Origin of the sequence: Streptomyces sp. NPDC058457 (assembly GCF_042720695.1) — a bacterium.
Taxonomy (GTDB): domain Bacteria; phylum Actinomycetota; class Actinomycetes; order Streptomycetales; family Streptomycetaceae; genus Streptomyces.
In genome coordinates this window covers 19,150-119,014 of sequence record NZ_JBHXLU010000026.1, presented here as the reverse complement: position 1 = coordinate 119,014, position 99,865 = coordinate 19,150, and the positions used below count along the sequence as shown (strand labels likewise).

Annotated in this window: 99 protein-coding genes, 4 tRNA genes and 1 pseudogene; 48 read left to right on the top strand and 56 right to left on the bottom strand. The window is 69.8% G+C overall.

Annotated elements, in window-relative coordinates:
• Positions 1-68 precede the first annotated feature (68 nt).
• The 4 genes from ACFWPS_RS22085 to ACFWPS_RS22070 all read left to right on the top strand — a co-directional run bounded on the left by ACFWPS_RS22085 (position 69) and on the right by ACFWPS_RS22070 (position 1,497).
• Positions 69-227, top strand: coding sequence for a hypothetical protein (locus tag ACFWPS_RS22085; protein WP_383707599.1), 159 nt, complete (start codon positions 69-71; stop codon positions 225-227).
• Between the two features lie 138 nt (positions 228-365).
• Positions 366-728: a hypothetical protein gene (locus tag ACFWPS_RS22080; RefSeq protein ID WP_383707597.1), complete on the top strand. Its 363-nt coding sequence runs from the start codon at positions 366-368 to the stop codon at positions 726-728.
• 105 nt (positions 729-833) lie between these two features.
• A complete protein-coding gene (locus ACFWPS_RS22075) occupies positions 834-1,433 on the top strand; it encodes a bifunctional DNA primase/polymerase (protein WP_383707595.1) in 600 nt (199 codons plus the stop codon).
• Positions 1,424-1,497, top strand: a tRNA-Lys gene (locus ACFWPS_RS22070). Before ACFWPS_RS22075 ends, ACFWPS_RS22070 begins: the two co-directional genes overlap by 10 nt.
• A gap of 74 nt (positions 1,498-1,571) precedes the next feature.
• On the opposite strand, the gene ACFWPS_RS22065 is transcribed toward ACFWPS_RS22070, so the two are convergent.
• Positions 1,572-2,786 carry a M6 family metalloprotease domain-containing protein gene (locus ACFWPS_RS22065; protein WP_383707616.1) on the bottom strand — a complete coding sequence of 405 codons (1,215 nt, stop codon included), beginning with the start codon at positions 2,784-2,786 and terminating at the stop codon, positions 1,572-1,574.
• A 372-nt stretch (positions 2,787-3,158) separates the two neighbouring features.
• Between ACFWPS_RS22065 and ACFWPS_RS22060 the strand changes: the two genes are divergently transcribed.
• Complete coding sequence (locus ACFWPS_RS22060) at positions 3,159-5,000, top strand: putative bifunctional diguanylate cyclase/phosphodiesterase (RefSeq protein WP_383707593.1); 1,842 nt, start codon at positions 3,159-3,161, stop codon at positions 4,998-5,000.
• Here the strand turns inward: ACFWPS_RS22060 and ACFWPS_RS22055 are convergent.
• Both ACFWPS_RS22055 and ACFWPS_RS22050 read right to left on the bottom strand, forming a co-directional pair.
• Positions 4,970-6,067 carry an LLM class flavin-dependent oxidoreductase gene (locus ACFWPS_RS22055; RefSeq protein WP_383707591.1) on the bottom strand — a complete coding sequence of 366 codons (1,098 nt, stop codon included), beginning with the start codon at positions 6,065-6,067 and terminating at the stop codon, positions 4,970-4,972. The two genes, ACFWPS_RS22060 and ACFWPS_RS22055, sit on opposite strands and share 31 nt — an antisense overlap.
• 337 nt (positions 6,068-6,404) lie before the next feature.
• Entirely contained in the window at positions 6,405-7,136 is a 732-nt protein-coding gene (locus ACFWPS_RS22050; protein WP_383707589.1) for an aspartate/glutamate racemase family protein, read from the bottom strand.
• 291 nt (positions 7,137-7,427) lie between these two features.
• Here ACFWPS_RS22050 and ACFWPS_RS22045 point away from each other — a divergent pair, with 291 nt between their 5' ends.
• Entirely contained in the window at positions 7,428-8,381 is a 954-nt protein-coding gene (locus ACFWPS_RS22045; protein ID WP_383707587.1) for a D-2-hydroxyacid dehydrogenase, read from the top strand.
• An 18-nt stretch (positions 8,382-8,399) separates the two neighbouring features.
• Here ACFWPS_RS22045 and ACFWPS_RS22040 read toward each other — a convergent pair whose 3' ends face one another.
• Positions 8,400-9,314: an alpha/beta fold hydrolase gene (locus ACFWPS_RS22040; protein ID WP_383707585.1), complete on the bottom strand. Its 915-nt coding sequence runs from the start codon at positions 9,312-9,314 to the stop codon at positions 8,400-8,402.
• A gap of 126 nt (positions 9,315-9,440) precedes the next feature.
• Here ACFWPS_RS22040 and ACFWPS_RS22035 point away from each other — a divergent pair, with 126 nt between their 5' ends.
• The 8 genes from ACFWPS_RS22035 (at position 9,441) to ACFWPS_RS22000 (ending at position 15,928) form a co-directional block, all read left to right on the top strand.
• The gene (locus ACFWPS_RS22035) at positions 9,441-10,334 is read left to right on the top strand and encodes a LysR family transcriptional regulator (protein ID WP_383707583.1); all 894 of its coding nucleotides are present in this window, start codon (positions 9,441-9,443) and stop codon (positions 10,332-10,334) included.
• Positions 10,335-10,391: 57 nt separating this feature from the next.
• On the top strand, positions 10,392-11,447 hold the full coding sequence (locus ACFWPS_RS22030; RefSeq protein WP_383707581.1) for a tartrate dehydrogenase: 1,056 nt from the start codon (positions 10,392-10,394) through the stop codon (positions 11,445-11,447).
• Positions 11,448-11,661: 214 nt separating this feature from the next.
• Entirely contained in the window at positions 11,662-12,597 is a 936-nt protein-coding gene (gene ehuB / locus ACFWPS_RS22025; RefSeq protein ID WP_383707579.1) for an ectoine/hydroxyectoine ABC transporter substrate-binding protein EhuB, read from the top strand.
• Positions 12,594-13,310, top strand: a complete 717-nt coding sequence (ehuC, locus tag ACFWPS_RS22020; RefSeq protein WP_383707577.1) for an ectoine/hydroxyectoine ABC transporter permease subunit EhuC — start codon at positions 12,594-12,596, stop codon at positions 13,308-13,310. Before ehuB ends, ehuC begins: the two co-directional genes overlap by 4 nt.
• The gene (ehuD, locus tag ACFWPS_RS22015; RefSeq protein WP_383707575.1) at positions 13,307-13,957 is read left to right on the top strand and encodes an ectoine/hydroxyectoine ABC transporter permease subunit EhuD; all 651 of its coding nucleotides are present in this window, start codon (positions 13,307-13,309) and stop codon (positions 13,955-13,957) included. The genes ehuC and ehuD overlap by 4 nt, the downstream gene beginning before the upstream one ends.
• Positions 13,947-14,729 (top strand): amino acid ABC transporter ATP-binding protein, encoded by a 783-nt coding sequence (locus ACFWPS_RS22010; protein ID WP_383707573.1) that lies wholly within the window; start codon positions 13,947-13,949, stop codon positions 14,727-14,729. The genes ehuD and ACFWPS_RS22010 overlap by 11 nt, the downstream gene beginning before the upstream one ends.
• A gap of 268 nt (positions 14,730-14,997) precedes the next feature.
• Complete coding sequence (locus ACFWPS_RS22005) at positions 14,998-15,756, top strand: IclR family transcriptional regulator (RefSeq protein WP_383707571.1); 759 nt, start codon at positions 14,998-15,000, stop codon at positions 15,754-15,756.
• 98 nt (positions 15,757-15,854) lie between these two features.
• Positions 15,855-15,928, top strand: a tRNA-Lys gene (locus ACFWPS_RS22000).
• Between the two features lie 61 nt (positions 15,929-15,989).
• Here the strand turns inward: ACFWPS_RS22000 and ACFWPS_RS21995 are convergent.
• The 6 genes from ACFWPS_RS21995 to ACFWPS_RS21970 form a co-directional block, all read right to left on the bottom strand.
• Positions 15,990-16,946 (bottom strand): DUF4331 family protein, encoded by a 957-nt coding sequence (locus tag ACFWPS_RS21995; protein ID WP_383707569.1) that lies wholly within the window; start codon positions 16,944-16,946, stop codon positions 15,990-15,992.
• A 58-nt stretch (positions 16,947-17,004) separates the two neighbouring features.
• Positions 17,005-18,657 carry a long-chain-fatty-acid--CoA ligase gene (locus tag ACFWPS_RS21990; RefSeq protein WP_383707567.1) on the bottom strand — a complete coding sequence of 551 codons (1,653 nt, stop codon included), beginning with the start codon at positions 18,655-18,657 and terminating at the stop codon, positions 17,005-17,007.
• Between the two features lie 113 nt (positions 18,658-18,770).
• Positions 18,771-19,235, bottom strand: a complete 465-nt coding sequence (locus tag ACFWPS_RS21985; protein WP_383707565.1) for a DUF3592 domain-containing protein — start codon at positions 19,233-19,235, stop codon at positions 18,771-18,773.
• A 138-nt stretch (positions 19,236-19,373) separates the two neighbouring features.
• Entirely contained in the window at positions 19,374-19,979 is a 606-nt protein-coding gene (locus ACFWPS_RS21980; protein ID WP_383707563.1) for a lytic polysaccharide monooxygenase, read from the bottom strand.
• 115 nt (positions 19,980-20,094) lie between these two features.
• On the bottom strand, positions 20,095-21,225 hold the full coding sequence (locus ACFWPS_RS21975; RefSeq protein ID WP_383707561.1) for an SPFH domain-containing protein: 1,131 nt from the start codon (positions 21,223-21,225) through the stop codon (positions 20,095-20,097).
• Between the two features lie 48 nt (positions 21,226-21,273).
• A complete protein-coding gene (locus tag ACFWPS_RS21970; RefSeq protein WP_383707559.1) occupies positions 21,274-22,575 on the bottom strand; it encodes a peptidoglycan-binding protein in 1,302 nt (433 codons plus the stop codon).
• A 207-nt stretch (positions 22,576-22,782) separates the two neighbouring features.
• On the opposite strand from ACFWPS_RS21970, the gene ACFWPS_RS21965 reads away from it, so the two are divergent.
• A tRNA-Lys gene (locus tag ACFWPS_RS21965) sits at positions 22,783-22,856 on the top strand.
• Positions 22,857-23,001: 145 nt separating this feature from the next.
• On the opposite strand, the gene ACFWPS_RS21960 is transcribed toward ACFWPS_RS21965, so the two are convergent.
• Positions 23,002-23,349, bottom strand: a complete 348-nt coding sequence (locus ACFWPS_RS21960; RefSeq protein WP_383707557.1) for a TetR-like C-terminal domain-containing protein — start codon at positions 23,347-23,349, stop codon at positions 23,002-23,004.
• A gap of 36 nt (positions 23,350-23,385) precedes the next feature.
• Here ACFWPS_RS21960 and ACFWPS_RS21955 point away from each other — a divergent pair, with 36 nt between their 5' ends.
• From ACFWPS_RS21955 to ACFWPS_RS21945, 3 genes are all read left to right on the top strand, one after another.
• Positions 23,386-23,868, top strand: a complete 483-nt coding sequence (locus ACFWPS_RS21955; RefSeq protein ID WP_383707555.1) for a hypothetical protein — start codon at positions 23,386-23,388, stop codon at positions 23,866-23,868.
• A gap of 493 nt (positions 23,869-24,361) precedes the next feature.
• A complete protein-coding gene (locus ACFWPS_RS21950) occupies positions 24,362-26,338 on the top strand; it encodes a glycosyltransferase family 2 protein (protein ID WP_383707553.1) in 1,977 nt (658 codons plus the stop codon).
• A complete protein-coding gene (locus ACFWPS_RS21945) occupies positions 26,335-28,272 on the top strand; it encodes a galactose oxidase-like domain-containing protein (protein WP_383707551.1) in 1,938 nt (645 codons plus the stop codon). The genes ACFWPS_RS21950 and ACFWPS_RS21945 overlap by 4 nt, the downstream gene beginning before the upstream one ends.
• An 84-nt stretch (positions 28,273-28,356) precedes the next feature.
• On the opposite strand, the gene ACFWPS_RS21940 is transcribed toward ACFWPS_RS21945, so the two are convergent.
• From ACFWPS_RS21940 to ACFWPS_RS21910, 7 genes and pseudogenes are all read right to left on the bottom strand, one after another.
• Complete coding sequence (locus ACFWPS_RS21940; RefSeq protein WP_383707549.1) at positions 28,357-29,385, bottom strand: glycoside hydrolase family 6 protein; 1,029 nt, start codon at positions 29,383-29,385, stop codon at positions 28,357-28,359.
• 352 nt (positions 29,386-29,737) lie between these two features.
• A complete protein-coding gene (locus ACFWPS_RS21935) occupies positions 29,738-30,409 on the bottom strand; it encodes a class F sortase (protein ID WP_383707547.1) in 672 nt (223 codons plus the stop codon).
• Between the two features lie 12 nt (positions 30,410-30,421).
• On the bottom strand, positions 30,422-30,979 hold the full coding sequence (locus ACFWPS_RS21930; RefSeq protein WP_383707545.1) for a hypothetical protein: 558 nt from the start codon (positions 30,977-30,979) through the stop codon (positions 30,422-30,424).
• A 128-nt stretch (positions 30,980-31,107) separates the two neighbouring features.
• A complete protein-coding gene (locus ACFWPS_RS21925; RefSeq protein ID WP_383707543.1) occupies positions 31,108-31,887 on the bottom strand; it encodes an HAD-IIA family hydrolase in 780 nt (259 codons plus the stop codon).
• Positions 31,888-32,052: 165 nt separating this feature from the next.
• Positions 32,053-32,133: pseudogene (locus tag ACFWPS_RS21920) on the bottom strand (haloacid dehalogenase); the annotation flags it as partial.
• A 105-nt stretch (positions 32,134-32,238) separates the two neighbouring features.
• Positions 32,239-33,240, bottom strand: a complete 1,002-nt coding sequence (locus ACFWPS_RS21915; RefSeq protein ID WP_383707541.1) for a hypothetical protein — start codon at positions 33,238-33,240, stop codon at positions 32,239-32,241.
• A gap of 358 nt (positions 33,241-33,598) precedes the next feature.
• A complete protein-coding gene (locus ACFWPS_RS21910) occupies positions 33,599-34,654 on the bottom strand; it encodes an ROK family protein (RefSeq protein ID WP_383707539.1) in 1,056 nt (351 codons plus the stop codon).
• A 174-nt stretch (positions 34,655-34,828) separates the two neighbouring features.
• On the opposite strand from ACFWPS_RS21910, the gene ACFWPS_RS21905 reads away from it, so the two are divergent.
• Positions 34,829-35,905, top strand: coding sequence for a Gfo/Idh/MocA family oxidoreductase (locus tag ACFWPS_RS21905; protein ID WP_383707537.1), 1,077 nt, complete (start codon positions 34,829-34,831; stop codon positions 35,903-35,905).
• Positions 35,905-36,405, top strand: coding sequence for a heme-degrading domain-containing protein (locus tag ACFWPS_RS21900; RefSeq protein ID WP_383707535.1), 501 nt, complete (start codon positions 35,905-35,907; stop codon positions 36,403-36,405). The genes ACFWPS_RS21905 and ACFWPS_RS21900 overlap by 1 nt, the downstream gene beginning before the upstream one ends.
• Before the next feature lie 95 nt (positions 36,406-36,500).
• Here the strand turns inward: ACFWPS_RS21900 and ACFWPS_RS21895 are convergent, their stop codons facing one another.
• The 5 genes from ACFWPS_RS21895 to ACFWPS_RS21875 all read right to left on the bottom strand — a co-directional run bounded on the left by ACFWPS_RS21895 (position 36,501) and on the right by ACFWPS_RS21875 (position 41,133).
• The gene (locus ACFWPS_RS21895; RefSeq protein WP_361288140.1) at positions 36,501-37,358 is read right to left on the bottom strand and encodes a fumarylacetoacetate hydrolase family protein; all 858 of its coding nucleotides are present in this window, start codon (positions 37,356-37,358) and stop codon (positions 36,501-36,503) included.
• Positions 37,359-37,603: 245 nt separating this feature from the next.
• The gene (locus tag ACFWPS_RS21890; protein ID WP_383707533.1) at positions 37,604-39,124 is read right to left on the bottom strand and encodes a hypothetical protein; all 1,521 of its coding nucleotides are present in this window, start codon (positions 39,122-39,124) and stop codon (positions 37,604-37,606) included.
• A 266-nt stretch (positions 39,125-39,390) separates the two neighbouring features.
• A complete protein-coding gene (locus tag ACFWPS_RS21885) occupies positions 39,391-40,083 on the bottom strand; it encodes a YidC/Oxa1 family membrane protein insertase (protein WP_383707615.1) in 693 nt (230 codons plus the stop codon).
• 152 nt (positions 40,084-40,235) lie between these two features.
• Positions 40,236-40,556 (bottom strand): DUF6412 domain-containing protein, encoded by a 321-nt coding sequence (locus tag ACFWPS_RS21880; RefSeq protein WP_383707531.1) that lies wholly within the window; start codon positions 40,554-40,556, stop codon positions 40,236-40,238.
• Positions 40,557-40,605: 49 nt separating this feature from the next.
• Positions 40,606-41,133 (bottom strand): winged helix-turn-helix transcriptional regulator, encoded by a 528-nt coding sequence (locus ACFWPS_RS21875; protein ID WP_383707529.1) that lies wholly within the window; start codon positions 41,131-41,133, stop codon positions 40,606-40,608.
• A gap of 92 nt (positions 41,134-41,225) precedes the next feature.
• On the opposite strand from ACFWPS_RS21875, the gene ACFWPS_RS21870 reads away from it, so the two are divergent.
• On the top strand, positions 41,226-42,641 hold the full coding sequence (locus ACFWPS_RS21870; protein ID WP_383707527.1) for an MFS transporter: 1,416 nt from the start codon (positions 41,226-41,228) through the stop codon (positions 42,639-42,641).
• Between the two features lie 160 nt (positions 42,642-42,801).
• Here ACFWPS_RS21870 and ACFWPS_RS21865 read toward each other — a convergent pair whose 3' ends face one another.
• Positions 42,802-43,401, bottom strand: coding sequence for a hypothetical protein (locus tag ACFWPS_RS21865; RefSeq protein ID WP_383707525.1), 600 nt, complete (start codon positions 43,399-43,401; stop codon positions 42,802-42,804).
• A 523-nt stretch (positions 43,402-43,924) separates the two neighbouring features.
• The gene (locus ACFWPS_RS21860; protein ID WP_383707523.1) at positions 43,925-44,713 is read right to left on the bottom strand and encodes a class E sortase; all 789 of its coding nucleotides are present in this window, start codon (positions 44,711-44,713) and stop codon (positions 43,925-43,927) included.
• Positions 44,714-44,989: 276 nt separating this feature from the next.
• Here ACFWPS_RS21860 and ACFWPS_RS21855 point away from each other — a divergent pair, with 276 nt between their 5' ends.
• Positions 44,990-46,462 (top strand): beta-1,6-galactanase, encoded by a 1,473-nt coding sequence (locus ACFWPS_RS21855; protein ID WP_383707521.1) that lies wholly within the window; start codon positions 44,990-44,992, stop codon positions 46,460-46,462.
• Positions 46,463-46,522: 60 nt separating this feature from the next.
• Here ACFWPS_RS21855 and ACFWPS_RS21850 read toward each other — a convergent pair whose 3' ends face one another.
• Positions 46,523-46,813 (bottom strand): DUF1905 domain-containing protein, encoded by a 291-nt coding sequence (locus ACFWPS_RS21850; protein ID WP_383707519.1) that lies wholly within the window; start codon positions 46,811-46,813, stop codon positions 46,523-46,525.
• Between the two features lie 86 nt (positions 46,814-46,899).
• Between ACFWPS_RS21850 and ACFWPS_RS21845 the strand changes: the two genes are divergently transcribed.
• The 3 genes from ACFWPS_RS21845 to ACFWPS_RS21835 all read left to right on the top strand — a co-directional run bounded on the left by ACFWPS_RS21845 (position 46,900) and on the right by ACFWPS_RS21835 (position 49,967).
• On the top strand, positions 46,900-47,910 hold the full coding sequence (locus ACFWPS_RS21845; protein ID WP_383707517.1) for a hypothetical protein: 1,011 nt from the start codon (positions 46,900-46,902) through the stop codon (positions 47,908-47,910).
• A gap of 415 nt (positions 47,911-48,325) precedes the next feature.
• Entirely contained in the window at positions 48,326-48,733 is a 408-nt protein-coding gene (locus tag ACFWPS_RS21840) for a very short patch repair endonuclease (protein WP_383707613.1), read from the top strand.
• 109 nt (positions 48,734-48,842) lie between these two features.
• Complete coding sequence (locus tag ACFWPS_RS21835) at positions 48,843-49,967, top strand: hypothetical protein (RefSeq protein ID WP_383707515.1); 1,125 nt, start codon at positions 48,843-48,845, stop codon at positions 49,965-49,967.
• Here ACFWPS_RS21835 and ACFWPS_RS21830 read toward each other — a convergent pair.
• Complete coding sequence (locus ACFWPS_RS21830) at positions 49,964-50,815, bottom strand: DUF6602 domain-containing protein (protein ID WP_383707513.1); 852 nt, start codon at positions 50,813-50,815, stop codon at positions 49,964-49,966. The two genes, ACFWPS_RS21835 and ACFWPS_RS21830, sit on opposite strands and share 4 nt — an antisense overlap.
• 123 nt (positions 50,816-50,938) lie before the next feature.
• Here ACFWPS_RS21830 and ACFWPS_RS21825 point away from each other — a divergent pair, with 123 nt between their 5' ends.
• On the top strand, positions 50,939-54,100 hold the full coding sequence (locus ACFWPS_RS21825) for a DUF3427 domain-containing protein (protein ID WP_383707511.1): 3,162 nt from the start codon (positions 50,939-50,941) through the stop codon (positions 54,098-54,100).
• Positions 54,101-54,104: 4 nt separating this feature from the next.
• Here ACFWPS_RS21825 and ACFWPS_RS21820 read toward each other — a convergent pair whose 3' ends face one another.
• Positions 54,105-54,773 (bottom strand): ATP-binding protein, encoded by a 669-nt coding sequence (locus ACFWPS_RS21820; protein WP_383707509.1) that lies wholly within the window; start codon positions 54,771-54,773, stop codon positions 54,105-54,107.
• Positions 54,774-54,970: 197 nt separating this feature from the next.
• On the opposite strand from ACFWPS_RS21820, the gene ACFWPS_RS21815 reads away from it, so the two are divergent.
• Positions 54,971-55,819: a helix-turn-helix domain-containing protein gene (locus ACFWPS_RS21815; protein WP_383707508.1), complete on the top strand. Its 849-nt coding sequence runs from the start codon at positions 54,971-54,973 to the stop codon at positions 55,817-55,819.
• A gap of 32 nt (positions 55,820-55,851) precedes the next feature.
• On the top strand, positions 55,852-56,031 hold the full coding sequence (locus ACFWPS_RS21810) for a DUF397 domain-containing protein (protein WP_383707611.1): 180 nt from the start codon (positions 55,852-55,854) through the stop codon (positions 56,029-56,031).
• 42 nt (positions 56,032-56,073) lie between these two features.
• On the opposite strand, the gene ACFWPS_RS21805 is transcribed toward ACFWPS_RS21810, so the two are convergent.
• Genes ACFWPS_RS21805 through ACFWPS_RS21795 form a run of 3 tightly spaced genes read right to left on the bottom strand, consistent with a single transcriptional unit; the run spans position 56,074 to position 57,714 of the window.
• Positions 56,074-56,925 carry a helix-turn-helix domain-containing protein gene (locus ACFWPS_RS21805; RefSeq protein WP_383707506.1) on the bottom strand — a complete coding sequence of 284 codons (852 nt, stop codon included), beginning with the start codon at positions 56,923-56,925 and terminating at the stop codon, positions 56,074-56,076.
• A 23-nt stretch (positions 56,926-56,948) separates the two neighbouring features.
• Positions 56,949-57,482, bottom strand: coding sequence for a DUF6879 family protein (locus tag ACFWPS_RS21800; RefSeq protein ID WP_383707504.1), 534 nt, complete (start codon positions 57,480-57,482; stop codon positions 56,949-56,951).
• Complete coding sequence (locus tag ACFWPS_RS21795) at positions 57,454-57,714, bottom strand: hypothetical protein (RefSeq protein ID WP_383707502.1); 261 nt, start codon at positions 57,712-57,714, stop codon at positions 57,454-57,456. Before ACFWPS_RS21795 ends, ACFWPS_RS21800 begins: the two co-directional genes overlap by 29 nt.
• 486 nt (positions 57,715-58,200) lie before the next feature.
• On the opposite strand from ACFWPS_RS21795, the gene ACFWPS_RS21790 reads away from it, so the two are divergent.
• From ACFWPS_RS21790 to tgmC, 4 genes are all read left to right on the top strand, one after another.
• Positions 58,201-58,446, top strand: a complete 246-nt coding sequence (locus ACFWPS_RS21790; protein ID WP_383707500.1) for a hypothetical protein — start codon at positions 58,201-58,203, stop codon at positions 58,444-58,446.
• Positions 58,447-58,530: 84 nt separating this feature from the next.
• The gene (locus ACFWPS_RS21785) at positions 58,531-58,797 is read left to right on the top strand and encodes a putative ATP-grasp-modified RiPP (RefSeq protein WP_383707498.1); all 267 of its coding nucleotides are present in this window, start codon (positions 58,531-58,533) and stop codon (positions 58,795-58,797) included.
• Positions 58,798-58,800: 3 nt separating this feature from the next.
• Complete coding sequence (tgmB, locus tag ACFWPS_RS21780) at positions 58,801-59,871, top strand: ATP-grasp ribosomal peptide maturase (protein WP_383707496.1); 1,071 nt, start codon at positions 58,801-58,803, stop codon at positions 59,869-59,871.
• The gene (tgmC, locus tag ACFWPS_RS21775; protein WP_383707494.1) at positions 59,780-60,982 is read left to right on the top strand and encodes an ATP-grasp peptide maturase system methyltransferase; all 1,203 of its coding nucleotides are present in this window, start codon (positions 59,780-59,782) and stop codon (positions 60,980-60,982) included. Before tgmB ends, tgmC begins: the two co-directional genes overlap by 92 nt.
• A 120-nt stretch (positions 60,983-61,102) precedes the next feature.
• Here the strand turns inward: tgmC and ACFWPS_RS21770 are convergent, their stop codons facing one another.
• Entirely contained in the window at positions 61,103-61,807 is a 705-nt protein-coding gene (locus tag ACFWPS_RS21770; RefSeq protein ID WP_383707492.1) for a Clp protease N-terminal domain-containing protein, read from the bottom strand.
• Positions 61,808-61,956: 149 nt separating this feature from the next.
• Between ACFWPS_RS21770 and ACFWPS_RS21765 the strand changes: the two genes are divergently transcribed.
• Positions 61,957-63,126 (top strand): serine hydrolase domain-containing protein, encoded by a 1,170-nt coding sequence (locus ACFWPS_RS21765; RefSeq protein ID WP_383707490.1) that lies wholly within the window; start codon positions 61,957-61,959, stop codon positions 63,124-63,126.
• Between the two features lie 84 nt (positions 63,127-63,210).
• On the opposite strand, the gene ACFWPS_RS21760 is transcribed toward ACFWPS_RS21765, so the two are convergent.
• Positions 63,211-64,065, bottom strand: a complete 855-nt coding sequence (locus ACFWPS_RS21760) for an SDR family oxidoreductase (protein WP_383707488.1) — start codon at positions 64,063-64,065, stop codon at positions 63,211-63,213.
• A 147-nt stretch (positions 64,066-64,212) separates the two neighbouring features.
• Between ACFWPS_RS21760 and ACFWPS_RS21755 the strand changes: the two genes are divergently transcribed.
• The 4 genes from ACFWPS_RS21755 (at position 64,213) to ACFWPS_RS21740 (ending at position 67,216) form a co-directional block, all read left to right on the top strand.
• The gene (locus tag ACFWPS_RS21755; RefSeq protein ID WP_383707609.1) at positions 64,213-64,785 is read left to right on the top strand and encodes a TetR/AcrR family transcriptional regulator; all 573 of its coding nucleotides are present in this window, start codon (positions 64,213-64,215) and stop codon (positions 64,783-64,785) included.
• A 119-nt stretch (positions 64,786-64,904) separates the two neighbouring features.
• Entirely contained in the window at positions 64,905-65,426 is a 522-nt protein-coding gene (locus ACFWPS_RS21750; protein WP_383707486.1) for a SigE family RNA polymerase sigma factor, read from the top strand.
• 41 nt (positions 65,427-65,467) lie between these two features.
• A complete protein-coding gene (locus ACFWPS_RS21745; protein WP_383707484.1) occupies positions 65,468-66,760 on the top strand; it encodes a hypothetical protein in 1,293 nt (430 codons plus the stop codon).
• A gap of 153 nt (positions 66,761-66,913) precedes the next feature.
• A complete protein-coding gene (locus ACFWPS_RS21740) occupies positions 66,914-67,216 on the top strand; it encodes a hypothetical protein (RefSeq protein WP_365338042.1) in 303 nt (100 codons plus the stop codon).
• Between the two features lie 9 nt (positions 67,217-67,225).
• Here ACFWPS_RS21740 and ACFWPS_RS21735 read toward each other — a convergent pair whose 3' ends face one another.
• Entirely contained in the window at positions 67,226-68,182 is a 957-nt protein-coding gene (locus ACFWPS_RS21735; protein WP_383707482.1) for a GlxA family transcriptional regulator, read from the bottom strand.
• Positions 68,183-68,326: 144 nt separating this feature from the next.
• Here ACFWPS_RS21735 and ACFWPS_RS21730 point away from each other — a divergent pair, with 144 nt between their 5' ends.
• From ACFWPS_RS21730 to ACFWPS_RS21720, 3 genes are all read left to right on the top strand, one after another.
• Positions 68,327-68,785: a hypothetical protein gene (locus ACFWPS_RS21730; RefSeq protein ID WP_383707480.1), complete on the top strand. Its 459-nt coding sequence runs from the start codon at positions 68,327-68,329 to the stop codon at positions 68,783-68,785.
• A 58-nt stretch (positions 68,786-68,843) separates the two neighbouring features.
• Positions 68,844-70,370 carry an alginate lyase family protein gene (locus ACFWPS_RS21725; RefSeq protein WP_383707478.1) on the top strand — a complete coding sequence of 509 codons (1,527 nt, stop codon included), beginning with the start codon at positions 68,844-68,846 and terminating at the stop codon, positions 70,368-70,370.
• 116 nt (positions 70,371-70,486) lie between these two features.
• Complete coding sequence (locus ACFWPS_RS21720; protein WP_383707476.1) at positions 70,487-71,380, top strand: MBL fold metallo-hydrolase; 894 nt, start codon at positions 70,487-70,489, stop codon at positions 71,378-71,380.
• Here ACFWPS_RS21720 and ACFWPS_RS21715 read toward each other — a convergent pair.
• The 6 genes from ACFWPS_RS21715 to ACFWPS_RS21690 form a co-directional block, all read right to left on the bottom strand.
• Entirely contained in the window at positions 71,377-72,855 is a 1,479-nt protein-coding gene (locus ACFWPS_RS21715; RefSeq protein WP_383707474.1) for an MFS transporter, read from the bottom strand. The genes ACFWPS_RS21720 and ACFWPS_RS21715 overlap by 4 nt on opposite strands.
• Before the next feature lie 60 nt (positions 72,856-72,915).
• Entirely contained in the window at positions 72,916-74,178 is a 1,263-nt protein-coding gene (locus ACFWPS_RS21710; RefSeq protein WP_383707607.1) for a DUF445 domain-containing protein, read from the bottom strand.
• 495 nt (positions 74,179-74,673) lie between these two features.
• Positions 74,674-75,447: a DUF1707 domain-containing protein gene (locus ACFWPS_RS21705; protein WP_383707472.1), complete on the bottom strand. Its 774-nt coding sequence runs from the start codon at positions 75,445-75,447 to the stop codon at positions 74,674-74,676.
• A 32-nt stretch (positions 75,448-75,479) separates the two neighbouring features.
• Positions 75,480-76,520 (bottom strand): ATP-binding cassette domain-containing protein, encoded by a 1,041-nt coding sequence (locus ACFWPS_RS21700; protein WP_383707470.1) that lies wholly within the window; start codon positions 76,518-76,520, stop codon positions 75,480-75,482.
• A gap of 30 nt (positions 76,521-76,550) precedes the next feature.
• Positions 76,551-77,315 (bottom strand): ABC transporter permease, encoded by a 765-nt coding sequence (locus tag ACFWPS_RS21695; RefSeq protein WP_383707605.1) that lies wholly within the window; start codon positions 77,313-77,315, stop codon positions 76,551-76,553.
• Between the two features lie 43 nt (positions 77,316-77,358).
• The gene (locus ACFWPS_RS21690) at positions 77,359-78,159 is read right to left on the bottom strand and encodes an ABC transporter permease (RefSeq protein WP_383707468.1); all 801 of its coding nucleotides are present in this window, start codon (positions 78,157-78,159) and stop codon (positions 77,359-77,361) included.
• A gap of 710 nt (positions 78,160-78,869) precedes the next feature.
• Between ACFWPS_RS21690 and ACFWPS_RS21685 the strand changes: the two genes are divergently transcribed.
• Positions 78,870-81,191, top strand: coding sequence for a transglycosylase domain-containing protein (locus ACFWPS_RS21685; RefSeq protein WP_383707603.1), 2,322 nt, complete (start codon positions 78,870-78,872; stop codon positions 81,189-81,191).
• A 187-nt stretch (positions 81,192-81,378) separates the two neighbouring features.
• Here the strand turns inward: ACFWPS_RS21685 and ACFWPS_RS21680 are convergent, their stop codons facing one another.
• Complete coding sequence (locus ACFWPS_RS21680) at positions 81,379-81,735, bottom strand: co-chaperone GroES (RefSeq protein WP_046730549.1); 357 nt, start codon at positions 81,733-81,735, stop codon at positions 81,379-81,381.
• A gap of 24 nt (positions 81,736-81,759) precedes the next feature.
• On the bottom strand, positions 81,760-82,092 hold the full coding sequence (locus tag ACFWPS_RS21675; RefSeq protein ID WP_383707466.1) for a DUF3618 domain-containing protein: 333 nt from the start codon (positions 82,090-82,092) through the stop codon (positions 81,760-81,762).
• Between the two features lie 96 nt (positions 82,093-82,188).
• Here ACFWPS_RS21675 and bcp point away from each other — a divergent pair, with 96 nt between their 5' ends.
• Both bcp and ACFWPS_RS21665 read left to right on the top strand, forming a co-directional pair.
• Positions 82,189-82,656, top strand: a complete 468-nt coding sequence (bcp, locus tag ACFWPS_RS21670) for a thioredoxin-dependent thiol peroxidase (protein WP_383707464.1) — start codon at positions 82,189-82,191, stop codon at positions 82,654-82,656.
• 42 nt (positions 82,657-82,698) lie between these two features.
• Positions 82,699-82,785, top strand: a tRNA-Leu gene (locus ACFWPS_RS21665).
• Positions 82,786-82,790: 5 nt separating this feature from the next.
• On the opposite strand, the gene rdgB is transcribed toward ACFWPS_RS21665, so the two are convergent.
• From rdgB to ACFWPS_RS21645, 4 genes are all read right to left on the bottom strand, one after another.
• A complete protein-coding gene (rdgB, locus tag ACFWPS_RS21660) occupies positions 82,791-83,399 on the bottom strand; it encodes an RdgB/HAM1 family non-canonical purine NTP pyrophosphatase (RefSeq protein WP_383707462.1) in 609 nt (202 codons plus the stop codon).
• A gap of 33 nt (positions 83,400-83,432) precedes the next feature.
• Positions 83,433-83,840, bottom strand: coding sequence for a hypothetical protein (locus ACFWPS_RS21655; protein ID WP_383707460.1), 408 nt, complete (start codon positions 83,838-83,840; stop codon positions 83,433-83,435).
• Positions 83,841-83,970: 130 nt separating this feature from the next.
• On the bottom strand, positions 83,971-84,708 hold the full coding sequence (rph, locus tag ACFWPS_RS21650; protein WP_383707458.1) for a ribonuclease PH: 738 nt from the start codon (positions 84,706-84,708) through the stop codon (positions 83,971-83,973).
• Positions 84,709-84,805: 97 nt separating this feature from the next.
• On the bottom strand, positions 84,806-85,039 hold the full coding sequence (locus ACFWPS_RS21645) for a glucose PTS transporter subunit EIIB (protein WP_234544142.1): 234 nt from the start codon (positions 85,037-85,039) through the stop codon (positions 84,806-84,808).
• A gap of 200 nt (positions 85,040-85,239) precedes the next feature.
• On the opposite strand from ACFWPS_RS21645, the gene ACFWPS_RS21640 reads away from it, so the two are divergent.
• Positions 85,240-86,538: a PTS transporter subunit EIIC gene (locus tag ACFWPS_RS21640; protein WP_383707456.1), complete on the top strand. Its 1,299-nt coding sequence runs from the start codon at positions 85,240-85,242 to the stop codon at positions 86,536-86,538.
• A 132-nt stretch (positions 86,539-86,670) separates the two neighbouring features.
• Entirely contained in the window at positions 86,671-87,918 is a 1,248-nt protein-coding gene (locus ACFWPS_RS21635; protein WP_383707454.1) for a PTS transporter subunit EIIC, read from the top strand.
• Positions 87,919-87,997: 79 nt separating this feature from the next.
• On the opposite strand, the gene ACFWPS_RS21630 is transcribed toward ACFWPS_RS21635, so the two are convergent.
• The gene (locus tag ACFWPS_RS21630) at positions 87,998-88,750 is read right to left on the bottom strand and encodes an MBL fold metallo-hydrolase (RefSeq protein WP_383707452.1); all 753 of its coding nucleotides are present in this window, start codon (positions 88,748-88,750) and stop codon (positions 87,998-88,000) included.
• A 237-nt stretch (positions 88,751-88,987) separates the two neighbouring features.
• Between ACFWPS_RS21630 and ACFWPS_RS21625 the strand changes: the two genes are divergently transcribed.
• Positions 88,988-89,446: a type II toxin-antitoxin system PemK/MazF family toxin gene (locus tag ACFWPS_RS21625; RefSeq protein WP_383707450.1), complete on the top strand. Its 459-nt coding sequence runs from the start codon at positions 88,988-88,990 to the stop codon at positions 89,444-89,446.
• Between the two features lie 3 nt (positions 89,447-89,449).
• Here ACFWPS_RS21625 and ACFWPS_RS21620 read toward each other — a convergent pair whose 3' ends face one another.
• The 9 genes from ACFWPS_RS21620 to clpS all read right to left on the bottom strand — a co-directional run bounded on the left by ACFWPS_RS21620 (position 89,450) and on the right by clpS (position 97,433).
• The gene (locus ACFWPS_RS21620; protein ID WP_383707448.1) at positions 89,450-89,962 is read right to left on the bottom strand and encodes a hypothetical protein; all 513 of its coding nucleotides are present in this window, start codon (positions 89,960-89,962) and stop codon (positions 89,450-89,452) included.
• 122 nt (positions 89,963-90,084) lie between these two features.
• A complete protein-coding gene (locus ACFWPS_RS21615; RefSeq protein ID WP_383707446.1) occupies positions 90,085-92,163 on the bottom strand; it encodes a putative Ig domain-containing protein in 2,079 nt (692 codons plus the stop codon).
• 245 nt (positions 92,164-92,408) lie between these two features.
• Entirely contained in the window at positions 92,409-93,359 is a 951-nt protein-coding gene (locus ACFWPS_RS21610; protein WP_089106667.1) for a PLP-dependent cysteine synthase family protein, read from the bottom strand.
• Positions 93,360-93,366: 7 nt separating this feature from the next.
• Complete coding sequence (locus ACFWPS_RS21605) at positions 93,367-93,645, bottom strand: MoaD/ThiS family protein (protein WP_383707444.1); 279 nt, start codon at positions 93,643-93,645, stop codon at positions 93,367-93,369.
• Between the two features lie 87 nt (positions 93,646-93,732).
• Entirely contained in the window at positions 93,733-93,828 is a 96-nt protein-coding gene (locus ACFWPS_RS21600; protein WP_350784557.1) for a putative leader peptide, read from the bottom strand.
• Positions 93,829-94,095: 267 nt separating this feature from the next.
• Positions 94,096-94,518 (bottom strand): Mov34/MPN/PAD-1 family protein, encoded by a 423-nt coding sequence (locus tag ACFWPS_RS21595; protein WP_383707442.1) that lies wholly within the window; start codon positions 94,516-94,518, stop codon positions 94,096-94,098.
• A 135-nt stretch (positions 94,519-94,653) separates the two neighbouring features.
• Entirely contained in the window at positions 94,654-96,102 is a 1,449-nt protein-coding gene (locus tag ACFWPS_RS21590; protein ID WP_383707440.1) for an amino acid permease, read from the bottom strand.
• Positions 96,103-96,434: 332 nt separating this feature from the next.
• Positions 96,435-97,040: a DUF2017 domain-containing protein gene (locus ACFWPS_RS21585; protein WP_383707438.1), complete on the bottom strand. Its 606-nt coding sequence runs from the start codon at positions 97,038-97,040 to the stop codon at positions 96,435-96,437.
• 75 nt (positions 97,041-97,115) lie between these two features.
• Positions 97,116-97,433 carry an ATP-dependent Clp protease adapter ClpS gene (gene clpS, locus ACFWPS_RS21580; protein ID WP_217545442.1) on the bottom strand — a complete coding sequence of 106 codons (318 nt, stop codon included), beginning with the start codon at positions 97,431-97,433 and terminating at the stop codon, positions 97,116-97,118.
• Positions 97,434-97,491: 58 nt separating this feature from the next.
• Here clpS and ACFWPS_RS21575 point away from each other — a divergent pair, with 58 nt between their 5' ends.
• Positions 97,492-98,838 (top strand): nicotinate phosphoribosyltransferase, encoded by a 1,347-nt coding sequence (locus ACFWPS_RS21575; protein ID WP_383707436.1) that lies wholly within the window; start codon positions 97,492-97,494, stop codon positions 98,836-98,838.
• 148 nt (positions 98,839-98,986) lie between these two features.
• On the top strand, positions 98,987-99,571 hold the full coding sequence (locus ACFWPS_RS21570; protein WP_089106660.1) for a nicotinamidase: 585 nt from the start codon (positions 98,987-98,989) through the stop codon (positions 99,569-99,571).
• Positions 99,572-99,865: the final 294 nt, after the last annotated feature.

The window sequence follows — 99,865 nt, the reverse complement described above, 5'->3', positions numbered from 1 at the left end:
GTGAAGTTCCCGGACGGCTGGGAGGCGAACCACGCGGTACTGGCACACCTGGCCGAACACCGAGTGACATGGCGCCCCTGACAAACACCGGAACCAACACCCCCACCCGCCGGACGGAGTCCGGCACGCCGCCGGAGGCGGCCAACGGATACAGCCCGGACGGCTGGGAGGCGAACCACGCGGTACTGGCACACCTGGCCGAACACCGAGTGACATGGCGCCCCTGACAAACACCGGAACCGGCACCGCCTGCCCGGCCGAGCACAGAGTCAGCCATCGGCCTTAGGGTCCCCTTGCGCGGGCGCGGGAGAATGGACGGTGGTCATCGGACCTCAGTCATCGACACCGTACGAGGAGGACCAGACATGGCGGAGCCCACGCCGCGTCGGAACGAACCGCGGCTACGCCCCGCGCCCCTGCTCTTCGAGCCTGTGGAAGCGGTCGCCGACCCGGAGCACTTCTTCGGCCTGGAGTCGGTCGAGGACCCCGGGGCGCTGCTGGCCCGTGCGACGGAGCTGACCCAGGCGTTCCGGGTGGCCACCGACCGGGCGGTGGAGTACCAGGCCATGGCCGCCGCCCAGCTGGCCGACCCGCGCCGCTTCGACCGTCTGACCGCGGCGGACATCGCCGAGCAGGCCGGGTGGACCGAGGACTACGCGAAGAAGATGGTCGAGTTCGGCCGGGATCTGCTGAGGGGGAGGGAAGGCCGGGGGCCCGAGCAGATCTAGCGGATGGCATATGCCGGGCGGGCAAGATACGCCTCTCCGCCCCGCCCCGTCCCGGTTTCCCGCAACTCAGGGAGAGCGGTCGCTCACCGGGGGTATCAATTCCCTATGAGCAGCACACCGTACGAGACCTTCCCCGGCGGTCCGGGCGACGCGGCCGGGGTCACCTCCGACGGAGCCGCCTGGCTGGCCTCGGCAGGAACGTATCCGCGGAGCACGCTCGCCCTCTGGGAGGAGCGGCCGGACGCCCCGGTCGTCCTGCCCTGCGGAACCGCGTTCGACGTGGTGAACGCCCCGGCGCTCTTCGGCCGCCGCATGCTGGACCGGCTGTGGGACGAGGGGCCGGGGTCCGGGCCGGTCGCGGCGTTCCGGGGCCGGATGCTCCTGTTCGCCGCCCCCGGCACCGCCGCCCGGCTGCCGTCGCTGCTGGGCTGGGAGGAGTGGGGCGGCCGCGGCCAGGCCGTACCGCCGCTGCTGTGCCACGGCACCGGCGACGCGGTGACCGTCCCGGCGCCGCACGCCGGCCCCTCCCCCGCCCCGGCCGGCGCCCGCTGGCTGGTCGCCCCGGACACCCGGCACCCATGGCTCCCCGGCCCGGAAATCCTGCTCTGGGCGGCCGTCCGCGCGGCCCGCGCGACCGTGCGGATATCGATTTTTCCTCCCGCCGATCAGGATGCTAAGGTCTACGACGTCAGCAGGCGCCGCTAGCTCAGTTGGTTAGAGCAGCTGACTCTTAATCAGCGGGTCCGGGGTTCGAGTCCCTGGCGGCGCACGCGAAGTAGGTGAAGGGCCAAGCTCCTGAGAGCTTGGCCCTTCGGCTTTCCGTCGGCAGCACCCCGTCAGGGTTCAGTCCGGCCTCCCCGGCGTGATCTTCACGTTCCAGTCGCCGGACGCCGTCCGCCCCTCCACCGCCACCTGCACACCGTCCCCCGGCACGGTGAAGCTCTCGCCGAGGGCGACCGGGGCGTCGGCCAGCGGCGGGTAGACCGAGTTCTCCCAGCAGGCCTCGGTGCGCGGATGGGCGTCGATCACCTCGACCGGGCCGCCGCCGGAGGCCGTCTCGTCGCGGACCCGGTAGACGAGGATGCCCTGCCGGCAGGCCGCGCTGTCGTTGCCAGACGCGCCGCGCGCCTCGAAGGCCAGCACGGTGTCGGGCCCGGTGCGCACCACCGCCAGCTTGGTGCCGTCGCCGAGCCCGAAGGCCGGGGCGCCCGCGGCACCCTGCGCCGGCACCCCCGGCCCGGCGGAGAGCGGCTCCAGGGTCAGCCGGACCGGACCGGCTCCCCGGACGCACACCACCTGGCGCGGATCCAGCCATCCCAGCTTCCACTTGTGCCAGGCGAAGAAGTCCGGGGACAGCCCGAACTGGCTGCCCATCAGATCCCAGTCGCCGACGTACGTGTCCCAGTCGCCCTTGCCGTCCACCGGACGGTGGTAGAGGTCGGGGAGGTCGAAGACATGCCCGGTCTCATGGGCGAGAACCAGCCGGTCCGGCGGGTGCTTCTCGAAGACGGTGACGACCCGGCGGACGTCGGTGCCGTCCACGTGCACCGGGGTGTCGAGGTTGACCACCTTCGTGGCGTCGGAGTCGACGCCGGGCGCGTCCGGGTCGGCCACGAAGTACACGACGTCGTAGCGCGAGAAGTCGACCTCGGGATCGGCCGCCGCGAAGGCGTCCCGCAGGTAGGCGGCCCGCAGCGCGACACTCCAGTCGCGCCTTATGCCGTAGGCGACCGAGGGCCGGGGCATCCGCAGCCAGTGGGCCAGCGGGTGCGGGCGGATGGTGAACTTCCCGTAGGAGGCCTGCTCGTAGTAGCGGCTGGTGGCCGGGAAGTGGTCGGCGGTGAGCTCCGCGGGCGTGGTCTGCGGGGCGGCGTCCGGGAAGGAGAGGAACACCATCACGGCCGAAAGCGGGTGGGTGGGGCGGGTGTAGTCGGCGTTCCAGGTGTCGACGCCCTCGGAATGGTGCGCGTCGGTACGGTGCAGGGCGCAGGGGGCTGTGGAGAACGGCTCGGCGGCCGACGGTCCGGTCAGGATCGTCGTTGCGACGAGCGCCGACATCGTGGTGAACACGGCGGCGGAGCTGCGCAGCGGGAGACGCGGCACGGAAGGACCTCCGGGGGCGGTTCGCGGGACACCGCACCCAGCCTGTGTGACTTTGTTGCCATATGACCTGTTTATCTGCACCAGAAGGGTGAGGAACCCCCTGCTCACCCAGCGCAGACCCGAACGGCCGACACCCCGAGTCACTCACGGAACGTCACAAGCGGTCGGGCGCCCCAAGAACCCGTCCAGGTGCGGGCAGAAACGATCTGTCAGAACCGCCGGTTCATCAGGGACACTGGACAGTGGCTGGAAGGCCCTCGGGCCAGCATCTATGATCGGCACACTTTCCTGCACGGACAGAGATCGAGTGCACTGCGGGAGCGAGCGGTGAGCGGAACGTCCGAAGGGCCGACGCCCGCGGCAGACCTCGACCGGTCCGCCGTCACAGAGAGTGACAATACCTACCGGAAGTCGTACGAGCAGACAGAACCGAAGACCTACGAGTACGCCTTCGCGGCCGCCGCGCTGCCCATGGCCGTCGTGGACCGCGAAGGGCACGTCACCTCGGCCAACGAGGCGTTCGCCACGCTGATCGGCGCCGATCCGGCCGGGCTGCCCGGGCGGGTCGCCGCGGACCTGGTGGACCTGGCCTCCGACACCCGTACCTGGCACGCCTATCGCGAGGTACTGCGCGGCCGGCAGGCCAAGCTGCGCTGCACCCGCCGGCTGAAGCACCCCGACGGGCACTCGGTATGGGTCCAGGTGACCATCGCCCCGCTGGCGAAGGCGGCGCCCGGGGTGCTGATCTCGGTCTCCGACATCAGCGAGCGCCGCGAACTGCAGGCCCGGCTGCGGCACTTGCAGATGCACGACCCGGTGACCCGGCTGCCCAACCGGACGCTGTTCTTCGAGCGGCTGTCGGCCGCGCTGGAGGCGGAGTCGTACGAGCAGAGCGGCACCGGCCGGATCGGCCTGTGCTATCTGGACCTCGACGGCTTCAAGGCGGTCAACGACACCCTCGGCCACCGGGTCGGCGACCGCCTGCTGGCCGCCGTCGCCGAGCGGCTGACCCGGGTCGCCGACGAGGCCGGCTTCGCACGGGCCGGCGCCCCGCTGGTGGCCCGGCTCGGCGGGGACGAGTTCGCCCTGCTGGTCGAGGACTCGACGGGCACCGAACAGCTGGCCGACCTCGCCGAGTCCGCCCTCGCGGCTCTCCAGACGCCGTTCGACCTGGCCGGCCAGCGGCTGTCGCTGTCGGCGTCGATCGGGGTCGTCGAGCGGCATGCCGCCGGCACCACGGCCACCGGCCTGATGCAGGCCGCCGACACGACGCTCTACTGGGCGAAGGCCGACGGCAAGTCCCGCTGGACGCTCTTCGACCCGGAGCGCAATGCCCACCTGGTGACCCGGCAGGCGCTCTCCTCCACCCTCCGTCCGGCCATCGAACGCGGCGAGTTCGTGCTCGAGTACCAGCCGTTGGTGGGCATGGGGGACGGCCGGCTCAACGGGGTCGAGGCCCTGGTCCGCTGGCACCATCCGCAGTTCGGCACACTAACGCCGAATCGGTTCATCGGACTGGCGGAGGAGGACGGCTCGATCGTCCCGCTCGGCCGCTGGGCCCTGACCACCGCCTGCCGCCAGGCCCGCCGCTGGCAGCTGGACCACCCCGGCGAGCCGCCGATCTTCGTCAGTGTCAACGTGGCCGTCCGCCAGGTCTGGGACTCCGACCTGGTCGCGGACGTGGCCGAGACCCTGGCGGAAACGGGCCTCGCCCCGCACCTGCTCCAGCTGGAGCTCACGGAGTCGGCCGTCATGGGCTCCGCGGGCCGCCCGCTCCAGGCCCTCCAGGCCCTCAGCGACATGGGCGTCCGCATCGCCATCGACGACTTCGGCACCGGCTACTCGAACCTCGCCTACCTCAGCCGGCTCCCCGTCTCCGTCCTCAAGCTGGACGGCTCCTTCGTCCGGGGCTTCCAGTACGACGACCCGGGCGACCGGCCGAACCCGGCCGACGAGGTCGTGGTGGAGGCGATGATCCAGCTGGCCCACCGCCTCGGCCTCACCGTCACCGCCGAATGCGTCGAGACCTCGGCGCAGGCCTCCCGCCTCCGGCACATCGGCTGCGACACCGGCCAGGGGTGGCTCTACTCCCGGCCGGTGACGCCGGATCGTATCTCCGAGCTGCTGGACACCCGGACCTACGCGGACACCCCGGCCGGCAAACCGTAGGCGTCGGCGACCAGTTCGTAGGAGCGCAGGCGCAGCTCGCCGCGGTGGGCGTGGGTGGTGAGCATCAGCTCGTCGGCGCCGGTGCGCTTCTGCAGGTCGTCGAGGCCGGCGCGGACCTCGTCGGCGGTGCCGTGCACGATGTTGGCGGTCCAGGAGTGCACGAACTCCTCCTCCATCGGGGAGAACTCGTGCTGCTCGACGTCGTCGGGGTCGGGGAACAGACCGGGCCGCCCGGTGCGCAGCCGCAGCATGTTCACCGCACCGGCCCGCACCTGCCGCCGCGCCTCGCGCTCATCGTCGGTCGCCAGCGCGGAGACACCGATGAGGGCGTAGGGCTCGGCGAGCACGGCGGACGGGCTGAAGGACTCCCGGTACAGGTCGAGGGCCGGGACGGTGTTCTGCGCGGAGAAGTGGTGCGCGAAGGCGAACGGCAGCCCGAGCATGCCGGCGAGCCGGGCGCTGAACCCGGAGGAGCCGAGCAGCCAGACCGGCGGCCGGTGCGGCGACTGCACACCGCCGGCGGTGGTGCTCTGGATCGGCCCCGGGATGGCGTGGATCCGCCGGTACGGATGCCCGTCCGGGAAGTCGTCGTCCAGGAACCGGGTCAGCTCGGCGAGCTGCTGCGGGAAGTCGTCGGCGCCCTCGTTGAGGGTCTGGGTGCGGCGGAGGGCGGCCGCGGTCGCCCCGTCGGTCCCCGGGGCCCGGCCGAGCCCCAGGTCGATCCGCCCGGGAGCCAGGGCCTCCAGCGTGCCGAACTGCTCCGCGATCACGAGCGGGGCGTGGTTGGGCAGCATGACACCGCCCGACCCGAGCCGGATCCGCTCCGTGTGGGCCGCGAGGTTGGCGAGGATCACGGCGGGCGAGGAGGAGGCCACGCCGGGCATCGAGTGGTGCTCGGCCACCCAGTACCGGTGGAACCCGCGCGCCTCGGTGAGCCGCGCGAGCGAGGCGCTGGTGCGCAGGGCGTCGGTGGCGGTACTGCCGGTGCCGACGGTGACCAGGTCCAGTACGGAGAGGGGGACGGGGGCGGTCCCGTGCGTGATGCCCCGGATCTCGTCTGCCGACACGGTGAGAGCCTCCTGATGTACGACCGTGAGTCTTGTCGGGGTGGGTAACAGGAGGAGGTCTCCGTTTATTCCGTGCGGGTGGGTGGGGGCGGCGGCGGGGGTTTCACTCACCGGCGCTGGCCGGGTGCCGCCGCCCCCACCCGTGCCGCCCTGCGGCACGCCTGCCCGCAGCTGAGTAGCTGAAGTAGCTGACACGGCTGCCCGCAGCTGGGTGGTTGACGCGGGTGCCCTCGGCTGAGTCGGTTTTCGGTTTCTTTGTTCCTACCGAGTCGGGTGGTGGGTGGGCGAGGGTTTTTTGGGGGTCCAGGGGGCGGAGCCCCCTGGTACGGTCGGCCCGTCAGGCCTGCACGAGTGGTTCGCGGGTGAACAGCGTGCCCAGTGCGGGAGCGTTCACCCGGCGGTCCGCCAATCTCAACCCCTCCCACACGGTCACTTGATTTGCCGTGAGCACCGGCTTCGACAGCGCCTTCTCCAGGAGCGAGACGTGCGCCGCCGTGTGCAGTGCCGTGTCCGGAAGCAGTACCGCCTCCGCACCGGAGACGTCGGCCGCCCGCGCGAGCGTGAGCACCTCCTCCTCCCCCCACGTCCCCACCTCCGCCGCCGTGACGATCCCCGAGGACCGCACGCCGCTCACCTCCAGGCCCCCGGCCCGCAGGAAGTCCGCGAAGAGGGCGGCCACGTCGTCGGGGTAGGTCGCACCGACCGCCACCCGCCGCACCCCGAGCTCCCGCGCCGCGTGCACGAACCCGAAGGACGTGGACGACGCCGGCAGACCGGCCGCCCTGGCGAGCGCGCGGACCTGCTGCTGGGCGCCCTCCCAGCCGTACACGAAGCTGCCGCCGGTGCACGCCCACACCACCGCGTCCGCACCCGCGAGCCGCAGCTCCGCCACCCCGGCCGCAAGCCGCTCCGCGGCCCCCGTCTCCCGCAACGCGTCCACCCGGTGCGCGTCCTCGCCGATGTCGGTGTGGACGACGTCCACCCGGATGTCGCTGCCGAGGAGCTGCTCGATGCGGGGGTAGTCGTCCTCCGCCGAGTGCCCCGGATAGAGGAGTCCGAGCGCTGTCATGTCCACCCTTCCTGCTGTTCTTCCGGCAGCGCAGGCCAGTCATGCGTCTATATGCCCATCTTATTGACCAGTGCCTGATAAGGCCCGACGGCTCGGGTACCCACCCCGCGCGGCTGGACCTCCAGCCGGGGTGGGAGTCACCGGCCGCGTGCCGGAGATCGAGGGGCAACGGTCTGCGGATACGCCCGTGTTGACGAAGGTCGGTTCGGGTGCCAGCGTGGTCGGTCCGTACCTCTGAGACGTTCCGTCCGCCCATGTCAGACGCTGTCGGACACCGGGAGACCACCCCGAATGACACCGCCCGTGCCCACCCTGCTGGTCCTCGACGCCGACCCGCCGCCGCGGCTGGGCCGGCTCACCGGCCGCGCCCGGATCGTGCACACGGACGCGGCGGGCCTGGCGGCCCTGCTGCCGGCGGCCGACGTGCTCCTGGTCTGGGACTTCGCCTCGCACGCCGTCCGCGAGGCCTGGCCGGGCGAGGGGCGGCGGCCGCGCTGGGTGCACACGGCGAGCGCGGGTGTCGACCATCTGATGTGCCCGGAGCTGGCCGCGTCCGACACGGTCGTCACCAACGCGCGCGGGGTCTTCGACGCGCCGATCGCCGAGTACGTGGCCGCGCTGGTGCTGGCCATCGCCAAGGACCTGCCGCGGACCCTCGACCTCCAGCGGGAGCGGACCTGGCGGCACCGCGAGGCGCGCCGGGTCGCCGGCACGCGCGCGTGCGTGGTCGGCTCGGGACCGATCGGCCGGGCGATCGTCCGTACCCTCAAGGCGCTCGGTGTCACCACGGCCCTGGTCGGCCGCGTCCCGCGCACCGGGATCCACGGCCCGGACGACCTGGACCGGCTGATGTCCCGCGCGGACTGGGTGATCGCGGCCGCCCCGCTGACCGAGCAGACATACGGCATGTTCGACGCGCACCGCTTCGGCGTGATGCAGCCGTCGGCCTGCTTCATCAACGTCGGCCGGGGCCGGCTGGTCGACGAGGAGGCCCTGGTCCGGGCGCTGAACCGGCGCTGGATCGCGGCCGCGGCCCTGGACGTCTTCGCGACCGAGCCGCTGCCCGCCGACAGCCCCCTGTGGGAGGTGCCGGGTCTCGTCGTCTCCCCGCACATGAGCGGGGACACGGTCGGCTGGCGGGACGAACTGGGCACCCAGTTCGTGGAGTTGTACGAGCGGTGGGCGGCGGGCAGATCCCTGCCGAACGTGGTCGACAAGAAGCGCGGATACGTGCCCGGTCACTGACCTTTCAGGAGGGGCCCGTCAGGCGCGGGTCCGGCGCCGGCGCACCTCGCCGAGAAACGCCTGTAGCTGCTGTGCGGTCTCGGCGGGCGCCTCCTCCGGGACGTAGTGGTCGCAGGACAGTGCCTGCCCGCGGACGTCGTCGGCATAGCCGCGCCAGGCCCGCAGCACGTCGTAGTGGCGGCCGACGAAGCTGTGCGCTCCCCACAGGGCCAGTACGGGGGCGCCGATCCGGCGGCCGGCCGCGGCGTCCTGGTCGTCGTGGACCAGGTCGATCGAGGCGGCGGCCCGGTAGTCCTCGCACGAGGCGTGGACGGCCGCCGGGTCGGAGAAGCAGCGCACGTACTCGCGCATCGCCTCCTCGCTGAACGGGGTGCCGCCGTGGTGGCGTGCTCCCATCCGGGCGCGGATCCAGAACTCGGGGTCCTGGCCGATGAGGTGCTCGGGGATGCCGTTGCCGGCGGCCAGGAAGAACCAGTGGTAGTAGCCCTTCCCGAAGTCGGCGTCGGCGTGCCGGAAGGCGTGGCGGGTGGGCACGATGTCGAGCACGGCGAGCGCGGACACCGCCTCCGGGAAGTCGAGCGCCAGCCGGTGGGCGACCCTGCCGCCCCGGTCGTGTCCGACGACCGCGAACCGTTCGAAACCGAGGTCCCGCATCACCAGCAGCTGGTCACGTGCCATGGCGCGCTTGGCGTAGGGGGTGTGCCGGGCGTCGGACGGCGGCTTGTCGCTGTCGCCGTAGCCGCGCAGGTCGGCGAGGACCACGGTGTGCGTGGCCGCCAGCAGCGGGGCGACGTGGTGCCAGATCACATGGGTCTGCGGATAGCCGTGCAGCAGCAGTACCGGCGGCCCGTCACCGGCGGTACGCACGTTGATCCCGACGCCGTCGGCACGGACGGTGCGGCGTTCGAAGCCGGCAAGCAGCGGAGGGCTCATGTCCCGATCCCAGCAGCCTGGTGCGGCCCGCGTCCAAGACCCGATGACGGCCACTCTTATAGGCTGAACTTATAAGAATCTGTTGACAAGGGTCCACGAGGGCGGGAGAGGAGGAGGTGGCGGGTGATGGACGTACGGCAGCTGGAGTACTTCCTGGCCGTGGTCGACCACGGCGGGTTCAACCGCGCGGCTTCCGCTCTGTACCTGTCGCAGCCGTCCCTGTCCCAGGCCGTCCGGGCCCTGGAGCGGGATCTGGGCAGCGACCTGTTCCACCGGATCGGCCGCCGGGCGGTGCTCACCGAGGCGGGCAGAGCGCTGATCGGGCCGGCCAGGGAGGCGGTGCGCAGTCTGCAACTGGCGCGGGCCAGCGTGGCGGCGGTGCACGGTCTGCACAGCGGACGGGTGGACATCGCGGCCATGCCCTCGCAGGCCATCGAGCCGCTGACGGGGTTCATCCGATCCTTCGCGCGGTCCCATCCCGCGGTGTCCGTCAGGGTGCAGGCCGCCTTCACCCCGCGTGACGTGACGGAGCTGGTGCGGACCGGCGCGTCCGAACTGGGGCTGCTCGCGTCACCGGCCGAGGTGACGAACGCGGACGTGCGCACCTATCCGTTGCCCGCCCAGCGGCTCGTGCTGCTGTCGCCGCCGGACGGCCCGTTCCCGCCCGGTGTTCCGGTACGGCACGAGCAGTTGTCGGGCCATCGCCTGATCGTGGGGCAGCAGGGGACGGGGATGCGCAAGTTCGTCGACGACCTGCGGTCCGAAGGCGTCGCCCTGACCGTGGCGGTCGAGACCGAGCACCGGGTCGCCGTGCTGCCGCTCGTCCTGGGCGGCGCCGGTCTGGCCGTGGTCACCGAGTCCTGGCGCGGCTGGGCCGAGCGGTCGGGGGCCGTGGTCCTGGACCTCGAACCGGGCACGAGCCTGCGCGTCGCCCTGGTCAGCCGGACGGCCCCGCTGACCCCGGCGGCCGCGGCCTTCCTGGACAACGCCATCGCCGCTGTCGATAAGCATCGCCTATAAGGCACATGGACGATGCGTCTTGGACGCGGGCGGGACCGGGTTGCTGCAATCCCAGTCATGACGAACCACCGCATCGCACTGATCCCCGGCGACGGCATCGGTACCGAGGTGATCCCCGCCGCATGCCATGTCCTGGACACGGTCACCGCCCGGCACGGCATCCGGCTCACCTACGAGTCGTTCGACTGGTCCTGCGAGCGCTACGCGCACCTGGGCTCGATGATGCCCGAGGACGGACTGCGGCAGCTGCGGCGCCACGACGCGGTCCTGCTCGGTGCGGTCGGCCACCCCGGTGTCCCCGACCACGTCTCGCTGTGGGGGCTGCTGATCCCCATCCGCCGCGGCTTCCAGCAGTACGTCAACCTCCGCCCCGTCCGGGTCTTCGAGGGCGTCCCCAGCCCGCTGCGGGACGCCCGGCCCGGTGACGTCGACCTCGTCGTCGTCCGCGAGAACGTCGAGGGCGAGTACGGCGAGATCGGCGGCCGCCTCGGGCGCGGGTTCCCGGAGGAGATGGCCGTCCAGGAAGCCGTGTTCACGCGCAGGGGCGTCACCCGGATCCTGGACTACGCGTTCGCCCTGGCCGGGCGGCGGGGCGGGCGTCTCACGTCCGCGACCAAGTCCAACGGCATCGTGCACACCATGCCGTTCTGGGACGAGCTCGTCGCCGAACGGGCCGCCGGGCACCCCGGTGTGACATGGGACCAGGAGCACATAGACGCGCTCGCCGCCAAGTTCGTGCTGGATCCCGCGCGCTTCGACGTCGTCGTGGCCTCCAACCTCTTCGGCGACATCCTCAGCGACCTGGCGGCGGCGGTCGCCGGCAGCATCGGGATCGCGCCCTCGGCCAACCTCAACCCCGAACGCGACCACCCCTCCATGTTCGAGCCGGTGCACGGCTCGGCCCCCGACATCGCCGGACGCGGCATCGCCAATCCGCTCGGCGCGATCTGGTCGGCCGCCCTGATGCTCGACCACCTCGGCCATCCCGAGGCGGCCGCCCGGGTCACGGACGCGATCGCGGCCGTGCTGGCCAGGACCCCGGTCCGCACCCCGGACCTGGGCGGCACGGCGACGACCCGCGAGTTCACCGAAGCCCTCGTCGAACTCCTCTGACCGCGGGTGCGCGGGGGTTGCTCGCGCCCACGCGGCGGCAGCCGCATATCAAACACAGCCCCGCGCCCCTAAAAGAAGCAGGGGTGAGCACCCCTTCAGGGGCGCGGGGAACTGCGCGCCCGGCCCCCACGCACCCGCGGCCGAACCACATCCCATCGATTGCCCCTGCAATCCATCGTGCATAAGTCGGTTGGGGCCGGGTAGCCGCGCCGCCATGGCTCCACCACATGGGAACGACACAGACACATCCGGGTGCGAATCCAGACAGACCCAGACCCGGCGCGCGGTGATCGCGGGGGTCGCCGCCGTCGGCGCACTCGCCGCGGCCGGCTGCACGCGGGTGGCCACCGCGGCCGGCACCGATGGCGGTGACCTGCTGCAACGGCTGCGCGCCCAGGGTGTCGTACGGCTCGGGATCGCCGGCGAGATCCCCTTCGGGTACATCGACAAGGACGGTCATCTGACCGGTGAGGCACCGGAGTTGGCCAAGGCGGTCTTCAAGCGGCTCGGGGTTCGCGAGGTGCAGCCGGTGCCCACCGAGTTCGGTTCGCTGATTCCCGGACTGAATTCGCAGCAGTTCGACGTCGTGGCCGCCGGGATGTACGTCAATCCGGAGCGGTGCGAGCAGGTTATCTTCGCGGATCCGGACTACCAGATGCTCGATTCGTTCATCGTGCGGAAGGGGAATCCCAAGGGGCTGCACGACTACCGGGACGTCGTCGCGAAGAAGGCGAGGTTCGCGACCGGGACCGGGTACGCGGAGATCCAGTACGCGGTCGAGGCCGGGTACAAGGAGAGCGACATCCTGATCGTTCCCGACCAGGTCGCCGGGCTGAACGCCGTGGAGGCCGGGCGGGTCGACGTCTTCGCCGGTACGGCGCTCACCACGCGTGCGGTCGTCAGGAAGTCGGCGAAGGCGGAGGCGACCAGGGCGTTCGCGCCGCTCGTGGGCGGGAAGCCGCACGTGGACGGGGGCGCGTTCGCGTTCCGGTCGGCGGAGACGAAGCTGCGGGACGCCTTCGACGTGGAGCTGCGCAAGCTGAAGAAGAGCGGTGAGCTGTTCCGGATCCTGCGGCCGTTCGGCTTCACCGAGGCCGAGATGACCGGCCTGACGGCGAAGGAGCTGTGCGGGGGAGGGCAGAGCGGATGACCCCGGGACTGTGGGACCTCGTACTCAAGGGCGCCTGGACGACCGTTCAGCTGCTGGTGCTCAGCGGGCTGCTGATGACGGCCGTGGCCCTGGTGGTGGGTGTGGCGCGGACGAACCGGCACTGGATCGTGCGGTTCCTCGCCGGTCTCTACACCGAGGTGTTCCGCGGCACCTCGGCGCTGGTGATGATCTTCTGGGTGTTCTTCGTGCTGCCGGTCGCCTTCGGCTGGCAGCTGGTGCCGCTGTGGGCGGGCACCCTGGCACTCGGGCTGACGTACGGCGCATACGGCGCGGAGATCGTGCGCGGGGCGCTGGGCGCGGTCGACCCGGCACAGCGGGAGGGCGGGATCGCGCTCGGCTTCACGCCCTGGCAGCGGCTGCGGCTGATCCTGCTGCCGCAGGCGGTGCCGGAGACGATCCCCTCCTACTGCAACCTGCTGGTGGAGCTGCTCAAGGGCACCGCCCTGGTGTCGGTCACCGGCATGGGCGACCTGGCGTTCAGCGGGAACCTGGTGCGGCTGGCGCTGCAGGAGAGCGCGCACATCTACACGTATCTGCTCGTCGTGTACTTCGTGATCGCGTTCGTCATCACCCGGCTGATGCGCGGTCTGGAGAAGCGGCTGAAGGCCGGCATCGGCAGGGACCCGGGCGACGAGCGTACGGCCCGGGCAGCGAAGCGCAGGGAGACGACCGGGGTCGGTGGTGTCGCGTGACGTGGGACTGGAGTGCCGTACGCGAGTTCATGCCGCACTTCTGGGACGGCCTGCTGGTCACCCTGCAGGCGCTGGTCCTGGGTTCGCTGATCTCGTTCTCGCTGGGGCTGGTGTGGACGCTGCTGATGCGCACGCCGACCAGGTGGGTGCGCTGGCCGGTCGGGGTGGTCACGGAATTCGTGCGGAACACCCCGCTGCTGGTGCAGCTGTTCTTCCTCTTCTACGTGCTGCCCGAGTGGGGGCTGACGTTCTCCGCGCTGACCACCGGCGTCCTCGCGATCGGTCTGCACTACTCGACGTACACCATGCAGGTCTACCGGGCCGGCATCGAGGCGGTGCCGGCCGGCCAGTGGGAGGCGGCCACGGCGCTCAGCCTGCCGATGCGGCGGACCTGGTTCGCGGTCGTCCTGCCGCAGGCGGTGCGCCGGGTCGTGCCGCCGCTCGGCAACTACGTGATCTCGATGCTCAAGGACACACCGGTCCTGATGTCGATCACCGTCCTGGAGATGCTCGGCCAGGCGCGGCTCTTCTCCCAGCAGCACTTCCAGTTCACCGAGCCGGTGACGGTGATCGGCGTCGCCTTCATCGTCGTCTCCTACCTCGCCTCCCTTCTCCTGCGCACCCTGGAGCGTCGCCTTGTCCGTTGAGACCAGCAACCAGCCGAGTACTCCCGACACGACGTCCGACGAACTGATCCGCATCGAGGGGGTGACCAAGCGGTTCGGGGACAACACCGTCCTCGACGGGCTCGACCTCACCGTGCAGACGGGCCGGCACGTCACCCTGATCGGGCCCTCGGGCTCCGGCAAGACCACGATCCTGCGGCTGCTGATGACCCTGACCGAGCCGGACGCGGGCACCATCACCGTCGACGGGCGGCGGCTCTTCCCGGCGGCCGAGAAGGAGCTGCGGGAGGTCCGCAAGCAGATCGGGATGGTGTTCCAGCAGTTCAACCTGTTCCCGAACATGAGCGTGCTGCGCAACATCACCGAGGCCCCGGTGACCGTGCTCGGCCTGCCGAAGGACGAGGCGGAGACACGCGCCCGGGAGCTGCTCGACCTGGTGGGCCTCGCCGACAAGGCCGACGCGCGGCCGACCCGGCTCTCCGGCGGGCAGCAGCAGCGCGTCGCCATCGCGCGGGCGCTGGCCATGCGGCCCAAGGTGCTGCTCCTCGACGAGGTGACCTCGGCGCTGGACCCGGAGCTGGTCGTGGGCGTCCTCGACCTGCTCAGGGACATCGCCCGCACCACCGACATCACCATGCTCTGTGTGACCCACGAGATGAACTTCGCCCGGGACATCTCCGACCAGGTGCTGATGTTCGACGCGGGCCGGGTCATCGAGGCGGGCCCGCCGGAGCGGATCTTCGCCGAGCCCGAGCACGAGCGGACCCGGGAGTTCCTGGGTGCGGTGCTGTAGATAATTCCACCGCCGGCGCCGTAAAAGTTTCCCCGCGCAGCGGCCCGGCTACAGGAAGTGAATGCTCGATCATCCGAGGTCCGGCGCACGGGTCATTCCGTTGGCATATGCCAGAGGGTCTTAGCCGCAGATCGGAGGGCCGGAATCTCGCCAACACCCCCTCCGTTTCCGGCGCTTGCCCGTTATCGTGGAGAGGATCCGCTGTCCGGATCGCGGCCCAAGCAGTGCTGCCGAAGCAGTACCGCCGAGCGAGCGCAGGGGGACAACCGTGGCGCTGATGCACAAGCCGACCGCCCCGTACCACTCCGCCCAGGATGCCCTGCGGGTCCTGGAGACGGTGGCGGGGCACCCCAGTGGCGTCACCGACACCGAACTGGCCCGCCGCACCGGCCTGGACCCCGACCGGCTGACCGCACTGCTGCGCATGCTGCGCCGCGAGGGCTACGTCGAGCAGGTCACCGACGGCGCCTACGTGACCGGCGAGACCCTGCGCCGGCTCGGCTCCGCGCAGGAGCGGGAGCAGGCCCTCGGCGAGCAGCTCCAGCAGACCCTCGACCGGCTGCGGGACTCGGTCGGCGCCGCCGTCTATCTCAGCCGGTACGTCGACGGCGAGGTGAAGATCGGCCAGTACGCGGCCGGCCCGGCCACCCCCGCGGTCAACGAGTGGGTGGACTTCCGCTCCTCCGCGCACGCCACCGCGATCGGCAAGAGCCTGCTCACCCAGCTCGACCACAACGCCCGCCGCGACCACCTTTCCCGGCACAAGATGGCCCGCCTCACCTCGCGCACCATCACCAGCGACAAGCTGCTGCTCTCCCGCCTGGAGGCACAGCCGCCGACGGTCCCCGTCCTGGACCTCCAGGAGTACGCGATCGGCACGGTGTGCGCGGCGGTGCCGATCACCGCCGGCTCGTCCGTGGGCTGCCTGGCCCTGTCCCTGCCGGTCGAGCACGCGCACCGGCTCCGCCAGGCCGCCGACGCCCTGAACCGGAGCGCGGCTCCGGTGCTGCTGTCCCTCGCCATCTAGCGGTGGTCGGAAGCACCCCACAGGACCGGGTAGTATTTTCTTCGTCGCCAGCCGCGAGAGGCAGTCGAAAGACGGTTCGAACGGTCGGCGTGAGTCATGCGCCGCTAGCTCAGTTGGTTAGAGCAGCTGACTCTTAATCAGCGGGTCCGGGGTTCGAGTCCCTGGCGGCGCACTCTTGATGACCTGGGGTTTCACCACCCCAGGTCATTTTTTTGTGCTGCCGCGGCCGCGCCCTAGTGCGGATCCCCCAGGAAGGGGAACTCGGTGCGGAGGTCGTCATGGGGCCGCAGCCCGTCGTGGGGCGCGGCGCCGTTGGTCAGCAGGGCGATCCCCTCGTTGATGACGTCGTCGGTGAGATTGCGGCCGTTCGGGTACCCCGCGGCGCTCGAGTAGTCGTACGTCACGAGGTCGGGCAGCAGGCCCTCGGCGAGGGCGACCGCCTGGTCCGGGGAGTAGCCGCCGTGCTCGAGGACGTGCGCGAACTTGTCGAGGAAGAGCTCCCGGTCCTTGACCGGCTCCTGCTGGTTCCACACGCGCTTGTCGTCGTCGCTGTGGTTGAAGTTGTTGTCGATCCCGGGCCGTCCCGCCCGGTCGCCCTGGACCAGGCGGCCGTCGTGCGGAACGAGGACCCGGGCCCAGACGCCGACCTGCGGATCCGGGCCGAGCACGCTGTTCGGGACCTCCAGCACTATGCCGAACACGTTCTTGTCGGCGAAGAAGTCCTGGCCGGTCCACTGGAAGTCGTTCCCGGCCCCGATCGGGTCGGCGAAGAACGGGTCGCTGCGGAGCCCGGCGAAGAACCGGAAGTCGCCGGCCGTGGTGACCTCCGGCTTCGACCCGAAGGTGACCGGGGCGTCCGCGATGATCGTCTCCCCCGCCTCGACGTCGGCCGCGGGGCCCCGACCGGTCGCCAGTTGCACACCGGCGCTCTGCGAGTCCCCCGTCACCGGCGAGAAGCGCACCCGGAAGGCCACGTCGTTCACCGCGTCGCCGTCGCTGTCCACACCGAACTCGTAGACCGACTCGGAGTCGACGGCGTCGGCGGTGATCGGCGAGTGCGGATTGATGCCCATCACCAGGATCGTCCGGTCCGCGTCACCGGGATTCTGAAAGACATAGATGTCGGTGATGTGACTCCTGGGGTCCATGCTCGTGGGACTGATGCCCAGGCCGGAGACGTGGTGTGCCATGTCGATGGCTCCTCTCGGGTAGCCGTCCAGGTCGACTTTCGCGCACGCTAACACGGGGTCAATTGCCCAAGTGTGCACGTATGTACGGGCCTTCGGGCATGCGGTCGCCGGGCGGACTCCAGGTCTCGGCGTCCTCCGACGACAGCCTCCGGTACGTCTGCTCCCCCGGCGGCCGCCACCACACCGGGTCGGCACACCGCACACCCTCGCTGCGCAGCGCGGCCCGCTGGATCTTGTTGGTCGCCGTCACCGGCATCCGCTCCACCACCCGCACGAACCGGGGCGCCATCTTCGTCCCCAGATCCGGCTGGGCCAGCAGGAACTCGGCGAAGTCCAGCGGCTCGAACCGCCCGGCGATCGTCGCCATCACCTGGTCACCGGTCACCGGATCCGGCACCCCGTACACGGCGACGGCCTCCGCGCCCTCGTACCGGGCCAGGATGTTCTCGATCATCGCGGCGGCCAGGTTCTCCCCGTCGACCCGGATCCGGTCGTCGGTGCGCCCCGCGAAGTACAGGTATCCCGCCCCGTCCCGGTAGAAGAGATCCCCGGTCCAGTACCACCCTCCCCTGCGCCGCTCGGCCTCCGCCTCCGCGTTCCGCCAGTACCCCTCGAACGGATTCGGCGCCCGGTTCACCAGCTCCCCTATCGCCTGCTCCCCGTTCAGCAGCCGCCCGCCGGAGTCGAAGACGGCGGGCGGGCACTCCTGCCCCGACTCCCGGTCGAGCACGACGAGCCCCGGCGCCGCCCGCCCCACCGCCCCGGCCGGCGTCCCCCGCGACCACTGGATCGCCGCCCCGCCCTCCGAGGACCCGTACCCCTCCACCAGCCGCACCCCGAACCGCTCCTCGAAGGCCGCCGCGTCCACCGCCCCGGCCTCCGTGCCGAACCCGAGCCGCAGCGGGTTGTCCCGGTCGTCGGGGCGCGGCTCGGTGGCGAGGACGTACTGCACGGCCCGGCCGACATAGGTGAAGTAGGTCGCCCGGTACCGCCGTACGTCGTCCAGGAACCCGGACGCCGAGAACCGCCGCCGTAACGCCACCCCGGCGCCCGCCACCAGTGCGGGCGCCCAGTCGGCGATCACGGCGTTGCCGTGGAACATCGGCATGCAGATGTAGTGCACGTCGTCCGGCCCGACCCCGAACTGCTTCACGAGCGACCACCCGGCCGCCGCCAGCCGGCCCTGCGAACAGAGAGCGGCCTTGGGGGCGCCGGTGGAACCGGACGTGAAGTAGAGCAGCATCCGGTCCCGGGGCCGGGCCCGGAACGCGTCCGGGAAGGCGCCGAGATAGGGGGCGAGGAGAGCTCCGTACGCCGCTTCGTCGGTGACGAGGAGCCGGACCCCGGGCAGTTCGAGCCCGGCGAGTAGCGGCAGCCGGGCCCGCTCGGTGACCAGGACCGGGCACTCGGTGTGCAGGATGTCCCGGGCCAGTTCGGCCCCCCGGCGGGTCGGATTGACCCCGGCGACGGCGGCCCCGGCGAGCGCCGCGGCCCCCAGCCAGAGCGGGAACTCCGGGGTGTTGTCGAGGAGGACACCGATATGGGGTACGGCGCCGGGAGGCAGCAGCTCGGCGAGGAGCGCCGCCCTGGCCGCAGCCCCGGCGGCCACTTCGTGGTGCGTCAGCACCGACTCCTCGAACCACAGCCCGGGCCGGTGATCACCCCATCGGGCGGCGACGGCTTCAGCAACGGTGCGCCCACTGGACTTCATGGAGAGGCAGGGTAATTGACGCACCATCAGATGGGCAGCGCCCCAACAGGGGCGCGGGGAACTGCGCGGCCAGCCCCCACCGCGCCGCACCCGCCCACGGCCTCACGCACCACTCACGGCACAATCCCGTCCGCCGCCGAAAAGATGAAGTGCGCCACCCCCATGAAGACCAGCGCGAACCCGATGAACACCGCGAAGAACGCCACCATGCACCCGGTCCCCGCGGCCAGCTTCCCCTGCGCGGGCGGCTGTGCCGTGGCCTTCTCCGGCTTCTCCGGCAGGTAGTACACCGTCACGAAGTCACCCTCGACGACCGTGGACCGCCCGTTCCGCTCGTCGATGCGGACGGTACGCCCCTCGGCCGTCGCGAACTCGAACACATGGTGCAGCGTGGTCGTCACGGACGTGTCCCCGCCGCCGCCACCGGTCGTCGTGTACGACCGCAGACAGCGCGCCTCGGCGGTACGCCCGTGACGCCACGCCCGGCTGATCTCGCTCGACCGCCGCAGCGTCCTGACCAACCCGAGGACACCGACGACGACGAAGATGCCGGGAAGGACATAGAAGAACACTTCCATCAGGCCCATGAGAGTCCCCCGCTTCCGAACACCGGTCGAACTGACCGGCGTGGCGGGAACGTACCCCCGCGGCCCGCGGCGGGTCCTCAAGCGAAGCTCAGATCAGCCAGGTGTTACCCAGTCGTCGAACGACACCGGTCAGAACGTGACGTCCGAGCAGGCGTAGAACGCGTTGGTCGTGTCGGCGATCGTCCAGACCGCCACGATCACGTGGTGACCGCTCAGCCCCGTCGGCAGGGTGCCGCTGTGGCTGAGGGTGGCCGGCGGGCGCTGGCCGTTGTAGGGGACGGTGAGGAACGGGGTGGTGTTGAGGTCCGAACGGGCGAGGGCGTGGTTCTGGTTCCAGCCCTGCTTGGTGACGTAGTACTTGAAGTCGGTCGTGGCGTGCATCGCCGTGAACTGCCAGCGGAACGTGTACGTCTGGCCGCCCGTCACCTTGGTCGTCGGCCAGGCGCCGCCCGACGGCGTGGTGGGCGAGCTGAGCTGGGCGAACCTGCTCAGCCCGCCGTTGCAGATCTGGCCGTCGGCGGGACCGGCCGCCGGGAAGCCCTTCGGGCCCTCGACGCTCTGCGGCTCGTACTGGATGTCGCCGCAGTTCGTCACCGTGCCGTTGGCACAGAGCTTCTGCCGGCTGATGGGGAGGTCGGTGTAGCCGTGCCCGCTGGCGCCGCCGGTGGAGAGTGCGAAGGCTCCGGCGGTCGCCACGCCGAGCACGACGGCCGACACCTTGGTCCGTTTACGCATGCTGCCGCTCCTGGAGAACGTGGGGGAAGTTCGGTGAGCCGTGCAGGTCTAGACCAAGTCTCAGATTATTGCCGCCTGTTGACGGTGTCCATACCAAAAGGGGTGTCCGTCCCCTTCACGGCGCGGACCCGGTGCGCCCCGAACAGAACGCCACCGTCAGGTCCCGCACCAGCACCTTGCGCTCGTAGTCGTCGAGTTCGACGAGTCCGCGCATGGTCAGCCGGGTCACCGTGTCCTCGACCGAGTCCACGACGGAGGTGAGCATGGTGGCCCGCTGCTGCGCGTCCAGCGCGGCGATCCGGCGGCGGTGCATGGCCTCGGCGACTTCGGGGGCGTACTCCACCCGGACCGGCTGCACGGAGAAGACCTCCAGTCCGATGCCCGCCGCGTCCGCCGCGACCAGCCGGGTCAGCGCGTCCGTGGCCATCTCCACCGACCCCCGGGCCGTACCCGGCGGCTCCACCGGCACCCGGGCCAGCGCGGCCTCCACGCACTCGCGCAGATACGTCTCGTGGTCCTCGACGCCGAGCGCCGCCCGCGCGGTGTCCCGCACCCGCCACACCACCAGGACGACGACCCGGAGCGCGACCCCGTTGCCGTCCGCCGCCGGCATCGCCTCGCTGCGCCAGTGCCGCAGCCGGACGTCGACCCGGCGGCGCTGCAGCAGCGGGTTGACCCAGAGCAGGCCGGTGCGCCGTACCGTCCCCCGGTAGCGGCCGAACAGGCCGAGCACCCAGGCCCGGCCGGTCGCCCCGCGCGCGAGCCCCCCGAAGCCGAACAGGCCGAGCGCGCCGGCTCCGGCGTACGCGGCCCACTGCGCCGGGCCGAGCCCCGCACCCCCGTACGCCGGCAGGCTCAGCGCGTGCGCCGCGAGCGGCGGCAGCACCCCCGCCCACCAGGAGGTGGCGAAGCCCCCGGCCACTCCGCCGAGCCCAGCGGCCACCCCGGCCACGCCGGGCAGCACCCTGGCCGGGCGCTCCGCCAGTTCGGGGTCGACGGCGGCGACCGGCCGGGGCTTGTTCATGGCCGGGCGGCGGAGCCGGGGCTGCTCGCCGGTGCCCTGGCGGCGGCCGACCACGGCGGGCCGCAGCGGCACCGACACCGGGTCGGGGTCGTCGCGGAACAGCAGATGGACGGGGATCTCGGTGGTGATCTCGTTCTGGATCAGCCGGGGAACCGGCCGGGCCGGCGTACCGCCGTCCGGGGGCCCGTCCGAATCAGGGGTGTGTGCGGTCGTCGTACTCATGCCTGCCTCCAGCCTCCGCGCCAGATGCTTCAGGTGATCGTCGGGTCGTCACAGGAACAGACGGCGCCAGGTCTCCGGGCCCGGATAGCCGTCGGCCGCGCCGCCGCGCCAGCCCTGGGCGCGCTGGAAGGCCTCGACGGCCCTGCGGTCCGCCTCGCCCCAGGCGGGACCGGGGACCCGGGTGTAGAAACGGCCGTAGCCCTTCTTGACCAGCTGCCTGCCGAGCCGGGTGACGTGGTCGTTGGTGGCACCCGGGCGGAACCAGTTCTTTCCGGGGTAGCCCGGGACCCCGTGCGAGGCGGGGGTGGGCGTACCCGTGACGGTGGGCTTGACGCTCTTGCCCTTGCCGGTGGCGAGGAGCTCCCAGGTGTGCGGCCCCGGCAGGCCGTCGGCGGCGGCGCCGGTCCAGCCCTGCGCCTTCTGGAAGGCCTGGGTGGCCCGCTGGTCCGCCGCGCCCCAGACCGGCCCCGGGCCCTTGGCGTAGTGGCCGCCGGCACCCCGGGCCGTCAGCAGCTGGCCGAGGAGGGTGACGTACTTGTTGTCGGCGCCGGGCCCGAAGTAGGCCGCCCCCGGGAACGGCACCGACGTCTTCCCGGCCTGGGCGCCCGCCGTGCCCGGGTCCGCGATCAGGCCGTTGTAGCGGTAGGGGACGTACTTGGCGGAGTTGGTCCAGTAGGCGTAGGGCGTGGGCTGGGTGCGGGCCCGCGGGGGTGTCTGCTCGTACACCGTGTAGGCGGTGTGGGTGTAGTCCGTCCAGCCGCCGAAGATCACGACGTGGGAGCCCTTCTCGGGGTTGTCCGGGTTGTGGAAGAGCAGGATGTCGCCGGGCTCCAGCTCCTCCTTGGTGATCTTCGTGCCGAACTGGTCGAGGCTCCCGGTCCACTCGTTCCCGGTCAGCCCCCAGGCCATGGACACATAGCCCGAGCAGTCCTGCCGGTACCCGTCCGTCCAGTAGAGGGACATGCTGTACGGCACCTGGGCGGCGATCCAGGTCTTGGCCCGGTTGATGATCTGCGTACGGGTGATGGGGGGTGTGGTGACCGGGCCCTGGGCGGGCTTGCCGCCTGGCCCGTGCAGGGGGGCCTTGGTGCCCTGCGGGGTCTCGGGCACCGGGTCCACGGGGGCGGCGGACCGGTGCGGGGCGGGCGGGGTGCTGTGGGCGGCGGCGGGCGGGGTGCTCGCGGCGAGGGCGGCGGACGCGGCGGCGGCCACGACCAGGACGCCCCGGGCGGCCGGGTGCCCACCGAAACGGCCGGGCAGCGGGGACGCGCCCACCCGCCGCCAGTGGACGCATCCGGGGCATTCGCAGTTGTTCGCGGGGTCGAATTCCTCGAATACCGGGGCCGGCATGCGATTCCCCTCACATTTCGGGTGGGTATGTCCGGAACTGTGCACGTTGATCAGTTTCCCAACTGTCTTCCCGGTGCGCATGCTGACGGTCCGAATGATGTACGGCAGGGGGTGGACAGGGGTCGCCCCGGTGGCCGATGGCCGGTCGCCCTGGTGGCCGATGGTCGGAGCACGGTCGCCTGTCGGGTAGAGTTCTCGTGTCAGCAGGCGCCGCTAGCTCAGTTGGTTAGAGCAGCTGACTCTTAATCAGCGGGTCCGGGGTTCGAGTCCCTGGCGGCGCACATGACCGAAGGCCCCGGCCGCACCTGATGCGGCCGGGGCCTTCGTGCGTTCCGGCCCGAATGACTTGACCTCAGGCCCGGATGCCCCGCAGAACGCTCTCGACGAGCCGGTCCGGCAGGTCGTCGGTGAGCGGTTCGCCGTAGCTCAGGACCTTGGCCTGTACCGGGCTGACCAGCAGTTCCAGCGCCAGTCGGGGTCGGTGTCGGTGCGCAGCTCGCCGCGGTCGACGCCGCGCCGGATCAGGACCTCGATTCGGGCGAGGCGCTTGACGCAGTAGGCCTGGCGCGCGTCGGAGCGCTCCGGGTCATCGGGCAGCACGGCGATGCGCAGCAGGGTGAGGCCCTGGCTCGTGGACAGGAGCCGGCACAGTCCGCGCAGCACCTGGCGCAGGTCCTCCTCGACCGAGCCGGTGTCGGGCAGCGCGAGGAGCTGGGGAACACCATCGCGAGCCGCGCGCGGGAGAGCGGCGGCCAGGCGTTCCGCGATGTACACGCCAAGGGATACGGGGGCGTTCGCGCGACCGTCGAGGTGCTGCCCGGTCTGGCGCCGGAGCACGCCCAGGGTGTCTTCGCCGAACCCGCCACGTACGACGCGGTCGTCCGCTTCTCCAACGGCCTCCCCCACATACGCCCGGACCGGTTCCTCGGGGCGGCCTGCGGCTTCGCGATCAAGATGTTCGACATCCCCGGCCGGTCCGTGCAGGACGAGGAGGCCGACGGCCAGGCCCGGGTGGCACCCATCCCGACCTGCGCCGGACTCCGCGCCCTGGGGCTCGGCTTCGCCCTCGGCCACCCGGGCGAGGCCGGCACCCCGCCGCCCATGCCGCGGCCCGACGCCCTCGGCCGCAACGGAACCGATGCCGGAGTCCGCAAGGTCCGCACGGACGTCGCGGCATTCCTGCGCCTCCTCCACGACAACGCCCCCGACGAAGCCGGGCGGGAGCTGCCGGCCGCCACGATGGTGGGCCGCCGGCACAGCGGCGCCCCCTCCGCCGCCGCCTCCACACGCTGACCTCGTTCACCCGCACCCGCGGCGGGGAGTACGGCCTCATGCCGTCCCTCTCCGCCATCGACTGGCTCAGCAGGCTCTGAACACGCAGGTTCTGAAGACACGGACGGACCGCCGGCCCCGGAGGAAGGGCCGGCGGTCCGTCGCGGTCATCCACACCATCCCCACATGCTCCACAATGAACGCGTATGCGCGGTAAACACCTTGTTTCGCTCTTGCGATCATGATGAGCACCGTAGAACCCTGGATGTCCAAAGTGCCGGTGTTTCGCGGCACTTGGGGGGTAGATAGCCGGTTGCCAGATCTGCGGGGTGAGGGGCCCCGTCATGAATCGGTGCCGAGGGGGGCATCATGCAACCGGACGGTCACGGTCCGTGTCCATGTTCTGTGGGACGACTGTGCTTCGTCATTGACGCGCCCGGCAGGGTCGAGGGGGATCCGAGCGGGCGGTTGGACCGATGAAACACGCGCTGAACTGCGTGTGGGGGGATGACTCATGACGTCGACGCCGATGGGCGCCCGGCAGGAACAGGAATACGACCCGTCACAGACCGCACAGCTCCGGGTGCCCGCGCACCGCACCACCGCCGGCGCCCTGGGCCGCATCAAGAAGACACTGCCCAGATACGACTACGAGCACTACAGCCGGCTCGCGGGACCCCTCACCCAGCCCGACCCGAGCAGGCCGTACAAGGTTCAGTACCGCTCGCTGCTCTCCCAGGAACCGCACCGCCTCCGCGCCGCGCTGATGCTGGGCGCGGCCCCGCTGCTCTCGCTGGTGCTGCTGACCTGGCTGCTCCAGCCCGAGCACTGGACCCAGCGGGACTACCCGGCGTACGACTTCCTGCCGGCCCTCGACATCGTGATGCTGGTGTCGATCGGCCTGATCGAGTTCTTCCGCTGCATGAACGTGCTGTCCAACGCGCACGCCACCCTGGTCGCCCGCGACCCGGTCCCGGTGATCCCGGAGACCGGCACCCGGGTCGCCTTCATCACCACGTTCGTGCCCGGCAAGGAACCGCTGGACATGGTCACCCGGACCCTGGAGGCGGCGGTCCGGCTGCGCCATCGCGGGCTGCTGCACGTCTGGCTGCTCGACGAGGGCGACGACCCGGAGGTGAAGGAGGTCTGCGCGCGCCTGGGCGTGCACCACTTCACCCGCAAGGGCGTCGAGCGGTGGAACCAGCCCAAGGGCCCGCACCGCGCGAAGACCAAGCACGGCAACTACAACGCCTGGCTGGAGGCGCACGGCGACGAGTACGACTTCTTCGCCTCCGTCGACACCGACCACGTACCGCTGCCCAACTACCTGGAGCGGATGCTGGGTTACTTCCGCGACCCGGACGTCGGCTTCGTCATCGGCCCGCAGGTGTACGGCAACTACGACACGTTCGTCACCAAGGCCGCCGAGTCCCAGCAGTTCCTCTTCCACGCCCTGATCCAGCGCGCCGGCAACCGCTACGGCGCCCCCATGTTCGTCGGCACCTCCAACGCCGTACGGATCAGGGCGATCAAGCAGATCGGCGGCCTGTACGACTCGATCACCGAGGACATGGCGACCGGCTTCGAGATCCACCGCACCAAGAACCCGGCGACCGGCCGCAAGTGGCGCTCGGTCTACACCCCGGACGTGCTCGCGGTCGGAGAGGGCCCGAGCGCCTGGACCGACTTCTTCACCCAGCAGCTCCGCTGGTCCCGGGGGACCTACGAGACGATCCTCAAGCAGTACTGGAAGGGCCTGTTCAGCCTGGGTCCCGGCAAGCTCTTCAACTACACGATGATGATCATCTTCTACCCGATGTCGGCCATCAACTGGATCCTGGCGGCGCTGAGCTGCGCGCTGTTCCTGGGCCTGGGCGCCTCGGGTGTGAACATCGACCCGACCGTGTGGCTGATGCTCTACGGCAACGCCTCCGCGCTCCAGATCGGCCTCTACGTCTGGAACCGCCGCCACAACGTCTCCCCGCACGAACCGGAGGGCTCCGGCGGGGTCGCCGGCATGGTGATGTCGGCCCTGTCCGCGCCGATCTACGCCCGCTCGCTCATGGACGCGGTGCTGCGCCGCAAGAGCAAGTTCGTGGTCACGCCCAAGGGCGAGTCGGCCAGCCCGGACACCCTCTTCGGGACGTTCCGGATCCACTGGTTCTTCATCGTCGTCTTCGGCGGTTCACTGCTCGCCGGCTTCCTCGACGGCCACTCGCACCCCGCGATGCTGACCTGGGCGACGCTGGCCCTGCTGATCACGGCGGCCCCGATCTTCGCCTGGCAGTACACCCTGCGGAAGGAGAGCAGGGCGTCCGAGCCGTCCGCCGAACCGGAGGACGCGGTACCGGCGGGGTACGCGCCCACGGGCCACGCGCCGCAGCAACGGCCGACCTGGACGCCGCCCGCCGGCACCCCCGCGGAACAGACCATGCGGATCGCGCTCGGCGGACTGGGCGGAAGCAGCGGACTGGGGGGACGTAAGGAATGAACGACAGTGCCGGCCGCCGCCGGGCTCGTCGTCTCGCGATCAGTACGGTGGTCGTGCTCGCCCTGGCCGGGATGAACGGGCCGTGGCTGTACCGCTTCGGAACGGAGCGCTACCACCAGTACAAGATCAACAGACCGGAGTACAAGGCCGAGAACGGCCACTGGGACATCATCGACTTCCCGAAGGAGTACCGCCAGGACACCATCCACGCGGTGCTCCTGCACACCGGGAAGGTGCTGCTGGTCGCGGGCTCGGGCAACAACCAGGACAACTTCGACGCCAAGATCTACGACAGCCGGATCTGGGATCCCGTCAAGGGCACCGTCAAGAAGGTGCCCACCCCGGCCGACCTGTTCTGCACCGGGCACACCCAGCTCGCCAACGGCAACATCCTGATCGCGGGCGGCACCAAGCAGTACGAGAAGCTGAAGGGCGACGTCAAGAAGGCCGGCGGCGTCATGATTCTCTACAACGAGAACCCGGACAAACCGATGACCCTGCCCAAGGGCACCCGGTTCACGGGCAAGCAGAACGGCAAGACGTTCGTCTCCGACGACTCGGCGCTGATCCCCCGCGCGACGAAGGTCTTCGACAAGAAGACCGGCAAGTTCCTGCGGAACAACCCCGGTTACGCGCGGGTCGTCGTGGAGGCACCCAAGCAGGGCACCAAGTACGAGACCGGCACCCAGGACAACTACAGCATCGCGGGACTGACCGGCGCCGACGCCCGCAACACCTACGGCATCGCCAACAAACTCGGCATGGACAAGCGGGACTTCGAGGGCATCAAGAACGCCTACGAGTTCGATCCGGTCGCCGAGAAGTACATCAAGGTCGACCCGATGAACGAGGCACGCTGGTATCCGACGCTCACCACCCTGTCGGACGGAAAGGTGCTCAGCGTCTCGGGGCTCGACGACATCGGGCAGCTGGTGCCCGGCAAGAACGAGGTCTTCGACCCGAAGACGAAGACCTGGACGTACACCAGGTACAAGCGCCAGTTCCCCACCTATCCGGCGTTGTTCCTGCTCCAGAACGGCAAGCTCTTCTACTCGGGATCCAACGCCGGGTACGGGCCGGACGACGTGGGGCGCGACCCGGGGATCTGGGACGTCGACACCAACGGATTCACCAAGCTGTCCGGGCTCAGCGACCCGAACATGCTGGAGACGTCCGGGACCGTGCTGCTGCCTCCGGCGCAGGACGAGAAGTACCTGGTGGTCGGGGGCGGCGGGGTCGGCGAGTCCGCGCTGTCCACGAACAAGACACGGCTGATCGACCTGAAGGACCCCGACCCGAAGTTCACGGACGGGCCCTCGCTGGAGAAGGGGACCCGGTATCCGCAGATCTCCGTTCTGCCGGACGACTCCGTGCTGGTGTCGGGCGGGTCCGAGGACTACCGGGGGCGCGGTGACTCCGACATCAAGCAGGCGCGGATCTACGACACCGCGACCAACTCCTTCCGGAGGGTGGCCGATCCGCTGGTGGGCCGGAACTACCACTCCGGGTCGATCCTGCTGCCGGACGGGCGCGTGATGTTCTTCGGCTCCAACCCGCTGTTCGCGGACAGGGCGAACACCAAGCCGGGGGTCTTCGAGCAGCGGATCGAGATCTACACGCCGCCGTATCTGTACCGGGACTCGCGGCCGTCGTTGAGCGGGGGGCCGCAGACCATCGCCCGGGGCGGGTCGGGGACGTTCACCTCGCAGCATGCGTCGACGATCAAGAAGGTGCGGTTGATCCGGCCCAGTGCCACTACCCATGTGACGGATGTGGATCAGCGGAGTATTGCGCTGGACTTCAAGACATCGGGAAATCGGATCACTGTGACCGTGCCGGAGAACCGGAATCTGGTGCCGTCGGGGTGGTACATGATTTTTGTGGATGACGATCAGGGGACGCCGAGTGTGGCGCAGTGGGTGAAGGTGCCGTAGCGCTCCGCGCTTGCCGCCGCGCTCCCGCAGGTAAGTCCTTTGGGTGCGGGAGCGCGGTGGCTGGTCGCGCAGTTCCACGCGCCCCTAAAGAGTCGATGCCTGCGCCAGTTTCAAGGCGTAGTTGGGCCACCAATTGCCTGCCTGGGGGCCTCCCTTGCAGGTGCCGTCGGACTCGCCGGGGCGTTTGACCCACAGGTAGGCGTCCACCAGCGGGTCGGCTGTCTTCGTAGTGGGCGTCTCTCCCAGGGCCCGCCCCGGCGGGTTGCACCACCGCTCCTCCGGGTCGCCGCCCGCGTACGGGCCGTTGCCGTTTCTGCTGGTGTCGATGACGAAGTGTTTGTTGCCGACCTTCTCCGACAGCTGCTTGCCGTAGGTGATGGAGTCCTGGGTGGAGTAGAAGTTGGAGACGTTGACCGCGAAGCCGTCGGCCTGGGTGACGCCCGCCTCCTGGAGGGGCTGGTAGATCTGGCCGGGGTGGCCCCAGCCGGCGTTGCCCGCGTCCAGGTAGACCTCGGTGTTCTTCAGGGACTTGAGTTTCGCGATCGCGCCGCGGAGGAGGTCGTAGCGCTCCTCCGCGAACCGGGGCGGGGTACAGCCGTCCACCAGGTGCAGTACCGCGTCCGGTTCCAGGACGATGGTGGCCGGGCGGTCCTGGATGCCGTTCGCCACCCCGTCGATCCACGCCCGGTACGCGTCGCCGTCGGCCGCGCCGCCCTGGCTGTACTGGCCGCAGTCGCGGTGCGGGATGTTGTAGAGGACCAGGAGGGCCGTGCGGTCGGACTTCTGGGCGGCCTCGGTGAAGCCGCGCGCCTCCTGCTCCGGGTTCTCCGGGCCGATCCACTCGCCGGTCGGCTGTGCCGCTATCTTGCGGATCTGCTCGGCGTCGCCGTCCTTGCCGGCCTTCGCGTAGGCCTTCGCCTGGCGGGCCGCGTTGGAGTCCGGGTTCACCCAGAACGGGTCGGCCTCCTTGGGTTGTTGGGTGATCGCCACCTGCGGACTCGCGGTCGGCTTGTCCCCGCCTGAGCCGCCGCCCGAGGAGCAGCCGGCGAGCAGCAGCGCCGCTCCCAGTGCCCCGACCCGGGCCGCCGAGCGGGCCCCCCTGCTGTCGTACATCCAATTCCCCCCTGGGTGCACTTGGCCAGAGCCCAATCGTGACATACCAGCCGCACTCGTCACGAGATCGCCCAACCCTTGTCGGTGAGCTGTTACAGCCCGGGTTGACGGGCGGGTTGACGGTGGGTCGACGAGTCGGGGGAGGCTTGGCGGGCGCGAACCTAGGCCGGGGCGCCGATGCCCTCTAGAGTCGCTTGCGGGCGGCCCGTACCCCGGCCCGCCGCTCAGCCTCCCGCGCCTGACGCCGGGTTACTCCCGCAGCCCGAGCGCGCGCGGTCGAGGACCGGCCCGGTCGGCGGTCGCAGGGGAGCAGGCCGTCGACCGGGCGCCAGGTGGGTCCGGTGCGGCAGTTCTACACGGCGGTGCCGGTGAGGTACGCCGAGACGACCACGTTCGCCGTGTAGCTGTGGGTGGTCCGGTCGAAGGTGCCGCCGCAGGTGATCAGGCGGAGCTCTGCGCGGCCCGACTCCCGGGCACCGTAGGCCTGTTGGGCGTCGAAGTGGTCGCGGGGCAGGACCCGGACGTCGTCGACGGTGAACTCGGCGACCGTGTTGTCGGCGCGGACCACGCGGATCGTCTCGCCGGGGCGCATCGCGCTGATCTTGTAGAAGACGGCGGGCCGGGTCTCGGTGTCGACGTGCCCGACCAGGACCGCGGTGCCGGCCGCGCCGGGGTCGGTCCCGGAGCCGTACCAGCCGACCACGCCGGGCTGGTCGAGGGGCGGCGGGTCGACCCCGCCGTCCTCGTCGAGGCCGCGGACGACCACGGGGGCCTGCACGCCCAGTTCCGGTATGTCGACGCGCTCGGGCACGGCCGAGGTCAACGGCTTGGCGGCGGGCGGGAGTTCGGGGTCGGACGGGGGACGTCCGACGGCGGCCATGTCACCCGTGGTCGGACCCGTCATACCGTCGGGCACCTCGGTCACCCCGCGGCCCCACAGCCACAGCCCGAGCAGCAGGATCGCCCAGGCCACCCCGGTCAGCAGCCGTCCGGTGCCGGGGGAACGTTCGGTGTCTTCGGACATGCGGTCCCGTCCTCAGCGCGAACCGCGGCCGCGGCGGGCCCTCAGCAGCCCGACGGCGGCCGCGGCGAAGGCGGCGAGGAGCAGGCCGGTCACCGCCTGCGCGGTGTCGGGACCGGTCGAGCGGGACTCCACCGAGGCGAGCGGAGCGGTGCCCCCGCCGCCGGCGTGCACGGGCGCGACCGGCGAGGCGGGCAGCACGCCGGGCGGGTCCAGTCGGGACGACGACCGCGCCACGACGGCGAGACTGCCGGTGACGGCGGCGCCGGCGCAGCTGACCCGCACGTCGTAGGTGCCGGCGCCGATCGTGGAGCGGACCTGGGCCTGCCCGGTCAGCGCGCCGTCGGTGCCGCCGAGGCGGGCGTCCGAGACGAAGGCCGTCGAGGCGGCGGTGCCGGTCGTACCGGAGCAGCCGCTCACCCGCAGCGCCACGACGGACCCGACGGGCGGGGAAGCCGGGGTCACGGTGACGCCCTGGCCGTCCGCCGCACGGGCGGCCGCCGGAAAGAGGCCGGAGAGACCGGCGGTGCCGACCAGGAGTCCGGTACAGAGAGTGAGGCGAATTGAGCCCATCGTGAACCTCCAGATATCTGGAGGCTCCCCCGCACCTGGCGCCCCCGCATCCTCGGGGGGCGCTTTGTTGCTCCGTCCGGGTGGCCGCAGGTTTGGTGCCCGCCGGTCGGAAGCGGTCCGGCGGCGGTTCAGATCCGGTCGACGAGGTCCGCGATCGAGTCCACGACCTCGGAGGGCCGGAAGGGGTGGCGGTCGACGTCGGCCGGCTGGGTGACGCCGGACAGCACCAGGAAGGTGCGCATGCCGGCCTCCAGGCCCGCGAGGACGTCGGTGTCCATGCGGTCGCCGATCATCGCGGAGGTCTCCGAGTGGGCGCCGATGGCGTTGAGGCCCGCGCGCATCATCAGCGGGTTGGGCTTGCCGACGAAGTACGGCTGCTTGCCGGTCGCGGCGGTGATCAGCGCGGCGACCGAGCCGGTGGCGGGCAGGTCGCCCTCGACGGACGGGCCGACGTTGTCGGGGTTGGTGGCGATGAACCGGGCGCCGTCGTTGATCAGCCGCACGGCCTTGGTGAGCGCCTCGAAGGAGTAGGTGCGGGTCTCGCCGAGGATGACGAAGTCGGGCTCGTGGTCGGTGAGGATGTACCCGATGTCGTGCAGCGCGGTGGTCAGGCCGGCCTCGCCGATGACGTAGGCGCTGCCGCCGGGCCGCTGGTCGTCCAGGAACTGGGCGGTGGCCAGCGCCGAGGTCCAGATGTTGTCCACCGGCACGTCAAGACCCATCCGGCGCAGCCGTGCGTGCAGGTCACGGGCGGTGTAGATGGAGTTGTTCGTGAGCACCAGGAAGGGCCGTCCGGACTCCCGCAGCCTCTTCAGGAAGGCGTCCGCTCCGGGGATCGGAACGCCCTCGTGGATGAGAACCCCGTCCATGTCGGTGAGCCACGACTCGATGGGCTTGCGCTCTGCCATGTGGTGCGTCTCCTGGCGTGCGGGTCATGCGTGAGCTGGGGCGCCGGAACCACGGCGTACCGGCGCCCCCAGACTAGACACACACGGATCACCCGGGAATGCCCGGCTCACCTGCCGGTCGGCCGCCTGCCGGTCACCGGCGTGCAAGCACGTCCGGCAGGTCCGCCCCGCCCCGGCACGCACCCCGCTGAGCATGTCGTACGAGGTGTCGCCCACGACGGCGATCTGCCCGACCCCGTCGGCGGCAGCACCCGCAGAATCCACGTGTCCCGCTGTCCGCACGGCCCGCGCAGGTACCGCCATCCGCACGCCCCGGGATCCGCCGCCCGCGCCGCCCGCGCCGTCCTCCGGTCAGCGTCGTCGGCGTGCCAGCAGGAACGCGCCTGCCCCTACGGCGAGCAGCGCGACGGCGGCCGTGAACAGGCCGTGGGCCAGACCGAGGCCGGTGCGGGCCAGTTCGCGGGCGCGTTCCCCGGCCTCCCAGGCGCCCTCCGCGTCCCAGACTCCCCGGGCATCACCGGCTTCCCGGCCACCCCCTGCTTCTCCGGCTTCTCCGGCTTCTCCCGCTTCCCCGGCCTCCCCGGCCTCCCCGGCCTCGTCGGTGAAGGGTCGGGCGCTGGTGCCGGGTGAGGCGGTGGGGGTGGCTCCGGGGCTGGTCCAAGGGGTGGCCCCTGGGCTGCTGTCGGGGCTGTCGGGGTTTTCCGGGCTGGTCTCCAGGGGTGTCCGCGCGCCGCCGGAAGGGACGGCGGGGGCGATGCTCGGGGGCGGGGGCGGGGGCGGCGCTTCGCCGCCGATGCCGAAGCGGTAGTCGTTCGACTCCCCCACCCACTCGCCGTCCGACCCCTGCCGCTGGACGACGGCCGCGTTGGCCGTGACCCCGTTGCGTACGGCGTCGGAGGTGACGGCGAGTCTCACCTTGATCGAGACGGTCGCCCCGGGCGCCACGGTGAACCCCGGGAAGCCGGCCCCGTCGAAGACGCCGACCAGCTCGGACTCGTCGGTCACCGTCAGCGGGACCGGGCGGGTGCGCGGGCCGTCGTAGAACTCCAGCTCGGTCTGGGACGGCTTGAGGGCACGCTTGTCGTCGACGAGGACGACGACCGGGTGGACGTCGGTGCAGATGCGCCGGGTGATGTTGGTGAGGTCGAGGTACCAGGTGCCGAAGCCGCCGCCCGGTTCGTAGGACGAGGGGCCGTCGTGGAGGCGGGTGGTGAGGGGGAAGCCCTGCTCGTCGGCGACCGCGCAGGACGTCTCGGCGACGGCGGGGGCGGCCGTCGCCGACGGCGCGGGGGCGAGTACGGCGGCTGCGGCGGCCAGGCAGAGGAACAGGGAGGTGCTCAGTCGCATGCGCATGGACAGGTGACTCTGCCGGGCGCGGACCGGGTTCACCGGGCGCCACTCCGCGGACGCGGACACACTCCGCCCGATCAGCCGCTCCCTTTCCGCTCCCTCAGCCGTACCCCTCCGCCTGATCAGCCGTCCCCTGTGCCCGGTTCGCCGCCGCCTGTTCGCCGACCACGCCGCTCTTCCCCACCCCGCCGCTCCCCCCACCCCGCCGCCACGGCGATCAACCACAACGGCGGATTCCGGCGGTGCCGAACCGGCCGGTGGCCACCCGCCGGCCGGTGGGGGCCGGTCGCGCAGTTCCCCGCGCCCCTGGGTCGGCTGCGCCACCGGTGCCCAAAACGCCCCGCCGGTGGCCGAGCGGCGGTCAGCCGTCCGCGCGTCCGAACAGCGGAGCGAGGAGCAACTGGGCCGCCCCCTCCGCGACCCCCCGGTCCCCGCCGGGGGCAAGGCGGACGGGGACGGTCGTACCGAGGCCGCCCTCGCGCTGGGCGCGTTCGTCGAGGACGGCGGCGACCCCCCGCACGAACGGCTCCGGCGCGGCCGCGATCGTCCGGCCGCCGAGCAGCACGAGGTCGATGTCGAGCAGGCCGGCCAGGTTCGCGGCGCCGACGCCGAGGACCCGCGCGGCCTCGGCCACGTCACCGCGGGCCACGGCCGCCAGGCACAGCGCCTCGATGCAGCCGCGGTTGCCGCAGTGGCAGGGCGGCCCGTCCAGCTGGACGACCTGGTGCCCGAACTCCCCGGCCCCGGTGCGCGCCCCCCGGTGCACGGTGTCGCCGATCACCAGGCCGGCGCCCAGCCCCGTACCGAGGAGCAGGCAGGCGAAGGACCCGCTCTCGCCGCCGACGGCGAGTCCGAGGGCGGCCGCGTTGCTGTCCTTGTCGACGACGACCGGCACCCCGAGCCGCTCCGCGAGCGCGTCCCGCAGCGGGAAGCCGTCCCACTCGGGGAACCCGGTGACCCGGTGCAGCACCCCGTGGATGTGGTCGAGCGGGCCGGGCGCCCCGACCCCGACCCCGAGCAGCGAGTCGCCGCCGCGCTCGACCAGCTCCCCGGTCAGCTCCACGACCGCGCCGAGGACGGCCTCCGCCCCCGCTCCCAGATCCACCTCCGCCTGCCGCGCCGCCACCACGGTGCCGTCGAGATCGACGAGCACCGCACGCAACTCGTCCCGGTCCAGCTGGATCCCCACCGCGTGCCCGGCGTCCGGCACCAGCCGCAGTACGGTGGCCGGCTTGCCGCCCGTGGACGCGCGCCGCCCGGCCTCCGCGGCGAGGCCCTCCTCCCGCAACCGGGCAGTGATCTTGCTGACCGCCTGCGGGGTGAGCCCGGTCCGCTCGGCCAGTTCGAGCCGGCTGATGCCGCCCTCGCCCGCCGTGCGCAGCAGATCCAGCACCAGCGCGGTGTTGTGGCTGCGCATGGCCGGCAGATTCGCTCCGACCGCACCCGGTCGCCCACCAGCCACACCCGGTCGCCCACCAGCCACACCTGGTCGCTCGCCGACCGCAGCCGGCCGCCCGCTCCTCGTCCTGTTCACGCCACTCATTCTCCCTGCCACTTGCACTTTGGCAACAGCGTTGCGAAAGTAGGACGCATGACAGCTGCCACTCCTCTGCGCGTCGGCCTCATCGGCTACGGCCTCGCCGGATCCGTCTTCCACGCCCCCCTGATCGCCGCCACCGAAGGCCTCGCCCTGGACACGGTGGTCACCTCGAACCCCGAGCGGCAGGCGCAGGCGAAGGCCGAGTTCCCCGACGTCCGGACGGTCGCCACCCCCGACGAGCTGTTCGACCGGGCCGCCGAACTCGACCTCCTCGTCATCGCGTCCCCGAACCGGACGCACGTGCCGCTGGCGACGACCGCCCTCAAGGCGGGCCTGCCGGTCGTGGTCGACAAGCCGGTCGCCGGCACCGCCGCAGAGGCGCGCGAGCTGGCCGCCCTGGCCGAGGAGCACGGCCTGCTGCTCTCGGTCTTCCAGAACCGCCGCTGGGACAACGACTTCCTCACCCTGCGCAAGCTGCTGGCGGACGGCGAACTCGGCGACCCCTGGCGCTTCGAGTCCCGCTTCGAACGCTGGCGCCCGCAGCCCAAGGGCGGCTGGCGCGAGTCCGGCGACCCGGCAGAGATCGGAGGTCTCCTCTACGACCTCGGCAGCCATGTCGTCGACCAGGCCCTGGTCCTCTTCGGCCCGGCCACCGAGGTGTACGCCGAGTCGGTGATCCGCCGGGCCGGCGCCGAGACCGACGACGACACGTTCATCGCCCTCACCCACGCGAACGGCGTCCGCTCCCACCTCTACGCCTCGGCGACGACGGCCCAGCTCGGCCCGCGTTTCCGGGTGCTGGGCTCGAAGGCCGGCTACGTCAAGTACGGCCTGGACCCGCAGGAGGACGCCCTGCGCACCGGCGAGCGCCCCGGCGCCGTGGACGCCTGGGGCCACGAACCGGAGTCGCTGTACGGCCGTATCGGCGCCGGAGAGTCCCCGGTCACCGGCGGCGGCCGCACCGTCCCCACCCTCCCCGGCGACTACCCCGCGTACTACGCGGCGGTGGCCAGGGCCCTGCGGGGCGAGGGCCCCAACCCGGTGACCGCGCTGGAGGCGGCCGCCGCCCTGGACGTTCTGGAAGCAGCCCGCCGTTCGGCACGAGACAAGGTGACGGTGACCCTCTGATGCAGCACCCACAGATCACCCCGCGGTTCGCTCCCGAACTCACCCCGTCGGTGGAGGAGTTGGAGAAGCAGGAGCGACTGCTGGTCTTCCGGCAGTTCACGTACGACGACGCGTGGGCCCTCGGCTCCCTGCTGGTGGAGATGGCCCGGGAGCGGCAGGCCCCGGTGGCCGTCGACATCCACCGGTCCGGCCAGCAGCTCTTCCACGCGGCCCTGCCCGGCTCGGCCCCCGACAACGACGCGTGGATCGCCCGCAAGCGCCGGGTGGTGGAACGCTACGGCTCGGCGTCCTACCTGGTCGGCGCCCGCTTCCGGGCCAAGGGCACGACGTTCGAGGAGTCCTCCCGCCTCGACCCCGACGAGTACGCGGCCCACGGCGGCTCGTTCCCGATCACCGTGGAGAACGTGGGCGTCATCGGATCGGTGACGGTCTCGGGCCTCCCACAACTGGAGGACCACCGCTTCGTGGTGGCGGCCCTGGAGAACTTCCTGAAGCTGTAAGCGCCGACAGCTGTAGCGCCCCTTTAGGGGCGCGGGGAACTGCGCGAGCAACCGCAACGGCGCCGCACCCGCCCGCGCAGAGCACCCCCCACCCCTTAGGCGTCTTTGAGCTCCTGCCGCTGGCGACCGAGCCCACCGATCTCCAGCTCCACCACATCCCCGGCCCGCAGGAACGGCTTCGGCTCCGGCGCCCCCAGCGCAACCCCCGCCGGAGTCCCGGTGTTGATCACGTCCCCGGGGTACAGCACCATGAACCGGCTGACGTACCTCACCACTTCGGCGACCGAGAAGATCTGCTCGGCCGTGGTCCCGTCCTGCTTCAGCTCGCCGTTCACCCAGAGCTTCAGCGACAGCCCCTGCGGATCGCCGACCTCGTCCGCGGTCACCAGCCACGGCCCGAGCGGGTTGAACGTCTCGCAGTTCTTCCCCTTGTCCCAGGTCCCGCCCCGCTCGATCTGGAACTCCCGCTCGGACACGTCGTGCGCGACGGCGTACCCGGCGACGTACGCCAGCGGGTCCTCGTCGTCGGCCACATAGCGGGCCGTGCGCCCGATGACGACCGCCAGCTCCACCTCCCAGTCGGTCTTCACGGACCCGCGGGGCACCAGCACGGTGTCGTTCGGCCCCACGACCGTGTCCGCGGCCTTGAAGAAGACGACCGGCTCGGCCGGCGGCTCGGCGCCCGTCTCCCGGGCGTGGTCGTGGTAGTTGAGCCCGATGCACACGACCTTGCCGATCCGCGCCAGCGGCGGCCCGATCCGCAGCCCGGTCGCGTCGAGCGCGGGCAGCTCCCCGGCGTCGGCGGCGGCGCGAACGCGCCCGAGCGCCGCGTCGTCGGCGAGCAGCGCCCCGTCGATGTCGTCGACGATCCCCGTCAGGTCCCGCAGGACACCCTCGGCGTCGAGCAGCGCGGGCCGCTCCGCCCCCGCCGTACCGACTCGCAGCAGCTTCATGGTCGTCACCATCTCCCTTGACAGCAGTCGCCCGACCGATGGGTGCAGCCATCGGAGGACTGGCCGATCCTCCAAGATGAGCGTGCAACGGGCAAGAGCCTGTTCACGTACTGGACCGTAGCCCATGGCCCGCACCGCCCCGGCACAGCTCTCAGCGGTACAGGGGGCTACCGACGAAATGCGGTTCGCGAGGTGACGGAATGCCTCATCGGCCGCTGACGCCCTGCCACGCCGGGGCGGCGGCGTCAGCGGCCGCCCCGCGGCCGCGACCTCCGCGCCGCCAGGAACGCCAGCGCGCCGCCCGCCGCCAGCAGGACGGCGGTACCCACCCGCAGCAGGACTCCGTCCGCGCCCGTGGCGGCGAGCCCGCCGCCGGTCGTCGTCCCGCTGCTGGTTCCCGCCCCGGAGCCGGACGGGCTCGCGGTGGCCGTGGCCGACGGGGACGCGGAGGCGCTGGGCGACGGGCTGGACGTCGCCGAGCCGGTGGCCTTCACCGCGATCGCCGCGGTGTCGTTCGCCGCGTCGTCGTCACGGTTGGGGTACTCGGGGTTCTCCACCGCCCGTACGCTGCCTCGCGCGCCGGGGACGACCCGGTCGATCCGTACGGTGAACTCCTGGGTCACGGAGTCGCCCGGCTTGAAGTCCGTGCTGCTGATGTCGCAGGTGTAGTTCTTCGCGCCGGCCTTGCGGGGTGTGCAGTTCCACAGCGGTCCGGGGTCGCCCTGTTCGCCGGGGGCGGGGACGCCGGTGATGGTGGTGCCGGCGGGCGGGGTCACCACGAACGTGCCGGAATTCTCGGCGTCCATCCACCGGAAGTTCATCCAGCCCGGCCCGTTGTTCCGCACGCCCACGGTGATGCTCACCGTCTCGCCGACCTTGCCCTCGACCGTGTCACCGAGCGCCTGGTAGTCGGCGTGCTGGGTGGTGGCGAAGGTGCCGTACCCGGAGCCGGTGAATCCGGAGCCGGAGGCGATGGACTTCAGGCCGAGCGGCGCGCCGGTGCCGGTCTCGGGGAAGTCGGACGGGTCGAAGGAGCCGGGCGCGGTGCCGCCGACCGGCCACACGACGTAGGTGTTGTAGCCGTACATCGTGTCCTTGGCGGCGGTGTAGCGCAGCGGCGCGTCCGTCTCGTAGGCCGCGCCGGGCGCGACCGGGGTGTCGAACCGGCACCAGGCGCCGACGTCGGGCTGGTCCGAGTAGTGGCAGTTGGAGTGGTCACGGGCGAGAGAGACGCCTTCCGAGTCCTGCACCAGCAGCATGACGCCCTTGTCGGCGGGGGCTGTGCCGGTGTTGGCGAAGGCCGGGGTGCGCTCGAAGGCGGCGCCGGGCGCGATGCCCTTCAGCGCCGGGTAGGGCCGGCGGACGAGCTTCGGCCCGCCGACCAGGACGTCCGTCTTCCCCGTCACGGTGGCCGCGTCGGAGGCGGTGGCGGTGTAGGTGACGGCACCGGTGTCGCCCGCCTTGGCGGCCGCGGTGGGCTTCAGGAAGAACGGGTCGATCGACTCCCTGCCCGACAGCGGGCCCACGTCGCACCTCAGCTTCAGGGTGCCGGTGCTCACGCAGTCCCCCGTGACCACCATCGTCGCCTTCCCGGCGAGGGACGACGCGTCGACCGCGACCGAGACGTCATGGGCGTCGCCGCCCGAGGCGGTGATGCCGAGGCCCAGGTTCGGGCCCTCGCCCTCGGTGGGGAGGTAGTAGTTCTCCTGGGCGTCCAGGACGAGTGTCGTTCCGGCGGCGTGCGCGGCCGGGGTTGCGACCGCCACAGCGGCGGTCGCGAAAGCGGCGGCCGCCGCTGTCCGCCATGTTCTACGTATCGTCAGCACACTACGTGGACACGCCAGAACAACGGAAGGTTGCGCCCGAGCGTCCGTCAGCCGACGGACGGGTTGCGCTCCGGGAACCTCTCCAGAGCACCCGAACCAGCGACAGCCGACGGCCAGGAGTTCATCGGGAATCCGCACCGACCAGCGCGGGATCCCCACCGGCCAGAGGCTGCGTTTCCGCAGGTCACCGAATTCCGTCGGTAGCCCTACAGGACAGCACGCTCCACCGCGCTCCACGCCGTGCTCGTCACCACGTACAGCGCGGCCGCCAGCGGTACGACGGCCACCGTGAGCAGCGTGAAGTACGACAGGTACGGCATCACCTTGGTGACCGCGCCGACCCCCGGCACCTGCTGGTCCCCTTCGCCCACCGCCACCGCCGTCCGCCTGGCCCGGCGGAAGTTGACGGTGGCGACGACGGCGACCACGGCGAACAGCGCCAGATAGACCAGTCCGGCGCTCCCGAACCCGCCGCCGCTCAGGACGTCACCCCACCGCCCGCCGAGCGGGGCGCCCAGCAGGTCATGGGAGAGAAGGCCGTTGTCGTGGCCGCCGATCGTCGGGTTGGAGAAGAGGTGGTAGAGGAGGAAGAACGCGGGCAGTTGCAGCAGCCCGGGCAGGCAGCCGGACAGTGGCGACACCTTCTCCTCCGCGTGCAGTTCCAGCACGGCCTTCTGCAACGCCTCCTGGTCCTTGCCGTGCCGCTTGCGCAGCTCGGCGATCCTGGGCTGGAGCACGGCCCGGGCGCGCTGGCCGCGGGCGGCGGCGCGGGACAGGGGATGCACGAGCAGTCGTACGAGCGCGGTGAACAGGACGATCGCGGCGGCGGCCGCGGAGGCGTGGAAGAGCGGCTGGAGCAGGTCGGCGAGCCGCTCGACCAGGCCGGCGAAAGCGGACATGGAGACGGGCATGGAGAGGGGGATGGAGAGGGGCATGGAGACGGACATGTGCGGGAGCCCTCCGGGGGTCTCGTCGTGCCGTGGGTGAAGAGGTGTGACGGCATGACGACCCGCGCGGGGTCATCCGGGGGCCCAGGGGCCGGGTGGGTGGCCTACGCGGTGGTCGCCGGGAGGGCGTGTCCGGGAGCTCGCGGACGGCTGCGGCCCTTCGCGTCCGGGTCGCGTTGGGGCAGGAAGGCGGTACGCCGGGCCCGGTCGCGTATCGCCGTACGGACCCGGGTGGGCGGCACGACGGGCGCGGAGCGCGCGGCGCGCAACGCGCAGACGGCGAGGGCCGAGCCGGCGGCGGCGGTCGCGGCGAGCGCGACGGTGGTGAAGAGGCTGCCGGAGTCGAGCAGGAGCAGGTCGAGCAGGAGGAGGAGCAGCAGGGCGGCGGGGCGGGACGGCAGCACCCAACGGCTGTTCACGCGCATGCCCACCCCCCGGCTTCAGCTCTTTCTCACTGCCGTTTACACATGATCGTTATACATGATCGGTTTCCAGCGGCTCCAGGAGCCTCTTGGGCTTGAGGAGCGCCCGGCTGACCGGGTCCGCCGGGTCGGGGTCGAGTCCCGGCCCCGGTGTGACGAGAACGTCCGCGACGGGTACTACGGTTCCGCAGGCGGGACATTCGCCGTACGAGCCGAGTTCGGTCCCGCAGTCCACGTGGCGGAAGTAGCGCAGCTGGCGTTCCATGAAGTGCTCGCGTCCCCAGACGCCCAGGGCGCGCAGGGCCGGCCACAGCGCCATCCCGCGCTCGGTGACGACGTACTCGTCCCGGGGCGGCGAGTCCAGGTACCGGCGCTTCTCCAGGATCCCCTCCTCGGTGAGCGCCTTCAGGCGGGCCGACAGGACGGCGCGCGGGATGCCGAGGTGGACGAGGAAGTCGTTGTAGCGCCGCACGCCGTAGAGCGCGTCGCGGACGACGAGCAGGGTCCAGCGCTCGCCGACGACCTCCAGCGCGCGGGCGATCGAGCACTCCTGTGTCGCGTAGTCCTTGCCCAGTGCCATGGGGACCACCTTAGTCAGTTTCCCTGTCGCAGGTTCAATGAACGAACCAACGGTGCTACGGTACCCCCATGACTAGGTTCAATGAAAGAACCATGAAGCGTGCGAGCCCTGAACCGGAATCTGCAGCCGCATCTGCGCAGGTCACGGAAGCCGCGGCGGCCCCCGCCCGGAGCGGCCGCCCCACCCTGGCCCTCACCAGCGCCGCGACCGCCGTGGCCCTGATGACGTACACCGCCCCGGTGGTCACGCTCCCGGACACGGTCGCCGCCCTGCACACCCCGCTCTCCGCCCAGGCCTGGCTGCTGAACGGCACCCCGCTCGGCCTCGCCGCCCTCCTGCTGGTGGTGGGCAGCCTGGCCGACGACTACGGCCGCCGCCGGGTCTTCGTCGCCGGCACCCTCGCCCTCGGCCTGACCACCGCTCTCGGCGGCCTGACGACCTCCACCTGGGCCTTCACCCTGGCCCGGGTGGCACAGGGCGCGGCGAGCGCGGCGATCCTGGCGAGCAGCCTGGGCCTGCTGGTGGCCGCGTTCCCGAGCCCGCGCGGCCGGCTGCACGCGACGGGCGTGTGGGGCGCGTTCGTGAGCGGCGGCATCGCGCTCGGCCCGCTGGTCGCCGGTGCGATGCCCGACTGGCGGGTGGCGTACGCCGTACTGGGCGCGGCCGCGCTGCTGGTGGCCGGAGTCTCCTTCCGTACGCTGACGGAGTCCCGCTCACCGCGCGGCGGCCGCCCGGACGTCGCCGGCGCCGTGACCTTCGGGCTCGCGCTGGTGTCCCTGGTGGCTGCACTGACCCTGGGCCGGGACGGCTGGCTGCGCACACCGGTGGCCCTGCTGCTGGCGGCGACGGTCGTCCTGCTGGCGGCCTTCACCCTCATCGAGCGCCGCTTCTCGTCGACCCCGATGATCGACCTGGCCCTCTTCCGCGCCCCCCGCTTCCTGGCCTCCTCCCTCAGCGGCCTGGTCACGGGCCTGACGGTGATAGGTCTGTTCAGCTATCTGCCGGCGCTGCTGCAGCAGACGCTGGGGATGTCCGCGATGGAGACGGCGTGGCTGTTCCTGCTCTGGTCCGGCCTGTCCTTCACGGTGGCGCTGCAGGCCAAGCGCCTCGCGGGCCGGGTCTCACCCCGCTGGCAACTCGCCGCCGGTTTCCTCCTCCACGCGGGCGGCGCGCTGGCCATGCTGGGCGCCCTGGACGCGGGCTCCTGGCCCCGGCTGCTGCCGGGCCTGGTCCTGGGCGGGGTGGGCAGCGGCCTCCTCAACGCCGCACTGCCCCTCCTGGCGGTGGAGTCGGTCCCCGCCGCCCGGGCCGCGATGGGCTCGGGCGCCCAGCAGACCTTCCGCTACATCGGCTCCTGCGCGGGCGTGGCCCTGACCATCGCCCTGGCCACATCGTCCGGCACCGGCCTGGCCCACGGGGCGGACGTGGCGATGGTGGTGTCCGCGGGGATGGCGGCGCTGGGGGCGGCGGGGATAGTGGCGCTACGGGAGCGGGAGCGGACGCAGTAGCGGATCCGGCGCCGGACGCAGTAGCGGATCCGGCGTCGGCAGTGCCTCGATCGACCGCACGTTCCGTCACCGCGTGGAAGTGTCCGGCGCGCCTTCGCGGACGCGCCGGACACTTCCTCGAAGTACTTCCGGCTCCTGCCCGTTACCGGGCCCTGGCCCGTTACCGGGCCCGTGCCGCCGGCCGGACGGAGGGCGGCTTGACGTGCAGAGCGGGAGCGGAACCGACCGCGGGCTCCCGCATGCGCGCGACTCCCGCGGGCGTGGCCTGTTCGAACCCCGACCAGACACTGCCCCCTCGCCACGCGGACCCGTCCCAGACGAAGGCCGCGGCCTGCGTTCCGTAGAAGCCCGGCCCGCACGAAGCCCACCCGCCCCAGTCGAAGACCAGCTCCGGCCCCCACGGACCCCATCGGTTCACGCCGGTGGCACCGAACTTCCAGTCACTGCTGCGGCACGCGTCCCAGCCGGACCCGTTCCACTTGAAGACGATCGCTCGCGTGGCGGCCCAGCCGTCGGGCTCGTTCAGACCCGTACCGCATCCCTGCTTCAGCGCGAAGGTCTCCGAGTAGGCGAGGTTGCCGGACAGCACGCCGGGTTTCTTGTGGTCGATTCCAGCGTTTCCCTGGACGCACAGGCCGAAAGCGTTGTACACGGTGACCCTTCGGGCCCAGGTGTACGCGCTTGCCGGTTGCGTCCACAGCGCTGCCATCAGCAACGCGACGAACATGCACAGTGTGGCTTTCAGAGACAGGCGGGACATGGTCATGATCCCTCCAGTGCTTGAGTCGCCTGCGACTCGGCAACCGCCGTGCCGTTTCGAGGAGGCGCCACAGGCGGGGAGCTGCCGAGCTCCTCGCGCAGAGTGGCGCCACCAGTCCCGACGGCACCTGTCAGGGCGGCACCGACCAGCAGGAAGCGCCGCGGACACCTCATGCCCTCGGCATACGTGACTCCCAGAACCCCCATGAGGTCCTGGTCCTGGTCCTGGGCCGAGGGCGAGACAGCGGGGCGGCCGGTGTCCTCCCGGCCCCACCGCATGTGTCCGCGACTGCGGACGTGAGTGCTCCGAGGTCGAGGACCACGGGCTCACTGAACTTCTCCACGGTAGGCGATGCGGTCGTCAGCCGCCTGCCGGGAGCCGCAAGGGCCGAACCGGACCTCGACGCCTCCCCACCCGCTCACCTCCCCCAGCGCCTCAACTCCCGTGAAAGTCAACAGAATCCGACCCCCGGGCCCTCCGCACTCCGCACTCCGCACCTCACACGCCCCCGGCGGTCACCCGGTCACCCGGTCCCCGCCCGCGGCCGCATCGACACCAGCTTCCCCCACACCACCATCCGGTACCGCGAGGTGAACTCGGGCGTGCAGGTGGTGAGGGTGATGTAGTAGCCGGGCTCCTTGTATCCGTACGACGGCTTCACGATCGAACGCGGTACGGCCCTGACGACCCCCGAGTCCCGGGACGACGTCTGCGGCAGGATCTGGTCCACGGCGTACGTGTACGTCGCCGACTCCGTCTCGACCTCGATCGTGTCCCTGCGCTTGAGCCGCGGGAGATAGCGGAACGGCTCGCCGTGGGTGTTGCGGTGCCCGGCGAGCGCGAAGTTCCCGGCCTGGCCCGGCTGCTGGGTACCGGGGTAGTGGCCGACGTACCCGTGGTTGAGCACCTTCGGCTTGCTGACGCCCTCGGCGATCGGGACGCGCAGCCCGAGCCGCGGGATGACGAGGATGGCGTACGCCTGGGAGGCCACGACCCGGGTGGTGTACGACGTCCGCTGCCGGCCGGCACCGGACGACCCGGTGGACGACGCGGAACCGGCCGCACCGGAGCCGCCCTTCTCTCCGCCGCCGTCGCCCCCGGAGCCGTTCGACCCCCCGCTGCCCCACTCCCGCTCCAGCGCCGCCACCTTCCGCTCGGCCCCCTGCCTGGCCTCCCGGTTGGTCCACCACAGCTGGTGCACGACGAGGAGCATGAGCACCACGCCCACCGTGACGAGGAGTTCGCCCCCGGTCCACAGCACCCGCCGGCGCCGGGCCCGCCACCGCCGCTCACCGTGCCCCACGACCCGCACCGCGCACCTCCCGCCGACCCGCCGGTCGGTCCCGCACGATAAGGCGCCCGCCGCCAACTCACCAGAGCCACGGGGCCCCCTCTCACCGAACCTCCTCCCTCCCCCGCTCCCCCTGCTTTCTCAACGGGTTTTAGAAACCACTGTCAGAAAGCACTGTCACACCCCTCGACAACCTCACACACCACACCTGATGCTTCCTGTTGGCATGCGGGGGGACGAGTCAACGCCGGTCCGGGAACCGGCGTTTGAGCCGCACGGAGAGGTTGAGAGACAGCCATGATCCGACGCAGAACACTCCTGGCCGCCGCGGGAGGCGGCCTCCTGGGCAGCGCCCTGGCCACCGGCACGGCCCGCGCCGACGCCACGATCGCCGTCAGCCCGTCCACGTCGTACGGCACCTGGGAGGGCTGGGGCACCTCGCTGGCCTGGTGGGGCAACGTCTTCGGCACCCGCGACGACTTCGCCGACATCTTCTTCACCACCAAGTCGACGACGTACAACAGCACTTCGCTCCCCGGCCTCGGCCTGAACATCGCCCGCTACAACCTGGGCGCGTCCAGCTGGAACAGCGTGAGCGGCGAGAGCATGGTCGCCTCCGCCAACATCCCCGCGTTCAAGCAGATCGAGGGCTACTGGCAGGACTGGAACAACGAGGACCCGACGTCCTCGGCCTGGGACTGGACCGCCGACGCAACGCAACGAGCCATGCTCGTGAAGGCGGTGAACCGCGGCGCGACGGCCGAGCTCTTCGCCAACTCCCCCATGTGGTGGATGTGCCTGAACCACAACCCGTCCGGCGCCTCCGACGGCGGCAACAACCTCCAGTCCTGGAACTACCGCCAGCACGCCTCCCACCTCGCCTCCGTGGCCCTGTACGCCAAGAACAACTGGGGCGTGAACTTCGCGACGGTGGAGGCCTTCAACGAACCGTCGTCCTCCTGGTGGACGGCGACGGGCACCCAGGAGGGCTGCCACATGGACTCAACGGTCCAGGCCGCCGTACTCCCTTATCTCCGCAGCGAGTTGAACAGCCGAGGCCTGACGACGACCAAGATCTCGGCCTCGGACGAGACGAGCTACGACCTGGCCCGCACCACCTGGAGCGCCTTCTCCTCCACCACCAAGGGCTACGTGGACCGTGTCAACGTCCACGGTTACCAGGGCTCGGGCGGCCGCCGCGACCTGCTCTACACCGACGTCGTGACGACGGCCGGAAAGGCCCTCTGGAACTCCGAGACCGGCGACAACGACGGCACCGGCTACACCATGGCCTTCAACCTGCTCTACGACTTCCGCTGGCTGCACCCCACGGCCTGGGTCTACTGGCAGGTCATGGACCCGTCCACGAACTGGGCGATGATCGCCTACGACGCGAACACCCTGGCGGCCGGCGCGGTCACCACCAAGTACTACGTGATGGCGCAGTTCAGCCGCCACATCCGCCCCGGCATGAAGATCCTGGACACGGGCGTGAGCAACGCGGTGGCGGCCTACGACAGCTCAGCCAAACGCCTGGTGATAGTGGCCCTCAACACCGCCACCTCCGCCCAGACCTTCACCTTCAACCTCTCCGGCTTCACCACGGTGACGGGCGGCACGAACGGCCTGGTCCCGCGCTGGAACACGGTGACGACGGGCGGCGACGCGTACAAGTCGTACTCGGACACCTACCTGTCGGGAAAGACGGTCGCGGTGTCGGTGGCGGCGAAGGCGGTCCAGACCCTCCAGATCGACGGCGTGACGATCTAGCCCGGACCTGACCCGGACCGGCGCCGGGGACACGCGGCCCCTTCCGTGTCCCTGGCGCCACTACCCGAGCCGCACCCGCATCTCCACACGCACCTCGTCCCCCGCCTCCAGCCCCTGCGGCTTCCGCACCGCACTCTTGAGCGGCAGCAGATACCCCCCGTCCTTGGGAAACAAGGACGTCTCGAACACCACCCCGCCCAAGGTCACCTCGACCGGAACGACCCCCCACCCGTACGAGGCCATGCCCGCCACGGCCCGGACCTCCTCGCACTCCTCCTCCGGCACAGCCACGAAGTAATAGGGAGCGGGCCCCCGCCACTCCAGGACACACCCACCGAACTCAACCCGCACGAACGGCTCCCCTCGCTACCGACTGCCCCCTACTGCCCCCTATCCCTATCTCTTCTTTGTCACCGCCGGGCAGTACGGTGTCGTTCATGCGCCCCGACACGCCTGCCGAGAACGTCGACCACACCGCCGAAGCGGCACGCCTGGAGCGGACCGCCGGCCGCTACCCCGAGGACGCCGAGGCCCTGCTGCTCCAGGCCGCGGCCCACCTGGAACTGGCCGACGCCCGCCCCGCCGCGACCGCGCTCTACGACCGCCTCCTCGCCGCCCCGGACACCCTGGAGAACGCACCCCTCGTCCGGGCCCTCAAGGCGTCGAACCTGTGGGAGTACGACCATGAGGCAGAGGCGCGGGCGATCATCGACGGCATCCGCACCACGTCCCCCCGGGACCCGGCCCCCTGGGTGATCGTCGCCGAATCCCTGGAATCCCACGACGAGCTGGAAGCGGCGCACGACACGTTCACGGAGGCGGCGACCCTCCTCCTCACGGACGTCGCCGAACCCCCCTACGCCACGCGCCCGGTGTTGATCGGCCGCCACAGGGTCCGCCGCATGCTCGGCCTCCCCCACGACGACTGGGACGCCGCCGCCGACACCCTCCACTCCTCCCCGATCTCCCTGGACGAACTCCACGACCCCAAGCGCGTCTGGTCCCTGGGCTCGGACAACCCGGCGGAACTGGAGGCGGAGATCTCCCGCCTGCGAGCAGAGCTCGGCGCCTACCGCGAGGCCCTCTCCCGCCCCTTCCCGGTAGCGGTCCTGCACTGGCCGGCAGGAGAACTGGCGGAACTGCTCTCGGCGTACCCGGACCTGACCACGGAGTACCCGTCCCACCCCGAGCACCTCGCGACCATAGAGTCCTCCCTCCGCGAACTGTCCGTCTCCGGCACCGGGAACCTGGGCATCGTCACGGGCACGGTCCCCTCCTACGAGGCCTTCGCCGCCTCCGAGGGCTCATCCCCGGCCGACACCACCCTCCTCCCCCAGTACGCGACGACCCTGGCGGCGCGGGGGCGCGCGGTGGTCTGGCCGCCGCAACGAACGTCGGACTGCTGGTGCGGCCAGCCCCAGCCGTACGACGCCTGCCACGGCTCGTAAGCCTCACGGATCCGAGCCCGCCGCCCGCCGCCGAACCCACCCGGCGTGCCCGGACGACCCGCCGCGCCCCCAACCCCGACCACGTCCACAGCCGCCCCGCGGGCACACCCCGGGAAACCGCCCACTTTCCCCGGGCCGCCCGCTCGCTTCTACCCCGTGCTGGAGCGGCCCGGGTCAAGGGTGGCCCGAAGGGCCATCGGCGCAGCCGACGCGGACGCGGAGCGCAGCGGAGCGGGAGCGCCCTTGAGGCGGGGCGCGGAGGCACGACACTGAGAAGAAGCGGGCGGCCTGCCTAGGCCGAAGATCGCCGCTCCAGCGAGGCAGATACTTCACTGGCTGCACGCCGATCCGGCAACGCCGGCAAAATACTCCCGTGCCAGATGTCACCCCCTCCTCTCTTGCCGTTTCCGCCCGCATGAGCAAGCAGGCGAGCAAAGACACCGAGGCTGAACTGGCCGTGCGACGGCTGTTGCACGCGGCCGGACTGCGTTATCGCGTGGAGTACCCCGTGCCGGGCATGCCCCGGCGACGGATCGACGTGGCCTTCACCCGGGCCAAGGTCGCTGTCCTCATCGACGGCTGCTTCTGGCACGGCTGTCCCCAGCACGCCACACACCCGAAGGCCAACGCGGACTGGTGGCGCCGCAAGCTGGACCGGAACATGGCCCGCGACCAGGAGACGACCGAGCATCTGATCGCGGAAGGCTGGACCGTGCTGCGATTCTGGGAGCACGAAGATCCGGCCCAAGTTGCCACCAGAGTGGCTCAGCTTTGCAACATGAGGCTACCCAAACGAGACAAGACCGGCCCATCAGCCACTTAGTTACCATTCGCCCCTGAACGCGACGTGAGGGGCCGATTCTCGCATCGCTTTGCCACTTCAGGCTCACCCCGCAAGGAAGCTTGAAATCCTGCGATGACATCATCTAAGTATGACAAGCAGACCGGGCGGTGCGGCGATAAATCCTGGCGACATTGTCACCAGGGCCGATATCTCTAAGGTGTTCGGAAACAGCAGACAGGGCGGCATCTGTGCATCCATAGAAAAGCGGTCCGTCAACCTGTTTTCGGACCCGAGCGTGGGCGAGAAACTGGGCTACTACGACGGCTGGCTGGCAGAGGATGACGAACTGGGACCGGTCTTCGAGTACACGGGCGCCGGAAAAAGTGGAAACCAGACCTTCGAAGGGCTCGTCGGCACCGGAAACAGGGCGGTTCTGCAGCATGCCATACAAGAGCGAACACTGAGAGTATTCGTACAAGTCGGCAAAAAGCCGCACAGTGACACAAAGACGCATGAATATCTAGGCGAGTTCACGCTTGATCAACTAGAGCCGTACGTCTGGCGCCGAGCGCCAAGCGAGGACGGCCCCGATCGCGATGTAATCGTCTTTCGATTGCGCCCGGATTCGGATAGCAACACAAGACGGTCGCCGAAAAACGTGATTCCGGTCGCCAAAGAAACCACCGTGGAACTCGTAAATATCCCGGTTACGGCGGCACTGCTCCAGTCGGATCCAACGACCAGCGGCGCATTGTCGACACCAAAGCAGCGCCGAAAAAACTTGAAATCACAAAAGAAGCTCCTCAATGCCGCAACTCAAGGCACCTTCGTGGTCCCAGAAGCATTTAACACGAAAATGAGCCTACGTTCCGCATCCGCTTCTTTCATAGTAGTGCGTCGCGAAGCGGAACTGACTCAGCAATACATTGCGCATCTCCGGTCCTTGGGTCACTCGGTAGGAGCGTTTCAGATAAAGGTGAAAGGGTTGAGTTCAACACTCCGAACCGACCTGTACGACGCCACAGAACACCGACTCTATGAAGTGAAGGGGGCCAACGCCCGCGAGGATGTGAGGATGGCCCTTGGCCAACTCCTGGACTACAGCCGCTATGTCAGCACAGACCAGAATCCCAGCGCCCCAAAGCGCACCATTCTTCTCCCCGCTCAACCCGATGCGGATATGTACGACCTCTGCAAAATATACGAGGTTGACATAATGCACCGCACAGAAGACGGCGGCTTCTCCCATGGCACCGATGCTACGCTCATCTAAGGATTCTCCAATGCCTTAGTCTGAGAATGATGCTTCGCACCGACCCCAGGCCATCGCCGCGTCATCTCCCCCAACAGGGTAGCTCCAGAGTATGGAACAAGGTCCAGAGGATTCATCCACGCATCCGAGAAGCGAATATTGAGGTGCAGCGCAAGAGCTAGCAGGATATCTTGATCAGGTATCGCGTCTATCTGTACAAGCGATGCCCCAGGCACTGGTGATACGTCAATTAGTCCGGTCTCTGGATTCTGCCATTGCAGATGCCCCTTGCCGAGCACCCAGACACTGTCTGGCCACTCAGCAACATCTCGCTTATTGCACCACGCAACGAGATGTGCGCCAACGGTCTCCAACTTCAGGCTATCGAAAGCAATGATAATCCCAGAGGTCGGAAAGAAGTCATGAACTTTACCGTACGCCGACGTAGATCTTGGAATCATTCCAGGCGCAGGGCGATACGACTTCTTTGGCAAGCGACGCAGCTTACTGATCTTATTGCAAGCATCTGCAAGTTCAGCGCCATCCAATTTTGTCTTGACCTCAATCATCCCGTATACGCATTCATTCGGGATGATCCGATACCCGGACAAATGAGTAAATGGAGGAGTGCCCCGGTCAGTCAGAACGATGTCGCACTGCGGAGAGGTTTCTCCGGTAGCGGTCACAACCTCCGCATTATGTACAGCTTCGACATGGGACGGAAGATAGCTAGCAAGAAATTCGCGGACGAGCAGCTCACGCGAAGTTCCAGCTTCACCGCTATGCTTGAAATTCCCGGATTGCTCAAAATCGGCTCGCATTCTCAATGCGACTGAGCTGAGGATTTTACCAAGCTTCTCCTGAGTCATGCCAAGATCGTAGGTCATTCGGCCTAGCGCCGGCGCGAAGTCGGCTCTCTCGGTCCTGCGTGCTCCGGTGTCAGTGGCCTCTGTTACACATGGCACAGCATCTGAGCGATCGAGGGAGCTAACGTGCCTGAGCCGGAAGAGTCGTTGCGCCCTGTCGCAGGTGTGTACGAGGAGTTGATCACTCTCCGGGTCGAGCAACGACTCAAGGAACTCGGTGATCTCGGCTGGCGCCCGCTGATCGACCACGTAGGGACCGAATCAGTTCCTCACGTCTTGGCAACCCACGTCGCCCGAACAGTACGGCGGGTACTCCACGATCTACCGGTCGAGGAGCGGGTCCATGCAGCCAACCACATCTTGGAGTCCATCAGCACGCTTGAGGGAGCCAGGGAGTGGGTCGACCTTGTATCAGAGGGACCTCGCCAACTGCTAGCGCTCACTCGGCAGGAGGCTCAAGGCGTCTTCGCGATCCGTCCCGCCACGCCGCTCTCTGACACGGCACTCCTGACAAACGCACCGGAGGACCCGAGCCTCGGCTTCGAACTACGTGCCGAACTCGCCACCGCTGACCGTGTCGACCTGCTCTGCGCCTTCGTGAAGTGGCATGGCCTGCGCATCATCGAGCCGTCGCTGAGGTCAGCCCATGAGCGAGGTGTGCCGATACGGGTCATCACGACGACCTACATTGGGGCCACCGAACGGCGCGCGTTGGATCGGCTGGTGACGGAATTCAACGCTGAGGTCAAGGTCAATTACGAGACCCGATCTACGCGACTACACGCCAAGGCTTGGCTGTTCCGCCGCCAGAGTGGCTACGACACCGCCTATGTCGGCAGCTCCAACCTCTCCAAAGCCGCACTGCTCGACGGCTTGGAGTGGAACGTACGCCTCTCCTCCATCGCCACCCCGGACGTGCTGCGGAAGTTCGAGGCTACTTTCGAGGCCTATTGGAGTGATCCTTCCTTCGAGGCCTACGACCCGGACGCTGACGGCGTTCGCCTTCAGGAGGCGTTGGCGATCGCAGGCGGCACATCATCGACGGATGCTGCTAAGCGTCGGATTACCTTGTCCGGCCTGGAAGTGCGCCCGTATCCCTACCAGCGCGACATGTTGGAGCGTCTGGAGGTAGAGCGGGAGGTACACAACAGGCATAGGAATCTCCTCGTCGCGGCTACCGGTACCGGCAAGACAGTCATGGCTGCCCTCGACTACAAGCAGCTACGGAAGAAGCACGGTCGTGACCTGCGTCTGCTGTTCGTCGCCCACCGCAAGGAGATCTTGCAGCAGTCCCTGAGGACCTACCAGGACGTCTTGGTTGATCCGAACTTCGGTGAGTCCCTTCATAGTGGTGAAATCCCAGAGCGCTGGACGCATGTGTTCGCCAGCGTGCAGTCCTTGAGCGCACGGACTCTCGATCAAATCGCCCCAGATCACTTCGATGTGATCGTGATCGACGAGTTCCATCACGGGACCTCTCCGACTTATAGAAAGATCCTCGATCACTTCGATCCGTCGGAACTCCTTGGGCTCACGGCGACACCCGAACGCATGGACGGCAAGAACATCCAGGACGAGTTCTTCGATGGCCGAATCGCTGCCGAGATGCGGCTATGGGAGGCTCTGGAGAATGATCTCCTGAGCCCCTTCCACTACTTCGGCATCAGTGACAGTACTGATTTCAGTGCCGTGGCATGGAAACGCGGGTCGTATGACCCCAGCGCATTGAGCAACACACTGTCGAGTGATGAACCGCGCGCAAGGCTGATCCTCAAGGCTGTCCAGGAGAAGGTCGCCGAGCCGGGTGCTATGCGAGCGCTCGGATTCTGCGTGTCAGTGCAGCACGCGAAGTTCATGGCAGAGGCCTTTCGTGCGGCCGGCGTCAATGCCATCGCTCTGTCGGGTGAGACCTCCGCCGAGCAGCGCGATCAGGCACTGACCGACCTGAAGTCAGGCGTACTGCAAGTAATCTTCTCGGTCGACTTGTTCAATGAGGGGCTCGACATCCCTGACGTAGACACGCTGCTACTGCTGCGACCGACGTCCAGTACCACTGTCTTCTTGCAGCAGCTCGGCCGGGGGCTGCGCCGCACGGACGACAAGGCCGTACTCACCGTACTCGACTTCATCGGTCAGCATCGCAAGGAGTTCCGCTTCGAGAACCAGTTCCGGACACTCACCAATCTGACCCGCAAGCGCCTGCTGGACCACATCGAGCATGACTTCCCGCAGTTGCCTTCCGGTTGCCAGATCATCCTTGAGGAGAAGGCGAAGAAGGCCATTATCGCCAACATCAAGGAGCAGATCGGCGTCAACGTCACAGCGCTGGCCCGCGAGGTCGCCGACTACGCCGAGCCAATGCTTAGCCACTACCTGGACGAGAGCGGTCGCGAGCTCAAGGAGCTGTACCGCGGTAGCGGCAACTCCTGGACTGGGCTGCTCCGCCGTTCTGGCCTCCTCAAGGGTGACTCGCAGGAAGAGGAAACGACGCTCCTCAAGCGCATCTCCTCGTTCCTTCATGTCGACGACCCTTTGCGCGTAGCCGCCTACACACAGCTATTGGAAGATGACGCCCCCGCTTACAACGACCTCGACGTACAGGCGCAGGCATACGCCCGCATGCTCTTCTTCCAGCTCTGGCCGCTCGGTGGCGTAACGAGGAAGGGATTTGCGCACTACGACGCCGGTTTCGCCACGCTACGGAGGCAACCGGCGGTGCGGAGTGAGCTACGTCAGGTACTGGAGTACAACCTGGCTCACACCGAACACATTCCGATCCCACTCCTTGGGATCGGCAACCACGCCGGTATCCCCCTGACCGTGCACGCTTCCTATACCCGCGAGGAAATCCTGCCCGCCCTTGGCCAGTCCACTATCGGCGGCTTCCTGCCAGGAGACTTCCGCGAGGGGGTGAAATGGTGCGAGTCAATCAAAACCGACGCCCTTCTGATCACTCTAGAAAAGGACGAAAAGGACTACTCTCCACAGACCCGCTACCACGACTATGCGCTGAGTGAGAACCTCTTCCATTGGGAGTCCCAGAACCAGACATCGGACACCTCCCCCACTGGCCTGCGCTATCAGCACCACACAGCGGACGGGAGTCATGTTCTGCTCTTTGTCCGCCGGTACAAGAGCACGGACATCGGCGGTGCGCAGCCATGGATGCTGCTGGGCCCAGCCGAGTACGTGGAGCACACCGGAAGCAAGCCAATGGCGATCACCTGGAAACTGAAGCACGAGATCCCAGCAGATGTCTGGACGTACTCCGCGATCGCAGCCGGGTGACGCGTTACGACGATTGCCTATCGGCATCTGCCTCGGCCTCGGCCTCGAAGTGCATCTGAGCGCGATCCAAGGCGTCATCCGCATCGCAGCCATGCACTCGAAGCCAGTAGAGGAGATCAGCAATGACATCAATGGCCGTCTCCTCCGACACGGCCATAGTCAGTGTGCTCGGAGCCATCGCATGCGGCAGCCGTGTTGCCCCATAGAGCTTGAGTAGCGCATCAGCTCTAGTCGCACGTGGACTGCTGCAATGCCCGGTTGCGGAGGGCAACCCCGTGGCCAGCTCACACCAGGTCACCTTCCTGTCAGCGCAGAGTTGAACACCCCAGCGATCAGCTAGTCCATCAACGAGCGCCATGCCACGCCCAACCTCAGAGTCCAGGCCGGCTTCGATCAGAGTAGGGAGAGCACGGCTGTCGGGGTCGTGGACCTCGATGCGTAGACGGGTGCCGCTCATGGACACGGCGAGAGTGGCGGGTGTCCCGTGGCCAACGTGCGTAATCACGTTGGCCACCAGCTCACTCATACACAGCTGGGCGTCATGGATGATGTCCTGCAGTCCCCAAACCCCCAGGTGGAGCCGCAAGATGCGCCGCAAGGCCGCCACTTCCTCAGGTTCGGCGGTGAAGGCCAAGTCCCATGGCTTGCGTGACATGCATGCCTTCTGGCTCATCAAAGCTCCTCTCGACACAGCCGACCCCCTCGCGAGAGCGGAGTGTCACGAGAGGTCACTTTGTGTTTCGCTGTCGACCAGAGTGCTGCGCGCACATCCCGTTCTGCAATGTGCAGAGCGGGATTCCCACGTCTGAGTGATTGGCAAGCCCACCCCTTGGCGCGAGACTGAACGTCCCTTACGGAAAGGGTGTTGAGATGGCCGGCTCACCGACCGCTCGCCGTCGCCGCCTCTCGATCGAGCTGAAGAAGCTTCGCGAGAAGAGCGCACTGAGCTGTGCACAGGTCGGCGAGGCCTTGGACTGGAGCGGTTCCAAGGTCAACCGAATGGAGACAGGAAGCGGCCGGGTCCAGCCGTCCGACCTCGACGCCCTATGCCGGTTCTACGGCACCAGCAACGAACTTCGTGAGTTCCTCAAGTCGTTGGCTCGACAAGCCAGAACACGCGGCTGGTGGCAGGTACACGGCACGGCCATTCCCGAGTGGTTCAACATCTACATCGGCCTGGAGCAGGACGCGTCGGAGATCCGCCAGTACCAATGCGAACTCGTACCGGGACTCATGCAGACCGAAGCCTACGCCGGTGAGCTCCACATGACCGGGGCGCACATGTCCGTTGAGGACATCGAAAGAGCCGTGCGCGTACGCCTGGAACGCCAAACCATGCTGAAGGAACCTAGCGGGCCCGATGCCTGGTTCGTGGTAAGCGAGGGCGCCCTACGCAACGTCATCGGGGATCGAACGGTGATGCGCGAACAACTCGAACGCGTTCTGGAGGCCGCCGACCTGCCCGCTGTAACCCTGCAAGTCCTTGCGTTCGACTCAGGGACATATCCAGCCACGGGCTCCTTCACCATGCTGAGCTTCCCCGCCCAGGAAGACCCCGACCTCGTATATCGGGACGGCATCACCGACGCCGTGTACCTGGAGGGCGAGCATCATGTGCGTGAGTACACGAGGGCATTCGACGGTCTGCGAGCCGCAGCCTTGAGTCCTCAACGCTCAGCCCAGTTGATCAATTCGGTGTTGAAGGAATACTCACGGTGAGCACTAGAGAGTCAGGCGACGCAGGAAGTCTGATGTGGTCCAGGTCGTCGTACAGCAACGGTGCCGGTGGGGAGTGCGTCGAGTGTGCCTCAGACGGGGAGAACGTCCTCATCGGCGATTCCAAAAGAGACGTAGGCCCAATCATCGCTATCAGTAGCGCAGCTTGGGACTACTTCATACATTCCTTGGCACATACGCAATCTCCACACTGACCCACACACCACCAGCGAGGACGGAGTCCCGCTGCTCCAGCATCACTGCAGGGCCTCAACGGCCATCACCACCAAGGCACGAGCCGCAGCGCCATACACCGCCATGCTGCGGAGCTGCTCAAAGGCCTTGATGTACAAGGCGATCTCGGATGGCTGCGTGACGTTTACCTCCGCCGAGATCAGCTCGACCGACACGAGCGTGTCATCGTGGACGTCGAAGGTCTCCTGCGGCCAGAGCACTCGCTCGCGGGTCGACATCGGGATGATGCCGAACGAGACCTGGGGCAGGGCGCCGGCCGTCAGCAGGTAGCCGAGCTGCGCGGCCATCGCGTCCGGGTCGCCGAGTTGGTAGTAGAGCACCGCCTCCTCGATGACGAAGACGAAGCGGTGCCCGGGTTCATGGATGACCTGTGAGCGTTGGAGGCGCGCGGTGGCTGCCTCGGCCGCGTCGTCCGGGACGTCTAGGAGACGGGCGTTGCTGCTGAGCAGCGCCTGCGCGTATCCCTCGGTCTGGAGGAGCCCGGGGACCAGGACCGGGGAGTACACGCGGAGCAGGCGCGTCGACCTGTACAGCTCCACATAACTGTCCTGGAGCTTCCGCAGGCCGGAGCGGACACGCTGCCGCCATTCGCGGTAGAGCGACTCCGCGTGTTGGGAGGCCGCGATCAGATCGGGGATCTGGTCGGCGGCATCGGTGACCCGGCACCAGAGGCGGATGTCCGTGGGGGACGGAGGCGTTCGGGCGTTCTCGATTCGGGACGTCTTGGCGTGGTGCCAACCGCATTGGGAGGCCAGCTCGGTGACCGTCAGTCCGGCGTTCTTCCTTAGATCGCGGAGTTGCCGCGCCAGGTTTTCCCGCGCGGTCTGAGCCGAGGAGGACGGAGATATGGGCATGAGCTGGCCAGTTGCGCTTTCTGTCAGCGGATCTCGTACTGGTCGTGCGGGATCGCACGCTCCCAGACTGCTTCGAAGGCGTCAGAGCACTGCTTGACGACGGCCGGGTCGGCGCTCATCTCCATGGGCGGATCGCCCCAATCGCCGTTTCCGGTGAAATGGTTGAAGAGGACTTGAGCGCCGTCGAAGATCCACAGGTCAGCGCCGGGGACCATCAGGTCTGCTGCCCTGCTGCGGGGAAGCCAGCGCACCTGCTCGCCGGCGCGCATGTTGACGTCGGTTCCGGCGTGCTCGTACCGGATGTAGTCGGTCACCGGTTCTGACACTATGCGCGCACGCCGTACGGCAACTCCGCGGGCGGTTGCGCGGGAGACCATGTCTACCCACGGCGCCCAGTACCCCGAGGTGGGGTCGGAGTCCCGATTGCCAGTGCTGAGCCACGCGGCGAAGTCGTCCGCCTCATCGCCGACCGCGTACTGGTCGCGCATTTCCAGGTGAACGGCCGAGTGCCGGGCAGCTTCCATCAGCTCATCGAAGCTGGGTGCGCTCTGCGACATCGCAGGCCTCCCTCAGAACCGGCACCAGCCGAGCGGGGATACGGATCACTGTCTCGTGATCAGGGATGCCCTTCGCGTGCCCGGGAGCTGTGTTCTCCACGCACTGGTCTCGTGTTGTCTCGTCGACCGTGTAGCCCTGGATCACGATGTCCGTGCTGTCCAAGTCCACCCATGCTGTTGGCGACCCGTTCTTACCCGTATCCGGATCAATCCCGATGAACTGTAAGCGCATGTCTGCCTTTCATGTCGAGGTCGTGCACTGATGTGCATCAAGTTCCCGTGTGGCTCATCCATCGTCAAGCCCAAGAAGTGGCCAGTCAGCCCTTGGCGTGGCTGCATGCACATCTGTGCACATCGCTCGCCCTGCCGCATGCCATGCCCATAGCGTCTTGACCCGCGGCGGCTGGCACCGCCATTGCCGCGCAATCCGCGAGCCAGTGGTCAATTTTCTTGGAGGCCTGGGGAGATGGAGACGCACACAGTCAACAGGTTGATCGCCGAGTGGTTGGCGAGGGCCCATCCCCTCCCGGAGAAAGCCCATGAGGAGTGGTCGATCTACGGGGTGACGCTGCTCCCGCTCGGGAACTTGTTCTCCTCGGTTCGAATTCCCGGTGACCTTGTACACGCGGCAGTCTCATCTGCAGAACCCCATCAAGTTGCCAGGGCTCTGCAGATGCGGCTTCGGGGACCCGTCATCCGCGACCACAGGACCACAGGTGTGACGTACTACGTCCTGATCAACTGGGGAGCCGGTGTGGTCGAGCAGGTCGATCAGGACAAGGACGTGCCCTGTCTCGGAGTCGGCAGCTACCTCGGAGTCCCTCGGATCGACCGTCGTGAACCGCCCGGCCCCCACTGGGTGGTGCCACCACGCCACGACGGTGATCTATGTCGTCCGGCTGCCGTGCGATTTCTCGTCGCCTCGGGCCGTCAGACGCTCGCCCAGGGTGCCCACTCGGGGTGAGAGGGGTTTTCCCACAGCTCGCCTGGCCCACGCCGCAGTCTGACTCCTCCACAACCAGGATCGAAAGTAATGGTGAGCAAACGTATGACGACTACGACCGTTCAAGCACCCTGGGCCATGCGGTTGGTGACCGACCGGCTGCCGGTCGGTCGGCCCCCGTACGTCTCCGTGGCGCTGGATTCCGTCTCGCAGACCGCCGTGTACACGGACGCCGCCGGTCAGGTGGTCGAGATGGGGAAGCACGGGACGTCGAAGACGGCGGGTACCTCGTCGGTGTCCGGTGGTGGGGACGGGCAGCAGCCGCAACCACAGACGCAGGACGACAACACGACCGACTACGAGTCGGACTGAACGGTGGAGTCCGTCGTTCTGGTGCTCACCGCGTTGGAGGACGTCACCGCGGACCGGGTCATCGAGGCCCTGAACGAGCGCGGTACAGCCGTCGTACGCGTTGATCCGGGGGATGTCGGGCCGGGCCTTGTCTTCGGGTTTCGGCTCGGGCAGAGCGGTGGCTCGACGTGGGGTGGGCGGTTGCGTACTGCCGGCCGGGGGGTGGATGTGGAGGCCGTGACGGCCGTCTACTGTCGCCGGCCGACCCCGTACGCCGCTCGCTTCCAGCAGCTGCCGCGCCAGTCGCGGGAGTTCGCCGTCGCCGAGGCACGTCATGGGCTCGGGGGTGTGCTTCACAGTCTGCGGGGTGCGTCGTACGTCAACCACCCGTCCGCCGTGGCCCGCGCCGACTTCAAGCCCGCCCAGCTCCAGAGGTTCGCCGCTCTCGGTCTGCGTGTTCCGGCGACCCTGGTCACCAATGACGTGGAGGAGGCTCGGAAGTTCGCGGCCGAGCACGGGCGCGTCATCTACAAGTCGTTCCGTGGGCTGCCGGAGGGCGAGGACGGGTGCGCCGGGGCGATCTGGGCCCAGCGCATCGAACCCGGTGCACTGGACGACTCGGTCGTGGTGACCGCGCATCTCTTTCAGGCCGAGATTCCCAAGAGCGGGGATGTACGGGTCACCGTGGTCGGTCGTCGTGTCTTCGCGCAGCGGATCAGCACGTCGGACGGTGCGTTGGACTGGCGCGGGGGCGACTGGGACCGTCTCGTCCACACCCCTGTCGCCGTGCCCGAGTCCGTCCGGACTGCTCTGCACAGCTACTTGGCCTCGTTCGGGCTGGTCTTCGGCTGCTTCGACTTCGCGCTCACCGGCGACGGGTCGGCTCCGGAGGACTGGTGGGCGATCGAGTGCAATCCGAACGGGCAGTGGGGCTGGCTTCCGGACGCCCCGGCCATCGCCGACGCGTTCGCCGAGATCCTGAGCAGAGAGGAAGTCGAGAGCCATGACGACGCCGAACGACCTTGGAAGCAGCAATGCCGTTCTGCTTCGGCGGAGGCTGGCGAAGGAACTCACACGGGACGGGTCGGTGAGTGATCCGCGCTGGTTGGCCGCGGTGGAAGAGGTGCCTCGGCATCGGTTCGTGCCGGGCTTCTACCTGCCCGGCGGCGAGACCGACGCGCACGGGCTGACGGTGTGGGAGCCGGTCACCGCCCAGCTGGACTACGGCAAGTGGCTGGCCGCCGCGTACTCCGACGCCACGCTGATCACCCAGTTCGACGACAGGGAACCGGATTGGAGTGCGCCCCGGACGCGGCACGGTGGGGCGCCGACCTCCTCCTCCACCCTGCCGTCGCTCGTGCTGCGGATGTGGGCCGATGCGGACCTGGACGAGGGGCACACGGTGCTGGAGATCGGCACCGGCAGCGGCTACTCCACCGCGCTGGCCTGCGAGCGTCTCGGGTCCGCCGACGTCACGAGCATCGACGTCGACCCGGATCGGCTGGCGGTGGCGGCGGACGCGCTGTACGGATGTGGCTACACGCCCACCCTGGCCGTGGCTGACGGGCGGTACGGCTACTGGCCGGAGGCACGCTTCGACCGGATCGTGGCCGCCTGCTCCTTCCGTTCCGTGCCGGGCGCGCTCGTCGCGCAGACGCGACCCGGCGGGAAGATACTGCTCACGCTGTCGGGGTGGTTGTACGGCTGTGCGCGCGTCCTCCTCACGGTCGCCGGGGACGGTACGGCGGAGGGGCCGCTGCTGCCGGGGACCGTCTCCTTCATGTCGGTCAGGGCGCACGCCGCTCCGGCCTTCGGGAACCCCGCCCATTGGGCAGCGGGGTTGCCGGAGAAGGCCAGAGCGGCGCGGTACGGTCCCGAGCGGATCACGGCCTCGAGTCCGAAGGCGTTTCATCTGCGTTTTCTTGCCCAGTGCGCGGTTCCCGACGCTCAGATGACGACCGTAGGAGAGGTCGTGCACCTGGTCGACGTCGTCCATGGCTCCGCCGCTTCGCTCACGCCGTGCGACGGTGGGTGGGAGGTGCGGGAGGCCGGGCCGGTGAGGTTGTGGGAACGCGTCGAGGACGTCGTGGACGCCTTCGACGACGCCGGTCGGCCGGGGGTTGATCGGTTCCGGCTGAGGGTGGGTGGTGGTGAGCAACGGCTCGTACAGCCGGAGATGCCCGACCTTGGGTTGCCACCGTCGTGAGCCGATGGGTGTCGGCACACGTCAAAAGGACCGGCAGTGAAACGTGGGCGTCGACACCCTCGACCAGAAGCAGCGGCGTTGGAGGATCTCGCCTGGTTCGGCGAGGGGACTGATTGTTCGTCAGCGCCCGTCGCGCGTGGCCAGGCGCCTGGTGATCTCGGTCTTGACCGTCTCGTGGAGTTCCTCCGACGTGAACCCGAGGCCGCGGAGGATCTGTGCGGCCGGGCTCTTCTGGACGCGGATGAGGCCCAGGAGTGTGTGTTCCGTGCCGACCCAGTCGTTGCCGAGGTCGGCCGACGCGCGGCGGGTCTGCTCGATGGCCTCCTTGCTTTCCGGCCGGAACGGAATGTGACCCCGCGGTGCCTTCCTCCCGGCCGGCGGCAGCGCTTCCTCGATCGCGTCGCGGATGCGTTGTTCCGACTCGGTCTTGGCGACCAGCACCTCGTACGCCAGGCCCTGCGGTTCGCCGAGCAGGCCGAGGAGGAGGTGTTCGGTGCCGATGGAGTCGTGCTTGTGCGTTCGGGCGGCCTCCTGGGCCAGCACGATGCTGTGCCGGTTCAGGTTGGTGAACCGTTCGAACGGGGCGGGCGCGTGGCGCTGCTGGGCGGCCTGCTTGGACACGCCGATGGCGTCGCCGATCTGGGTCCATGACGCGCCGACCTGCTTGGCCTTGCTGACGTAGTGGTCGATGAGCTGGTCACCGAGGTCGGACAGGGTCTGGGCGCGCAGTCGGGCCTCGCTGATGCGGGCCAGTTCGCTGGCTTCGGGGAGTTCCTCGTCGAGACGGGCGATCAAGTCGGCCAGGCTGATGTCGAGTGGGCTCATGCGTCAATCTTAAGTTGACGATCGCCGGGCGTCAACTTGTAATTGACGATTCTTTCGGGTGTGCGTACACGGAACAGGTCGGTGACTGCTGCTCCAACTCGCCTGCGTCATCGACCGCTTGAGATCGACCCCGGTGCCAGGATGAGGGCATGACGACCATCCACGGGGAAGTGGCCGACGGGTTCGAAGGTGTGCGGGAGGCGTTCCGCGCCAACTTTGCGGAGCGGGGGGATGTCGGGGCCGCTGTGTGCGTGTACCGGGACGGGCGGCCCGTGGTGGATCTGTGGGGTGGGGTGGCCGATCCGGACACCGGGCGGGAGTGGGCGCGGGACACCTTGCAGCTCGTGTACTCCGCTACCAAGGGCGCCACCGCCACCGTGGCGCATCTGCTCGCCCAGCGCGGGGAGCTGGATCTCGATGCGCCGGTGGCCGGCTACTGGCCCGAGTTCGGGGTGGCAGGGAAGGCCGGGATCCCGGTGCGGTGGTTGTTGTCGCATCGGGCCGGGGTGGTGACGGTCGAGCCGCCGGTGCCCTTGGGGGACGCGTTGCGCTGGCAGCCGATGGTCGACGCGCTCGCCGTGCAGCGGCCGGAGTGGGAGCCGGGGACCGCGCACGGGTATCACGGGCGGACCTTCGGATGGCTGGTCGGGGAAGTCGTGCGGCGGGTTTCGGGGCGTACGCCCGGGCGGTTCTTCGCCGAGGAGGTCGCCGGGCCGCTGGGCCTCGACTTCTTCATCGGGCTGCCGGCGGCCGAGCGCGGGCGGGTCAGCCGGATGGTGTATCCGACGCCGGAGGCCGGCCTGAGCGCCGTACCGCTGGACCACGTGCCGCCGGAGGCAGGGGAGTTCGCCGCCGCGCCGCAGGATCCGGAGTCGTTGAGCAACAGGGCGTTCACCGTCACCGACCCCGCCGAGATCGACTTCAACTCGGCCGAGGTGCAGGCCGCGGAGCTGCCCTCCTCCAACGGGATCGGCACCGCGCGCAGCCTCGCCCGGATGTACGCCGCGTTGATCGGGGACGTGGACGGGGTACGGCTGTTCAGCCCGGAGACGCTTGCTTCGGCGACCTCTGAGCAGGCCGCCGGGGTGGACAAGGTCATCATGTCCCCGATCCGGTACGCCTCCGGGTACATGCTGCCGGTCGAGACGAACCCCCTGACCGGGCCCCGCGCCTTCGGCCACCCCGGGCGCGGCGGATCGCTGGCCTTCGCCGACCCCGAGCACGGGATCGCCTTCGGGTACGTCATGAACAGCATCGTCGAGGGCGGCGAGGACACGCGTGCGTCGGCGCTCGTGGAGGCGGTACGGGCCGCGTTGTGACCGGGTGAGTCCGCCGGGGGGACCGTTCCGACCGTCCTGGGCGCACGAGCGTACGTGCGCCCAGGACACCTTCAGAGACACCCGTCACCGGAACGCCGGCACGTTGCGCCCCACCCATCCCCCGAACCCGCCCGCCGGGCGGCCCAGCACGGTCTCCACGTCCGTGCTGATCCGCAGCTCCGCCGGAAGCGGCGCCCCCAGGACGTCCAGCGTGCCCGCGACCGCCTCCTCCGGCATGAAGCGGGCCATGGCCGCGTGGGCCTCCTCGCGGGGGAGTTCCACCAGCGTCACCTCCTCGCCCAGCGCCGCGGAGATGACCGCCGTCTGCTGACGCGGGCTGATGAGCTCCGGGCCGGTCAGCTCGTAGACGCGGCCCCCGTGACCGTCCTCGCGGAGCGCCGTCGCCGCCACCGCCGCGATGTCCGCCGGGTCCACGACCGGGAGGGCCACGTCGGCGAACGGGGCGAAGACCGTGCGCTTGGCGCGGATCATGTCGGCCCACGCGAAGGCGTTGGAGGCGAAGCCGCCGGGGCGCAGGATCGTGAAGCCGAGGCCCGACGCGCGTACCGCCGCCTCGAACTCGCGCAGGCGGGCGTGTGAGGCCGCCTCCGGGCGGGTCGCGCTGACCTGGGAGGAGACCAGGACCACCCGTTCGACACCGGCGTCCGCGGCCGCCCGGAGCAGGAGCTTCGGGTCCTCGCCCCAGGCGTTGAGTTCGCCGCCCAGGACGATGAACAGGGCCCGGGCGCCGGCCAGGGGTGCCCGCATGCTCGCCGCGTCACCGACATGGCCCTCGACCCATCGGACACCGGAGCCGGCCGACGTCTGCCGGGGGCGCCGGGACACCGCCACCACTTCCTCCCCCTCCGCCCCCGCCTCGGTCAGCAGGTCCACCAGCGTCCGGCCGATGTTGCCGGTCGCGCCCGTCACTGTGATCATCCGTTTCCCCCTACTAGTTAGTTAGCCGACTGACTTACTTGGCTGACTCAGACGCTAGCACGGTCGAACCCCGGGTTGTCTATAGTTAGTTGGGTGACCAACTCAGTGGACAGGCGGGCACGGGCGTCGCAGAAGCGGCAGCGGCTGATGGCGGCGGCCGCCCGGGTCCTGCACGAGCAGGGCGTCGAGCGCACCACCCTCGCGGACATCGCACGCGAGGCCGACGTCCCCGTCGGGAACGTCTACTACTACTTCAAGACCAAGGACGAGCTGGTCCAGGCCGCCCTGTCCGAGCACACCGCGCATCTCGACGAACTCACCGGCCGGTTGGACCGGCTGCCCGATCCGCGCGACCGGCTCAAGGCGCTGGTCCGGGCGTGGGTCGAGCAGCGTGACACCGCCGCCCGGTACGGCTGTCCCACCGGCACCCTGGCCGCCGAGCTCGGCAAGCGCACCGACGGGACCCTCGACACCGAGGCCGGCGCGGTGATCCGACGGCTGCTCGACTGGGCCGCCCACCAGTTCCGTGAGCTGGAGCTGTCCGGCGCGAACGACGGCAAGAACGGCGGCACTGCCGACGCGGCAGACCCGGACGACCTGGCCCTCACCCTCGTCGCCGGCTACCAGGGCATGTCACTCCTGGCCAACGCCCTGCGCGACCCGGACGTCATGACCCGCGAAGGCGCCCGTCTCCTCGGCTGGCTCGACTCACTCCGGTGACAGCGGCGGGAGCAATGAGCCTCCCCTGAAAATCCTTTGAAACATTTTCCCGGCCCACCGCATCAATGAGGTGAGCGGCAGAGCGCCGGTGGCGGGGACGGGGACGGGGGAGCTTGCGGATGAGCCAGAGGGCTGGGGAGGACTACACCGAGTTCGCCGCGGCGCGCGCCGGGCATCTGTACCGGTCCGCCTGTCTGCTCACCGCCGGGGACACCCACCTCGCGGAGGACCTGGTGCAGGAGGCCCTCGGGCGGATCTACGTCCGCTGGGGCCGGGTCTCCCGCGTCGGGAACCCCGCCGGGTACGCGCAGACCGTCCTCACCCGGACCTTCCTCGCCCACCGGCGGCGGTTCAGCAGCAGGGAGAGAGCCAGGGACTCGTTCCCCGAACTGGCCGACACCGGCGCCGACCACACCGGTACCGATCCCTCACTGCGGCTGACCCTCCTCGACGCGCTGGCGCGGCTGCCCGCCAAGGACCGGGCCGTGGTCGTCCTGCGGTACTGGGAGGACCGGTCGGTGCACGAGACCGCGGACGCGCTCCACATGAGCTCGGCCGCCGTCCGTACGCGGTGCGTGCGCGCCCTCGCGCGGTTGCGCGAGCTGCTGGGCGAGGACCTCGCCGAGTACGCCCGCTCCTGACATCGCTCCTGACATCAACCTTGTGGAAACGGTGGTTCGTCATGCCCGTGGAGCAGCGGCACATCGACAGCAACAGTGACAGCGACGACGGCCAGGCCTTCGAGGTGCGGCTCTCCGCCGCCCTGCACGACGCCGGCGACACCTTCGACACCGACCGGGGCGCGCTCGTCGCCGCCGGTACGGTGCGGGGGCGGCGGCTACGGCTGCGGCGGCGGACGGCCGTGCTGGGCGGCGCCGCCGGGGTCGCGCTCGCCGGTGTGGGCGGGGCGCTGCTGGTGCCCTGGAGCGGGTCGCCGTCCGGACAGTCCCGGCCCCCCTCCTCCGTGAGCACCACCCCGCACCCCACGTCCTCGCCCGCCGCCCGCGCCGTCACCTCGGACGAGATGATCCGCACGCTGGAGAAGCTGCTGCCCAAGGGGACGTTCGGCAAGGCGCAGGGGCGGGGCGTCGACGCGAGCGACCCGCTCGTGGCGCCGTATGCGCAGGTCGTGTACGACGACGGGCGCGGCGCGTCCGCCATCAGTGTCTCCGTGAACCGGGTGCTGCCGGGCGGGTACGACGCCCGGCAGGCCGTCCGGTGCCCGGACAAGGTCTATACGCCGTACGACAGTTGCACCACCAGCCATCTGCCCGACGCGTCCGTGGTCACCGTGGTGAAGGGCTACGAGTATCCCGACCGGCGGGTGGACACCAGGCTATGGACCGCGAACCTCGTCACCCCGGACGGTCATCACGTCTCCGTAAGCGAGTGGAACGCGGCCGCCGAGAAGGACGCGCCGATCAGCCGGGACGAACCGCCTTTGTCCGCAGCTCAGTTGAAGAAGCTGGCGGCCGCGGCGGACTGGCGCGGGGTCGTCGACGCCATTCCGGAGGATCCGCGGCAGACCCAGGAACCGCCCATGGCGCAGGAGGAGGACGGCAAGGCGATCCGGCAGACCCTCGCCTCGCTCGTTCCGAAGGGGCTGAAGGTGGTGGCGCACGGGAGCGACGACGACAGCCAGTTCACGTACGTCGTCGTCGACGACGGAAAGGGCCGGAGTCTCGTCCAGATCAATGTGCAGCCGGACATGTCCGATGTCGCGGGGCAGTTGTTCGGGGCCGGGTCGGAGACCCTCGCCGACGGAACCAGGGTCGCCGAGCGGAAGCAGCCCGGGGAGAAGGGCGGCGCCGGGGTCGTCATGTGGACCGTCGACACGATGCGCACCGACGGCTTCCGTGTGGTGATCAGCGCCTTCAACTCCGGCTCCCAGCAGACCGCCGCGACCCGCACCGCCCCGGCCCTGACCATGAAGCAGCTCCGCGCGATCGCGCTCAGCGCGAAGTGGCGGCCGTAGTTCGGGTGCGGGTGAGTGGGGGCTGGTCGCGCCCACGCGGCGGAGCCGCATGTCGGCACGGCCCCGCGCCCCTGAAGAGGCGCTGCAGCCGCGGGCCGCCGGTTACCCTCGGGAAATCCAGCCAGAGGGCGGCAGAGGCAGAAGGAGACAGGTATGGCCAGGGTTCCCAGTTCGGTGATCGCCGCGAGCGGGCTCGTCGGAGGGTACGGCGTGGCCCGGTGGACGAAGAAGCGGCCGCTGGGCGGAGCCGTGCTGGCCGTCGCCGGGGCCGCCGCCGCGCAGCAGTGGCGGCAGCAGGCCGGCGGGAAGGCCGCCGGGGCGCTGTCCGCCGCCTATGTCGCCGCGTTCGCCGGGTCGCATCCGCTGGCCAAGAAGGTCGGCGCCTGGCCGTCCGTCCTCGGGGTGGCGGGTGCGGTGGCCCTGGCGTCCTGGGCCGTCGCGGACCGCCGGGCCTGATCACCAGGCTCACCCCTCCGAGGTGCGAAAGGCCCGCCGGTAGGCCTGCGGGCTCGTGCCGACCACCCTGCGGAAGCGTTCCCGGAAGGCCGTCGGGGAGCCGAAGCCCGACTGGGTCGCGATGCGTTCGACGGGGTGGGCGGTGGTCTCCAGCAGGTGCTGGGCCCTGCGTACCCGCGCCCGGTGCAGCCACTGCAGCGGGGTCGTGCCGGTCTGGTCGCGGAAGCGTCGGTTGAGGGTACGGGTGCTCATGCCGGCCCGCGCCGCGACCTCGTCCAGGGTCAGGTCCCGGTCGCAGTTGTCCTCCAGCCAGGCCAGGAGCGGCTCCAGGGTGGCGCCCGCCGGGGCCGGTGGCTGGTCGTGGACGATGAACTGGGCCTGGCCGCCCTCCCGTTCCAGCGGCATCACCGACATCCGGGCGGTGTGCGCGGCGACCGCCGAGCCGTAGTCCTTGCGGACCATGTGCAGGCACATGTCCATGGCCGCGGCCGCGCCCGCCGAGGTCAGGAACTGGCCGTTGTCGACGTACAGGACGTTGGGGTCCACCTCGATGTCCGGGTGCAGCGCGGCCAGGGTGTCGGCAGCGGCCCAGTGCGTGGTGGCGCGCAGGCCGTCGAGGAGGCCGGTGGCCGCGAGGACGAACGCCCCGACGCAGACCGACGCGATCCGCGTGCCGTTCGCCGCCGCCGCGTGCAGGGCCCCGGTGACCTCGGGCGGCAGGACGCAGGCGGGGTCCGCGACGCCCGGCACGATGATCGTGTCCGCCTCGGCGAGGGCGTCCAGCCCGTACGGCGCCCTGATCGTGAACGCGCCGCCCGCCGCGGTCACCTCGTCCGCCGGCCCGCACACCCGCACCCGGTAGGCGTCCCGGCCGTCGGGCAGCCGGGCCCAGCCGAAGGTGTCGATCGGCACGGTGAAGTCGGACGGGATGACCTGGTCCAGGACGAGTACGGCGACGGTGTGCATGGCAGGAACGTAGCCGCTCGACGGATTGTCGCCAAGGAGAGGGTCCTGTCCCGGGTGGATGTCGGGTGCCGGTGGCTAGAATCCGTCGAGGGGTGGCAGTATCGCCGCTTCTGCAAGATCCGCCGCCCGCCTACGGTCGACGCCGTGACCAAGTTCCTCCTCGCCGTCCATGTCCTCGCGGCGATCGTCGCGATCGGTCCCGTCACCGTCGCCGCCAGCATGTTCCCGCCGGCCGCCCGGCGCGTCCTGGAAGCGCCGGACGACGTCCGGGCCGCCGAGACCCTTCGGCTGCTGCACCGGATCTGCCAGGTGTACGCCGCCGTCGGCGTCGTCGTCCCCGTGTTCGGGTTCGCCACGGCGAGCAACATGCATGTGCTGGGCAGCGCCTGGCTGATCACGTCGATCGCGCTCACCGCGCTCGCGGCGGTCGTACTCGCCGCGCTGGTACTGCCCCGGCAGAGTGCGCTGGTGGAGGGCGGCACGGACGCCCGTACCCGGCAGGCCACCGTCCGACTGGCCATGTTCACCGGGGTGTTCAATCTCCTCTGGGCCGCCGTGACGGTTCTGATGATCGTGCGGCCGGGGTCGACGACGGGCGCCTGACCGACTCCCCCGGTTTCTGTTATCGGGGCCGTGCCGGCCCGTCTCCCAGGGCATGCACATGACTCGACAGATCAGCCGCCGGAGCATGTTGAAGGCCTCGGGAGTGGCGGTGGGGGCCGCCGCGGGGCTCGGCGCGGCGGGCGGTCCCGCGGCCGCCGGGGCCCGGGCCGCCGGGACCGGGGCCGCCTTCGCCCATCCCGGCCTGCTGCACACCCGTACCGACCTCGACCGCATGGCCGCCAAGGTGAAGGCGGGAGCCGCTCCCTACACGGCCGGGTTCGCCAGGCTCACCGCCAACCGGCACGCGCAGAGCGGCTGGCAGGCGCGGCCGCAGGCCGTGGTGTACCGGGGCTCGGGCACCCCGGAGAACTACTCGCTCCTCTACAACGACATCCACGCCGCCTACCAGAACGCCCTGCGCTACCACGTGACCGGCGAGAGCGCGTACGCCGACACCGCGGTCGCCGTCCTCAACGCCTGGTCCGCCACCCTCACCGCGGTCAACGGTTCCGCCGACCGGTTCCTGGCCGCCGGGCTGTACGGCTACCAGTTCGCCAACGCAGCGGAACTCGTCCGGGGGCACGGGGACTTCCAGCTGTCCCGCTTCCAGGAGATGCTCAGCAAGAACTTCGGCACGATGAGCGACGACTTCCTCGTCCGGCACAACAACGCCGTCGTCTCCAACTACTGGACCAACTGGGACCTGGCCAACATGGCCTGCGTCCTCGCCACCGGCATCTTCTGCGACGACCGCGCCCAAGTCGCCCGCGCCGTCGACTACTTCAAGCACGGCGCCGGGCTCGGGGCGATCGGGAACGCGATTCCCGTCGTGTACGACGAGGAGGACGGCGGGCTGGGCGAGTGGCTGGAGGCCGGGCGCGACCAGGGGCACGCGCTGCTCGGGGTCGGGCTGATGGGCACGTTCTGCGAGATGGCCTGGAACCAGGGGATCGACCTGTACGGGTACGACGACAGCCGGTTCCTCAAGGGAGCGCAGTACGTCGCCAAGTGGAGCCTGGGCGGGCAGGTGCCGTTCACCGCGAGCACGCGGCGGAAGGGGGCGGTCGGCGGGTGGTCGGGGAGCGAGACGGTGACGGCCGCGGCCGGCGTCGATCCGTCGACGACCCGTCCCATCTGGGCGATGATCGCCAACCACTACACCAAGCGGCGGGGCATGTCGGCGACGTACGTCACCCGGATCGCGGCGAAGGCGGCGCCGGAGGGCGGCGGCGGGGACTACGGGCCGAACAGCGGAGGGTACGACCAACTGGGCTTCGGGACCTTGACGTTCACGCGGGACCGGGTGAGTGAGGGGAAGGCGGCGGGGGGTACGACGTCGTCCTCACCGAGTCCGGGTAGGTCCGCGTCGGCGTCCGCCCCGGCAACGGCGCCGGCGACGTCATCCGCGTCCTCACCTGCCTCTGCCTCGGCCTCTGCTTCCTCCGCGCCGTCGGCCATGGGCAAGGGCGGCGATCTCGCCACCACCGGGACCGGTGACATCGTCGCGTGGAGCGCGGGGGCGGGGATCACCGCGCTGGCCGGTGGGTTGCTGTTGCTGCGCAGGCGGGCGCGCGGCGGTCAATGACGGCGCGTTCCCCTCAGAGACCCGGGCCTCACGCATTCAGGTGATGCACCCGCACGGCTCGCCCTGCGCATGATGCCGCCTGCAACAGCAGCGGGAAACGCGAGGGGACGACATCCATGAGCCCGACCGACGCACTCACCTACGACCTGTTCGTCAACAACCCTCCCCCACAGGACAACGGCCTGCTTCCGAACGGGGAACCGAAGCTCTTCTCCCCCGTCACCAGCACCCTGATCTCCGGCGCCGAGGACGCCGTGCTCACCGACCCGGGGTTCACGGCCGAGCAGGCGCACGCGCTGGGCGACTGGGTCGCCGCCAAGAACCGGAACGTGACGGACATCTTCATCACCCACGGCCACGGCGACCACTGGTTCGCCGCCGGCCTGCTGGCGGAGCGGTTCGGCGCGCGCGTCGTGGCGACCGAGGGAACGATCGCCCAGATGCACGCCAACAACGCCGGTCGCCCGTACGTCTGGGACAAGGTCTACTCGGACATCCCGCCCTCCCCGGTGACCGCGGTGACCGTGCCCGACAACCGCTTCGCCCTCGAAGGCAGGGAACTCGTCATCGTCGAGGTCGGGCACACCGACACCGAGGCGACCAGCGTCCTGCACGTTCCCGAACTCGCCCTCGTCGTGGCCGGTGACGTCATCTACAACGGCGCCCACCAGTACGTCGGCGAGGCCGTACTCGCGGGCCTCGGCTCCTGGCGCCGGGCGATCGACCAGGTCGAGTCGCTGAGCCCGCGCTTCGTCGTCGCCGGCCACAAGAAATCCGGGCTCGACGACGACGCGGCACGGACGATCACCGAGACCCGGGAGTACCTCGACGTCGCCGAGGAGCTGATGGGCACCGAGAAAGGCGCCGTCGACTTCTTCAAGGCGATGGTCGCGCGCTACCCGGACCGGATCGGGCGAACCGTCCTGTGGTCGATGTCCCAGGCCGTGTTCGGCATCCGCGAGCACCCCGGCGAGGACCCCGTCCAGTTCATCGCCGGGGGCTGGCTCTAGGGGGCGTCAGGGGCGGCGGCCGTCAGCGGGCGGGCGATGTCCTCCAGGGGGCGGCGCTCCGCGTTCACCGCGAGCGCCGCCGCCACCAGGCCCGCCGCGCACATCAGGCCGGCGCCGATCTGGAAGGCCAGCACTGTGTCGGGCACCTTGCCCGTCCCCGTCAGGTCGGCGAAGAGGAGCGGCCCGCTGATGCCGCCGGCCGCCGTGCCCAGGGCGTAGAAGAAGGCGATGGACATCGCCCGCGTCTCCATCGGGAAGATCTCGGAGACGGTCAGATAGGCGCTGGACGCTCCCGCCGAGGCGAAGAACAGGACCGCGCACCAGCACGCCGTCAGGGTTCCCGCGGTCAGCACACCCCGGCCGAACAGCCAGGCGGTCAGGAAGAGGAGCAGCCCGGACACGATGTACGTCGACGAGATCATCACCCTTCTCCCCACCGTGTCGAAGAGCTTGCCCAGCAGCAGGGGGCCGAGGAAGTTGCCGACCGCGATGACCACGAAGTAGTAGCCCGTGTCCCCGGTCGGCACGTCGAAGAACTTGGTGAGGATCGCGCCGAAGCCGAAGGTGATCGCGTTGTAGAGGAACGCCTGGCCGACGAAGAGGGAGAAGCCGAGGACGGCGCGGCGCCGGTAGTCGTGGAAGACCGTGCGGGCGATCTCGGCGAACGTGACGCTCTCGCGCTGGTGGATCACCAGCTCGCCGGCCGGTTCCGGCAGCAGGGTGCCCTTCTCGGCCGCCACCTGCCGCTCGATCGACGTGACGATCTCCTCGGCCTCCCGCTCCCTGCCGTGGATCAGCAGCCAGCGGGGGCTCTCCGGGACGTTGCGCCGTACCAGCAGGATGACCAGGCCGAGGACGACGCCCAGTGCGAAGGTCAGGCGCCAGCCCACGTCCTTCGCCAGGAAGTCCGTGTCCAGCGCGACGATCGACAGCAGCGAGCCGCCCACCGCGCCCACCCAGAAACTGCCGTTGATGATCAGGTCGACTCGGCCCCGGTAGTGCGCCGGGATCAGCTCGTCGATCGCCGAGTTGATCGCCGCGTACTCGCCGCCGATGCCGAAGCCGGTCAGGAAGCGGAAGGTGAAGAACCACCAGGGGGCGAAGGAGATCGAGGTCAGGGCGGTGGCGGCCAGGTAGACCGCCAGGGTGATCATGAAGAGTTTCTTGCGGCCGTGGCGGTCGGTCAGGCGGCCCCAGAAGAGGGCGCCGACGCAGGCGCCGGCCACGTAGAGCGCCGCGGCCGTGCCGGTGACCTGGGAGGAGGAGATCGCCAGGCCGCTGCCCGGTTCGGAGAGGCGGCTGGAGATGCTGCCGACGACCGTGACCTCCAGGCCGTCCAGGATCCAGACCGTGCCGAGGCCGATGACGATCGTCCAGTGCCAGTGGGACCAGGGGAGCCGGTCCAGGCGGGCCGGGATGCGGGTGGTGATCGTCCGGCCGTCCGCTGTCGTGTCCGCGCCCGTACCTGCACCCATCGCGCCTCCTCGGCCGGGAAAGGAACCGAAACCCCGGCCGGGTGCCCCGCTCCGGGCGCGCTAGGCCCCCAGTGCCCGGGACACCGTGAAGATCAGCACTCCGGCCAGCGACCCCACCACCGTGCCATTGATCCGGATGAACTGCAGGTCGCGGCCGATGTGCGCCTCGATCTTCCGGGTGGTGTGCTCCGCGTCCCAGCCGGCCACCGTGTCGGTGATCAGGGACGTGATCTCCTTGCGGTACGTCGTCACGACGTGCACGGCCGCGCCCTCGACCCAGCTGTCGACCTTGTCCTGGACCTTGGGTTCGGTGGCCATCCGGGCGCCCAGGGACATCAGCGAGGCGCGGACGCGCAGGCGCAGCTCGCTGCGTTCGTCCTCGGCCGCCGAGACGATCATGGACCGTACGGCCGTCCAGGCGGACGCGATCAGGTCCTGCACCTCGCCGCGGCCCAGCACCTCGCCCTTGAGCCGCTCGATGCGGGCCCGGGTGTCGGTGTCGGACTGGAGGTCGTTCGCGAAGTCCGAGAGGAAGCGGTCGAGGGCGCCGCGGGCCGGGTGGGAGGGCATGTCCCGCATCTCGGCACAGAAGCGGAGCAGCTCCTTGTAGACGCGCTCGCCGACCTTGCGGTCCACGAACCGGGGGGTCCAGCCCGGCGCCCCGCCCTGCACCGCGTCCATCACGGAGTCGGCGTGCAGCACCAGCCAGTCGTGCGCGCGGGTCACGACCAGGTCGACGACCCGCTTGTGGCCGCCGTCGGCGACGATCCGCTCCAGCATCTTGCCTATGCCGGGGGCGATCTCCTGGGCGTCGGCCCGCCGTGTGATGGCTTCGCCGACGACCGCCTGGACGTCGGAGTCCCGCAGCACGGTGAGCGCGCCGCGGAGCGCTGTCGCGAGCTCGGCCGTGACCCGGTCGGCGTTCTTCGGCTCCGCGAGCCAGGCGCCGAGGCGGCTGCCGATGCCGACGGCGCGCAGCCGCTGGCGTACGACGTCCTGGGAGAGGAAGTTCTCGCCGACGAACTCGCCGAGGGAGACGCCCAGCTGGTCCTTCTTCGTCGGGATGATCGCGGTGTGCGGGATGGGGAGGCCGAGGGGGTGGCGGAACAGGGCGGTCACCGCGAACCAGTCGGCGAGGGCGCCGACCATGCCCGCCTCGGCGGCCGCGGCCACGTAGTCCGCCCATATCCCGGCGCCGGCGCCGGACGCCCACTTGGCGAGTACGTACACCAGGGCGACGAGGAGCAGCAGGCCGGTCGCCGTGCGCTTCATGCGCCGGACGCCGCGCTGGCGCTCCTCGTCGGCGGGTGTGAAGGCGTTCATGGACTTGTAGGAAGGGGTGGCCGCGGCCACCTGGTCTCCCTCCCAGTCCACCGCTTCCGTACGTTCCTCCATCGGCTCCACCCGTTCGCAGCCGGCACCACCCTCACGGTGACCCCGCACCCATTGTCCCTACCTCACCTACTCCCAAAACGACCCAGGAGTTCCCACCACCTGCCCACCCCTCCACTTCCCCACCCCACCGCCGCCCCGCCTCACTGCTGCCCCGCCTCATTGCTGCCCCGCCCCACCGCTGGCCCGCCTCACCGCTCCCCCACCCGGCCGCTCTCCCCGCTTCACCGCTGGCCCGCCTCACCGCCCCCCCACCCCGCCGCTCCCCACACCCCGCCGCAACGGTGATCAGCCACGACGGCGGATTTCGGCGGTGCCGAACGGCCGGTGGGCGCCTGCGGGCCGGTGGGGGCTGGTCGCGCCCACGCGGCGGAGCCGCACATCGATACAGCCCCGCACCCCTGGGTTGGGTGCCCCGCCGTCCCCTCAGTGGTCCCCGTGCCTCCGGTGTCCCCGTTCCTCGCGGCGTTCCTCGCGGTGTTCGCGGCGCTGCTGGTGCCACTCGTGGCGGGCCTCGTGGAGTTCGTGGCGGGCTGACCTGCGGTCCAGGCTCTGCTGGCGGCGTTCCTCCTTGAGCCGCTGGCGTTCCGCCTTCGTCACCTTGTGGGCCACCTCGACCCCGCCCCAGAACGCGAACCCGGTCACGACCACCCTCGGCGCACCCGGGTCCGGCGACATGTCGTGCTCGCGTTCGTCGAAGCCGCCCATGATGCCGATGCCGCGCATCACCACCTCGACGCCCGGCGGCACGATCACGCTGATCCCGCCCATGATCGCGATGCAGTTGATCACGACCTCGCCGCCCGCGAAGTCCGCCTCGCGCAGGTCGATCTCGCCGCCGCCCCAGAACGCGAGGGAGTCGAAGCGCCTGGGCACCGTCCAGCGGCCCTTGCGCTGGAATCCGGACATGATCGCAACGGCCCAGGAGGACGTGCCCTCGCCGCCGACGATCCGGCTGCCCCAAGTCCCGTCGGCCACAGGCGGCTTGCTGAGCGACACCGCCGGCGACGCGCCCGCCGCGGGCAGGTCTCTCGTGATCGGCGTCAACTCACCGTACGTACGGGCCTTGTACGTCGCCTCCAGCCGTTCCTCGAACTCCTCCATGTCGAGCCGCCCCTCCGCGAGGGCGTCCCTGAGGATCTCGGTGACTCGTTCACGATCGGCGTCGGAGGCGCGCAGCTCCGGGGCATCGTCGGTCATAGAGGCAGACTACGAGTTTGCGGCGCCGGGGACTATGCCATGGCCTTGTCGGGCGGAGGTTTGGGGGTGTCCCCCATGGAAAGCAGCATCTTGGCGATCACCGCCTCGATGTCCGGCTCACGGACCGACAGGTCCGCCAACGGGTACTCCGCCGCGATCCGCGCCACCAGCGGCGCCGCCGACTCCGACGCCGGGAACGCCAGCCACTGCCTCGGCCCCTCCACCTTCACCACCCGCGCCGCCGGGCCCGCGTCGATCGGCGGGAGCTCCCGCTCCAGGTCGACCACGAGGGTGCGCTCGCTCTCGCCCGCCTCGTGCAGGCCGGCGAGCGGACCGTCGTACATCAGCCGCCCGTGGTCGATGACCATCACCCGCGAGCACAACTGCTCGATGTCCTGGAGGTCGTGGGTGGTGAGCAGGACCGTGGTGCCGCGTTCGGTGTTCAGTTCGCGGAGGAAGTCGCGGACCTTGGCCTTCGAGATCACGTCCAGGCCGATCGTCGGCTCGTCCAGGTACAACACGTCCGGGTCGTGCAGGAGCGCCGCCACGATGTCGCCGCGCATCCGCTGGCCGAGGGAGAGCTGTCGTACCGGGACGTCCAGGAGGCTGTCCAGGGAGAGGAGTTCGACCAGGCGGTCGAGGTTCTCGCGGTAACGGGCGTCGGGGATGCGGTACATGCGGTGCATCAGGCGGTAGGAGTCGATGAGGGGGAGGTCCCACCACAGTGTCGTGCGCTGGCCGAAGACCACCCCGATGCGATGGGCCAGGCGGGTGCGCTCGCGGGACGGGTCGATGCCGGCCACCCGGAGCCGGCCGCCGCTCGGGGTCAGGATGCCCGTCAGCATCTTGATCGTGGTCGACTTCCCGGCCCCGTTCGGGCCGATGTAGCCGACCATCTCGCCGCGCGCCACCGTGAAGGAGAGCGAGTCGACCGCCCGTACCTGCCGTCGTTCCCGTTTCAGGAACCCGGCCTTCTTCCGGACTTCGAAGACCTTCTCCACTGCGTCGACCTCGATGAACACCTCGCCGGGCGCATGAGACACCCCGCCACCCCCGCCGGACATGCCCGACATCAGATCAGCTCCCTCACTCCGGTCATCGGATCAACTGCCCGTACTTCGATACGCCCTGAGACCCGCCCGCCATGCCAGCCCCGCCAGCGCGCAGCACACCACCGCCACCAGCGGCGACGTCCACACCGTCCACACCGGCAGCCGCAGCGGATACGGCCGCCCCAGCACATACGCGGCCGGCACCCAGTTGACGAAGGCCAGCGGCAGCATGAACGTGACCCCGCGCACGAAGTCCTTCCCGAACACCGTCGGCGGGTACTGGAGCAGCGTCGTACCGCCGTACGTGAACGCGTTCTGCACCTCGGCCGCGTCCTGCGCCAGGAACTGGAAGGCCGCGCCCGCCACGAACAGCGCGCAGAAGATCGCCGCGCCGGCGCCCAGCATCAGCGGGATCAGCAGCATCTTCGCCGGCGTCCAGTCGACGTCGACGGAGACCAGCGCCCAGCCCAGCACCACCGCGCCCTGGGTGATCCGGCCGAGGCGGCGCAGCGCGAAGTGGTCAGCGCCTATCTGGGCGAGCACCGGGGCCGGCCGGACCAGCAGCGTGTCGAAGGAGCCGTCGCGGATCCGGGTGCCCAGCACGTCCATCGAGCCCAGCACCAGGTCGGCGACGCCGAACGCGGTCGCCGACAGGCCGTACAGGAAGGCGACCTCGGGCAGCGACCAGCCGCCGAGCGAGTCGACCTGCGAGAACATCAGCAGGATCGTGGCGAAGTCCAGCCCGGTCACCAGCAGGTTCCCGGCCATCGTGATGGCGAAGGACGTCCGGTAGGTCATCGTGGAACGGATCCACATCCCGGCGATCAGCAGGTAGGCCCGAAGGCCCTCCCGGACACGCTCACCCACCCTGCACCACCACCCGTCGCGTCGCCGCCGACTGGAGCAGCCGCCCCGCCCCCAGCAGCGCCACCGCCCACGCGGCCTGGAAGGCGAACGCCCCCGCCACACCGGTCTCCCCTAGCAGCACGTCCGCCGGCGTCTGGATCTGCGCCGCCCACGGCAGGACGCGGACGACCTCGCCGAAGGCGCCCGGGAAGACGTTCAGCGGCAGGGTCATGCCCGAGAAGAAGATCCCGGTGATCATCAGCACCTGGTTGACGCCCATGCCGTCCATCAGCCAGAACGCGCTCAGCGCGACCAGGTAGCGGATGCCGAAGCTGACGAGCATCGCGAGGAACAGCGCGACCAGGAAGGCGGCCCAGGTGCCGGCGTCCGCGGGCAGCGCCATCGGGAAGAACACCGCGCCGACGAGGAAGGGGATCACGCCCCGCCCCAGCATCTGGAACAGCGAGCGACCCAAATCGGTCGCCAGCCACCACAGTTGAAGATCGGCCGGACGGTACAGGTCGATCGCGATCGCGCCCGTGCGGATACGCTCCATCAGGTCTTTTTCCACGCCCCCGCCCTGGATCGCGAGGGTCGCGTAAAGGCACTGTCCGAGCCACACATAGGTCACCGCCTGCGCCTGGTCATAGCCTCCGAGGTGCGGTTTCTCGTCCCACAGCGCCAAGTACGTGTAGACGAGGATGATCCCGAAGGCCGTGTTGGTGAACACTCCGGCGGCGGTGGCCGCCCGATACGTCGCGTACCGTCGGAAACCCCCCGCCGCGACGGCCCTGTACAACCGTCCCGCACCCACGCCAACCGACCTCCCGGACCGCCCGACACCGAAGCGCAGGAGCCTACTGCGCGGACGACATCGCAGGCCACGCAATTTCCGTGACCGAAGCGTGCCGGAATCCGGGAACGGAACGCACGGTGCGAGAGTCTTCAACAGGGGGCGCAGAAGCGTACGAGGTCGTACGGGAACGAATGTACGACGCGAAACAGGAGTCCGTGCACGACATGAGCGACGAGCCGCAGCCGCAACAGCCGAACCAGGGCGGCGGAGGCCCGACGGAGCCGCCGGCTGCGGCCGAGGAGAAGAAGACCCCACCGCAGCCGGTGGCCGAGGCGAAGCAGCCGGAGCCGCCCGCGACGGCCGGGGAGACGAGGACGGAGCCGCCCGCGGCGGCCGAGCAGGCGAGGACGGAGCAGCCACCGGCGGGCGGAAGAACGGGCGAGAAGACGATCGCACCGCCGCGGGCGGCGGCCGAGGACACCCAGACGCGGCAGCTCACCGCGGTCACGGCGCCGAAGGCGCGGCCGCCGGCGGCCGCCCGGGACAGGCAAGACAGGCAGGACGGACAGGACAGGCAGGACACGCAGACACGGCAGCTCGCGGCGGTCAGGGTGCCGAAGGCGGCAGCGCCCCCGGCACCCACCGCGGTCACCGCGGTGACCGCGGTCCCGGTGCCCGGGGCCGAACCGCCCGCGGCCGACGTGCCGACGAACGGGGGCGGGAAGAAGATGAAGCGGCCCAAGCGGACCGGATGGCGGCGGATCATCCCGACCTGGCGGATGGTGCTGGGCACCTTCGTGCTCGGGGTACTGCTGCTGATCGGCCTGTTCTTCCTCGGCTACTCGATGGTGAAGATCCCGGCGGCCAACGCGTTCGCCACCAAGCAGAGCAACGTCTACCTGTACGCCGACGGCTCCCAGCTGGCCCGGGACGGCGAGGTCAACCGGGAGAACGTGGATCTCTCCCAGGTCTCCGCGGACGCCCAGCACGCCGTGCTCGCCGCCGAGGACCGGGACTTCTACACCGAGTCCGCCGTCGACCCCAAGGCGATGCTGCGCGCCGCCTGGAACACCGCGACCGGCAAGGGCACCCAGTCCGGTTCGACGATCACCCAGCAGTACGTGAAGAACTACTACCTGGCGCAGGAGCAGACCGTCACCCGCAAGGTGAAGGAGTTCTTCATCTCGGTCAAGCTGGACCGCAGCGAGTCCAAGGACAAGATCCTCGAGGGCTACCTCAACACCAGCTACTTCGGCCGCAACGCCTACGGCATCCAGGCCGCCGCCCAGGCCTACTACGGCGTGGACGCCACCAACCTCGACCCGGCCCGCGCCGCCTACCTCGCCGCGCTCGTCAACGCGCCGAGCGAGTACGACGTCGTCGCCCACCCCGAGAACAAGGCCGCGGCCGTCGCCCGCTGGAACTACGTCCTGGACGGCATGGTCAAGAAGGGCTGGCTCACCGAGTCCAAGCGGGCCGGCATGAAGTTCCCGATGCCCAAGGAGCAGACGGTCTCCACCGGCATGTCCGGACAGCGCGGCTACATCGTCAACGCGGTCAACGACTATCTGATCAAGAACAAGATCGTCGACTCGGACGCCCTGGAGGCCGGCGGCTACCGCATCACGACCACCCTGCAGAAGTCCAGGCAGAACGCGTTCGTGAAGGCGGTCGACGACAAGCTGATCTCCCAGCTGGACAAGAAGAACAACAAGGTCGACAACTACGTACGGGCCGGCGGCGCCTCCGTCGACCCGAAGACCGGCAAGGTCGTCGCCATGTACGGCGGCATCGACTACGTGAAGCAGTACACGAACGGCGCGACCCGCGGCGACTTCCAGGTGGGCTCCACCTTCAAGCCCTTCGTCTTCGCCTCCGCCGTCGACAACGGCTCCACCACCCAGTCCGGCCAGACCATCACCCCGAACACCTACTACGACGGCACCAACAAGCGCACCGTCCAGGGCTGGTCCGGCGGTGCCTACGCGCCGGAGAACGAGGACGAGAAGTCGTACGGCCAGATCACCGTCCGCAAGGCCACCGACCTCTCCGTGAACTCGGTGTACGCGCAGATGGCCGTCGACGTCGGCCCGTCCAAGGTCAAGCAGACCGCCGTCGACCTGGGCATCCCCGCCGACACCAAGGACCTCCAGCCCTACCCGTCCATCGCGCTGGGCACCGCGACCGCCAGCGTCCTGGACATGGCGGAGGCGTACGCCACGCTGGCCAACCACGGCAAGCACGGCACGTACACGATGGTCGACAAGATCACCCGGGACGGCACGCAGGAGATCAGGCTGCCGAAGTCGACGACCAAGCAGGCCGTCAGCCGGCAGGCCGCCGACACCACCACCTCCGTCCTGCAGAGCGTGGTCGACAACGGCACCGCCACCGCCGCCCAGGCCGCGGGCCGTCCGGCGGCCGGCAAGACCGGTACCGCGGAGGAGGACACCGCGGCCTGGTTCGCGGGCTACACCCCGGACCTCGCCACCGTCGTCTCCGTGATGGGCCAGGACCCCGTGACGGCCGCGCACAAGTCGCTGTACGGCGCGCTCGGTCTCGCCCGTATCAACGGCGGCGGGGCCCCGACCGAGATCTGGGCGCAGTACACCAAGGCCGCCCTGAAGGGCACCACGGCCTCCGACTTCGACCTGGACCTCCAGGCCGGCGCCGAGACCGTGGCCCCGGGCACCCAGGCCCCGGCCACCCCGGGCACCGGCGGCCAGGACAACGGCGGCACCACCGACCAGGGCCAGGACAACGGCGGCACGAACGGCGGCGCCGACAACGGCGGCACGAACGGCACCACCACCGCCGGGAGCACCGACGGCTCCACGACGGACGGCTCCACCACCGACGGCTCGGCCACGTCCGGTACGACGACCTCGGGCACCGATTCGGGAACGACCACCTCGGGCACGGACTCCGGCACCTCGACCGGAACCACCACCGACGGCACCAGTACCGGTACGACGACCTCGGGCACCGATACCGGCACCACTACCGGCACCACGGCGGGCGACGAAGGCGGGTTCGGGTTCGTTCAGTGACCGCCGGTCGCCTTGAGCCCCACCACGGCGACCAGCAGCAGGCACCCGAAGAAGATCCGGGCGGCGGTGGCCGGCTCCCCGAGCACCACCATCCCGAACACCGCCGCCCCGGCCGCCCCGAACCCCAGCAAAGAAACGGCAAAGGGGCCTGGTGACCACGGTCACCAGGCCCCTTCAAGCCTCTGAATCAGAGATACAGGCCGGTCGAGTCCTCCGAGCCCTCGAAGCGGTCGGCGGCCACCGCGTGCAGATCACGCTCGCGCATCAGCACGTACGCCACCCCCCGCACCTCGACCTCGGCACGGTCCTCCGGGTCGTACAGCACCCGGTCGCCGGGCTCCACCGTCCGCACGTTCTGCCCGACCGCGACCACCTCGGCCCAGGCCAGCCGGCGCCCGACCGCCGCCGTGGCGGGGATCAGGATGCCCCCGCCCGACCGTCGCTCGCCCTCCCCGGTGTCCTGCTTGACCAGGACCCGGTCGTGCAGCATCCGGATCGGCAGCTTGTCGTGCTGGCTGCTCTGCTCGTCTCTCTTGGCGCTCACGCCTTTGAACCTACCTGCCTCTGATCAGCTCTTGCGCCGCCGGGTACCGCTGAAGACCAGCAGCCCGACCACGCCCACGGCGACGAGGGCGACCGGCACGACACGCTCCAGCCGCGGCGCGCCCTCTTCGTCCACGAACTGGGCCCGCACCTCACTCACGACCCGGTTGACCTGGACGTAGGCCTTCCCGAGCGTGTGATCGACGTTGGCCGCGACCTTGGCCTTCGCGTCGCCGACGATGGTCTTCGGATGCACCCGCACCCCGATCTCGTCCAGCGTCTCGGCCAGCACCTCGCGGCGGCGCTTGATGTCCGCCTCGATCTGCGCCGGGGTTCTGGTGTCCGACGTCTCCGCCACCGTAGGCCCTCCGAAGTCTGCCGTACTGCCTGTTCTGGACAGTCTGTCAGTTCTCGCCACCACTGCCATGCCAGGACCCCCCGTTACGCTAGACCGATGAGCGAGCGACTCCAGCCCGGGGACGTAGCCCCCGACTTCACCCTCCCCGACGCCGACGGCAACGAGGTGTCCCTCTCCGCCCACAAGGGCCGCAAGGTCATCGTCTACTTCTACCCGGCGGCCCTCACCCCAGGCTGCACGAAGCAGGCCTGCGACTTCACGGACAACCTCTCCCTCCTCGCCGACGCCGGCTACGACGTCCTCGGCATCTCCCCCGACGCCCCGGAGAAACTCGGCAAGTTCCGCGAGAAGGAGCACCTCAGGGTCACCCTCCTCGCCGACCCCGACAAGAAGGTCCTGGACGCCTACGGCGCCTACGGCGAGAAGATGAACTACGGCAGGACATACCTGGGCGTCATCCGCTCCACGGTCATCGTCGACGAAGAGGGCAAGGTGGAACGCGCCCTCTACAACGTCCGCGCCACCGGCCACGTGGCCAAGATCATCAAGGATCTGGGCATCTGACCCCGCTGCCCGGCCGCTAGCATGGCCGGGCAGCATCTTCAGGCGGCCGTGGTGGAATTGGCAGTCACGCTGGGTTTAGGTCCCAGTGGGGTAACTCCCGTGAGGGTTCGAGTCCCTCCGGCCGCACCAGCGCTTCACTCGCCGAGCAGGTCCCGTACGACGGGCACCAGCGCCCGGAACGCCTTCCCGCGATGGCTGATCGCGTTCTTCTCCTCGGGGCTCAGCTCCGCGCAGGTCCTGCTCTCCCCCTCCGGCTGGAGGATCGGGTCGTAGCCGAAGCCGTTGGTGCCGGAAGGGGCATGGCGCAGGATCCCCCTCAGCCGGCCCTCGACCACCCGTTCCGTGCCGTCCGGCAATGCCAGGGCCGCCGCACACGCGAAGTGCGCCCCCCGGTGCTCCTCGGCGATGTCGGAGAGCTGGGCGAGGAGAAGGTCCAGGTTGGCCTTGTCGTCGCCGTGGCGGCCTGCCCAGCGGGCGGAGAAGATGCCGGGGGCGCCGTTCAGGACGTCGACGCAGAGGCCGGAGTCGTCGGCGACCGCGGGAAGGCCCGTCGCCCGGGCGAGGGCGTGGGCCTTCAGCAGCGCGTTCTCGGCGAAGGTGACGCCGGTTTCCCTGACGTCGGGGATGTCGGGGTACTCCTCGGCGCCGACCAGCTCGTGGGACAGGCTCGCTTCGGCGAGGATGGCGCGGAGTTCGATGATCTTTCCGGCGTTGCGGGTGGCGAGGATCAGGCGGGTCGTCATGGCAGGCAGTATCGCAACCGCCGCAGCCTCCGCTTAGGGCGTGCAGACCTTCGTCAGTTCGCCGGCCGCGTCGGTGACCGGGGTGACGTCGGGGGTCGAGTCGCCGTTCCTGACGGCCGTGCGGACGTTGTCCACGGCCTGCTGGAGGTGGTCGACCGCCTTGTTGACGTCGGCGTCGTCCGTCCTGTCGCCGATCTTCTTCAGGTTCTGCTGGATGGAGTCGAGGGAGGCGTCGGTCCGGGTGGGGTCGTTCGCGGCGTTCTCCACGGCCTGCTGGAGGGCGGTGACGCTGTCGGCGATGGAGTCGGCGGTCCGGACACAGTCCAGTGCCGTGTCGACCGAGCCGCAGCCGGTGAGCAGGGCGGTGGTGAGTGCGGTGGTCGCGGCTACGGCGGCGATGGCGGTGACGCGACGGCGTCCTCGGCGTCGGCTGGCGGCCATGGTGGTGTTCCCCTCCCCGTTGCAGGACTGGCCGGGCGCACGGCTGTACGTGCCGTGCGCCCGTATTGATAGGGACGCGGGGTCGGCCGCCCGGGTTGCCCCCGTCGTACCTCGGCTTTTTCCTTTTCCTTTACTTCTTGAGGGCCTCTTCGAGCGCGGCCTGCTGGATCGCGGCGAGGTCGGTGCAGCCGGCGACCGCGAGGTCGAGGAGGGCGTTGAGTTCGTCGCGGGCGAAGGGTTCGGCCTCGGCGGTGCCCTGGACCTCGACGAAGCGTCCGTCACCGGTGCAGACGACGTTCATGTCGGTCTCGGCCTTGACGTCCTCCTCGTAGCAGAGGTCCAGCAGGGGAACTCCGCCGACGATGCCCACCGAGACGGCCGAGACGGTGCCGGTCAGGGGCTGACGGCCGGCCTTGACGAGCTTGCGCTCCTTCGCCCAGGTGACGGCGTCGGCGAGGGCGACGTAGGCGCCGGTGATGGCGGCGGTGCGGGTGCCGCCGTCGGCCTGGAGGACGTCGCAGTCGAGGACGACGGTGTTCTCGCCGAGGGCCTTGTAGTCGATGACGGCGCGCAGGGAGCGTCCGATGAGGCGGGAGATCTCGTGGGTGCGGCCGCCGATCCTGCCCTTCACGGACTCGCGGTCGCCGCGGGTGTTGGTGGCGCGGGGGAGCATGGCGTACTCCGCGGTGACCCAGCCCTCGCCGCTGCCCTTGCGCCAGCGGGGGACGCCTTCGGTGACGGAGGCGGTGCAGAAGACCTTGGTGTCGCCGAAGGAGACGAGGACGGAGCCCTCGGCGTGCTTGCTCCAGCCGCGTTCAATGGTGACCGGGCGGAGTTGTTCGGGGGTGCGGCCGTCGAATCGAGACATGGCGACGAGCCTATCCGGAGCGTGCGAAGGGGCTCCTCCCCAGGAGGGGGAAGAGCCCCTTGCCGGTGAACCCGGTAGCTCTGGTGAACCCGTGGGCTCACATCATGTCTTCGATCTCCGCGGCGATCGGGTCGGCGTCGGTGCCGATGACGACCTGGATGGCGGTGCCCATCTTGACGACACCGTGGGCGCCGGCGGCCTTCAGGGCGGCGTCGTCGACCTTGGAGGCGTCGTGGACCTCGGTGCGCAGCCGGGTGATGCAGCCTTCGATCTCGTCGATGTTCTCGATTCCGCCGAGGCCGGCGACGATCTTCTCAGCCTTGCTGGCCATGTTCCTTCTCCCTGATCCGAACCGCTTTGTCGCAGTAACCCACAGTTGGCCCATCTTTGCGAGCGGCCTTACCGCCGGTGCCGAATGATGGCGAGCACCGCGGCGGAACCGTCTGTCGACTGGTCTACACCAGCTGGCGGGTGGTCGACAAACCCCCGTGGCAACCCGCGGTGCAGCCGAGCGGCCCGGAGGACGCGCCCATGAGTGCCGAGAGCGCCGACAGTACGGCACGTCCCGCGCGGGAGCGGTGGAACGTGCTGTTCCAGGGGCTGCAGAAGATGGGCCGCAGTCTTCAGCTGCCGATCGCGGTGCTGCCGGCCGCGGGGATCCTCAACCGGCTGGGCCAGCCCGACGTGTTCGGCGACCAGGGGCTGGGCTGGACGGCGATCTCCAAGGTGATGAAGGGGGCGGGCGGGGCGCTGCTCGACGGTTCGGTGGGGCTGCCGCTGCTGTTCTGCGTCGGGGTCGCGATCGGCATGGCGAAGAAAGCGGACGGTTCGACGGCGCTGGCGGCGGTGGCGGGCTTCCTCGTCTATTACGGGGTGCTGCACCAGTTCCCGGAGGACTGTCCCGGCGGTTCGAGGACGCTGCCGGGGATCGGGTGCCAGGTGAGCGACGGGACGGTGTCGACGTTCACGTTCCAGAATCCGGGGGTCTTCGGCGGGATCGCGCTGGGGCTGCTGACGGCCTTCTTCTGGGCCCGGTACCACCGGACGCGGCTGGTGGACTGGCTCGGGTTCTTCAACGGGCGGCGGCTGGTCCCGATCATCATGTCGTTCGTGGCCATCGTGTTCGCCGCGCTGTGCCTGTGGATCTGGCCGCCGGTCGGCAGCGGTCTGGAGAGCTTCAGCCACTGGCTGCGGGACGCGGGGGCGTGGGGTGCGGGAGTGTTCGGACTCGCGAACCGGGCGTTGCTGGTGGTCGGGCTGCACCAGTTCCTGAACGTGCCCATCTGGTTCCAGTTCGGCAGTTACACCACGCCCGACGGCCAGACGGTGCACGGTGACATCAACATGTTCCTGGCGGGTGATCCGCACGCGGGTCAGTTCACGTCGGGGTTCTTCCCGATCATGATGTTCGCGCTGCCGGCCGCCGCGCTCGCCATCACGCACTGCGCGAAGCCGCACCGGCGCAAGGAGATCGGCGGTCTGATGCTGTCGGTGGCACTGACGTCGTTCGTGACCGGCATCACCGAGCCGATCGAGTACTCGTTCCTCTTCATCGCGCCCCTGCTGTACGCGGTGCACGCGGTGCTGACCGGGGTGTCGATGGCGGTGACCTGGGGGCTGGGGGTGCACGACGGGTTCAGTTTCTCGGCGGGGCTCATCGACTACGTCATCAACTGGAAGCTGGCGACCCGGCCTTGGGCGATCATCCCGATCGGCCTGTGCTTCGCGGCGGTCTACTACGTGATCTTCCGGTTCGCCATCACGCGGTTCGACCTGAAGACCCCGGGCAGAGAACCGGAGGACGAAGTGGAGGACGTCACCAAGGCTTGAGCAGCCTGTGGCCATATGGCGTACAGCGCGTAGCGTTCCGGTTGCGGAATTGACGGGTTCCTTATAACGCCCCCATCGTGTACAACAGGTCTACACCACTGAGTGGTGTAGACCACCACCGATGGAGGAAGTATGACAACCGCCACCGTGACGGCGGGCCCCACAAAGAAGTGGGGATCCGGTCTGTTCCAGGGTCTGCAGAAGGTCGGCCGCAGTCTCCAGCTCCCGATCGCCGTGCTGCCGGCGGCGGGCCTGCTGCTCCGCTTCGGTCAGCAGGACATCCACGACAAGCTGCACCTGCCCGACAAGGTCACCTCGGTGTTCGCCACGGCCGGTGGCGCGATCTTCGACAACCTCCCGATGCTCTTCTGTATCGGCGTCGCGATCGGCTTCGCCAAGAAGTCGGACGGCTCCACCGCGCTGGCCGCCCTGGTCGGCTTCCTGGTCTACAAGAACGTGCTCACCGCGTTCCCCGTCACCGACGCGCAGATCCTGAAGGGCGCGGACGTCCCCGCGACCTACAACAACCCCGGTGTGCTCGGCGGCCTGGTGATGGGTCTGCTGGGCGCGGTGGTCTGGCAGCGCTTCCATCGGACCAAGCTGGTCGACTGGCTCGGCTTCTTCAACGGCCGCCGGCTCGTCCCGATCATCATGGCCTTCGTCGGCACGGTCATGGGTGTCTTCTTCGGTCTGGTCTGGAAGCCGATCGGCGAGGGCATCTCCCACTTCGGTGAGTGGATCACGGGCCTGGGCGCCCTCGGTGCCGGTCTGTTCGGTCTGATCAACCGCGCGCTGATCCCGGTCGGCATGCACCAGTTCGTGAACACCGTCTCCTGGTTCCAGATCGGCGACTACAAGACGGCGTCCGGCACGATCGTCCACGGTGACCTGACCCGCTTCTTCGCCGGCGACCCGACCGCCGGTCAGTTCATGTCCGGCTTCTTCCCCATCATGATGTTCGGCCTCCCGGCCGCCGCCCTGGCCATCGCGCACACCGCCCGCCCGGAACGCCGCGCGGCCGTGATGGGCATGATGCTGTCGATGGCGCTGACCTCCTTCGTGACCGGTGTGACCGAGCCGATCGAGTTCACCTTCATGTTCATCGCGCCGCTGCTGTACGTGATCCACGCGGTGCTCACCGCCCTGTCCATGGCGATCACCTGGGCGCTCGGGGTGCACGCGGGCTTCACCTTCTCCGCGGGTGTCATCGACTACATACTCAACTGGAACCTGGCGACCAAGCCCTGGCTGATCATCCCGATCGGCCTGGTGTTCGGAGCGATCTACTACTTCGTCTTCCGCTTCGCCATCGTCCGCTTCAACCTCCCCACCCCGGGCCGCGAGCCCGAGGAGGAGATCGAGGACCTCACGAAGGCGTGAGTCCCGGCAGCACACATGACGAAGGCCCCCGCGGCGGCGGGGGCCTTCTCGTCGTACGGCCCTGAACGCCGTACACGTGTCAGATCTCGTACGTCACCCTCGGCGCCGCGAGATCGACCGGGCCGTCGAAGGCCTCGCGGGCGTCGGCGAGGTTCACGGTGGGGTCGGTCCACGGCGGGATGTGGGTGAGGACCAGGCGACGGGCACCGGCCCGGGCCGCGGTCTCGCCGGCCTCGCGGCCGTTGAGGTGCAGGTCCGGGATGTTCTCCTTGCCGTGCGTGAAGGCGGCCTCGCACAGGAACAGGTCGGTGTCCCGGGCCAGGTCCTCCAGCGCCGGAGTGACACCGGTGTCACCCGAGTACGTCAGGGACTTCCCGGCGTGTTCGACGCGGATGCCGTACGCCTCGACGGGGTGGCGGACCCGCTCGGTGTGGACCGTGAAGGGGCCGACGTCGAACGTGGACGGCTTCACCGTGTGGAAGTCGAAGACCTCGCTCATCGAGGACGCGGTGGGGGTGTCGGCATAGGCCGTGGTCAGGCGGTGCTCGGTGCCCTCGGGGCCGTAGACCGGGATCGGGGGGCACGGGCCGCCGTCGTGGCGGTAGTAGCGCGCCACGAAGTAGGCGCACATGTCGATGCAGTGGTCGGCGTGCAGATGGCTCAGGAAGATCGCGTCGAGGTCGTAGAGACCACAGTGGCGCTGCAGCTCGCCCAGGGCGCCGTTGCCCATGTCGAGGAGCAGCCGGAAGCCGTCGGCCTCTACGAGGTAGCTCGAACAGGCCGATTCCGCGGACGGGAACGACCCCGAGCAGCCGACGACGGTGAGCTTCATGAAGCAGAAACCTCCGTTGGCGGAAACCCAGATGCGCTGGCAACTGGAGTCGGGAAAAAGGGCATGACGGGGGTCGTGCGGTTTGTCGAGCGTAAGGCGCAAAAGAGCCGGTCGCTCCTCCGCCAGGTGCCGTTGTGGGCGAACTCACCTGTGCTGTCACCGGTTCGGCTGGACCGGGGGCGTATGAGGATCGCGTAAGGGCGCGCGTCGATTATCTCGCGCCGGTAACGTCGTCGTATGGACACGTCATGGTGGCTCGCGCTCGCGGCAGTCGTCCTGCTGGCGCTGGTCGCCACGCTCGTCGACGGCTGGGGCAGGGGCCACCGTCCGCACGGGCACCGCACCCGCCCGCCGGGGTATCCGCGTGGCACCCGCGGGCAGCTCGGACGGCCCCATCCGGGGGACATCTGGTGGGCCAACGTGCCCTACGAGGACGGTCCCGGCACCAAGGACCGGCCCTGCCTGGTGCTGGCCGTGCGCGGCAACCGGGCGACCATCGCGAAGATCACCAGCAAGTACCACGACGAGCGCGCCGGGGTGATCCCGCTGCCGCCGGGCTCGGTCGGGGACGCCCAGGGCCGGCCGAGCTTCCTGGAGACGGACGAGCTGCGCGAGATCGCGGTGTGGGAGTTCCGGCGCCGGGTGGGCGTGGTCGACCCGGTGCTGTGGGACCAGGTACGGCACCTGGCCGGCTGAGGCTCAGTTCACCTTCACGGTGACCTGCCACTCCTGGATGCCCTTGCAGGAGACCTGGCCGGGTGCGGTGGGCTCGGCGCACAGGGGGCGGGTGGAGGAGAGGGTGACGGTGCCGGGGGCGACCGCCTGGTAGGCGGCTCCGCCGTAGCCGGTGCGCAGCATGAACCCGTAGTTGATGGGCTTCAGGGCGTCCGTGTCCCCGGCCACGGCGATCTTCTTCCAGGGGCGCTGTTCGGTGCCTTTCAGGGTGACCCGGAACGCGGCGTTCTCGGCCAGGCAGAAGGTACGGCCGCTGTCGGCGGCGCTGAGCTCGGCGCCCAGGGGAGCGCAGCTCCCGGAGGAGCCACTGGCGCTCGCGCCGGGGCTGGCACTGGGGCTGGCACTGGGGCTGGTGGTGGGCGAGGGGGACACCGTGCCGCTGCCCTTGTCCCCGCCTCCGCCCTGGGAGCCGCAGCCCGCCAGCAGGAGCAGGCTCGCCGCGGCGAGCGTCGCGCGGTGGAACGTCGTACGGCGCATGGGGTGTCCGCCTTTCCGTCGGGGAACGGACCCTTGGTGCCGATATGACGTAGCCGCCGCTCGTACGGATCCCGCACCCGGACGGCTTCCGGGCGCGGGATCCGGTCAGTTCACGGGAGGGGTCAGCCGGTCGTGACGGCGGTGTCGTCGACGACGAAGCTGGTCTGGAGCGAGGAGTCCTCGACACCGCTGAACTTCAGGGTGACGGTCGAGCCCGCGTAGGACCCGAGGCTGAAGGACTTCTGCACGTATCCGGTGGCCGCGTTGAGGTTCGAGTACGTGGCCAGGGTGGTCGAACCGGCGGTGACCGTCAGCTTGTCGTACTGGGTGCTGGTGGTGGTCTCGGCCGTGTCGACGTGCAGGTAGAAGGTGAACGTGGTGGCGGTGCAGCCGGACGGGATCGTCACCGACTGGGAGAGCGTGTCGGTGTGGGTCGATCCGTAGCCGTCGAGCCAGGCCTTGTACGAGCCCGCGTGGGCCGCCTCGCTGCTGGAGTTGGTGATGACGCCGCTGCTCGCGGTCCAGGTGGTGTTGCCCGACTCGAAGCCGGGGTTGCCAAGGAGCTGGGACGAGGTGCAGGTGCCGCCGCCGCTGGTGGAGACGGTCCAGGTGAAGGAGGCCGAGCCGGACGCGCCGGTGGAGTCGGTCGCGGTGACGGTGGTGCTGTAGGTGCCCGCGGTGGACGCCGTGCCGGAGATCAGGCCGGTGGAGCTGGAGATGGACAGGCCGGTGGGCAGGCCGCTGGCGCTGTAGGTGAGGGTGGCGCCCGCGCTGTCGGAGGCGGAGATCTGCAGGCTGACCGAGGAGCCGGTGGCCGTGGACTGGCTGCCCGGGTTGGTGACGGTCACCGTGTTGCCGGTGCTGGTGCCGGAGGCGAAGGCGGTGGTGCCGTTCGGGGTGCCCCAGCCGGTCGGGCCGTCGTAGCCGGTGCCGGCGGTGCAGAAGTACGAGGTGGAGCAGGAGCCGTTGTTGCCGCTGGTGACGTCGTACAGGTTGCTGGTGTGCGAGTACGGGTACTTCGCCGGGTAGTCACTCGAACCCGGGGTGCCCGCGAGGGCGTACACACCGGCGATGATCGGCGAGGAGGCACTCGTACCGCCGTAGACCGCCCAGCCGGAGCCGCCGTAGGTGTCGTAGACCGCCACGCCGGTGGCCGGGTCGGCGACCGCGGAGACGTCGGACTCCATGCGCTTGGTGCAGCCGGTGTCGGTCTGCCAGCTCGGCTTCGAGTCGTAGGCGGAGCAGCCGGAGCCGGTGCCCTCGGAGGAGCTGGTCTTCCACACGGACTCGGTCCAGCCGCGGGTGCTGGAGGAGGTGGAGAGCGCGGTGCCGCCGACGGCGGTCACGTACTGGGAGGTCGCCGGGTACTCGGCGCCGTAGTCCTCGTCACCGGCGGAGACGGTGATCGCGACACCCGGGTGCTTGAAGTACGAGGTGTCCTCGCTGGTCTGGGAGGAGGACTCGGAGCCGCCCCAGCTGTTGGAGACGAACTTGGCGCCGAGCGTCACGGCCTCGTTCTCGGCGGTGCCGAGGTCGGAGTCGGTGGCGGAACTGGCCTCGACGAGGATGATGTTGCAGTTCGGGCAGACGGCGCTGACCATGTCGATGTCGAGCGCTTCCTCGCCGGCCCAGCCGGAGTCGTTCGTCGGCAGCGAGGTCGTCGAACCGGTCTGGCTGACCTGCTTGAAGCAGCCGTTGGCGACGGTGCACGCCGACAGGCCGTACGTGGAGCGGTAGGTGGCCAGGTCCGAGGCGGCGTTGGGGTCGTTGTAGGCGTCGACCACGGCGACCGTCAGGCCGGAGCCGCCCGTCGAGGGCAGGTTGTAGGCGCTGTGCAGGTTGGTCGGGCTCAGGCCGGAGGGGGCGGCGGCGAGCGCGGCGGACAGCTGCTGCTTGATGTCGGTGCGGCGCTGCGCGAAGCAGTTGACCTCACCGGGCTTGCTGACGGTGGCGCACAGGTGCTTGGTGGGCACCTTCTGCCCTGCCTTGCCGGTGCTGTGCACGGCCTGCCGGGCGGGGTCGGTGAGCGCCTTGGAGTTCTGGGCGGCCCGGGTGGTCTGGGCGGTGGCCCGGGGGGCGATGGTCTGTGCCGATGCCTGTGCCTGTGCGGTCGGTGCCGCGACGAAACCGGAGACGGCCAGGGCGAGGGCGGGGAAGGCGAAGGCCAGGAGTCTTCGCAGGCTCCGTCGTGATTCACGCATGGGGGTACTGCCTCCATCGGTGGGGTTACAAGGCAGGCCCGTGACGCGCGTAGCGGCGGCAGAGTGCGGCGTCATGAGCATGACACTTCGAACACCCTGGTATGCCGATGAGCGTGGCATGACAGGACGGTGAGGAACCTAGCCGGGTTCACCGGGGACCGGTTCCCCCGGACGAAGATCTTTGCCCCGCCATAGGCAGCGCTTAGCCCCCTCATAGGAGGGGGTTGGCGCGTACATGATGAGGGCTATGCCCAGAGCTGACCCTGGAGGGTCTCGATGGCTTCCTCGGTCGTGGCGGCGGTGTACACGCCGGTCGAGAGGTACTTCCAGCCGCCGTCGGCGACCACGAACACGATGTCCGCGCTCTCGCCCGCCTGTACGGCCTTCTTCCCGACGCCGATCGCGGCGTGCAGCGCGGCGCCGGTGGAGATGCCCGCGAAGATGCCCTCCTGCTGGAGGAGGTCCCGGGTCCGGGTCACCGCGTCCGCGGAGCCGACCGAGTACCGGGTGGTGAGCACGGAGGCGTCGTACAGCTCGGGCACGAAGCCCTCGTCGAGGTTCCTGAGCCCGTACACCAGGTCGTCGTACCGGGGTTCGGCGGCGACGATCTTCACGTCGGGCTTGTGCTCGCGCAGGTACCTGCCGACGCCCATCAGCGTGCCGGTGGTCCCCAGCCCCGCGACGAAGTGCGTCACGGACGGCAGGTCGGCGAGGATCTCAGGACCGGTGGTCGCGTAGTGCGCGCCGGCGTTGTCCGGGTTCCCGTACTGGTAGAGCATCACCCAGTCGGGATGCTCGGCGGACAGTTCCTTCGCCACCCGGACCGCGGTGTTGGAACCGCCCGCGGCCGGGCTGGAGATGATCTCCGCGCCCCACATCCCCAGCAGGTCCCGCCGCTCCTGCGAGGTGTTCTCGGGCATCACGCAGACCATGCGGTAGCCCTTGAGCTTGGCGGCCATCGCCAGCGAGATGCCGGTGTTCCCCGACGTCGGCTCCAGGATGGTGCAGCCCGGGGTCAGCCGGCCGTCCTTCTCCGCCTGCTCGATCATGTGCAGGGCGGGACGGTCCTTGACCGAACCGGTCGGGTTGCGGTCCTCCAGCTTGGCCCAGATCCGGACGTCGGCGGACGGCGAGAGCCGCGGCAGGCGCACCAGGGGGGTGTTGCCGACCGCGGCCAACGGGGAGTCGTAGCGCATGCCGATCTCAGGCCATGCCGCCGGCGACGGCCGGCAGGATCGTCACGGTGTCGCCGTCGGTGAGCTTGGTGTTGATGCCGTCGACGAAACGGACGTCCTCGTCGTTCAGGTACACGTTGACGAAGCGGCGCAGCTTGCCGTCGTCCACGATGCGGGCGTGGATGCCGGCGTGCCGGGTCTCGAGGTCGTTGAAGAGGTCGGCGATGGTCTCACCGCTGCCCTCCACCGCCTTCTGACCTTCGGTGTACTGGCGGAGGATGGTCGGGATGCGGACCTCGATGGCCATGATCGCGGGCTCCTGTCGGGAAGTCTGGGTGGTTGGGCGCGCACAGCAGCACGCCGCGGCTCATGGCCGTACGGCGGCAGGGAAACGTCAACAGATGGCGCTGTTCAGCCTGCACAGATCGACGTGCAGCCGCGCCACGAGCAGGGTGCCCCGCGCCTTGTCGCCCACGTCGTTCAGAACCATGGGCTCATCGTATCGATTCCCGGCACCGGTTCCGGAGTGTGATTCCACATGCCGGACGAATTCTGACCGAACTACGAGATGAGGCCCAGGGCAGCTCCCGTGGGGGCGCGGGGCTGTATCGACATGCGGCTCCGCCGCGTGGGCGCGACCAGCCCCCACCGGCCGGTTCGGCACCGCCGGAATCCGCCGTCGCGGCTGAGCGCCGTAGCGGCGGAAAGGTCTTGGTGAGCGGCGGAGAAGAAGAGGCAGGCGTCGGCTCGCCGGGAGTCAGTACGCCTCGACGATCGTGATCTCCTCTTCCGTGACCTCGCCGTCCACGATGCGGTACGAGCGGAACTGGAAGTCGCCGAGGGCGTCGGTGTCGGCGGTGGAGACGAGGACGTAGTGGGCGCCGGGCTCGTTCGCGTACGAGATGTCGGTCCTCGACGGGTACGCCTCCGTCGCCGTGTGGGAGTGGTAGACGACCACCGGCTCCTCGTCGCGGTCGTCCATCTCCCGGTACAGCTTGAGAAGGTCGCCGGAGTCGAACTCGTAGAACGTCGGGGACATCGCCGCGTTCAGCATCGGGATGAACCGCTCGGGGCGGTCCGAGCCCGCCGGGCCCGCGACGACGCCGCACGCCTCGTCGGGGTGGTCCTTGCGCGCGTGGGCGACGATCTGGTCGACGAGGGCCTGGGTGATGGTCAGCATGGTCGCCAGGATAAGCAGAAGGGCCGTCCCGTACCGAAGGCTGGTACGGGACGGCCCAGATGCCGGACATCCTGAGCGGCTGCCGCAAGGAGCGCCACGAGTGCTCCCTGCGGCGGGACGTCCTGGAGGGGGTGGTCAGTTCACCTTCTCCAGCGGTGCCGGCTCGTGGCGCTCGGCGACCTCGGGGTTGCGGTTCTTCAGGACCAGCCAGCCGACGCCGAGCGCGGCGGCCCAGCCGGCCATGACGTACAGGCAGACCCGGGAGTCGCCGTCGTACGCGATCAGGCACGTGACGAAGAGGAGGAAGGCGATCGCGATCCAGCTGCACTTCGCGCCGCCGGGGGCCGGGAAGGCGGAGGCCGGCAGGCGGCCCGCGTCGACCGCGCGGCGGTAGAGGACGTGGCTGATCAGGATCATCAGCCAGGTCCAGATGCCGGCCGCGGTGGCGACGGAGGTGACGTAGCCGAACGCCTTCTCCGGGACGACGTAGTTGAGGATCACGCCGATGCCCATGAAGAGGACCGAGACGGTGATGCCGAGCGCCGGGGTCTTCGACGCGGACAGTTTCCGGAACACGGCCGGGGCCTCGCCGCTGTCGGCCAGGTTCCGCAGCATGCGGCCCGTGGAGTACATGCCGGAGTTGCAGGAGGACAGGGCGGCGGTGAGGACGACGAAGTTGACGATGCCGGCGCCGGCCGGGATGCCGATCTTCGCGAAGGCGGCCACGAAGGGGCTGACGCCCGGGGCGAACTCCGTCCACTTCACGACGCAGAGGATCACCGTGAGCGCACCGACGTAGAAGAGGGCGATGCGCCAGGGGAGCGTGTTGATCGCCTTGGGGAGGGTCTTCTCCGGGTTCTCCGACTCGCCGGCGGTGACACCGACCAGCTCGACCGCGAGGTAGGCGAACATGACGCCCTGAAGGGTCATCAGGGAGGAGCCGACGCCCTTGGGGAAGAAGCCGTCGAACTGGTAGAGGTTCGCGACCGACGCGGTGTCACCGGCGGCGCTGAAGCCGAAGGTGAGGACGCCGAGACCGATCACGATCATGCCGATCAGGGCGGTGACCTTGACCATGGAGAACCAGAACTCCAGCTCTCCGAAGACCTTCACCGAGATCAGGTTGACCCCGAAGAGGATCACCAGGAAGACCAGCGCGGTCACCCACTGCGGGACCGACGGGAACCAGTAGTTCACGTAGATCGCGGCGGCGGTGAGTTCCGCCATGCCCGTCACGACCCACATCAGCCAGTACGTCCAGCCGGTGAAGTAGCCGAAGAACGGGCCGAGGAACTCGCGGGAGTACTCGGCGAAGGAACCCGAGACCGGGCGGTAGAGCAGCAGCTCGCCGAGGGCCCGCATGATGAAGAAGACGATGGCGCCGGCAACGGCGTACATCAGGATGAGGCTGGGACCGGCCTTGGCGATGTTCGCCCCGGCACCCAGGAAGAGGCCGACGCCGATGGCGCCGCCGATGGCGATCATCTGGACCTGGCGGCTGCCGAGCCCGCGCTCGTACCCCTCTTCGGAGGCTTCGGAGGTCCCGGAGGACTTCTCCGACGTGTCGACCTGAGCGGAGGTCATGTGTGGTGTGCGCCTTTCTCCATGCCGACCCGGGCCTCTCGTCGGCCTCGGATCGGGTTTCGATCCCCCCGGATGATGGAGCGGTGCCTGACCGGCGGTTGGCCGGTTCGGTGGCGCACCCGGACGTACACATGGGTGGTGTTCGCCGGGCGGTCGTGAAGATTTATCACGGCCGCAACACTGATCACCGGGTTCCGCCGAGAGGGATTGTGGCGCACACCACTGGAAGAAGCGGACAAAACGCGACCGAAACGGCCATACCAGGCCGCAACGGTGACGGGATCGTTATCCGGATTTGAGCGTCCTCTGAGCGAACGCGAAACCTGGACGGATTACGGCATAAGGGTCGTGACCAGGGTCTCCTGGAGGCCGCCGAGCCACAGGTACGCCATCACCATCGGCTTGCGCGGGTCCTCGTCCGGGAGCCGGTAGAGCAGGTCGGTGTCGTCCTCGTCGGTGATGTCGAGGCGGGAGCCGATCGCGAGGCGCAGGTCGGTGAGGGCGCCGAGCCACTGCCGGGACTCCTCGGGCGTCAGCTTGAGGACCGCGTCGCCCTTCTCCTCCGGGACGAGGGCGTCGAGGGAGCGGATCACCGCGAGGGCGGTCTCCCGCTTGCCGGCCCTGAGGTCGTTCTCGGTGTAGCGGCGGAACTCGGCGGAGTGGGCCTGCCGCTCCTCGGCCTCCTCCGGGGTCTGCGGAAGCCGCTCCGGGTCGCAGTAGGCGTCCGGGAAGAGCCGGCGCAGCACCGGGTCGGTGGGCGCCTCGCTCGGGCCCTCGGCGAACAGTTCGGCGAGCGGGTCGTCGGGGGCGTCCTCGGCGGGGCCGGGGCCGATGAGTTCCAGGAGCTGGACGGCCAGCGACCGGATGATGGAGATCTCGACATCGTCGAGCGCGACGGCCGCGCCGCCGCCGGGGAGCGGTTCGAAGATTCCTGGCATGGAGGGGATTCGCTGCTTCCGGAGCTGATCGAGGAGCTGATCGGGGGCCGGCCGGGGCCGATCGGGGGACTGTGGCTACTTGCGGTCCTGCTGGAGGGTCGCCCACAGGCCGTAGCCGTGCATCGCCTGCACGTCGCGTTCCATCTCCTCGCGACTGCCGCTGGAGACGACCGCCCGGCCCTTGTGGTGGACGTCCAGCATGAGCTTGGTGGCCTTGTCCTTGGGATAGCCGAAGTACGTCTGGAAGACGTACGTCACATAGCTCATGAGGTTGACGGGGTCGTTGTGCACGAGCGTGATCCACGGGACGTCCGGCTCGGGGACGGCGAAGGCCTCTTCCGCCGACTCGGTGCGTTCGATCTCTACGGGAGCGGGTGACGTCACAAGGCCAATGCTGCCACGGGCCCCTTAAATCGTCACACTGACACAAAGGGGTGTAGCATCTGTCGCCATGAACACTGCGGACCTTGGGCTGCCGGTGGACGTCCCGTCGACGGCGCTCTTCACGGACCAGTACGAGCTGACGATGCTGCAGGCCGCACTCAAGGCGGGTACGGCCGAGCGGCGGAGCGTCTTCGAGGTCTTCACCCGGCGGCTCCCCGACGGGCGCCGCTACGGCGTCGTGGGGGGCACCGGACGCGTCCTGGACGCGGTGGAGAACTTCCGCTTCGACGCGGACGTCCTCCGCTTCCTCCAGGAGCGGAAGATCGTCGACGGGCCGACCCTGGAGTGGCTCGCCGGCTACCGCTTCGGCGGCGACATCTGGGGCTACCCCGAGGGCGAGGTCTACTTCCCGGGCTCGCCGATCATGCGGGTGGAGGGCTCCTTCGCCGAGTGCGTGCTCCTGGAGACCGTGATCCTCTCCATCCTCAACCACGACTCCGCGATCGCGGCCGCCGCCTCCCGCATGTCCTCGGCCGCCGGGGACCGCCCGCTGATCGAGATGGGCGCCCGCCGCACCCACGAACTGGCCGCCGTCGCCGCCTCCCGCGCCGCCTACGTCGGCGGTTTCGCCACCACCTCCGACCTCGCCGCCGGCTTCCGCTACGGCATCCCCACCGTCGGCACCTCCGCCCACGCCTTCACCCTGCTCCACGACCACGAGCGGGACGCCTTCCGGGCCCAGGTCGACTCGCTCGGCCGCGGGACCACCCTGCTGGTCGACACGTACGACGTCGCCGAGGCGGTCCGTACGGCCGTGGAGGTGGCCGGGCCCGAGCTGGGCGCGGTCCGCATCGACTCCGGCGACCTGCTGCTGGTCGCCCACCGGGTGCGCCAGCAGCTGGACGAGCTGGGCGCGCGGGACACGAGGATCATCGTGACCTCCGACCTCGACGAGTACGCCATCGCCTCCCTGGCCGCCGCCCCCGTGGACGCGTACGGCGTCGGCACCCAGCTGGTGACCGGCTCCGGGCACCCCACCTGCTCCATGGTCTACAAGCTGGTCGCCCGCGCCGAGTCCGCCGACCCGAAGGCGCCGCTGGTGCCGGTCGCGAAGAAGTCGACGGGCGGCAAGACGTCCGTCGGCGGCCGCAAGTGGGCGGCGCGGCGGATGGACGCCGACGGGGTGGCGGAGGCCGAGGTGGTCGGCACCGGCGAGGTCCCGGCCGGCCTGGTCGACCGGCAGCTCCTGATCGAACTGGTGAAGTCCGGCGAGGTCGTCGCCCGCGAACCCCTGGACGCGCCCCGCACCCGGCACGCGGCGGCCCGCGCGAATCTGCCGCTCTCCGCGACCCAGCTCTCGCGCGGGGAACCGGTCATTCCGACGGAGTACGTGCAGGGGCGCTCGGGTAGCTAGAGCGAGTGCCCGCGTACGCGCCCCGTCAGGCCCCCTCCCCTACGCCCCCGTAAGTCTCTACGCTCATAGGTTCAGGCCGGGCCCGCACCCCTTCTTTCCGCGTCTCTCCCGTCGACGGACCCGATATCGAATGTGAAGGACACCGACCATGCGCCGCGCCTTGATCGTCGTCGATGTGCAGAACGACTTCTGCGAGGGAGGCAGCCTCGCGGTGGCCGGGGGCTCCGACGTGGCCGCCGCGATCACGGAGCTGATCGGGCAGGCGCCCGCCGGCTACCGCCACGTGGTGGCGACCCGCGACCACCACATCGCACCGGGCGGCCACTTCGCCGACAACCCCGACTACGTCCGCAGCTGGCCGGCGCACTGTGTCGCCGGCACCGAGGGTGTGGGCTTCCATCCGAACTTCGCCCCGGCGGTCGCCTCCGGGGCGGTGGACGCGGTGTTCAGCAAGGGGGCGTACGCAGCGGCGTACAGCGGCTTCGAGGGCGTCGACGAGAACGGCGTCAAGCTGGCGGAGTGGCTGCGGGCCCGGAAGATCGACGAGGTGGACGTGGTGGGCATCGCGACCGACCACTGCGTGCGGGCCACCGCCCTGGACGCCGCGCGCGAGGGCTTCCGCACCCAGGTCCTCCTCGACCTCACGGCCGGCGTGGCGGAGGCGACGACGGAACGCGCCCTGGAGGAACTGCGCGAGGCAGGCGTGGAACTCACGGGCAAGCCGGTGGTCTGACACTCGTTTCCGCCGCAACGGCGCTCAGCCACCACGGCGGATTCCGGCGGTGCCGGACCGGCCGATGGCCACCCGCGGGCCGGTGGGGGCTGGTCGCGCCCACGCGGCGGAGCCGCACATCGGCACAGCCCCGCGCCCCTTGGTTGGCTGCCCAGCCCGGCAACGATCCATCGCCTCTTCTGCGCCGCCCGCCTTTTCTTTCCGCCGCAACGGCGCTCAGCCACCACGGCGGATTCCGGCGGTGCCGGACCGGCCGATGGCCACCCGCGGGCCGGTGGGGGCTGGTCGCGCCCA

Bases quoted from the DNA above. Each gene is read 5' to 3' on its own strand.
- ACFWPS_RS21925 (WP_383707543.1), bottom strand. From the start codon at position 31,887: ATGGCAGAGCGCAAGCCCATCGAGTCGTGGCTCACCGACATGGACGGG.
- ACFWPS_RS21950 (WP_383707553.1), top strand. From the start codon at position 24,362: ATGACGTCGACGCCGATGGGCGCCCGGCAGGAACAGGAATACGACCCG.
- ACFWPS_RS22045 (WP_383707587.1), top strand. From the start codon at position 7,428: ATGACACCGCCCGTGCCCACCCTGCTGGTCCTCGACGCCGACCCGCCG.
- ACFWPS_RS21600 (WP_350784557.1), bottom strand. From the start codon at position 93,828: ATGGTTCTGAACGACGTGGGCGACAAGGCGCGGGGCACCCTGCTCGTG.
- ACFWPS_RS21995 (WP_383707569.1), bottom strand. From the start codon at position 16,946: ATGGCACACCACGTCTCCGGCCTGGGCATCAGTCCCACGAGCATGGAC.
- ACFWPS_RS21945 (WP_383707551.1), top strand. From the start codon at position 26,335: ATGAACGACAGTGCCGGCCGCCGCCGGGCTCGTCGTCTCGCGATCAGT.
- ACFWPS_RS21815 (WP_383707508.1), top strand. From the start codon at position 54,971: ATGGCCGGCTCACCGACCGCTCGCCGTCGCCGCCTCTCGATCGAGCTG.
- ACFWPS_RS21865 (WP_383707525.1), bottom strand. From the start codon at position 43,401: ATGTCCCGCCTGTCTCTGAAAGCCACACTGTGCATGTTCGTCGCGTTG.
- ACFWPS_RS21725 (WP_383707478.1), top strand. From the start codon at position 68,844: ATGACTCGACAGATCAGCCGCCGGAGCATGTTGAAGGCCTCGGGAGTG.
- ACFWPS_RS21855 (WP_383707521.1), top strand. From the start codon at position 44,990: ATGATCCGACGCAGAACACTCCTGGCCGCCGCGGGAGGCGGCCTCCTG.
- rdgB (WP_383707462.1), bottom strand. From the start codon at position 83,399: ATGACGACCCGCCTGATCCTCGCCACCCGCAACGCCGGAAAGATCATC.
- ACFWPS_RS22030 (WP_383707581.1), top strand. From the start codon at position 10,392: ATGACGAACCACCGCATCGCACTGATCCCCGGCGACGGCATCGGTACC.
- ACFWPS_RS21590 (WP_383707440.1), bottom strand. From the start codon at position 96,102: ATGACCTCCGCTCAGGTCGACACGTCGGAGAAGTCCTCCGGGACCTCC.
- bcp (WP_383707464.1), top strand. From the start codon at position 82,189: ATGAGCGAGCGACTCCAGCCCGGGGACGTAGCCCCCGACTTCACCCTC.
- ACFWPS_RS21785 (WP_383707498.1), top strand. From the start codon at position 58,531: ATGACGACTACGACCGTTCAAGCACCCTGGGCCATGCGGTTGGTGACC.
- ACFWPS_RS21570 (WP_089106660.1), top strand. From the start codon at position 98,987: ATGCGCCGCGCCTTGATCGTCGTCGATGTGCAGAACGACTTCTGCGAG.
- ACFWPS_RS21820 (WP_383707509.1), bottom strand. From the start codon at position 54,773: ATGAGCCAGAAGGCATGCATGTCACGCAAGCCATGGGACTTGGCCTTC.
- ACFWPS_RS21970 (WP_383707559.1), bottom strand. From the start codon at position 22,575: ATGCCGGCCCCGGTATTCGAGGAATTCGACCCCGCGAACAACTGCGAA.
- ACFWPS_RS21935 (WP_383707547.1), bottom strand. From the start codon at position 30,409: ATGTCCGAAGACACCGAACGTTCCCCCGGCACCGGACGGCTGCTGACC.
- ACFWPS_RS21835 (WP_383707515.1), top strand. From the start codon at position 48,843: ATGACAAGCAGACCGGGCGGTGCGGCGATAAATCCTGGCGACATTGTC.
- ACFWPS_RS21700 (WP_383707470.1), bottom strand. From the start codon at position 76,520: ATGTCGGGCATGTCCGGCGGGGGTGGCGGGGTGTCTCATGCGCCCGGC.
- ACFWPS_RS22065 (WP_383707616.1), bottom strand. From the start codon at position 2,786: ATGTCGGCGCTCGTCGCAACGACGATCCTGACCGGACCGTCGGCCGCC.
- ACFWPS_RS21655 (WP_383707460.1), bottom strand. From the start codon at position 83,840: ATGGCCGCCAGCCGACGCCGAGGACGCCGTCGCGTCACCGCCATCGCC.
- ACFWPS_RS21885 (WP_383707615.1), bottom strand. From the start codon at position 40,083: ATGTCCGCTTTCGCCGGCCTGGTCGAGCGGCTCGCCGACCTGCTCCAG.
- ACFWPS_RS21915 (WP_383707541.1), bottom strand. From the start codon at position 33,240: ATGCGCATGCGACTGAGCACCTCCCTGTTCCTCTGCCTGGCCGCCGCA.
- ehuC (WP_383707577.1), top strand. From the start codon at position 12,594: ATGACCCCGGGACTGTGGGACCTCGTACTCAAGGGCGCCTGGACGACC.
- ehuB (WP_383707579.1), top strand. From the start codon at position 11,662: ATGGCTCCACCACATGGGAACGACACAGACACATCCGGGTGCGAATCC.
- ACFWPS_RS21830 (WP_383707513.1), bottom strand. From the start codon at position 50,815: ATGACTCAGGAGAAGCTTGGTAAAATCCTCAGCTCAGTCGCATTGAGA.
- ACFWPS_RS21740 (WP_365338042.1), top strand. From the start codon at position 66,914: ATGGCCAGGGTTCCCAGTTCGGTGATCGCCGCGAGCGGGCTCGTCGGA.
- ACFWPS_RS21610 (WP_089106667.1), bottom strand. From the start codon at position 93,359: ATGCGCTACGACTCCCCGTTGGCCGCGGTCGGCAACACCCCCCTGGTG.
- ACFWPS_RS22035 (WP_383707583.1), top strand. From the start codon at position 9,441: ATGGACGTACGGCAGCTGGAGTACTTCCTGGCCGTGGTCGACCACGGC.
- ACFWPS_RS21940 (WP_383707549.1), bottom strand. From the start codon at position 29,385: ATGTACGACAGCAGGGGGGCCCGCTCGGCGGCCCGGGTCGGGGCACTG.
- rph (WP_383707458.1), bottom strand. From the start codon at position 84,708: ATGTCTCGATTCGACGGCCGCACCCCCGAACAACTCCGCCCGGTCACC.
- ACFWPS_RS21930 (WP_383707545.1), bottom strand. From the start codon at position 30,979: ATGGGCTCAATTCGCCTCACTCTCTGTACCGGACTCCTGGTCGGCACC.
- ACFWPS_RS21595 (WP_383707442.1), bottom strand. From the start codon at position 94,518: ATGCTGACCATCACCCAGGCCCTCGTCGACCAGATCGTCGCCCACGCG.
- tgmC (WP_383707494.1), top strand. From the start codon at position 59,780: ATGACGACGCCGAACGACCTTGGAAGCAGCAATGCCGTTCTGCTTCGG.
- ACFWPS_RS21795 (WP_383707502.1), bottom strand. From the start codon at position 57,714: ATGCGCTTACAGTTCATCGGGATTGATCCGGATACGGGTAAGAACGGG.
- ACFWPS_RS21645 (WP_234544142.1), bottom strand. From the start codon at position 85,039: ATGGCCAGCAAGGCTGAGAAGATCGTCGCCGGCCTCGGCGGAATCGAG.
- ACFWPS_RS21805 (WP_383707506.1), bottom strand. From the start codon at position 56,925: ATGCCCATATCTCCGTCCTCCTCGGCTCAGACCGCGCGGGAAAACCTG.
- ACFWPS_RS21990 (WP_383707567.1), bottom strand. From the start codon at position 18,657: ATGAAGTCCAGTGGGCGCACCGTTGCTGAAGCCGTCGCCGCCCGATGG.
- ACFWPS_RS21745 (WP_383707484.1), top strand. From the start codon at position 65,468: ATGCCCGTGGAGCAGCGGCACATCGACAGCAACAGTGACAGCGACGAC.
- ACFWPS_RS21880 (WP_383707531.1), bottom strand. From the start codon at position 40,556: ATGCGCGTGAACAGCCGTTGGGTGCTGCCGTCCCGCCCCGCCGCCCTG.
- ACFWPS_RS21875 (WP_383707529.1), bottom strand. From the start codon at position 41,133: ATGGCACTGGGCAAGGACTACGCGACACAGGAGTGCTCGATCGCCCGC.
- ACFWPS_RS21750 (WP_383707486.1), top strand. From the start codon at position 64,905: ATGAGCCAGAGGGCTGGGGAGGACTACACCGAGTTCGCCGCGGCGCGC.
- ACFWPS_RS21810 (WP_383707611.1), top strand. From the start codon at position 55,852: ATGTGGTCCAGGTCGTCGTACAGCAACGGTGCCGGTGGGGAGTGCGTC.
- ACFWPS_RS21720 (WP_383707476.1), top strand. From the start codon at position 70,487: ATGAGCCCGACCGACGCACTCACCTACGACCTGTTCGTCAACAACCCT.
- ACFWPS_RS21900 (WP_383707535.1), top strand. From the start codon at position 35,905: ATGCAGCACCCACAGATCACCCCGCGGTTCGCTCCCGAACTCACCCCG.
- ACFWPS_RS21735 (WP_383707482.1), bottom strand. From the start codon at position 68,182: ATGCACACCGTCGCCGTACTCGTCCTGGACCAGGTCATCCCGTCCGAC.
- ACFWPS_RS21975 (WP_383707561.1), bottom strand. From the start codon at position 21,225: ATGAGTACGACGACCGCACACACCCCTGATTCGGACGGGCCCCCGGAC.
- ACFWPS_RS21615 (WP_383707446.1), bottom strand. From the start codon at position 92,163: ATGCGTGAATCACGACGGAGCCTGCGAAGACTCCTGGCCTTCGCCTTC.
- ACFWPS_RS21755 (WP_383707609.1), top strand. From the start codon at position 64,213: ATGGCGGCGGCCGCCCGGGTCCTGCACGAGCAGGGCGTCGAGCGCACC.
- ACFWPS_RS21695 (WP_383707605.1), bottom strand. From the start codon at position 77,315: ATGTGGATCCGTTCCACGATGACCTACCGGACGTCCTTCGCCATCACG.
- ACFWPS_RS21685 (WP_383707603.1), top strand. From the start codon at position 78,870: ATGAAGCGGCCCAAGCGGACCGGATGGCGGCGGATCATCCCGACCTGG.
- ACFWPS_RS21895 (WP_361288140.1), bottom strand. From the start codon at position 37,358: ATGAAGCTGCTGCGAGTCGGTACGGCGGGGGCGGAGCGGCCCGCGCTG.
- ACFWPS_RS22080 (WP_383707597.1), top strand. From the start codon at position 366: ATGGCGGAGCCCACGCCGCGTCGGAACGAACCGCGGCTACGCCCCGCG.
- ACFWPS_RS21630 (WP_383707452.1), bottom strand. From the start codon at position 88,750: ATGAAGCTCACCGTCGTCGGCTGCTCGGGGTCGTTCCCGTCCGCGGAA.
- ACFWPS_RS21905 (WP_383707537.1), top strand. From the start codon at position 34,829: ATGACAGCTGCCACTCCTCTGCGCGTCGGCCTCATCGGCTACGGCCTC.
- ACFWPS_RS21605 (WP_383707444.1), bottom strand. From the start codon at position 93,645: ATGGCCATCGAGGTCCGCATCCCGACCATCCTCCGCCAGTACACCGAA.
- ACFWPS_RS21980 (WP_383707563.1), bottom strand. From the start codon at position 19,979: ATGCGTAAACGGACCAAGGTGTCGGCCGTCGTGCTCGGCGTGGCGACC.
- ACFWPS_RS21770 (WP_383707492.1), bottom strand. From the start codon at position 61,807: ATGAGCCCACTCGACATCAGCCTGGCCGACTTGATCGCCCGTCTCGAC.
- ACFWPS_RS22050 (WP_383707589.1), bottom strand. From the start codon at position 7,136: ATGACAGCGCTCGGACTCCTCTATCCGGGGCACTCGGCGGAGGACGAC.
- ACFWPS_RS21635 (WP_383707454.1), top strand. From the start codon at position 86,671: ATGACAACCGCCACCGTGACGGCGGGCCCCACAAAGAAGTGGGGATCC.
- ACFWPS_RS22075 (WP_383707595.1), top strand. From the start codon at position 834: ATGAGCAGCACACCGTACGAGACCTTCCCCGGCGGTCCGGGCGACGCG.
- ACFWPS_RS21765 (WP_383707490.1), top strand. From the start codon at position 61,957: ATGACGACCATCCACGGGGAAGTGGCCGACGGGTTCGAAGGTGTGCGG.
- ACFWPS_RS22040 (WP_383707585.1), bottom strand. From the start codon at position 9,314: ATGAGCCCTCCGCTGCTTGCCGGCTTCGAACGCCGCACCGTCCGTGCC.
- ACFWPS_RS21575 (WP_383707436.1), top strand. From the start codon at position 97,492: ATGAACACTGCGGACCTTGGGCTGCCGGTGGACGTCCCGTCGACGGCG.
- ACFWPS_RS21870 (WP_383707527.1), top strand. From the start codon at position 41,226: ATGAAGCGTGCGAGCCCTGAACCGGAATCTGCAGCCGCATCTGCGCAG.
- ACFWPS_RS21800 (WP_383707504.1), bottom strand. From the start codon at position 57,482: ATGTCGCAGAGCGCACCCAGCTTCGATGAGCTGATGGAAGCTGCCCGG.
- ACFWPS_RS21705 (WP_383707472.1), bottom strand. From the start codon at position 75,447: ATGACCGACGATGCCCCGGAGCTGCGCGCCTCCGACGCCGATCGTGAA.
- ACFWPS_RS21760 (WP_383707488.1), bottom strand. From the start codon at position 64,065: ATGATCACAGTGACGGGCGCGACCGGCAACATCGGCCGGACGCTGGTG.
- ACFWPS_RS21840 (WP_383707613.1), top strand. From the start codon at position 48,326: ATGAGCAAGCAGGCGAGCAAAGACACCGAGGCTGAACTGGCCGTGCGA.
- ACFWPS_RS21585 (WP_383707438.1), bottom strand. From the start codon at position 97,040: ATGCCAGGAATCTTCGAACCGCTCCCCGGCGGCGGCGCGGCCGTCGCG.
- ACFWPS_RS21845 (WP_383707517.1), top strand. From the start codon at position 46,900: ATGCGCCCCGACACGCCTGCCGAGAACGTCGACCACACCGCCGAAGCG.
- ACFWPS_RS21910 (WP_383707539.1), bottom strand. From the start codon at position 34,654: ATGCGCAGCCACAACACCGCGCTGGTGCTGGATCTGCTGCGCACGGCG.
- ACFWPS_RS21640 (WP_383707456.1), top strand. From the start codon at position 85,240: ATGAGTGCCGAGAGCGCCGACAGTACGGCACGTCCCGCGCGGGAGCGG.
- ACFWPS_RS21620 (WP_383707448.1), bottom strand. From the start codon at position 89,962: ATGCGCCGTACGACGTTCCACCGCGCGACGCTCGCCGCGGCGAGCCTG.
- ACFWPS_RS22085 (WP_383707599.1), top strand. From the start codon at position 69: ATGGCGCCCCTGACAAACACCGGAACCAACACCCCCACCCGCCGGACG.
- ACFWPS_RS21710 (WP_383707607.1), bottom strand. From the start codon at position 74,178: ATGAACGCCTTCACACCCGCCGACGAGGAGCGCCAGCGCGGCGTCCGG.
- ACFWPS_RS21625 (WP_383707450.1), top strand. From the start codon at position 88,988: ATGGACACGTCATGGTGGCTCGCGCTCGCGGCAGTCGTCCTGCTGGCG.
- ACFWPS_RS21715 (WP_383707474.1), bottom strand. From the start codon at position 72,855: ATGGGTGCAGGTACGGGCGCGGACACGACAGCGGACGGCCGGACGATC.
- ACFWPS_RS21985 (WP_383707565.1), bottom strand. From the start codon at position 19,235: ATGGAAGTGTTCTTCTATGTCCTTCCCGGCATCTTCGTCGTCGTCGGT.